Origin of the sequence: Lacrimispora xylanolytica, from assembly GCF_026723765.1 — a bacterium.
GTDB lineage: Bacteria > Bacillota > Clostridia > Lachnospirales > Lachnospiraceae > Lacrimispora > Lacrimispora xylanolytica.
Map to the genome: position 1 here is coordinate 1,780,072 of NZ_CP113524.1, position 115,343 is coordinate 1,895,414.

General features: G+C 43.5%; 105 protein-coding genes (1 of these 105 running past the window's edge). 91 read left to right on the plus strand and 14 right to left on the minus strand.

What is annotated here, in order from left to right:
* A protein-coding gene (locus tag OW255_RS08385; RefSeq protein WP_024836365.1) for a response regulator crosses the window boundary here: on the minus strand, positions 1-1,412 show its 5' portion. The gene continues 214 nt to the left of window position 1, outside the view; the window shows 1,412 of its 1,626 coding nt (coding positions 1-1,412); it begins with the start codon at positions 1,410-1,412; its stop codon lies off the left edge, out of view.
* Between the two features lie 213 nt (positions 1,413-1,625).
* On the opposite strand from OW255_RS08385, the gene OW255_RS08390 reads away from it, so the two are divergent.
* From OW255_RS08390 to OW255_RS08415, 6 genes are all read left to right on the plus strand, one after another.
* Positions 1,626-3,059 (plus strand): ABC transporter substrate-binding protein, encoded by a 1,434-nt coding sequence (locus OW255_RS08390; protein ID WP_024836364.1) that lies wholly within the window; start codon positions 1,626-1,628, stop codon positions 3,057-3,059.
* An 88-nt stretch (positions 3,060-3,147) separates the two neighbouring features.
* Positions 3,148-4,077, plus strand: a complete 930-nt coding sequence (locus OW255_RS08395) for a carbohydrate ABC transporter permease (RefSeq protein ID WP_024836363.1) — start codon at positions 3,148-3,150, stop codon at positions 4,075-4,077.
* 14 nt (positions 4,078-4,091) lie between these two features.
* Positions 4,092-4,967, plus strand: coding sequence for a carbohydrate ABC transporter permease (locus OW255_RS08400; RefSeq protein ID WP_268116353.1), 876 nt, complete (start codon positions 4,092-4,094; stop codon positions 4,965-4,967).
* Between the two features lie 29 nt (positions 4,968-4,996).
* Positions 4,997-7,426, plus strand: coding sequence for a hypothetical protein (locus OW255_RS08405; RefSeq protein WP_024836361.1), 2,430 nt, complete (start codon positions 4,997-4,999; stop codon positions 7,424-7,426).
* 126 nt (positions 7,427-7,552) lie between these two features.
* The gene (locus tag OW255_RS08410) at positions 7,553-7,927 is read left to right on the plus strand and encodes a desulfoferrodoxin family protein (protein WP_268116354.1); all 375 of its coding nucleotides are present in this window, start codon (positions 7,553-7,555) and stop codon (positions 7,925-7,927) included.
* Positions 7,928-8,039: 112 nt separating this feature from the next.
* The gene (locus OW255_RS08415) at positions 8,040-9,203 is read left to right on the plus strand and encodes a DUF4317 domain-containing protein (protein ID WP_024836359.1); all 1,164 of its coding nucleotides are present in this window, start codon (positions 8,040-8,042) and stop codon (positions 9,201-9,203) included.
* On the opposite strand, the gene OW255_RS08420 is transcribed toward OW255_RS08415, so the two are convergent.
* A complete protein-coding gene (locus OW255_RS08420) occupies positions 9,200-10,318 on the minus strand; it encodes an acyltransferase (RefSeq protein WP_268116355.1) in 1,119 nt (372 codons plus the stop codon). The genes OW255_RS08415 and OW255_RS08420 overlap by 4 nt on opposite strands.
* 139 nt (positions 10,319-10,457) lie before the next feature.
* Here OW255_RS08420 and OW255_RS08425 point away from each other — a divergent pair, with 139 nt between their 5' ends.
* Both OW255_RS08425 and OW255_RS08430 read left to right on the plus strand, forming a co-directional pair.
* On the plus strand, positions 10,458-12,197 hold the full coding sequence (locus OW255_RS08425; protein WP_268116356.1) for a restriction endonuclease FokI recognition domain-containing protein: 1,740 nt from the start codon (positions 10,458-10,460) through the stop codon (positions 12,195-12,197).
* A 123-nt stretch (positions 12,198-12,320) separates the two neighbouring features.
* On the plus strand, positions 12,321-13,961 hold the full coding sequence (locus tag OW255_RS08430) for a SulP family inorganic anion transporter (protein WP_268116357.1): 1,641 nt from the start codon (positions 12,321-12,323) through the stop codon (positions 13,959-13,961).
* Positions 13,962-14,072: 111 nt separating this feature from the next.
* On the opposite strand, the gene pdaA is transcribed toward OW255_RS08430, so the two are convergent.
* Both pdaA and arcC read right to left on the minus strand, forming a co-directional pair.
* On the minus strand, positions 14,073-14,825 hold the full coding sequence (pdaA, locus tag OW255_RS08435) for a delta-lactam-biosynthetic de-N-acetylase (RefSeq protein ID WP_268116589.1): 753 nt from the start codon (positions 14,823-14,825) through the stop codon (positions 14,073-14,075).
* 373 nt (positions 14,826-15,198) lie between these two features.
* Positions 15,199-16,134 (minus strand): carbamate kinase, encoded by a 936-nt coding sequence (gene arcC / locus OW255_RS08440; protein WP_268116358.1) that lies wholly within the window; start codon positions 16,132-16,134, stop codon positions 15,199-15,201.
* 216 nt (positions 16,135-16,350) lie between these two features.
* On the opposite strand from arcC, the gene OW255_RS08445 reads away from it, so the two are divergent.
* From OW255_RS08445 to OW255_RS08460, 4 genes are all read left to right on the plus strand, one after another.
* Positions 16,351-17,100 (plus strand): CPBP family intramembrane glutamic endopeptidase, encoded by a 750-nt coding sequence (locus OW255_RS08445; protein ID WP_268116359.1) that lies wholly within the window; start codon positions 16,351-16,353, stop codon positions 17,098-17,100.
* Positions 17,097-18,116, plus strand: coding sequence for a glycosyltransferase family 2 protein (locus OW255_RS08450; protein ID WP_024836352.1), 1,020 nt, complete (start codon positions 17,097-17,099; stop codon positions 18,114-18,116). The genes OW255_RS08445 and OW255_RS08450 overlap by 4 nt, the downstream gene beginning before the upstream one ends.
* A gap of 158 nt (positions 18,117-18,274) precedes the next feature.
* Entirely contained in the window at positions 18,275-18,697 is a 423-nt protein-coding gene (locus OW255_RS08455) for a MarR family winged helix-turn-helix transcriptional regulator (protein ID WP_024836351.1), read from the plus strand.
* Between the two features lie 67 nt (positions 18,698-18,764).
* Entirely contained in the window at positions 18,765-19,589 is an 825-nt protein-coding gene (locus OW255_RS08460) for an alpha/beta hydrolase (protein WP_268116360.1), read from the plus strand.
* A 108-nt stretch (positions 19,590-19,697) separates the two neighbouring features.
* Here OW255_RS08460 and OW255_RS08465 read toward each other — a convergent pair whose 3' ends face one another.
* Complete coding sequence (locus OW255_RS08465) at positions 19,698-20,354, minus strand: phosphatase PAP2 family protein (protein ID WP_024836349.1); 657 nt, start codon at positions 20,352-20,354, stop codon at positions 19,698-19,700.
* Between the two features lie 392 nt (positions 20,355-20,746).
* Between OW255_RS08465 and OW255_RS08470 the strand changes: the two genes are divergently transcribed.
* Both OW255_RS08470 and OW255_RS08475 read left to right on the plus strand, forming a co-directional pair.
* Positions 20,747-21,439, plus strand: a complete 693-nt coding sequence (locus OW255_RS08470) for an NUDIX domain-containing protein (protein ID WP_024836348.1) — start codon at positions 20,747-20,749, stop codon at positions 21,437-21,439.
* Positions 21,440-21,578: 139 nt separating this feature from the next.
* Positions 21,579-22,913, plus strand: coding sequence for a serine hydrolase (locus OW255_RS08475; protein ID WP_268116361.1), 1,335 nt, complete (start codon positions 21,579-21,581; stop codon positions 22,911-22,913).
* Positions 22,914-22,994: 81 nt separating this feature from the next.
* On the opposite strand, the gene OW255_RS08480 is transcribed toward OW255_RS08475, so the two are convergent.
* Positions 22,995-23,231, minus strand: a complete 237-nt coding sequence (locus OW255_RS08480; RefSeq protein ID WP_024836346.1) for a helix-turn-helix domain-containing protein — start codon at positions 23,229-23,231, stop codon at positions 22,995-22,997.
* 93 nt (positions 23,232-23,324) lie between these two features.
* Here OW255_RS08480 and OW255_RS08485 point away from each other — a divergent pair, with 93 nt between their 5' ends.
* From OW255_RS08485 to OW255_RS08520, 8 genes are all read left to right on the plus strand, one after another.
* Positions 23,325-23,543, plus strand: coding sequence for a hypothetical protein (locus tag OW255_RS08485; protein ID WP_024836345.1), 219 nt, complete (start codon positions 23,325-23,327; stop codon positions 23,541-23,543).
* 75 nt (positions 23,544-23,618) lie between these two features.
* Positions 23,619-24,473, plus strand: a complete 855-nt coding sequence (locus OW255_RS08490; RefSeq protein ID WP_268116590.1) for a metallophosphoesterase — start codon at positions 23,619-23,621, stop codon at positions 24,471-24,473.
* Between the two features lie 83 nt (positions 24,474-24,556).
* Positions 24,557-25,381, plus strand: a complete 825-nt coding sequence (locus OW255_RS08495) for a segregation and condensation protein A (protein WP_024836343.1) — start codon at positions 24,557-24,559, stop codon at positions 25,379-25,381.
* A complete protein-coding gene (gene scpB / locus OW255_RS08500) occupies positions 25,374-26,036 on the plus strand; it encodes an SMC-Scp complex subunit ScpB (RefSeq protein WP_024836342.1) in 663 nt (220 codons plus the stop codon). Before OW255_RS08495 ends, scpB begins: the two co-directional genes overlap by 8 nt.
* Positions 26,033-26,470, plus strand: coding sequence for a dUTP diphosphatase (locus OW255_RS08505; RefSeq protein WP_024836341.1), 438 nt, complete (start codon positions 26,033-26,035; stop codon positions 26,468-26,470). Before scpB ends, OW255_RS08505 begins: the two co-directional genes overlap by 4 nt.
* Before the next feature lie 34 nt (positions 26,471-26,504).
* Positions 26,505-27,281 (plus strand): tetratricopeptide repeat protein, encoded by a 777-nt coding sequence (locus tag OW255_RS08510; protein ID WP_024836340.1) that lies wholly within the window; start codon positions 26,505-26,507, stop codon positions 27,279-27,281.
* 13 nt (positions 27,282-27,294) lie between these two features.
* Positions 27,295-28,539: a GTPase HflX gene (hflX, locus tag OW255_RS08515; RefSeq protein WP_268116362.1), complete on the plus strand. Its 1,245-nt coding sequence runs from the start codon at positions 27,295-27,297 to the stop codon at positions 28,537-28,539.
* Between the two features lie 163 nt (positions 28,540-28,702).
* Positions 28,703-31,072 (plus strand): ribonucleoside triphosphate reductase, encoded by a 2,370-nt coding sequence (locus OW255_RS08520; protein WP_024836338.1) that lies wholly within the window; start codon positions 28,703-28,705, stop codon positions 31,070-31,072.
* 98 nt (positions 31,073-31,170) lie between these two features.
* On the opposite strand, the gene OW255_RS08525 is transcribed toward OW255_RS08520, so the two are convergent.
* Positions 31,171-31,611: an RrF2 family transcriptional regulator gene (locus OW255_RS08525; RefSeq protein WP_024836337.1), complete on the minus strand. Its 441-nt coding sequence runs from the start codon at positions 31,609-31,611 to the stop codon at positions 31,171-31,173.
* A gap of 200 nt (positions 31,612-31,811) precedes the next feature.
* On the opposite strand from OW255_RS08525, the gene OW255_RS08530 reads away from it, so the two are divergent.
* The 16 genes from OW255_RS08530 (at position 31,812) to OW255_RS08605 (ending at position 51,861) form a co-directional block, all read left to right on the plus strand.
* Complete coding sequence (locus tag OW255_RS08530; protein WP_035317991.1) at positions 31,812-33,152, plus strand: MATE family efflux transporter; 1,341 nt, start codon at positions 31,812-31,814, stop codon at positions 33,150-33,152.
* Between the two features lie 2 nt (positions 33,153-33,154).
* Entirely contained in the window at positions 33,155-35,065 is a 1,911-nt protein-coding gene (locus OW255_RS08535) for an NAD(+) synthase (protein ID WP_268116363.1), read from the plus strand.
* 13 nt (positions 35,066-35,078) lie between these two features.
* Positions 35,079-35,858 carry a TrmH family RNA methyltransferase gene (locus tag OW255_RS08540; protein ID WP_024836334.1) on the plus strand — a complete coding sequence of 260 codons (780 nt, stop codon included), beginning with the start codon at positions 35,079-35,081 and terminating at the stop codon, positions 35,856-35,858.
* Positions 35,859-35,973: 115 nt separating this feature from the next.
* Positions 35,974-36,414, plus strand: a complete 441-nt coding sequence (locus OW255_RS08545) for an NfeD family protein (protein ID WP_024836333.1) — start codon at positions 35,974-35,976, stop codon at positions 36,412-36,414.
* A gap of 2 nt (positions 36,415-36,416) precedes the next feature.
* Positions 36,417-37,346 carry an SPFH domain-containing protein gene (locus OW255_RS08550; protein WP_268116364.1) on the plus strand — a complete coding sequence of 310 codons (930 nt, stop codon included), beginning with the start codon at positions 36,417-36,419 and terminating at the stop codon, positions 37,344-37,346.
* An 81-nt stretch (positions 37,347-37,427) separates the two neighbouring features.
* The gene (locus OW255_RS08555) at positions 37,428-38,585 is read left to right on the plus strand and encodes a patatin-like phospholipase family protein (RefSeq protein ID WP_024836331.1); all 1,158 of its coding nucleotides are present in this window, start codon (positions 37,428-37,430) and stop codon (positions 38,583-38,585) included.
* Between the two features lie 85 nt (positions 38,586-38,670).
* Entirely contained in the window at positions 38,671-39,606 is a 936-nt protein-coding gene (argF, locus tag OW255_RS08560) for an ornithine carbamoyltransferase (RefSeq protein ID WP_024836330.1), read from the plus strand.
* A gap of 1 nt (position 39,607) precedes the next feature.
* Complete coding sequence (locus OW255_RS08565) at positions 39,608-39,916, plus strand: DUF6637 family protein (protein ID WP_034598059.1); 309 nt, start codon at positions 39,608-39,610, stop codon at positions 39,914-39,916.
* 5 nt (positions 39,917-39,921) lie between these two features.
* On the plus strand, positions 39,922-40,899 hold the full coding sequence (locus tag OW255_RS08570; RefSeq protein ID WP_268116365.1) for a biotin--[acetyl-CoA-carboxylase] ligase: 978 nt from the start codon (positions 39,922-39,924) through the stop codon (positions 40,897-40,899).
* Between the two features lie 2 nt (positions 40,900-40,901).
* Positions 40,902-41,996, plus strand: coding sequence for an A/G-specific adenine glycosylase (mutY, locus tag OW255_RS08575; RefSeq protein WP_331485826.1), 1,095 nt, complete (start codon positions 40,902-40,904; stop codon positions 41,994-41,996).
* A gap of 5 nt (positions 41,997-42,001) precedes the next feature.
* Positions 42,002-42,904 (plus strand): diacylglycerol/lipid kinase family protein, encoded by a 903-nt coding sequence (locus OW255_RS08580; protein ID WP_024836326.1) that lies wholly within the window; start codon positions 42,002-42,004, stop codon positions 42,902-42,904.
* A gap of 104 nt (positions 42,905-43,008) precedes the next feature.
* The gene (rpoD, locus tag OW255_RS08585; RefSeq protein WP_024836325.1) at positions 43,009-44,151 is read left to right on the plus strand and encodes an RNA polymerase sigma factor RpoD; all 1,143 of its coding nucleotides are present in this window, start codon (positions 43,009-43,011) and stop codon (positions 44,149-44,151) included.
* An 81-nt stretch (positions 44,152-44,232) separates the two neighbouring features.
* Complete coding sequence (locus OW255_RS08590; protein WP_268116366.1) at positions 44,233-44,850, plus strand: epoxyqueuosine reductase QueH; 618 nt, start codon at positions 44,233-44,235, stop codon at positions 44,848-44,850.
* A 111-nt stretch (positions 44,851-44,961) separates the two neighbouring features.
* On the plus strand, positions 44,962-45,228 hold the full coding sequence (locus OW255_RS08595) for an HPr family phosphocarrier protein (RefSeq protein WP_024836323.1): 267 nt from the start codon (positions 44,962-44,964) through the stop codon (positions 45,226-45,228).
* A gap of 572 nt (positions 45,229-45,800) precedes the next feature.
* On the plus strand, positions 45,801-50,360 hold the full coding sequence (gltB, locus tag OW255_RS08600) for a glutamate synthase large subunit (RefSeq protein ID WP_024836322.1): 4,560 nt from the start codon (positions 45,801-45,803) through the stop codon (positions 50,358-50,360).
* 13 nt (positions 50,361-50,373) lie between these two features.
* On the plus strand, positions 50,374-51,861 hold the full coding sequence (locus OW255_RS08605) for a glutamate synthase subunit beta (protein WP_268116367.1): 1,488 nt from the start codon (positions 50,374-50,376) through the stop codon (positions 51,859-51,861).
* A 41-nt stretch (positions 51,862-51,902) separates the two neighbouring features.
* Here OW255_RS08605 and OW255_RS08610 read toward each other — a convergent pair whose 3' ends face one another.
* The 3 genes from OW255_RS08610 to ychF form a co-directional block, all read right to left on the minus strand.
* A complete protein-coding gene (locus tag OW255_RS08610) occupies positions 51,903-52,709 on the minus strand; it encodes an MBL fold metallo-hydrolase (RefSeq protein ID WP_268116368.1) in 807 nt (268 codons plus the stop codon).
* 165 nt (positions 52,710-52,874) lie between these two features.
* Positions 52,875-53,501: a formate/nitrite transporter family protein gene (locus OW255_RS08615; RefSeq protein ID WP_024836319.1), complete on the minus strand. Its 627-nt coding sequence runs from the start codon at positions 53,499-53,501 to the stop codon at positions 52,875-52,877.
* A 176-nt stretch (positions 53,502-53,677) separates the two neighbouring features.
* Positions 53,678-54,775 carry a redox-regulated ATPase YchF gene (gene ychF / locus OW255_RS08620; protein WP_024836318.1) on the minus strand — a complete coding sequence of 366 codons (1,098 nt, stop codon included), beginning with the start codon at positions 54,773-54,775 and terminating at the stop codon, positions 53,678-53,680.
* 206 nt (positions 54,776-54,981) lie between these two features.
* Here ychF and lgt point away from each other — a divergent pair, with 206 nt between their 5' ends.
* The 28 genes from lgt to OW255_RS08760 all read left to right on the plus strand — a co-directional run bounded on the left by lgt (position 54,982) and on the right by OW255_RS08760 (position 84,963).
* Positions 54,982-55,860: a prolipoprotein diacylglyceryl transferase gene (gene lgt / locus OW255_RS08625; RefSeq protein WP_268116369.1), complete on the plus strand. Its 879-nt coding sequence runs from the start codon at positions 54,982-54,984 to the stop codon at positions 55,858-55,860.
* 1 nt (position 55,861) lies between these two features.
* On the plus strand, positions 55,862-56,014 hold the full coding sequence (locus OW255_RS08630; protein WP_242842191.1) for a Spo0E family sporulation regulatory protein-aspartic acid phosphatase: 153 nt from the start codon (positions 55,862-55,864) through the stop codon (positions 56,012-56,014).
* 334 nt (positions 56,015-56,348) lie between these two features.
* Positions 56,349-56,774, plus strand: a complete 426-nt coding sequence (mraZ, locus tag OW255_RS08635; protein WP_024836316.1) for a division/cell wall cluster transcriptional repressor MraZ — start codon at positions 56,349-56,351, stop codon at positions 56,772-56,774.
* Positions 56,771-57,712: a 16S rRNA (cytosine(1402)-N(4))-methyltransferase RsmH gene (rsmH, locus tag OW255_RS08640; RefSeq protein ID WP_024836315.1), complete on the plus strand. Its 942-nt coding sequence runs from the start codon at positions 56,771-56,773 to the stop codon at positions 57,710-57,712. The genes mraZ and rsmH overlap by 4 nt, the downstream gene beginning before the upstream one ends.
* 14 nt (positions 57,713-57,726) lie before the next feature.
* A complete protein-coding gene (locus tag OW255_RS08645; protein ID WP_024836314.1) occupies positions 57,727-58,209 on the plus strand; it encodes an FtsB/FtsL family cell division protein in 483 nt (160 codons plus the stop codon).
* 40 nt (positions 58,210-58,249) lie between these two features.
* Positions 58,250-60,442 carry a peptidoglycan D,D-transpeptidase FtsI family protein gene (locus OW255_RS08650; protein ID WP_331485827.1) on the plus strand — a complete coding sequence of 731 codons (2,193 nt, stop codon included), beginning with the start codon at positions 58,250-58,252 and terminating at the stop codon, positions 60,440-60,442.
* 74 nt (positions 60,443-60,516) lie between these two features.
* Positions 60,517-62,277, plus strand: coding sequence for a peptidoglycan D,D-transpeptidase FtsI family protein (locus tag OW255_RS08655; protein ID WP_024836312.1), 1,761 nt, complete (start codon positions 60,517-60,519; stop codon positions 62,275-62,277).
* A 75-nt stretch (positions 62,278-62,352) separates the two neighbouring features.
* Positions 62,353-63,321, plus strand: coding sequence for a phospho-N-acetylmuramoyl-pentapeptide-transferase (gene mraY / locus OW255_RS08660; protein WP_024836311.1), 969 nt, complete (start codon positions 62,353-62,355; stop codon positions 63,319-63,321).
* 12 nt (positions 63,322-63,333) lie between these two features.
* Positions 63,334-64,680, plus strand: coding sequence for a UDP-N-acetylmuramoyl-L-alanine--D-glutamate ligase (murD, locus tag OW255_RS08665; protein ID WP_024836310.1), 1,347 nt, complete (start codon positions 63,334-63,336; stop codon positions 64,678-64,680).
* A 42-nt stretch (positions 64,681-64,722) separates the two neighbouring features.
* The gene (locus OW255_RS08670; protein ID WP_024836309.1) at positions 64,723-65,874 is read left to right on the plus strand and encodes an FtsW/RodA/SpoVE family cell cycle protein; all 1,152 of its coding nucleotides are present in this window, start codon (positions 64,723-64,725) and stop codon (positions 65,872-65,874) included.
* A 68-nt stretch (positions 65,875-65,942) separates the two neighbouring features.
* Positions 65,943-67,193, plus strand: coding sequence for a UDP-N-acetylglucosamine 1-carboxyvinyltransferase (gene murA, locus OW255_RS08675; RefSeq protein WP_024836308.1), 1,251 nt, complete (start codon positions 65,943-65,945; stop codon positions 67,191-67,193).
* Positions 67,190-67,918 (plus strand): cell division protein FtsQ/DivIB, encoded by a 729-nt coding sequence (locus OW255_RS08680; RefSeq protein WP_024836307.1) that lies wholly within the window; start codon positions 67,190-67,192, stop codon positions 67,916-67,918. The genes murA and OW255_RS08680 overlap by 4 nt, the downstream gene beginning before the upstream one ends.
* 118 nt (positions 67,919-68,036) lie before the next feature.
* Positions 68,037-69,383 carry a cell division protein FtsZ gene (gene ftsZ, locus OW255_RS08685; protein WP_024836306.1) on the plus strand — a complete coding sequence of 449 codons (1,347 nt, stop codon included), beginning with the start codon at positions 68,037-68,039 and terminating at the stop codon, positions 69,381-69,383.
* 65 nt (positions 69,384-69,448) lie between these two features.
* Positions 69,449-69,775 (plus strand): hypothetical protein, encoded by a 327-nt coding sequence (locus OW255_RS08690; protein WP_024836305.1) that lies wholly within the window; start codon positions 69,449-69,451, stop codon positions 69,773-69,775.
* A 13-nt stretch (positions 69,776-69,788) separates the two neighbouring features.
* The gene (locus OW255_RS08695) at positions 69,789-70,880 is read left to right on the plus strand and encodes a hypothetical protein (protein WP_268116371.1); all 1,092 of its coding nucleotides are present in this window, start codon (positions 69,789-69,791) and stop codon (positions 70,878-70,880) included.
* 384 nt (positions 70,881-71,264) lie between these two features.
* Positions 71,265-72,242 carry an FtsH protease activity modulator HflK gene (gene hflK, locus OW255_RS08700; protein ID WP_035317626.1) on the plus strand — a complete coding sequence of 326 codons (978 nt, stop codon included), beginning with the start codon at positions 71,265-71,267 and terminating at the stop codon, positions 72,240-72,242.
* Entirely contained in the window at positions 72,239-73,111 is an 873-nt protein-coding gene (gene hflC / locus OW255_RS08705; RefSeq protein WP_024836303.1) for a protease modulator HflC, read from the plus strand. Before hflK ends, hflC begins: the two co-directional genes overlap by 4 nt.
* A gap of 72 nt (positions 73,112-73,183) precedes the next feature.
* Positions 73,184-74,041, plus strand: coding sequence for a methylenetetrahydrofolate reductase [NAD(P)H] (gene metF / locus OW255_RS08710; protein WP_026890888.1), 858 nt, complete (start codon positions 73,184-73,186; stop codon positions 74,039-74,041).
* 74 nt (positions 74,042-74,115) lie between these two features.
* Entirely contained in the window at positions 74,116-74,760 is a 645-nt protein-coding gene (locus OW255_RS08715; protein WP_268116372.1) for a vitamin B12 dependent-methionine synthase activation domain-containing protein, read from the plus strand.
* 26 nt (positions 74,761-74,786) lie between these two features.
* A complete protein-coding gene (locus OW255_RS08720; protein WP_268116373.1) occupies positions 74,787-77,225 on the plus strand; it encodes a homocysteine S-methyltransferase family protein in 2,439 nt (812 codons plus the stop codon).
* A gap of 68 nt (positions 77,226-77,293) precedes the next feature.
* Positions 77,294-78,385: a tryptophan--tRNA ligase gene (trpS, locus tag OW255_RS08725; RefSeq protein WP_024836299.1), complete on the plus strand. Its 1,092-nt coding sequence runs from the start codon at positions 77,294-77,296 to the stop codon at positions 78,383-78,385.
* A 47-nt stretch (positions 78,386-78,432) separates the two neighbouring features.
* Positions 78,433-78,636: an RDAC family protein gene (locus OW255_RS21075; RefSeq protein ID WP_416861722.1), complete on the plus strand. Its 204-nt coding sequence runs from the start codon at positions 78,433-78,435 to the stop codon at positions 78,634-78,636.
* Positions 78,637-78,853: 217 nt separating this feature from the next.
* Complete coding sequence (gene ahpC, locus OW255_RS08730; protein WP_024836297.1) at positions 78,854-79,417, plus strand: alkyl hydroperoxide reductase subunit C; 564 nt, start codon at positions 78,854-78,856, stop codon at positions 79,415-79,417.
* Positions 79,418-79,429: 12 nt separating this feature from the next.
* Positions 79,430-81,067, plus strand: a complete 1,638-nt coding sequence (locus OW255_RS08735) for an FAD-dependent oxidoreductase (RefSeq protein WP_024836296.1) — start codon at positions 79,430-79,432, stop codon at positions 81,065-81,067.
* Positions 81,068-81,086: 19 nt separating this feature from the next.
* Entirely contained in the window at positions 81,087-82,385 is a 1,299-nt protein-coding gene (eno, locus tag OW255_RS08740) for a phosphopyruvate hydratase (RefSeq protein ID WP_024836295.1), read from the plus strand.
* Positions 82,386-82,540: 155 nt separating this feature from the next.
* Positions 82,541-83,602: a GNAT family N-acetyltransferase gene (locus OW255_RS20840; protein WP_313342871.1), complete on the plus strand. Its 1,062-nt coding sequence runs from the start codon at positions 82,541-82,543 to the stop codon at positions 83,600-83,602.
* A gap of 103 nt (positions 83,603-83,705) precedes the next feature.
* Entirely contained in the window at positions 83,706-84,353 is a 648-nt protein-coding gene (locus OW255_RS08755) for an MBL fold metallo-hydrolase (protein WP_024836293.1), read from the plus strand.
* Between the two features lie 16 nt (positions 84,354-84,369).
* Positions 84,370-84,963 (plus strand): 4'-phosphopantetheinyl transferase family protein, encoded by a 594-nt coding sequence (locus OW255_RS08760; protein WP_035317624.1) that lies wholly within the window; start codon positions 84,370-84,372, stop codon positions 84,961-84,963.
* Here OW255_RS08760 and OW255_RS08765 read toward each other — a convergent pair.
* On the minus strand, positions 84,941-85,840 hold the full coding sequence (locus OW255_RS08765) for a DMT family transporter (RefSeq protein ID WP_024836291.1): 900 nt from the start codon (positions 85,838-85,840) through the stop codon (positions 84,941-84,943). The genes OW255_RS08760 and OW255_RS08765 overlap by 23 nt on opposite strands.
* Positions 85,841-85,979: 139 nt before the next feature.
* Here OW255_RS08765 and OW255_RS08770 point away from each other — a divergent pair, with 139 nt between their 5' ends.
* The 6 genes from OW255_RS08770 (at position 85,980) to OW255_RS08795 (ending at position 93,802) form a co-directional block, all read left to right on the plus strand.
* Complete coding sequence (locus OW255_RS08770) at positions 85,980-87,149, plus strand: SAM-dependent methyltransferase (protein ID WP_024836290.1); 1,170 nt, start codon at positions 85,980-85,982, stop codon at positions 87,147-87,149.
* A 190-nt stretch (positions 87,150-87,339) separates the two neighbouring features.
* Complete coding sequence (locus OW255_RS08775) at positions 87,340-88,905, plus strand: metallophosphoesterase (RefSeq protein WP_024836289.1); 1,566 nt, start codon at positions 87,340-87,342, stop codon at positions 88,903-88,905.
* Positions 88,868-89,782, plus strand: coding sequence for a DMT family transporter (locus OW255_RS08780; protein WP_024836288.1), 915 nt, complete (start codon positions 88,868-88,870; stop codon positions 89,780-89,782). The genes OW255_RS08775 and OW255_RS08780 overlap by 38 nt, the downstream gene beginning before the upstream one ends.
* 68 nt (positions 89,783-89,850) lie before the next feature.
* Complete coding sequence (locus tag OW255_RS08785; protein ID WP_024836287.1) at positions 89,851-90,705, plus strand: MurR/RpiR family transcriptional regulator; 855 nt, start codon at positions 89,851-89,853, stop codon at positions 90,703-90,705.
* Between the two features lie 281 nt (positions 90,706-90,986).
* Positions 90,987-91,904, plus strand: coding sequence for a 1-phosphofructokinase (pfkB, locus tag OW255_RS08790; RefSeq protein WP_268116374.1), 918 nt, complete (start codon positions 90,987-90,989; stop codon positions 91,902-91,904).
* Positions 91,904-93,802 (plus strand): PTS fructose transporter subunit IIABC, encoded by a 1,899-nt coding sequence (locus OW255_RS08795; protein ID WP_024836285.1) that lies wholly within the window; start codon positions 91,904-91,906, stop codon positions 93,800-93,802. Before pfkB ends, OW255_RS08795 begins: the two co-directional genes overlap by 1 nt.
* Positions 93,803-93,892: 90 nt before the next feature.
* Here OW255_RS08795 and OW255_RS08800 read toward each other — a convergent pair whose 3' ends face one another.
* Positions 93,893-94,618: a DUF305 domain-containing protein gene (locus tag OW255_RS08800; protein ID WP_268116375.1), complete on the minus strand. Its 726-nt coding sequence runs from the start codon at positions 94,616-94,618 to the stop codon at positions 93,893-93,895.
* Positions 94,619-94,757: 139 nt separating this feature from the next.
* On the opposite strand from OW255_RS08800, the gene OW255_RS08805 reads away from it, so the two are divergent.
* The 3 genes from OW255_RS08805 (at position 94,758) to OW255_RS08815 (ending at position 96,809) form a co-directional block, all read left to right on the plus strand.
* Positions 94,758-95,411, plus strand: coding sequence for an HAD family hydrolase (locus OW255_RS08805; RefSeq protein ID WP_024836283.1), 654 nt, complete (start codon positions 94,758-94,760; stop codon positions 95,409-95,411).
* Positions 95,412-95,472: 61 nt separating this feature from the next.
* Complete coding sequence (locus OW255_RS08810; protein WP_268116376.1) at positions 95,473-96,495, plus strand: LCP family protein; 1,023 nt, start codon at positions 95,473-95,475, stop codon at positions 96,493-96,495.
* 128 nt (positions 96,496-96,623) lie between these two features.
* On the plus strand, positions 96,624-96,809 hold the full coding sequence (locus OW255_RS08815) for a FeoB-associated Cys-rich membrane protein (protein WP_268116377.1): 186 nt from the start codon (positions 96,624-96,626) through the stop codon (positions 96,807-96,809).
* A 136-nt stretch (positions 96,810-96,945) separates the two neighbouring features.
* Here OW255_RS08815 and OW255_RS08820 read toward each other — a convergent pair whose 3' ends face one another.
* Positions 96,946-97,572, minus strand: coding sequence for a peptidase E (locus OW255_RS08820; RefSeq protein ID WP_268116378.1), 627 nt, complete (start codon positions 97,570-97,572; stop codon positions 96,946-96,948).
* A 222-nt stretch (positions 97,573-97,794) separates the two neighbouring features.
* On the opposite strand from OW255_RS08820, the gene OW255_RS08825 reads away from it, so the two are divergent.
* Both OW255_RS08825 and OW255_RS08830 read left to right on the plus strand, forming a co-directional pair.
* The gene (locus OW255_RS08825; protein ID WP_024836279.1) at positions 97,795-99,024 is read left to right on the plus strand and encodes a CobW family GTP-binding protein; all 1,230 of its coding nucleotides are present in this window, start codon (positions 97,795-97,797) and stop codon (positions 99,022-99,024) included.
* Positions 99,025-99,059: 35 nt separating this feature from the next.
* Positions 99,060-99,995, plus strand: a complete 936-nt coding sequence (locus tag OW255_RS08830) for a TIGR03943 family putative permease subunit (RefSeq protein WP_035317984.1) — start codon at positions 99,060-99,062, stop codon at positions 99,993-99,995.
* 162 nt (positions 99,996-100,157) lie between these two features.
* Here the strand turns inward: OW255_RS08830 and OW255_RS08835 are convergent, their stop codons facing one another.
* Positions 100,158-101,543, minus strand: a complete 1,386-nt coding sequence (locus tag OW255_RS08835; RefSeq protein WP_268116379.1) for a polysaccharide deacetylase family protein — start codon at positions 101,541-101,543, stop codon at positions 100,158-100,160.
* A 190-nt stretch (positions 101,544-101,733) separates the two neighbouring features.
* Between OW255_RS08835 and OW255_RS08840 the strand changes: the two genes are divergently transcribed.
* The 14 genes from OW255_RS08840 (at position 101,734) to OW255_RS08905 (ending at position 115,216) form a co-directional block, all read left to right on the plus strand.
* Positions 101,734-102,969, plus strand: a complete 1,236-nt coding sequence (locus OW255_RS08840) for a D-alanyl-D-alanine carboxypeptidase family protein (RefSeq protein ID WP_024836276.1) — start codon at positions 101,734-101,736, stop codon at positions 102,967-102,969.
* Positions 102,970-103,116: 147 nt separating this feature from the next.
* On the plus strand, positions 103,117-104,634 hold the full coding sequence (locus OW255_RS08845) for a sensor histidine kinase (RefSeq protein ID WP_268116380.1): 1,518 nt from the start codon (positions 103,117-103,119) through the stop codon (positions 104,632-104,634).
* Entirely contained in the window at positions 104,606-105,403 is a 798-nt protein-coding gene (locus OW255_RS08850) for a response regulator transcription factor (protein ID WP_268116381.1), read from the plus strand. Before OW255_RS08845 ends, OW255_RS08850 begins: the two co-directional genes overlap by 29 nt.
* Positions 105,404-105,562: 159 nt before the next feature.
* Positions 105,563-107,107, plus strand: coding sequence for a sugar ABC transporter ATP-binding protein (locus OW255_RS08855; protein WP_024836273.1), 1,545 nt, complete (start codon positions 105,563-105,565; stop codon positions 107,105-107,107).
* Between the two features lie 2 nt (positions 107,108-107,109).
* Positions 107,110-108,159: an ABC transporter permease gene (locus OW255_RS08860; protein ID WP_024836272.1), complete on the plus strand. Its 1,050-nt coding sequence runs from the start codon at positions 107,110-107,112 to the stop codon at positions 108,157-108,159.
* 27 nt (positions 108,160-108,186) lie between these two features.
* Positions 108,187-109,272, plus strand: a complete 1,086-nt coding sequence (locus tag OW255_RS08865) for an ABC transporter substrate-binding protein (RefSeq protein ID WP_024836271.1) — start codon at positions 108,187-108,189, stop codon at positions 109,270-109,272.
* 69 nt (positions 109,273-109,341) lie between these two features.
* Positions 109,342-110,382, plus strand: coding sequence for a TRAP transporter substrate-binding protein (locus OW255_RS08870; RefSeq protein ID WP_024836270.1), 1,041 nt, complete (start codon positions 109,342-109,344; stop codon positions 110,380-110,382).
* 87 nt (positions 110,383-110,469) lie between these two features.
* Positions 110,470-111,882 carry a MocR-like pyridoxine biosynthesis transcription factor PdxR gene (gene pdxR / locus OW255_RS08875; protein WP_024836269.1) on the plus strand — a complete coding sequence of 471 codons (1,413 nt, stop codon included), beginning with the start codon at positions 110,470-110,472 and terminating at the stop codon, positions 111,880-111,882.
* 138 nt (positions 111,883-112,020) lie between these two features.
* Positions 112,021-112,494: a pyridoxamine 5'-phosphate oxidase family protein gene (locus OW255_RS08880; RefSeq protein WP_024836268.1), complete on the plus strand. Its 474-nt coding sequence runs from the start codon at positions 112,021-112,023 to the stop codon at positions 112,492-112,494.
* Positions 112,495-112,724: 230 nt separating this feature from the next.
* The gene (locus tag OW255_RS08885; RefSeq protein ID WP_330371873.1) at positions 112,725-112,973 is read left to right on the plus strand and encodes a PspC domain-containing protein; all 249 of its coding nucleotides are present in this window, start codon (positions 112,725-112,727) and stop codon (positions 112,971-112,973) included.
* Between the two features lie 42 nt (positions 112,974-113,015).
* Positions 113,016-113,336: a PadR family transcriptional regulator gene (locus OW255_RS08890; RefSeq protein WP_024836266.1), complete on the plus strand. Its 321-nt coding sequence runs from the start codon at positions 113,016-113,018 to the stop codon at positions 113,334-113,336.
* Complete coding sequence (locus OW255_RS08895) at positions 113,333-114,073, plus strand: DUF1700 domain-containing protein (RefSeq protein ID WP_024836265.1); 741 nt, start codon at positions 113,333-113,335, stop codon at positions 114,071-114,073. Before OW255_RS08890 ends, OW255_RS08895 begins: the two co-directional genes overlap by 4 nt.
* Entirely contained in the window at positions 114,070-115,005 is a 936-nt protein-coding gene (locus OW255_RS08900; RefSeq protein WP_024836264.1) for a hypothetical protein, read from the plus strand. Before OW255_RS08895 ends, OW255_RS08900 begins: the two co-directional genes overlap by 4 nt.
* A gap of 22 nt (positions 115,006-115,027) precedes the next feature.
* Positions 115,028-115,216, plus strand: a complete 189-nt coding sequence (locus tag OW255_RS08905; RefSeq protein WP_024836263.1) for a PspC domain-containing protein — start codon at positions 115,028-115,030, stop codon at positions 115,214-115,216.
* The last annotated feature ends 127 nt before the right edge of the window (positions 115,217-115,343 follow it).

The window sequence follows — 115,343 nt, forward strand, 5'->3', positions numbered from 1 at the left end:
TTATTTTTAAAATAAGTACTGAAATAGCTTTTACTTAATCCAAGGTAGGAACAGACATCTTCTGTTCTCGGGCTTTTTAAAAGATTCTTATTAATATAATCCATGGCCTTTTCAATGAGAGGGTCACTTTTTACCGCCCGGCTTACGGATAATTCCTCTGCAAACCCACAAAGGATCCGGCACATAAAAACCCGGATTTCCTCCAGGGAATTTAAGCTCTGCAGAGTTGCAAAGGAATTGCCAGTGTAGCTTTTTGGAGCGCCGTCTAAGTATTTAGTAAGCTGACTCTGTAAGGTAATGATCAGATAATTGCACATGCTGTAAAGGTAGGTAGGGGGCGGCGCTTTTGTTGTTAAAAGCTGATTTAAATATTCATTAAAACGAACTTTAATTTCTTCTGGATTATCTTTTAAAATGGCTTCTAAAATCTCATTTCCAGGCATGATAATAGGAGGCTGGTCCATGGAAAGCTCCTGAGATTCCAGCACAGAGCCTGCCTGGGGATAGATATGCCAGGTGATGGCCTGTCTTGCGTCCTTAAAAGAGACGGGGATGCTTAACAGGGACGGGACTGGCGTTCCGATTGCAGCGGCAATCTGTATGTGTTCTTTCGTTTCTGCTCTCATGCTTATATGGGCTTTTAAGGTTTCTTTTAAGCTACCGCCATCTGGTGCGGTAAAAGGTAGATTTATAAGCAGCAAAAGACCGTTGGGCGGATACTCATTAATCAGTATGGAAGTGTCAGTGAGGCTCTCTTCCAGGGAGTGTTTCAGCTTTCCAATACAAAGGCTGGCCTCTTGAGATTCTTCCCTGCTTAAATGGAAAGAAAATGCCTGTATGTAGACGATGCAGCACTCCTTATCCCGTATGGGAAGGGAATAATCCTGTATGACTTCCAGAAGTTCAGGAGCTGTTAAATCCCCTCTTAAAAGCTGAGGGATAAGATTGTTTCTTTGGATGGAAATCTGAGCAGTTCTTAACTTATGGAGGGTAGAAAGCCTGTCACTGTGGATATCTCTCTTACTTAATATATCCTCTTTCAGAGTGAGGATAATTTCTGTCAGTTCCTTTATGGAGATTGGTTTTAATAAGTACTCCCGGACCCCGTATTTAATGGCAGATTTAGCATATTCAAATTCATCATACCCGCTTAAAATCACAAAAGAACAATCAAATTGCTCCTTTTTTGCCCTGCGAACCAGTTCAAGACCGCTCATTCCAGGCATCTGGATGTCAGTGATGACAATATCAGGCTCGTAATAGCGGATTTTGTCGAGAGCCTCCGCTCCGCTTGCGGCAGTGCCGATCACTGAAACACTGTAGTCTTCCCATGAAAGGATGGAACGCAGGCCGGAACGTATCTCGGCTTCATCGTCAACAATAAGAAGCGTGATGGTTGAAAATGGGTTCATATCTTCTCCTTTTAGCATTTAGTTGAAGGTAAACATGATTATAGCATTGTGCACAATCAAAAGCAATACAGCCCTATGGTTTCTGCTGATATCGTAAAAAATGTGATATAAATAGTAAAAAATGTGGTGTTCTTATAAAGCAAAATACATTATGATGATGATATCAAATCGTTTAGATGGCATAAGAATTGGCGAATGAAAAGGAGGAGAATTATGAGAAAAAGAAAAAAACTGGCGGCCCTGGGCCTTGCTGGAATGATGGCAGTTTCAGCGCTTACCGGCTGTTCCTCTGGTGGTGCTACTGAGAGCAAAGCATCAAACCCGGAATCACAAAAAAGTGAGTCCGGCAGTGAGACGAAAAAGGAAGCTGCATCTGGAGAAAAGGTAACGGTCACAGTATGGACCAACAACCGTCATGACCTGGAGTATATGAATAAGGTGGTTGATGAATTTAACAAGACCAACGACCACATCCAGATTGATTACGTGGTTCAGACCGAGAACTATGTAAATCTTCTTACCATGGCAGCCAATTCCGGACAGTCGCCGGATATTTTCTCTCAGGTAGAGGCAGAGAGCTTTAAGGATTTTGCAGAAAGCGGAATCATACAGCCTTTAAATGATTACATGACAGATGAATTTAAAAAAGTCAATGAAGTGGATGAACACAAGTATGAAGGCTATAACGTACAGGGAGATAAGATATATTGGGCGCCATGCGGAAAGAGAAGTGGTTCCAGAATCGTATACAACAAAGAGATCTTTGATAAACTGGGCCTTGAAGTACCGAAGAAAATCAGTGACATTCCAGCGGTAGCCAAGGCAATCACAGAAGCTGGAAAAGGAGATTATTACGGAATCATTTTCCCGGGCGCAAGTGGTCCTTTTGAGCGCTGGCTGGAGCATTCAGCTGAGATGAGCGGTATTACCCCCTATAACTACAAAGAGGGAAAGTTTGATTTTACAGGCTATAAACCATATCTGGAAATGGTCCGTCAGCTGTTTGCAGACAACAGCGTATTTCCTGGTTCTGCTTCCATGAAGATCGATCCGGTCCGGGTGCAGTTTTCAGAGGGCCACGCAGGCATCCATGCCAACGCATCCCAGGAGGCCACGGTCCTAACCGAGCAGTTCCCGGCTAAGATTGAATGGGGAGTAGCTCCGCTGCCAACGCTTGACGGTGAAATCAAAGGAAGCGAAGCATGCAGTCCTAACACAGGCTACATGATGAGCGGCTCTACCACTCATACAAAAGAAGCATGGGAAGTCATTGAGTACTTTGGTTCTGAAAAAGTGTTAAAGGGATATTTTGAAGGCGGCTATGCACTTCCTATCTCCAGATACATGGAAAGTAAGATTGACAAGACAAAGATTGGCAGAATGGCAGACTTTGCAGGTGCAGATTATGAAGCCGTGCTTCCGGTACCTCCTTCTGTAACCCCAGAGGGAGAGAATTACCGTGATGCATTATGGAACGCATGTCTTCCAGAAGGCGGCTCCATTGATGAGACCATTGAAATGCTGAATAAAACATACAATGACGCGCTGGATAAAGAGGTTAAGATGGGAAAAACAAAACGTCTCGTCATTAAAGATTATGATCCCCTTCATCCAAATGCAGGTACCGTAGAGTATCTGGAACAATAAGGCTGGCATATTGGCTGCTGCAAACAGATTTGCTGTCCTGCAGCAGCCTTTCTATTCCGGTCAGGGCAAAAAGTAAGGAGTGATAAGAATGAATGAAAAAAAATCCATGGGACAGCAGATCAGAAGGAAATGGAACAATGGAGACATCCCCATGTGGCTCATGCTTTTTCCAACCATATTTTTTATTGTGGTAATGTCAATCTATCCGTTTGCATGGCTGATCCGCTATGTTTTTTATGATTACAACGGATTCAAGGCTTACTTCGTGGGACTTGCAAATTTTAAACGAATGACCACAGATGCTATTTACTGGAAAAGTGTTCTTCACACCTTTGAATATGCATTTTTAAAGCTGCTGTTTGTCCTCCCCCTTTCCCTGGTGACAGCAGTACTCTTACAGAGAAAGCGGTTTGGCAGCCAGCTTTTTCAGGGAATCTATTTTCTTCCCACCGTTATAAGCTCAGCGGTATACAGCCTGATCTGGTATTTTATCTTTGCAACCTACAATGGAGTGCTTAACAGCTTTCTTCAGGGAGCAGGACTCATACAGGCGCCCATCGACTGGCTGGGAAGCAGCAAAACTGCCATGATAGCAGTCGTCATTGTTGCCGTTTGGGGAGCCTTTGGAAATTATATGATACTTCTTATTTCCGGGCTTACAGGCATTCCTTCTGATGTGTATGAAAGCGCCCAAATCGATGGAGCTACCGGAGTTCAGACCTTCTTTAAAATCACCCTTCCCATGCTTGGTCCCGTACTTAAGGTGGTCATTATGCTTGCCATAACAACCGCCTTTAAGGATTATGAATCCATCCTGGTACTGACTGCCGGAGGGCCAAATAACCGTACCCACGTTATGTTTTCCTATATTTTTCAAATGGTATTTGGTACCTCCCGCGCGGCAGCCCAGCTTCAGATTGGATATGGCTCTGTACTCAGCATTATATCCGCTCTGATCGTGGGTATTGTGACGATACTATATCTAAGGTTCAGTAAAAAAATGGATGATATATCCTAGAAGGGAGAGAAACAATGGCAAAAGAACGAACGGGTCATTCCGTAGAATCGAAAAAAACAAAGGCAGTCAATGGAGTCATTTTTCTTCTCCTTCTCCTGTTAGCAGCGCTGACTGTTTATCCGGTGGTCTACATAGGCTTTGGCTCCTTTAAATTAAACAGTGAGCTGGTAAGCGGAGGTCTTAGGCTTCTTCCTGAAAAATTCATCCTGGATAACTACACTCAGGCCTGGGAGATGGCCAATTTCTCCAGATACACGGTCAACAGCCTTTTCATCAGCTTTGGAGTTATGGCAGTTTCTCTAATTGTCAGCAGCATGGCCGGGTATGTATTTTCCAGAAAACAATTCCGGTTAAAAAGCCTGATTTACAATGCCATGGTCATGTTTATGTTTATCAATGTAGGCAGTGCGGCTCTCCGTCCCCTGTTTGAGCTGGCGGTGAAGCTTCATATGAACAAATCTCTGATTTCCATAATTCTGATTTCAGCAGGAAGCGGTCAGGCCACCTATGTATTTCTCGTTCACGGCTTTATGAACAGCGTGCCAAAAGAGCTTGATGAGGCAGCTAAAATGGATGGCTGCAGTTTCTTTGGGATATACACCAGAGTCATACTGCCTGTTTTAAAACCGGCTCTTGCAAGTGTGGCACTTTTGTCCTTCCGCGGCGGCTGGAATGAGTATATCCTGCCTCTTATTTTCACCATGACCAACGAAAAGCTTCGTCCTCTGACTGTGGGTGTCGTGGCTCTTCAAAATGCAGGAGACGGTGCGGCAGCGTGGAACATCCTGTTTGCAGGCTCCTCCATAGCCATTGTACCAATCGTGCTGGTTTATATCTTTGCAAGCAGACAGTTTATGGGAGGAATCACGGCGGGAGCTGTCAAAGGATAATAAATGGAAGGAAGAGAGGGACTTTATAGATGGAATTAACATTAAATGAATACGGCTATATCACCAATTATCTTGTAAGTGGAAGAAAGGAAACTCCTTATTCCAGCCCGGTTACCGGAAAGGATCAGCTAGCCTGTGAAAAGATTATGCGCAAAGAGGCTGTGGATCACAGTCCCATCATGCCGGAAGGAGAAATCCGATTAGGAGTACAAAGCTCCCTTTCCATGCCCTGGGAATATTATTACACCTACGGAAACTGGTTTGTAGATAAATCATTATTTTACCCCCTGCTTAAAAAGATCGAGCTTCACGGAGCCGTCATACTCCATGTGGAAGAGGAGCTTGAGTCAGAGGCATGGCTGTGGAGCTATGGAGCAGTTGACGTATGGGTAAATGGAGAGCACAGCGGAGGAATTGAGACCCCGGTTTATAAGCCGATCAACAGAGCGGTTTTAAAGTTTCATTTAAAGAAGGGGGATAACCTGGTGTTTGTAAGGCTCCAAAATCTTGGGGTCAGGGATACCAGAACCTTGTTTGCCATTCAGATTCCGGGAGAAGAGCGCAGACAAATTAAAGTAAAGCTTCCTGGCATGGACACAGCAGAGGAAGCGGTCGCTGCCGGCCAATGGCTGTCAGGAATCCGTGTAACCAAAGGAGTCTTAAAGTTTCCTAAAAAGGCACCAGAGAACACCATCATTGTTTATGATAAAAGGCCGGTGGACTTTTCCCTCTATGGCAGCAGATATGTGAAAAAGAATATCTCGGGGCAGGAGGAAGAGATTCTGGACGCCCATAACCTCTATTTCACTGTGAAAGTAAGTATCTGCGGACAGACTCTGTCAAGGCGCTTTGAGCGCCAGGAGCTTTTGGGACCAGTGTGGAGCAATGAAACGGACCCGGAGAGAAATAAAGAGAGAGTTTATGAGAGAATCGCTTCCGTTTTACAGATTCCAAGAGGAGATGGGGATAACTTTTCCATGTATCCGGTCCTTGCCCGCCGCTATACAGGGGCAATTCATGAAATTGATGAAAAGGAGATTTATAAATCCTTAGATCAGATGGAAAGCAGAAGAGACTGTTCAGATTTTCTCTCCTGTGCCATGGTTCGTTTCATGAAGCTTTACCCAATGGATGAGGCTCTGTCTGCCCGCTGCAAAGAGGTGATGTTAAATTACCGCTATTGGATGGATGAAACAGGCAATGACGGGATGTGCTTCTGGAGTGAAAATCATTCCCTCATGTTCTTTGTCAGCGCTTATATTGCAGGAGAATGTTATCCGGAGGATGTGTTTTCCCGCTCCGGTAAGACAGGAAGGGAAATGAAGGAAAAGGCAAGAACCAGAATCCATGACTGGCTAAAGGAAACTCTTTCTGAAGGGTTTGATGAATTCCACAGCGGCGGATATACGCCCATTACCTTTGCTGCACTTTTAAATGTAGTGGATTTTGGGGATGAAGAGCTCTCAGGGCTGGCAGTAAAAACAACAGACCGTCTCCTTCATGACCTGTCTCTCCAGACCTTTCAAGGGGTTTCCATTGCACCCATGGGACGTGTATACAGAGAAGCACTTTACCCCTATGCCCAGGATATCCAAAGCCTGGTGAATTTAATTGACCCCGAGGCGCCTGACTGGTTCAGCGAATGGATTATATTTCTTGCCACAAGCAAATACAAGATCAAAGAAGAGCTTAAGGCTCTCATGAAGGAACCTCTTTCTCTTACCTATGATGAAAGCAATGCCAGCATATGCATCGAGAAAAATGACCATTACATGATGACTTCCGTCCAGTCCCCAAGGGAAGGAATGAAAAGAAAATGGGAAAATATTTATGGAAGGGATGGCGTAGATGCAGGAAGCTTTGCATATGTAAAATCCTTAAATGAATGCTTCCATGGAACCACGGAGTTTCAGCCTGGAGTCTTTGGCTACCAGCAGCATATGTGGTATGCTGCCCTCAATCCCGCCGCTGTCATATTCGTAAATCATCCTGGTGGAAGCTGCGAGGCAAGCTCTGTAAGGCCGGGATATTGGTTTGGCAATGGAATCATGCCTGCCATCCGTCAGGTGAAGAATGTTCTGTGTTCTATTTACCGCATACCAGAAAGTCACCCTATTCCTTTTACTCATCTATACTGGCCTAAGAGCCGGTTCATTAGGCAGATGATGAAGGAAGGCTGGCTGGCAGGAGAAGCCGGAACCGGGTATGTTGGCATCTGGTGCAGCCATGAATTAAAGCCATACCAGGATGAGCTTACGGACTGTGAATACAGAGCAGACAGCAGGGATACGGCCTATATTTGTATTTGCGAAAGTCAAGAGAAATATGGCAGTCTGGAAGCGTTTCTAAGTGACTGTATCACAAAGAATCCGTCCTATGATAAAGGCACTGGAACGCTTCGATGCGGCAATGAAATTCTTAAGTTTGAAGCCTGTGAAAATAAGACTCAGTATGTATAAACAGAAATGAAAAAAGCTTTAAGTGCAATGTTTTTCCCGGTGGAATATCTTGTAAAATAAACATAAATGTGGTATACTTTTCTTTGTAATTTCTTTTAGAAAACATACATAAGGGAGGTTATTCACATGAAGTTTTTAAAGTGTAATCATTGCGGAAATATTGTTGCAGTCATTGAAGAAAAGGGCGGTACCATTACCTGCTGTAACGATGAGATGAAGGAGCTGGTTGCCAACACCACAGATGCAGCTACTGAGAAACATGTCCCTGTCATTGAGGTCAACGGGGAACACGTAACCGTTACGGTAGGATCTGTAGAACACCCCATGCTTCCGGAACACTTTATCGGCTGGATTGTCCTGGAGACAAAACAGGGAAATCAGAGAAAACTGTTAAGTCCAGGAGAAAAACCAGTTGCTAAGTTCATGCTTACAGAAGGCGATGAAGTAATTGCGGCCTACGAATACTGTAATCTCCATGGCTTATGGAAGGCAGAAGCATAAACAAAAAGAGTGAAAAGCTCACAGGCCATATGGTCCGTGAGCTTTTTTTAAGGGGCCTGGCCCATGGGGTTAAGGCAAATGGCTTAAGGCCACAGATAGGAGAAACAAGGACATGAATAAAAAAGAGACCAATGAAATAAAAAAGCTTTATACCCCAGCCAATTGTGCCATCAGCAGAATCTGCGGCTGCTATGTGGATGCAGAAAAAAATAAAAGGACTGAGCTTAAAGAAGCGTTCCTATCCCTTCCAGAGGAGGAGGCTTTTAAGTATTTTACTATTTTTAGAAGCGGTCTATCCGGTTCCATAGGAAAGAATCTGGTAAACATGGAGTTTCCTCTGTCAGCAGAAGAGGAGGGAGGAACCCAGAACTTTCTATTAAAGCTAAGGGACAGCCAGTTAAAGGATGACGCGCTGATTGAGGAATTTTACGATAAGCTCATCGCCAGCTATGATTACGGCGAAAATTACTACATAATCTTAATTCACTGTGCTTATGATATTCCGGCAAAATCCTCTGATGGACTGGAGATGTATGATGCCTCTGACTTTGTCTATGAGTTCATACAGTGCGCCGTATGTCCGGTAAAGCTTTCAAAAGCAGGTCTTTGCTATAATTCAGAAACCAATGTAATTGAGAACAGAAGCAGGGACTGGATTGTGGAGGCACCGGATACAGGCTTTATCTTCCCGGCATTTACAGACCGGAATACAGACATTCATGGACTGCTCTATTATTCCAAAAACCCGGAGCAGATGCCGGAACGGCTCATTGACGAGCTTTTAGGCTGCTTCATACCAATGTCAGCCAAGAGCCAGAAGGAGACATTTCAGGCAATCGTAGAGGAAACTCTGGGAGAAAATTGCGATTTTGAGACAGTAAAGAACATTCATGAAAGTCTGAATGAGATGTTAGAGGAGACAAAGGACGAACCAGTTCCCTTTACTCTGGACAAGTATCAGATGAAACGGCTTTTGGAGAACAATGGAGCCAGCGAGGAAAAGCTTTTGGAATTCGACCAGAGGTTTGAAGCCGACGAAGAAAAAAAGAATCCTGGTTTTATTGCTTCCAACGTAGTAAACACCAAAAGCTTTGAGATTAAGACAACGGATGTGAGCATTAAGGTGGCACCAGATAAGACTCATCTGGTGGAAAACCGCATGATCGATGGCCGTCCCTGTATCGTAATCGGGATCAGCGAGCATGTGGAAATCAATGGAATCACAGTGAGACCCATTGCAGCCCAGACACAAGCCTTAGAGGAAGATGTAGATTAATTCCTTTTAAAAAGTCTTTGAACGAGAAAGACAACGGTCTGGTCATAAACAAAGGCAGATACAGCAGATAGGGAGAGGACCAGGAAAAAGGCAAGTGGAATATTATCCGTAATGCCAATGAGATCCCGAACAACATAAAGCACTGCCCAGTGTACCATCAATATGGAATAGCTGTATCGAATCAAGAATTTCATAATCCGCCCTGGAGACGGAAGTTTGTTTTCCAGGGAACGGAGCAGCAGAAAGATGGAGCCGCCTAATAGTGTCATCATGGGTGCCCCATCTGCCTGTAAGATGGCGGTGTAGTCCGAGCGAATGAAAGTCACCAGAACAGTGCCTGCCAGTGAGACCGCTCCAAGCACATAGAATCGCTGTCTTTTTTGCCAGGAGGCCGGGTGTGCAAAATAATATCCCAGTAAAAACACCCCCAGCCAGGGGCTTATCATTAGAGATAAGTCAATGGGCAGGCCAAAGATTGGCAGATAAAGGGACACACAGCCCATGAGAAGAATGATTGCAGCAAGCCCATGAAGCATGGCATCTGGCAGGTTCTTTAACAGAATAGAAAAAAACGGTGCCAGCAGATACAGGGATAAGATCACATATATGACCCAAAGGTGAGGCGCCCAGTCTATGGGGCCAGCAGCCATATCCTTCCCAGCTATCATAAGGCCTCTTAATAATCCGGAGTTAGTATACCGGGTAGATAACAGAATGTAGATGAAGTAGTAGCAGACAAAAGGAATAGCCACCTGGGTAAAACGCTTGTAATAAAATTGCAATAAGGACCCCTCTGTTCTGTTTAAAATCAAAGCCCCGCTGTTCATAATAAACAGGGTATTGCATACAAGGAGAAGTGAAATAACCGCCTGTATAGCCAGATAGCCGATTCCCTCCCTTTCCATCTCTGAGGTTAAAGCATCCACACAATGAACCAGTATCACAAGGAGCGTAGCAAGTAACCGTATGTAATCAAGATATCGGATTCTTTTTTCACTTCCTTCTTTTCCGGCAAACAAACTTTTTATATAGCTTTTATCCTTTTTATAATTTTTCACGTGGAGAAAAAGGGATGTAATAAGAAAAAACAATATCATAAGCTGTAACTTTCCCATGTTCTTTTGTTCCTTTCCTGCTGTTTTCTTTGGGCAATCTGCATTATATCACAGAATCACTCCCTGAAACAAACCAAAACGCTTTGCGCATCATATTGGGCTATGCTATACTTTAAGAAAAAACGAAGAGGAAATAACAGTGGCAGACAGAACATTTGGCTGGGTACAGGAGGCTTATACCCTGGGAAATTTAAAGAATGTGGTATCCGTATTTGTGCCGGGATCCAGAATTAACCGGCTTCTTTGTACGGATAAAATTCCAAGGCTTATCTCCGAAAAGGATGGAAGGGATGATTTTATCCGTGAGCTTTCTGAGGAGATAATCTGTATCCCATATACCCATCTGAAGGGAAAGGGAACCCCCAGCGGGTTTACAAGAAGCAATGCACCCTGTTCCGGTATCATACAGGCCGTACTTCCAGGGCAGCGTAAGGAATATCAAAGTGACTGGCCGGCAGATTCCTTTTTAAGATGGGCAGTCAGTGTGGGATTCCTTTCCTACAGCAGAACACAGGATGCTTGTTCCATTACAGAACTGGGTCACCAGTATGCATTGGCTTTGGAAGGAAGTGAAGAAGAGGCAGAGGTCCTTAAAACAGCATTTTTATCCTATCCTCCTGTTTGCAGGGTTATGTCCTTATTAGGGGAAGAAGAGCATCTGACGAAATTTGAAATAGGTGCAAGACTTGGCTTTATCGGGGAAGCTGGTTTCACTTCCATCCCTCAGTACATGATATTAGAGGGACTTTTGGAAGCAGAAACAAAAGAGGAGAAGACAAAGCTTTTACAGGATACAGAAGGGACCAGTGATAAATACGTCCGCACCATTTGCAGCTGGCTCATACAGGTGGGCTGGATCAGTAAGGCAGCGAAGGAAGTGATCACAGGTACCGGCAGTAAGAGCTCATCTGCAATGATACCTCAGTCTTATAAGCTTACTCTAAAAGGAAGAACGGTAATAAAGCACATCACGGGCGTATCCAGGTTTGCCAGGATTCCCAAGCGGGTCATGTGGGACATGCTGGCGACGAAAGTGGCTGACCGGGACTACTTAAGAAACAGAAGAACCTATATTATAAAATACTTGGAAGGCAGCTATCGTTCCCCTGTACAGGTTAAGGAATATTTAGAGAGCAAAGGGCTGAAAGAAGAAATTGAGACCATTCTTGATGATATCAGAAGCTTTGAAAACATCGGCCTTCAGGTAAAAAAGTCAGGAGATACCTACCGGATCATGGATGAAATTGTGGGCTTAGAGCTTCCGGAAGACGGAGAATTTATGTTACCTGTTAAATCAGAAGTCTCTGTCTTTAAAGATTATCTAAGAACTCATTTGACTCATGTAGACCACAGATACTTAATTTTGGTGGATCTTGGTTTTGACGGAAGCTCAGACCGTGATTATGAGATGAAGACAGCGGAACTTTTTACAGCCGAACTTGGTTTCATGGGCGCAAGACTTGGGGATACCAGAAAGCCTGATGTGTGTGTGTACCACGGAGCCAATGGGCTTATCATTGATAACAAAGCATATGGAAAAGGTTACTCTCTTCCGATCAAGCAGGCGGATGAGATCTATCGGTATATTGAGGAAAACAAGGAGCGGGATGCCCGTTTAAATCCAAACCAGTGGTGGAAGGTCTTTGACGAGTCTGTGACTCATTTCCGGTTTGCATTTATCTCAGGTTCCTTCACCGGAGGCTTTAAGGACCGGATTGAACTTATTTCCATGCGGTCAGGAATCTGCGGAGCGGCAGTCAATTCCGTCAACCTGCTCTTAATGGCAGAGGAACTGAAATCAGGAAGGCTGGACTATGAGGAATGGTTCCAATATTTTGATTGCAACGATGAAATTTCCTTTCCAGTATCCCTTACATAGCCGTTTTTTTCAATATTCTTGTACTATTTGAGAAACATTCAAAAATTGCTTGCATTCTTCCTTTAAGAGAACTATATTTTAAAATGTTTGTTAAAATATAAAATATACAAAGGATAAGGAAGCATGAAAGATATGGTACCCCAGTTTTTTTTATCAGTGAAGCATTACACAAAAGAGCAGTTTATTAAGGACTTTATATCGGGAATTATTGTTGCTATTATTGCACTTCCTCTTTCCATAGCCCTTGCCCTTGCCTCTGGAGTGACTCCGGAACAGGGACTTTATACGGCGATTGTGGCTGGTTTTGTCATTTCCTTTTTAGGAGGCAGCAAGGTACAGATCGCAGGTCCTACAGCAGCATTTGCTTCGATTGTTGCAGGCATTGTGATAAAAAACGGTATGGATGGCCTTGCTCTCGCTACTGTGATGGCAGGTATCATTCTGGTTCTTATGGGAGTGCTCCGCTTAGGAAGCCTCATCCGCTTTATACCTTTTACCATAACCACTGGATTTACCACTGGTATCGCAGTCACCATATTAATTGGTCAGATCAAAGATTTTCTTGGACTGACCTTTATGGAGGCACCGGTGGAGACCATGGGAAAGCTAAAACAGGTGGTTTTGTGCTTTGACACCTTTAATCCCATGACATTTCTTGTTGGAGTCTTAGCCCTGGGAATTCTTGTGGTCTGGCCCAAATTTGTGAAAAAGGTTCCGGCTTCTCTCATTGCAGTAGTAGTGACCGCTTTTTTTGTAAAGGTCTTTGAGCTTCCGGTCAATACCATTGGAGACCTTTATACCATATCACCAAGCCTTCCGGCATTTCATGCACCTGTTTTTTCCTTTGAATTGATGCGAAAGGTTCTGCCTGATGCCCTGACCATTGCGGTGTTAGCAGCCGTAGAGTCCCTCCTCTCCTGTGTGGTGGCTGATGGAATGACAGGAGGCAGACATAATTCCAATATGGAACTTGTTGCTCAGGGAGTCGGTAATACCTGTTCTGCATTATTTGGAGGAATTCCGGCGACCGGAGCCATTGCACGGACTGCCGCCAACATTAAGAATGGAGGCCGGACTCCGGTGTCAGGTATGGTACATGCAGGACTTCTTTTGCTGGTTCTCGTTTTCCTTATGCCTTTTGCAGCTCTTATTCCCATGCCAGCCATTGCAGCCATACTTTTTATGGTGGCTTATAATATGAGTGAATGGAGAGAATTTCTTTCTATACTTAAGACAGCTCCTAAAAGTGACTGGTCAGTACTCTTGGTTACCTTTATTCTGACTGTGGCATTTGATCTTGTAACTGCCATTGGTGTGGGACTGGTGATCGCCTCCCTGCTGTTCATGAAACGTATGGCTGATGTGGCAGAGGTTAGCGGCTGGCGGTATCTGGAGGATGAGAAGGAAATTGCTGACGGTGATCATGTGGATTTAAAGCCTGTACCAAGACACGTATCCGTATTTGAAATCAATGGCCCCATGTTCTTTGGAGCAGCTGATAAGATATCAAAGGTAGTGCTGGAGGACGGAAAGCGAGTGCTGATTTTAAGAATGCGAAGCGTTCCGGCCATGGATTCTACGGCATTAAAAAGCCTTCATAAGCTTTATGAGAATTTAAAAAAGAAAAATGTGGTTCTGGTTCTTTCCCATGTAAACCAGCAGCCAATGTCCATTATGGAGAAGGCTGGTTTTGCAGATTTGGTAGGAAGAGAGAATTTTGCCGGTAATATAGATGATGCGCTATTGCGTGCATCAGGACTGTAGTCCATTTGTAAAATAAACCTTTAAAAGCCGCTGAAGAAAGAGTTCAGCGGCTTTTAGCATGCAATCGGTCGTTCCGCTTTTTGGGACGGCCAGTTTTATATATTGTTCTTTTTATTTCTGCTCAGCCACCAGCTGATCCAGAGATTTAAACTTATAACCCATTTCTTCATACTTGGTCAGCAGCTCGTCAAGAACCTGTGCGTTGGTACTGGAGGTGCTGTGAAGCAGGATAATGGCACCGGGATGAATTCTTCCAAGAAGCTTTTTAAAGGCTTCCTCCTTTGAGGGCTGTTTATCCTGATACCAGTCAACATAGGCAAGACTCCAGAAAAAGGTCTTATACCCCATATCCTTTGCCATCTGTAAGTTAGCCTCGCTGTATTTCCCCTGAGGTGGACGGTAATATTTCTTCATGGGCTGTCCTGTGGTTTTTTCGTATAAGGTCTCTAAATCCTTTAGCTCTTTTTCAAAGGAATCCTTAGAAGACATCTTAGACATATCCGGATGATGGAAGGTGTGGTTTCCTACTGTGTGGCCTTCTGCAATCATACGCTTTACAAGGTCAGGTGCGGTTTCTATGTAGTTTCCTACCACAAAAAAGGTTGCTGGGGCATTGTGTTTCTTTAACGCATCCAGTATGGCAGGAGTGTTGCCGTTTTCGTAACCGGCATCAAAGGTAAGATATAAGACTTTATCCGGTGTTTTCTGGGCGTAATAGGAATCAAATTGTTTTAAATAATCCATGGTGGCATTGGCTACGGGAGGTTGGCCTTCCTGTTGGAAGCTAAGACCCCAGTTCCCGTCAGCGGCCGCTGTAACCGCCTTTTGATGTGAGGTAAACATAGCGCCCATGCGACCAGCCATAAAAGCACAGAGAAACAGGAGAAAAATCTTAAGAGACCATATGCCCGTTTCCGGAGAAACAGGAATCGACCGGATCTTTTCCGTTATCTTTAGATTTTTTGGAAACTTCATATCGATAAACTCCGTCAGTATATTTGTTTCAATATATGAAGTGAGATGCGTTCCTATTCGACATAATTTCATGGAGAGACCAAAGAACCTATATAGGGGATACTGTTTTTGAAAATAAGGGGAAAGAAAAAACGTGAAATGTGATTATTTCCGTAGAAATGGGAATCACGTTCCCTTTATATAGAAATGAAAGGATAAGAAAAAGGCAGGAGATGTAAAATCATATCCCCTGCCATAAATTATGAATTCAATAATATAAAGATTATTCTGCGATAATGGTGCCGCCCTTATCTTCAAGGCTTGCCTTAGCCATCTCCAAAGAAGTAATAATCGCTTTTCTATTTCTTCCGTGTCCAATGAAATCAACAGAAGCTTCAATCTTTGGAAGCATGGAAGAGGATTCAAACTGACCGTCCTGAATGTAATCAGAAGCCTCTTTTAAATTCATCTGACTGATTGGAGTCTCATTTGCTTTTCCGAAATTTAAATCCACATGATCCACACTTGTAAGGATCATAAGCACATCGGCATCAATTTCCTTAGCAAGAAGACCGGCTGCACGGTCCTTTTCAATGACAGCGCTGGCTCCCTTTAATACATAGCCCTGCTCCATGACCGGGATACCGCCGCCACCGCATGCGATCACGATCTGATCTGCATCCATGATGGCTTTAATGATATCAATCTCAACAATGGAAACAGGCTTTGGAGAAGCCACAACTCTTCGAAAGCCCTTGCCAGGAACTTCCTCTACATAATTTCCCTTTTCTTCCTCTAATTTTGCATCCTCTGCCGACATAAAACGACCGATTGGTTTCATAGGGGTGTAAAATGCTTCATCATACGGATTTACCATCATCTGGGTCAAAATCGTTGCCACTGACTTGTAAATTCCTCTTTTTAACAGCTCCGCGCGTATTCCGTTTTGAAGGTCATAACCAATGTAGCCCTGACTCATGGCAGAACATACGGACATGGGGGCGGAAGTATAACCATCATGCAGCTTGCCAAACTCATTCATGGCGGTGTGGATCATGCCAACCTGGGGAGCGTTGCTGTGAGTGACTGCTACCTGCCAGCCGGCTTCAATAAAATCAGCGATCACCTTGGCAGTTTTGCCAACCGCTTCTTTTTGCTCAGGCAGATTTGTTCCCAAAGCATTATGTCCCAACGCCATAACAATACGTTTTTTTGCCATATCAGTTTCCTCTCAGTTCCATCGTAATTTTATTAAAAAAGATAAGGATATTATATTATCCGGCGGTAAAAAAAGCAACAGGTTTTAAGGAATGGAAGAGTATGAAGAAAAAGGTATGGTAATTTTTCGAAAGAATTATAAAAATAATTATGGATATCTTAAGATCAGGTGGTATAATGTTTAGAAAGAAACTTAAAAGCGAAAGGACTCCTATTCATGATACCATTGATACTCCATCTCATAGTTCCAATGTTTTTTTATACCGGAGTTTCCAGCTTATTGTTTCTGAATTTTAAGTTAAGCGCATTAACTTCAGCTGCTTTGTCCTCTATCCTTTGTACGCCCTTTCTCTATCTCTTATACCGAAGGGATCAAAGGGAGCGCAGCAAACCAACCATAAGCAAAAAGCTTTATGGCTCTCTATGGTATATTCTGCTGTTTGGAGCAGCTTTATGCGTGTTTGGCAATGAAATCGTGGCGATAACAAGGCTGGATTACTTATCCCCGGCCTATGAAGAGGCGAAGAAAGCAATTTATACACCGCCGGTTCTAATGCAGATTGGAGCTGCCGGAATTTTAATACCCATTGCCGAAGAATTTATTTTCAGAGGGCTTTGCTTTGCCGCTTTGAGGGACAGACTCTCTTTTCTTAAATCTGCCCTGATATCTGCGGCATTATTTGGGATTTATCATGGAAATCTCCCTCAGGGAGTGTACGCTTTTATTATTGGAATCGCACTTGCCTGGCTTTATGAGGTGTCGCATACCCTGCTGGCACCTATCCTTCTTCATATATCAGCCAATTTACTGTCCCTGCTTATAACCAATACAGCGATGGGGACTTTGCTGGTGGGAAGGGAGAATGGAACAGCGATGGCAGTTACAGCCATTTTGTCTTTCCTCGTATCGATATTTAGTGCAATGCGGATTTATAGAAAAAATCAATTAAAGGAGGATTTGGTGTGAAACTCTTATCTGTAGCAATTCCTTGCTATAATTCTGAATCTTACATGAGGCACTGCATTGAATCACTGTTGCCCGGCGGAGAAGAAGTTGAGATTCTTATTGTAGATGATGGCTCAACTAAAGATAATACAGGAGCCATCGCTGATGAATATGAAAGCAGATATCCAACTATCTGCAAAGCGATTCATCAGGAGAATGGAGGCCATGGAGAGGCCGTCAATGCCGGACTTAGAAATGCAACCGGTATTTATTTTAAAGTAGTAGACAGCGATGACTGGGTAGACTATTCTGCCTATATGGAAATATTAAATACCTTAAGAGATTTTGTATACGGCGAAAAGACCCTGGATATGCTGATCAGCAATTTTGTATATGAAAAAGAAGGGGCAAAACGGAAAAAGGTGATGAACTACAGATCAGCTCTTCCTAAGAATGAATTATTTGACTGGGATGATGTTAAAGTATTTATCCTTGGCCAGTACATTCTGATGCATTCGGTGATTTACCGGACAGACCTTTTAAAGCAATGCGGACTGGAGCTTCCAAAGCATACCTTCTATGTAGACAATATTTTTGTATATCAGCCCTTACCTCACGTTAAGACTATGTATTACCTTGACGTTAATTTTTACCGGTATTTTATCGGAAGAGAAGATCAGTCTGTAAACGAACAGGTGATGATCGGGCGGATTGACCAGCAGATACGTGTGACAAAGCTGATGCTTGGTTACTATGATATCATGAAAATCAAGCAGCGAAAGCTTCGCCGCTATATGATTCGGTATCTGGAAATCATGATGACCGTTTCCTCCATTCTGGCAATCAAATCAGGAACAGAGGAAAACTTAGAAAAGAAAAGAGAGCTGTGGCAGCATTTAAGAAAACTGAATTTAAAACTGTTTCTCCGCCTTCGATGGGGATTCATGGGACAGGGACTCAACCTCCCTGGAAAAAGCGGTATGAAATTCCCAATTGCAATTTATAAAATGACCCAAAAGTTCTTTGGGTTTAATTAATAACAGGAGTAAATCACAACCTATATAAATACGGATTCCTTATCCTGTGTTTATCCAGCGGGGAGTGGTTTACTCTTTTTTTGCTTTATCAATCTGCAGTATTATTCTTTCAATGAATGGCACTTGACATTGGTTTGATATCAAACTATAATGAAACCATGAATCCAAATGACATCATTTCATTAATTTCCAAAATAAGAGATAAGGTAAACAAGCGTCTGATTGCTGAGATGGAGTTCCATGGAATAGAAGCAATTGTAACTTCCCATGGAGATATTCTATATGCTCTGGATCAAAAGAACCGAATGACTATGGCAGAAATAGCTTCCGTAATCAGGAAAGATAAGTCCACAGTTACTTCACTGGTAGATAAGCTGGTTAAGCTTGGGTACGTGTCAAAGGAAAGGGACACAGAGGATACCAGGGTCATATACGTCACCCTTACCAGAGAAGGGCAAGAACTTATGCCTATCTTTCACCAGATATCCAGGGAGCTCTTAGAGGCTTTTTATGTCGGAATTACAGAGGAAGAAAAAGAACTATTATTTTCTCTTTTAAACAGGGTATATACAAATCTGTAATTTTTTACTCATATAGTTTGATGTCAAACTAAAATCATATCAGTTCGCATAGGGAAAGGAAAATACGATGAACGATTATACGAAATTATTGCCGGAGCATATGGAAATGTATATTGGCGAAAATGACCTGTTCCTGGAAATATACCAAGGAGTCTTAAAAGGGACTTATAGTAAAACGAAGCCTCCCTTGCTATTTCTTCATGGAGCGTATACGGGAAGCTGGATGTGGAGCAAATATATTCCCCATTTTGTTAAAGCTGGTTTTGATTGTTATACCATGAACCTAAGAGGTCATTATAAAAGCAGATGCGTGGATTTATCTAAGGTCACTTTTGAAAATTATCTGGAAGATATAAAGGAAGCTCTTTTAAGATGTGAAGAACCACCAGTTATGATTGGGTTTAGTATGGGTGGGATACTGACTCAGAAGATTGCTGAATCTGAGAATTTAAAAGGCATGATTTTAATTGACTCCAGTACATGCAGACAGGTATATGAAAAAGCCCCCTATGAACATCTTAAGAGGAGTGCCCCTGTGGATATTGTCCCAGCCCCGGAACGAAAGGAAACCTGCAGCGCGGATGAATCGTTGGAGGATATAGAATTTCAGCGAAAATATCTGACCATGGAAGCGGGCAAGGCTTTCTCGGCATGTTCCATAACCTTTGGAGCAAGTGATGGGATACCAATCGATAACACCCGTATTACCTGTCCGGCCCTGGTTATAAGAACGGCCAATAATGAGGAAGAAGAACATCGGTTAAAAGTGGAAGCAGATTATTTTCATGGAGATTATGCTGGAATGAAACCGGCCACCCATACAGGGCTTTTGGTTGGACAAAAATACCATAAGGGCGTTGAAGTGATCCTGAAGTGGCTGGAAAGATTCTAATCTACTGAGAAAGACAACTTTTGATCAAAGCACGAATAATTTAGTTGGCTATAAAAAAGGGTACTACCAAATCACGCAATGAAATGTGATTTGGCGGTACCCTGTATGTTACCCAATTGCTTTTTCGGAAACCTTTTTTCTGCTGGGCTCATAGCTTCCTGCGTAAACGAAGTAATACATGATATATGCCATAGCCATGGCACCAAAGCCATCAAATGCGGAATGCTGTTTTAAAAATACAGTGGCAAGACAGATAGAAACCATCAGTACAAAGGAAGCAGTCTTGACCAAATGATGTTTCCTCAATCGTTCGCTTCTGATAACAGCCAGATGCACACAAATGGAATTGTACACATGAATGCTTGGGAAGACGTTGGTACAAGTATCTGCGGCATAAAGATAAGAAACCGTCTTAGCAAAAATATTTTTTGAAGGGTCTATGACAGGCCTGAAATCCGTTCCATTAGGAAATACAGTGCAGATCATAAGGCTGATTGTCATTCCCGTAAAAAGCATGGTACAAAGCTTGTAATAGCTTTTTACGTCGGTAAGGAAAAAGAATCCTATGGCACCAGCCACATAAAAAAACCATAAAAGATAAGGTATGATGAAATATTCGTTAAATGGAATCAGATCATCAAGTGCAATATACATGATATGGTAGTTGCTTGTTACCGTTTTTTCCAGGTACATAAACCATGGAAGATAAATAAAAGCGTAGCCCAGCAACCAGGCGTGGCTGTATTTCTTCAATAGACTTTTCATTATAAGTCACCATTCTCCGTTCTTGTGGTCAGGATTTTATTGATCAACTTTGGTGGATTATATCATACTCGTTTTCACAGTACAATAGTATTTCAAAAATGTTAATATTTTATTCCATGAAGTTTTATTTTCCCGTTAAAATTTACCAGTTGTAAAAATAATCTTTTTATAAAATAGTTGATACAGCGTCAATCTTTGTGTATAGTATATAAGCAGACTTTAATTAGCAGAGGATGGAAATCAGGAGAACATAGCGGTGAAAGACTTCAGGCAGTGCCCTAGGCTGCCTGTTTGATAACCATAGGAAATCCAGTATTCTAGCTGTGGCAGAGTGCAATCATCATTGTACTTTGTAAACGGTATTCTAAGATTCTGGTAGGAAGAAGGACAGAATGGAACGAAAGAATGAAGAGGGATTGACGGAAAAGGAGTTTCTTTTGCAGTATCGTCCGGGGGATTATGAACGTCCATCCGTGACGGTTGATGTGCTGATTTTTGCGGTGGATTTAGAAGAGGAAGATGCGGAAGCGGAAATCCTTTTAATCCGGCGGAAAAATCATCCTTACATCGGACATTGGGCAATACCAGGAGGTTTTGCAGGTCTTGATGAGTCGCTGGAAGAAGCGGCTGCCAGAGAGCTTTATGAAGAGACAGGGGTAGAAGGGATATGCTTAGAGCAGCTCTATACCTGGGGCGCTGTGAAACGGGACCCCAGGACAAGAGTGATATCCGTATCTTACCTGGCTGCCGTACCAAAAGATCAGTTAAATCCTATGGCATCTGATGATGCAGAAAAAGCAGGTTGGTTTAAGGTAAGGAAAAAGAAGCTTTCTGATTTGGAGAACGGATCAACCTATTCACTCACAGTTGAAAACGACGAAGATCATATTTATATGACATACCGTATCACCGAGACCTATCACCGTCAGGGACTGATGTGGAAGAAGGAGACGGAGATCGAGCTTTTACCAGCGATTGATATGCTGGATCAGGAGAAACTGGCGTTCGATCATGCGGAAATTTTAAATGTTGCCATGGACCGGCTGGAAGAGCTGGAAAAAGAATATAGGGAACAGAACTTTTAAAAAAAGCGCATTATCCATCCGGGTGATGCGCTTTTTGCCATAAGTTTGTAAGAAAAATTTAAGCGGAAAAATTTGGATTATGTGATATACTGTTGGAAGAAAATAGACGAGCAGGTACATATTTACAGGAGAAGAGGAAATGACAAAAAAATCACTCAGACGATGCAGTCTGGCAATCGTTTTCAGTATACTTGCATCAATACCTACCTATGGTGATGTTCCTGTGGTCCAGCCCTTTCCGGGTTCTACCGGCCAGAATACGGAAAACTCAACCGGGCCAGGGGCAGGACTACCAGGGAGCAGCACACAAGCAACAGAGCCAGCCGCTTCACAAAGCACAGGCAACACAGCAAATACCACAAATGCATCTAATATAGCTCAGCCTCAGATCGCCTCAGAGGGTGCGGTCCTGCTAGATGCCCAGACTGGTACCATTCTATTTGGAAAGAATGCTGAAACCAGATATTATCCTGCCAGCATAACGAAGTTAATGACAGCCCTTCTCGTAGCAGAGCGGACAAATTTATCGGATACCGTTGTATATTCAAAGACAGCCACAACGAATCTGGAATCAGGAGCCGTTACCTTAGGACTGGTGGAAGGCGACCGCCTTACTGTGGAACAGAGTCTTTACGGTCTTATGCTGAAATCCGCCAATGAAGTGGCCAATGGACTGGCAGAGCATGTTTCAGGCAGTGTCAGCGGCTTTGCTGCTCTTATGAATGCAAAGGCCAAAGAGCTTGGGTGTACCAATACCAATTTCGTCAATCCCAATGGCCTGACAAGTTCCAGCCATTATACGACGCCCCGGGATATGGCTCTCATTGCAAGAGCTGTTTTTCAGAATGATAAAGTGAGAAAGGTGACCTCCACAGTAAGTTACCAGATACCTGCAACGAAAAAAGCAGGAGCCAGAACCATAACCATGGGACATAAGATGATCAATTCCGGAGACGCAAGGTATTACCCCGGTGTCATCGGAGGAAAGACAGGCTATACCTCAGCAGCAGGCAATACCTTAGTCACTTGCGCGGAGAAGAACGGAGTCCGTCTTATTGCCGTTGTAATGAAAAGTAAGTCCACTCACTACGCAGATACAAAGGCCCTGTTAGACTACGGGTTTGCTGTAAAAGGCAGTGGGAACACTCTGACACAGAATTCTTCCGGGGGCTGGGAGAAAAGTGGCAGCCATTGGTTTTATAAAAAACAGGATGGGAATAGAGCAGCCAGTCAATGGCTGAATATCGATGGAGCAGATTATTATTTTAATCCAGATGGAACCATGGCAACCGGCTGGCGGGAATTATCAAGCGGCACCTGGTATTACTTAAAACCAAGCGGCGCCATGGCTCGCAATTACTGGGTAGAGAGCAGCAGCCTGTGGTATTATTTAGGCGGAGATGGGATTATGCTAAAGAATACTACAACACCAGATGGTTATAAGGTGAACGGGTCAGGTGTATGGGTAAAGTAATCCTTCTTTATATGTAAAAAAAGAGCCATTCAGGCTCTTTTTTCGTCTTGGGTCATACGTTAAAGCGGTCAGTCCTGGATTTTATGTTTCCTGGTCTGTTTCGGTGGAGACTTCCATAATATCTGCCCGGTATTCCATAATTTCCTCTACGCTGCAATCTAATATTTTGCAGAGCATATCAATGGTGTGGGTGGATACAAAATTATTTTTCTTAAGCCTACCGATTTGTCCGGCACTAACCTTATAATACTTAATCAGATGATACTGGCTGACGTTTTTCTTTTTCATGGTCTCCCACAGCCTGTCATAAACAATCATATATGTCACCTCTAACCATAATTAAACCGTGAGTATCTGGTATTGCATATTATCCATAATTGGCGTATATTATAAGCAAGGAGGAATATACCAATGAAAAGAAATGTGTTTAATGCAATTTTTTATCTGATTTGTTTTTTGGTTATTTGTTGTTCCATCTACCGCCTTGCGTTTACGGTTCCCCCTCAGCCAGGAACTCAGGGATATAAAGAGTATTTTTTTAGTACGATTGTTATGAGCGTAGGAATTGGCTTAATGGTAATACTGCCGAATCTGGTCATTGAGTATCTGGCAGGAGACTGGTTTTCTTAAGCCTTGACGATGCAGGCAGTTCATTGTATGATGAAAAGACAGCAGGAAAATAAAACGGAAGTTGAGGAAAACCATATGTTATTTGCTGCCGGAGTTTTTTGTCTCGCTGCCATCGCAGGCTTTTTATTGCGTTCAGAATATGAAAAGGAACAGCTTTCCGAAGAACATATTGTTCTTAAAAGCGATAAAGTCAGAAAGGATCATCGGATTTTATTTCTTTCTGATTTACACAATCATGAGTTTGGTGAGAATAACCAGAAGCTGCTTGAAACGATTGACCGGATCAGTCCGGAACTGATTCTTGTGGGTGGTGATATGCTCGTCAGCAAGGGAAGTGCGGACACCATGGTTCCTCTAAGTCTTTTTGAGAAGCTGGCGGACCGCTATCCGGTGATCTGCGGAAACGGCAATCACGAAAACAGGATGTGCTGGCAGCCGGAGGTCTATGGAAAGCAGTACGAGGAGTACAGAGACGGCTTAAAGAACCTGGGTGTAAAGGTTCTTGAAAACACAACAGAGCTTTTTGGCCAGGACCTGGCTGTGACTGGTATTGATTTGGAATACCCTTATTACAAAAAGTTTCATCGGGAAGAATTGACCAGGGAACGCATCGAAAAAAAGGTGGGAAAGGCAGAGAGAGAACCGTTTCAGATTCTTCTGTGTCATTCCCCCCTTTATTTTCGTGGATGCAGGAGCTGGGGAGCTGATTTGACCCTTTCAGGACATTTTCATGGAGGAACCATAAGACTTCCTGTATTAGGAGGAGTCATGACTCCACAATTTCAGTTTTTCAACCCCTATTGCGCCGGGACCTTTGAACAGGACGGCAGGTATATGATAGTCAGCAGAGGCCTTGGGACTCACTCCATTAATATCAGGTTCAACAACAAACCCCAACTGGTAGTAGTGGATTTAAAACGGAAAACATGATTTTGGGTCTGGCATATATTTACAGATGAAGCAGGATTTGTTATACTAGTCCGTGGTGCATTAGATGTGCGTTGGAGGAATGTATGGGAATCTCTTATAAACTGGATATTTTTGAGGGGCCGCTAGACCTGCTGCTTCATTTGATTGAAAAGAATAAAGTGAATATTTATGATATTCCCATTGCGACCATTACGGAACAGTACTTGGAGTATGTCAGTAACATGGAAACAGAGGATTTAAACATTGTCAGCGAGTTCCTTGTTATGGCAGCAACACTGATTGATATTAAGGCACGCATGCTTCTTCCAAAAGAAGTGAACGAAGACGGGGAAGAGGAAGATCCCAGAGCAGAACTGGTGGCGCGTCTTTTAGAATACAAATATTACAAATACATGTCTTTGGAATTAAAGGACCGGGAGGTAGGGGCTGACCGCCTGTTTTATAAAGACAGCACCCTTCCGCCAGAGGTGGCAAAGTATGAGCCACCGGTGGATTTGGATAAACTCCTTGACGGACTTACCCTGGCAAAGCTCCAGGAGATCTTCAGACAGGTAACAAAACGAAAGTCTGACCGGATCGATCCTATCAGAAGCAGCTTCGGCAACATCAGAAAGGAATCCGTCAGTCTGGAGGACAAGATCTTATCCGTTATGAGCTATGCCAGACAGCACCGTAAGTTTTCCTTTCGCAAGATGCTGGAGAGGCAGACGGATAAAGTGGAGGTTGTTGTAACGTTTTTAGCGCTCCTGGAGCTGATGAAGATCGGAAAGATCCGTTTGACCCAGGAGTATTTGTTTGATGATATGCTCATTGAGACCCTGGAAGAGGAAGGGGAAGAAGGAGAGCTTGATTTAACGGATTTAATGGAAGATGAACAAGGAATCAGGGGAGAGGAAGCAGATGGATAAAGAAACTCTTTTTGAGGAAGGGCTAAAAAAAATCACAAAAGAGGAAAAAGCATGGGAAGCAGTGATTGAAGCAGTTCTTTTTACCATGGGCAATTCTGTGGAATTAAGCCGTCTTGCGGCAGCCATCGGACAGGATGAAAACGCGGCAAGAGAAGCAGTTCTCCGCCTGAAAAAACGTTATGATACAGGGAAACGGGGCATGCAGATCATAGAGCTTGAAAACAGCTATCAGATGTGTACCCGTTCCGAATATTACGAACATCTCATCCGTGTGGCAGCTACACCTAAAAAACAGGTATTATCCGATGTGGTTTTGGAGACTCTCTCCATAATTGCCTATAAACAGCCGGTTACAAAGCTTGAAATTGAAAAAATCAGAGGTGTAAAATCAGATCATGCGGTCAATAAGCTGGTAGAATATAATCTGGTCTACGAGGTAGGGCGGCTTGATGCCCCAGGCCGGCCGGCACTGTTTGCCACAACAGAGGAATTTTTAAGAAGATTCGGGATTGGATCCACTCAGAATCTGCCGGTTGCAGATCCTGTAGTAGCGGCTGAGATCCGTATGGAAGTAGAAGAAGAGCTTTCTGGCAGCGGAGATCTAATGACAGATGACGATAAGAAAAAAGAGGATTTACAGGAGGAAATAAGGTGACAGGAACCATTAAAATAAAGTATTTTACAGAGGAGATCGAGCGCCTTTCCTACATCGGAGGGAAGTCAGACTGGATCGACTTAAGAGCGGCTAAGGAAGTGGAGATGAAGGCTGGTGAGTTTAAGCTGATTCCTCTTGGTATTGCCATGGAGCTTCCGGCTGGCTATGAGGCACACGTAGTTCCAAGAAGCAGTACCTTTAAAAATTACGGCATTATTCAGACAAACAGCATGGGAATCATTGACGAGACCTATTGCGGAGATAATGACCAGTGGTTCTTTCCGGCTTATGCCTTAAGAGACACTGTCATTCATATCAATGACAGAATATGCCAGTTCCGCATCATGGAGCATCAGCCTGCCTTTGAATTTATGGCGGTGGACATGCTGACCAATGAGGATCGGGGCGGTCACGGAAGTACGGGAAAACAATAGCATTCATAGCTTTTATAAAGTTGGAGATAATAGCATGAGAAAAAAGACTGGATATGCAGCTTTTGCTGTTCTTATTGGTCTGGTGATTACCTTATCCCAGGGCTGTGGAGGCAAAGACAGCAGATATACGTACCGGGATGCAGGGATCACTGCCTTACAGGAAGGTAATTACGAGGAGGCAATCGCGTCCTTTGATAAGGCCATTCATTCCTCAAAAGGTCTGGTCCAGAAGGTGGATATCGATATATTAAAATATCGGGCGGAAGCAGAGTTTTTAGCAGGTAATTATAAAGAAGCCGGAGAAACGTATGATAAGCTCATAAAAGCTGACGGTAAAAAACCGGAATATTTAAATCTGCGTTCCATATCAAGAGCGGAAGCAGGAGATTTAACCGGAGCCTTGGAGGATTACAAAAAGAGCGGGGAAACGGAAAAGGATTTTAAATCCCCGGGAAAACTAAATGCCCTTCTATCCGTAGGAGCTCTTATGGAAAAGAACGGAGCGATAGAGGATGCCATGGCTCTGTATCAGGAGGCTTTAACAGCAGGGCAAAAGGGTGCCAGACTCTACAATCAGCTGGGGCTTTTAAGTATGGCAAAGAAAGACTATGATTCCGCCTTAAGTTATTTTGACCGGGGTCTTTCCTCCGAAGACAGCGGTGAGGTGCCTGAGCTCTTATTTAATCAGGCAGTTGCCAGGGAGTATAAGGGAGATTTTAAAGAGGCCCTGACATTGATGCAGAAGTATGTCTCCGTTCACGGTCCAGATGAGGCCGCGGAGCGGGAGATCACGTTTTTAAAGACGAGATAGGTTGGTTGAATCTATGGGAGAACTAATTGATTTAAAAGAAATAGAAGAAAAGGTCATACTCATCGCTGTCAGTACAGGGGATGGGGATGATACCATTGCTTCCGTTGATGAGCTGGAAGAGCTTGTGAAAACAGCGGGAGCAGTGACTGTGGATAAGATGATACAGAACCGGGAACGGATCCATCCAGGAACCTATCTTGGAAAGGGCAAGATCCAGGAGGTGAAGGAACGGGCGTGGGAGCTTGATGCTACAGGTGTGGTTTGTGATGATGAGCTCTCTCCTGCACAGCTTCGAAATCTGGAACAGGCACTGGATATGAAGGTGATGGACCGAACCATGGTAATCCTCGATATCTTTGCTGCCAGGGCCAGTACCAGAGAGGGAAAGATTCAGGTAGAGCTTGCCCAGTTAAAATACAGGGCTGCCCGTCTGGTGGGGCTCAGAAGCTCTTTATCCCGTCTGGGAGGCGGAATCGGAACCAGGGGACCTGGTGAGAAGAAGCTGGAGATGGACCGCCGTTTGATACACGACCGAATCAGTATCTTGAAAGCGGAGCTTGAGGATGTAAAACGCCACCGGGAAGTCGCAAGGCAGCAGAGGGACAAAAATCACGTAACCGTGGCTGCCATCGTAGGTTATACCAATGCGGGTAAATCCACGTTGCTTAACCGGCTTACTGATGCAGGAATTCTGGCTGAGGACAAGCTGTTTGCGACACTGGATCCTACCACCAGAAACCTAAACCTTCCTGGCGGACAGCAGATACTTCTTACGGATACCGTAGGATTTATTAGAAAACTGCCTCATCATCTGATTGAAGCCTTTAAAAGTACGCTGGAGGAGGCAAAATACAGTGATATCATCCTTCACGTGGTAGATGCCTCAAATCCTAACATGGATATGCAGATGTATGTAGTGTATGAGACCCTCAGGGAGCTGAAGGTCAGCGATAAGGTGATGGTAACTGTTTTTAACAAAATGGATGCAGCAGACCCTCAAACCACTCTTCGGGACGTTACCTCTGATCATCAGGTGAAGATTTCGGCCAGGACAGGAGAGGGGCTTGATGAGCTTTTAAGCCTTGTGGAAACGATTTTACGAAATCAGAAAATACATCTAGAAAAAGTCTATTCCTACAACGAAGCAGGTAAGATCCAGCTGATCCGTAAGTATGGACAGCTGTTAGCAGAAGAATACCGGGACGACGGTATCTATGTAAGTGCTTATGTACCATCGGAGTTGTTTGCCAGTTTATAAGGCAGAGCCGATGTAATTAACGACGAAAGAAAACACAATATGTAGAAGTGGTGTTAAAAAACCAATCTACATATTGTGTTTTTTATTTCGCTCTGTTATAATACTTTTGTGTTTTAATTTTGAAGTCAAAAAGGGGTTCTTATAGGAAAGGAGTTAGGTTTTAATGATCCAGGTGGTTAAAAGAGATGGGGAAATAGCTGAATTCAGCCTAGTTAAGATCACAGAAGCCATTAAGAAAGCGTTTAAGGCGACACAAAAAGAGTATAACGATGAGATTTTACAGTTGTTGTCTCTCCGGGTAACAGCAGATTTCCAGACCAAGATGTCAGAAAGCCAGGTATCTGTGGAGGAAATTCAGGACAGTGTGGAGCACGTGTTAGAGCAGGCCGGATATACAGATGTGGCAAAGGCTTATATCCTTTACAGAAAGCAGAGAGAAAAAGTCCGGAATATGAAGAATACGATTCTGGATTACAAAGATGTGGTAAACAGCTATGTGAAGGTGGAGGACTGGAGAGTCAAGGAAAACTCTACGGTTACATATTCCGTAGGAGGTCTGATCTTAAGTAATTCCGGTGCTGTTACGGCAAATTACTGGCTGTCAGAAATATACGATCAGGAAATTGCAGATTCTCATAGAAATGCAGATGTACATATTCATGATTTATCCATGCTGACCGGTTATTGTGCAGGCTGGTCCTTAAAGCAGCTTTTGATGGAAGGCCTTGGCGGTATTCCAGGTAAGATTACCTCTTCACCGGCAAAGCATTTATCTGTGCTATGCAATCAGATGGTTAATTTCCTCGGAATCATGCAGAATGAATGGGCTGGCGCACAGGCATTTTCCTCCTTTGATACGTATCTGGCACCTTTTGTAAAGGCAGATAACTTACCATATGGGGAAGTGAAAAAATGCATTGAGAGCTTTATTTTCGGCGTAAACACTCCAAGCCGCTGGGGAACACAGGCACCCTTTTCCAATATCACTCTGGACTGGACGGTACCATCTGATATGGCAGAACTTAATGCCATCGTAGGTGGAAAAGAGATGGATTTTAAGTACAAAGACTGCAAACAGGAAATGGATATGGTCAATAAAGCGTTTATCGAGACCATGATCGAAGGGGATGCCAATGGAAGAGGCTTCCAGTATCCCATTCCCACCTATTCCATTACAAAGGATTTTGACTGGTCCGATACAGAAAACAACCGACTTCTTTTTGAAATGACATCCAAGTATGGAACTCCTTATTTTTCTAACTATATAAACAGCGACATGGAGCCAAGCGATGTAAGAAGCATGTGCTGCCGCTTACGCCTTGATCTGCGGGAACTTAGAAGAAAGACTGGAGGCTTCTTCGGCTCTGGGGAAAGTACCGGTTCTGTAGGCGTCGTGACCATTAATATGCCAAGAATCGCTTATCTGGCTAAGGATGAAGCCGACTTTATGAGTCGTCTGGATCACATGATGGATATTTCCGCCAGATCCTTAAAGGTAAAGCGTGAGGTCATTACGAAGCTTTTAAACCAGGGCCTCTATCCCTATACCAAACGGTATCTTGGCACCTTTGAAAATCATTTCTCCACCATAGGCTTAATCGGAATGAACGAAGTAGGGTTAAATGCCAGGTGGCTGAAAGAAGATTTATCAAAGGCAAGAACTCAGAAGTTTACAAAAGACGTATTAAACCATATGAGAGAAAGGCTCTCTGATTATCAGGAACAATACGGCGACCTTTATAACCTGGAAGCAACTCCGGCAGAATCCACGGCTTACCGTCTTGCCAAGCATGATAAAGAGCGCTATCCGGGAATTAAGACTGCCGGGAAGGAAGGAGATACTCCTTACTATACCAACAGCTCCCACCTTCCTGTGGAGTTTACGGCAGATATCTTTGATGCTCTGGATATCCAGGATGAGCTTCAGACGCTTTATACCTCCGGAACGGTATTCCATGCGTTTTTAGGAGAGAAGCTCCCGGACTGGCAGGCGGCTGCCAAGCTGGTAAAAACCATAGCGGAGCATTATAAGCTGCCTTATTATACCATGTCCCCGACCTATTCCATTTGTGCGGAGCACGGGTACTTATCAGGAGAGCATAAGATCTGTCCCCACTGTGAAAAACCGGCAGAAGTATACAGCCGGATTACTGGTTATTACCGTCCGGTGCAGAACTGGAATGAGGGAAAAACCCAGGAATATAAAAACCGGATCACCTACAATCCGCTGGGTCTTTCAAAGAATAAGGTATCCTCTGAGGAAAAAGCACAGAAGGTACTTACTAAGAAAACAGAGATTCCAACGGGAGCATATCTGTTTACCACAAAGACATGTCCAAACTGCCGTACGGCAAAGGAATTCCTGGAACATGTAGAATATGAAACTGTGGATGCAGAGGAAAATGCAGAACTGGCGCAAGCCCTTGGGATCATGCAGGCGCCTACGCTGGTAGTGGTAAAGGAAGGTCTGATTCATAAGATTACCAATGCTTCTGATATTAGAAAGTATGCAGAGCGGGCAGGGCAGTTATAAAGAACGGCCTTAGAAGAGTATATAAAAAAATGCGTCTTGACTGGCTTTAAAGGCCGCTCAAGGCGCATTTCCATGCTAAAGTATGGGTATTACGGATACTATATCTCATAATGATGATATTCACGGTCCAATCTTCTTTGTTCTTCCACCAGGTCAGCAAGGGTAATATTGTCGATGACACCGGAGATTGCGTCGTCCAGCTTCTTCCATACCATAAGGCTTGCACAGATATCTGCACGATGGCAGTGGTTTACCTCATCCTCCATACAGGCGACTGGGACTAAACTGCCCTCAGCAAGCCGTAGAATCATGCCAACGGTATATTCCGAAGGATCCTTAGTAAGAAAATACCCTCCCTTGGCACCTCTGCGGCTTTTCACGAGACCGGCCCGGCTTAGGATGGTTACAATCTGTTCTAAGTACTTGTCCGAAATTTCCTGACGCTGAGCCACCTGATTAATCTTTGTACATTCGTTGGGATGAAGTGCAAATTCAAGCATCATACGAAGCGCATAACGCCCCTTGGTAGAAAATGTCATTGCTAAAAATCTCCTTCCTAATTATTCTTATCTGTTTAGTAGGATATTAGTGTATTTTACACGAAATACCAGAAAAAGTAAACCTTAAATTCTCCGGCTTCCCAATTTGGTAAAATGGATGTATACTAATACACATTGGGAGGACTGGAGAAGAGCAGGAGGATCATGTGAGTAAAAAACAAAGAGCAGATCATGTAATTATGACAGAAGGTGTTATTTGGAAACAGCTGCTTGCTTTTTCCATGCCGCTTCTCATCGGAAACTTATTTCAGCAGCTTTACAACACCGCGGATTCCATCGTTGTAGGTAATTTCGTGGGAAGTGAAGCCCTGGCAGCCGTAGGTTCCAGTAATTCCCTGATTAATTTAATCATTGGTATGTCAATGGGAATCGGTACCGGAGCGGGAGTTATCATATCCCAGTATTATGGAGCAAAGGATGAGGAAAAGCTTTATGATGCCGTCCATACATCCATTGCTTTAAGCCTGTTAGGAGGCGTCCTTTTGACAATACTTGGCGTCGTTTTGTCCCCGGTTCTCTTGATCTGGATGGGGACACCAGCTGAGGTATTGCCTGGCGCTATCTCCTTTTTGAGAATTTTCTTTCTGGGCTCCATTTTTAATCTGGTGTATAATATGGGGGCAGGAATCCTTAGGGCAGTGGGCGATTCCAAACGGCCTCTTTATTATCTTTGCGTTTCCTCTGTGGTGAATATTGTACTGGATCTTGTGTTTGTGGTTCTCTTTCAGATGGGAACAGCAGGCGCTGGATTTGCGACGGTAATTGCTCAGGCAGTCTCTTCTGTGCTGGTTGTGATGGCACTGATGAGAACAAAGGAAAGCCATCGGCTTATCCTATCGAAGATACGAATCGATAAGAAGATGATGAACAGAATCTTAAAGCTTGGAATCCCAAGCGGTATTCAGCAGTCAATTATTTCCCTGTCAAACGTTGTGGTCCAGGCCAATGTAAACAGCTACGGAGCTGCTGCCATGGCTGGATTTGGTGCTTATTCGAAAATCGATGGTTTCGCCATGCTGCCCCTTCAAAGCTTCTGTCTGGCCGCTACGACCTTTACCGGTCAGAACATCGGTGCGGGTAAATGGAAACGGGTGAAACAGGGAATATTACAGGGAATCATCATAAGCATGATATACACGCTACTTATTTCCGTTGTATTGTTTCTGGATGCCGAGCGCATTCTTTCGATATTTTCACCGGATAAAGATGTCATCGCTTATGGAAATGCCACTATGCTGATTCTTCTTCCGTTTTACTGGACCCTTGCTATTCATCAGATATTAATGGGCAGTATCAGAGGCAGTGGGCGAACCATAGTCTCCATGCTGATCGGCGTTGGAAACATGTGTATTCTTCGTATGATATACATTAATCTATTGGTTCCGTTTTTCCCCAGTTTTGAAGCAGTGATGTGGTGTTATCCTATCACATGGATAACAACGACGATTATGGATATTATTTACGCCTTAAAGGCAAAATGGATACCTACAGACATTGATAAAAAGATAGGAGATAAATAAGGATGAAACATGGATATATCCGGGTTGCGGCAGCGACCCCTGACGTAAAAGTGGCAGATCCGGAATTTAACCGGGAAAAAATCTGTGAGCTGATTAAAGAAGCAATAAGAAACCATGTAAAAATTATCGTGTTCCCTGAACTTTGTCTTACTTCCTATACCTGCGGAGATCTTTTCGGACAGGATGCTCTGCTCCACAAAGCAAAAAAGGAACTGAAAGAGATTTTAAAGGCAACCAAGGGCCATGATATCCTTGTTTTTCTCGGCATGCCATGGGAGAACCTTGGAAAGCTTTATAACACAGCAGTAGCGGTGCAGGACGGTAGGATTCTTGGAATTGTTCCAAAGAAGAATCTCCCTAACTATTCTGAATTCTATGAGCTTCGCTATTTTGAATCAGGCAATGAAATTCCTGTTTTCACCAAATGGGAAGGGCAGGATATCCCGATGGGAACGAACTTAATCTTTGCCTGTGAGGACATTCCAGGTCTTATGATAGCGGCTGAGGTCTGTGAGGATGCCTGGGTTCCAAACCCCCCTTCCATTCGTCACGCACTGGCAGGAGCTACGGTCATTGTAAACTGTTCTGCCAGCGATGAAACAACGGGGAAGGATATATATAGAAGAAGCCTGATCACAGGCCATTCTGCCTGCCTGGTGTGCGGTTACATCTATTCCAATGCAGGAGAAGGAGAATCCACCCAGGATCTCGTGTTTGGCGGCCAGAATCTCATTGCGGAAAATGGAACGCTCCTGGCTGAATCCAAGCGGTTTGGCAACGAGACCGTATATGGAGACATGGATCTGGAGCGCATCAATCATGAGAGACGGCGGATGACAACCTTTCCTCCTGCGGACAGAAGCAATTACACCGTAATTCCCTTCCCCATGAAAAAAGAAGAGCTTCACTTAAAACGCCATATCGACCCAAGGCCCTTTGTCCCGGATAATGAAGCGGAGAGAAGCAGACGCTGTGAAGAAATCATTGCCATTCAGGCAATGGGGTTAAAAAAGAGACTTTCTCATACTGGATGCCGAAGTGCGGTCATCGGTATTTCCGGAGGTCTGGATTCTACCCTTGCGCTCCTTATCACAGCAAGAGCCTTTGATATGCTGGAGATACCAAGAAATCAGATTCATTCGGTGACCATGCCCTGCTTTGGAACTACGGACAGGACGTATCAGAATGCCTGCCAGCTGACCAAAGAACTGGGGGCTGAGCTGACAGAGGTCAATATAAAAGAAGCGGTTACCATTCATTTCAGGGATATTGGACACGATCCTGACGTTCATGATGTGACGTACGAAAACTCCCAGGCCAGGGAGAGAACTCAGATCCTTATGGACTTGGCTAACCGGTTCAATGGTCTGGTGGTCGGAACGGGAGATATGTCTGAGCTGGCCCTGGGCTGGGCCACCTATAACGGTGATCATATGTCCATGTACGGAGTCAATGCGTCGGTGCCAAAGACATTGGTGCGCCATCTGGTGCGGTATTATGCAGATACCTGCGAGGAAGAGACCTTAAAAGAGGTACTGCTGGATGTCCTTGATACCCCGGTCAGTCCAGAGCTTCTGCCGCCAAAGGACGGAGAAATCGCTCAGAAAACCGAGGACCTTGTAGGGCCTTACGAGCTTCACGATTTCTTCCTGTACCAGATTCTAAGATTTGGCTACCATCCGGAAAAAATCTACCGGATGGCTGTTTACGCATTTCGGGGTCAATATGAAGATGAGATTATTTTAAAATGGCTCAAGGTCTTTTACAAAAGATTCTTCAGCCAGCAGTTTAAGCGCTCCTGTATGCCGGACGGTCCAAAGGTTGGATCGGTAGCGGTATCACCAAGAGGAGATTTAAGAATGCCAAGCGATGCGGTAAGTCGTCTGTGGCTGGAAGAATTGGATCATTTATAGAAAGAGGTATGTTATGATTACCAGCAGTGCCAATGCAAAAGTAAAACAGGTAATGAATCTGGCAAAAAAAGCGAAGGCAAGAAAGCTTTCAGGTCTTTTTGTAGCGGAAGGTTTACGAATGTTTCGGGAGATTCCAAGAGACAGAATTGACAGTGTTTATGTATCTGAGAGTTTTATAAAGGATGAGTCCCATCGGAAGCTGGTAGAAGGACTTCCCTTTGAAACGGTAGCAGACGATGTTTTTTCTGTTATGTCTGATACACAGACGCCTCAAGGCATTTTGGCTCTTGTCCGTCAGTATTCCTATGAAGTTGGGGATCTTCAAACCGTCACTTCTCCTGCATTCCTTATGATACTTGAAAATATTCAGGACCCAGGAAACTTAGGCACCATAATAAGGGCAGGAGAAGGCGCAGGAATTACCGGTATTATTATGGATGATACCACGGCGGATATCTATAATCCCAAGGTTATCCGTTCTACTATGGGTTCTGTCTGCCGGGTGCCATTTCTCTATACCAGCGACCTTCCCGGTACGTTAAAGAATTTAAAAGCCCAGGGAGTAAGACTTTATGCAGCTCATCTGGAAGGCAGGAATAATTATGAAAAAGAGGATTATACTGTTGATACAGGCTTTTTAATTGGAAATGAAGGCAACGGCCTTACGGAGAAAATAACCGCTATGGCAGATGCTCTGGTAAGGATTCCTATGATGGGGCGTGTGGAATCCTTAAATGCAGCAGTCGCTGCATCTGTACTTATGTTCGAGGCCGCAAGACAGCGAAGACAATAAGCGTCAGAAAAATGTAAGGCTTTTATTGGCGTAAATATTGAGAAATATTGAAACATATAGTATGATAGTGACACAGACAGATTTGCCGTAACCGGCAGGGAAGGGGAATGATAATATGGAAGCGATCTATTGGTTGATTGCCTTCGTGGTGCTTTTAGGAATAGAAGCAGTTACCATGGCTCTTACCACCATCTGGTTTGCAGGGGGAGCATTGATTGCATTTTTGCTGGCCTTATTCGGTGTGAATGTACAGGTTCAGCTGGCAGCATTTGTAATCGTGTCCTTTGTTCTTTTGTTTTTCACCAGACCATTTGCACTGCGGTATGTAAACAAAAACACCGTAAAGACGAATATTGACAGCCTTATCGGTAAGCATGCAAGAGTCACTGCCGAAATCAATAACATCGAGGCAAAAGGGGCTGTTTTACTTAACGGTCAGGAATGGACTGCAAGGGCGCTTAAGGATGATAGTATTTATCCTGTGGGAACAATGGTGGAAGTAAAGGATATCCGAGGTGTTAAGTTGATTGTAAGTAAGGAAGAGGAGGAAACATAAGTATGTTAGGTTTTGCATTAGTAATTATTGTACTGATTATTATTCTGGTATTACTGGCCTCATGTGTGCGTATCGTGCCACAGGCTCAGGCTTTAGTTGTAGAACGTTTGGGAGCATTTTTAGAGACATGGACAGTAGGTGTGCACATTAAGCTGCCAATCATTGACCGTGTGGCAAAGCGTGTGAATTTAAAGGAACAGGTAGCTGATTTCCCGCCACAGCCTGTAATTACAAAGGATAACGTTACCATGAGAATTGATACGGTAGTATTTTTCCAGATTACAGATCCTAAGCTTTATGCTTATGGAGTGGAAAATCCTATTATGGCCATTGAAAATCTGACAGCTACCACCCTTCGTAATATCATTGGTGATCTGGAGCTTGACCAGACTCTGACTTCCAGAGAGACCATCAATGCAAAGATGAGAGAAACACTTGATATTGCTACTGACCCATGGGGGATTAAAGTAAACCGAGTAGAGCTTAAGAACATTATGCCTCCGGCTGCCATTCAGGATGCCATGGAAAAGCAGATGAAGGCAGAGCGTGAGCGTCGTGAAGCTATCTTAAGGGCAGAAGGTGAAAAGAAATCCACTGTCTTAGTTGCAGAGGGTAATAAGGAATCTTCAATTCTCTATGCTGAGGCTGAAAAGCAGGCAGCAATTCTTAAAGCGGAAGCGGAAAGAGAAAAGAGAGTCCGTGAAGCAGAAGGTGAGGCAGAAGCGATCTTAAAGGTTCAGCAGGCTACCGCTGATGGTATCCGCATGATTAAAGAGGCAGGAGCTGACCGTTCTGTACTGGTGATAAAGAGCCTTGAGGCATTTAAGGCAGCTGCTGACGGAAAGGCAACGAAAATCATTATCCCGTCTGAGATTCAGGGATTGGCAGGACTTGTTTCTTCCATTACAGAGATTCCTAAGGATATGGAATAATTGGATTTTTAAATTACCGCAGCAGGGGGCGCAATGCTTCTTGCTGCGTTTTTCAGTCAAAGGAAGGTTTGAGGAGGTCTTATGGAACTGAAACTGGATTTGGATAAGGAGTATGGACTTGTACTGGAAGGCGGCGGCGCTAAGGGTGCTTATCAGATTGGAGCCTGGAAGGCACTAAAAGAAGCCGGAGTAAAGATAAAAGGTATCGCAGGGGTATCCGTAGGCGCTTTAAATGGCGCACTGATCTGTATGGATAACTTAGAGCGGGCGGAAGAAATCTGGAAGAACATTGATTATTCCAAGGTCATGGCAGTCAGCGATGATACCATAAAAGCACTAAAGAACAAGAATTTCAAATCATTAGGTCTCACCGAACTTATTAACAGCGGACTGCAGTTTTTTAAGGACGGAGGATTTGATGTTACACCTTTAAAGAATCTGATTTCAGAGGTAGTGGGAGACGAAGGGGAGATCCGCAACTCCTGCAGAGAGCTTTTTGCGGTAACATATTCGGTATCAGACAGAAAAGAGCTGGCCGTAGATGTGAGGACCAGCGAGATTGGCACGGTAAAGGATATGCTTCTGGCAAGTGCTAATTTTCTTGCTTTTAAAAATGAGAAGCTGAATGGAAAGAAATATATCGATGGCGGCGGATTCAACAATGTTCCCATCAACGTTCTTTTAGATCACGGATATCAGGATATAATCGTCATACGTATCTATGGCTGGGGCTTTGATAAGGAGCGGGTAGTCAAAATACCGGAAAATGTCACTGTGTCTCACATCGCTCCCAGGCAGGACTTAGGAGGAATCCTTGAGTTTGACAAGCGCCTTGCAAGAAAGAATATGACCTTAGGATATTATGACGCCCAGAGACTTTTGTATGGGCTTTGCGGCAAGGTCTATTACATTGACGCACCTAATTCAGAGCCTTATTATTTTGACCGTATGATGTCTGAACTGGAGCTGTTAAAATACTATATTAAGGATATTGTGACCGAAGAGGGGATGGAAACCTTAACCGGATACAGAACTTTTACAGAGAAACTGTTTCCCAAGCTGGCAGCTGATTTTAAGCTGAAAACGGATTGGGATTATAAGGACATGTACCTGGCGCTTTTGGAAGATATGGCCAGACGTCTAAAGGTAAAACGCTTCCAGATCTATACCGTGGAAAGCCTTTTTGACGAAATAAAAAGAAAAATAAAATTGCAGGAAGAACAAAATCCCGTTTTATAGCCTCTTTTATAAAAATGTGTTGCATGTTTATGCATGATATACTATAATGATGTATAAAAATACAACATATCACGGAGGAAGCGCCATGAACTTAAAGGGAAGAAGTTTTATCACATTAAAAGATTATACACCAGAGGAGATTGCATATTTATTGGATCTGTCAGCGGATTTAAAGGCAAAAAAGAAGCAGGGCATCACAGGAAGCTCCTTAAAAGGGAAAAATATTGCATTGATCTTTGAAAAGCCCTCTACCCGTACCAGATGTTCCTTTGTAGTGGCTGCCGTTGATGAAGGTGCCCATCCGGAGTATTTAGGTAAGGATGATATCCAGCTTGGACATAAGGAAAGCGTGGAGGATACAGCCAGAGTCCTTGGACGAGTTTTTGATGGAATTGAGTTTCGTGGATTTAAGCATAAAACAGTAGAAGATCTGGCTAAATATGCAGGTGTGCCTGTTTGGAACGGACTGACAGATGATGATCATCCGACCCAGATACTTGCAGACCTTCTGACCATGAAAGAACATTTTGGATATTTAAAAGGCCTTCATTTTGTATATGCAGGTGATGGACGTAATAATATGGCAAACAGTCTGATGATTGGAATGAGTAAGATGGGAGTTCATTTTACCATTCTGGCGCCGAAAAGTCTGTGGCCAGGGGAAGAACTGGTGGAGCTGTGCCAGGGATATGCAAAGGAAAGCGGAAGTACGATCACTATAACAGAGGATTGCGCCGCTGCAAAGGATGGAGACGTTATTTACACGGATGTGTGGTGCTCCATGGGTGAAGAAGATAAGGCAGCTGAGAGAATTTCCATCTTGAAGCCTTATCAGGTAAACCAGGAACTTATGAAACAAACAGGCAAGGATACTACCATCTTTATGCACTGCCTGCCGGCTGTCAAGGGATATGAAGTGACAGAGGATGTATTTGAATCCGGCGCATCGGTAGTATTTGACGAAGCAGAAAATAGAATGCATACCATTAAGGCGGTTATGGTTGCGACCTTAGGAGAGTAAGATGTATATACAGGAACGAGGAAGAAACTTAAGAAATGCCTCTATGATTGTGGATCTTGTCCACATTGTAGTCGGTATCCTGATTGTAGTGCTGTCAGTTATTTCATTTTTAAACCCAGAAGAACACATGGTATTGCTGCCGGTCATCTTTTTTCTTGCCGGAGCGCTTAATCTCATTCACGGAATCTACAAGATTCGGTTAAGCGGCAGAGAGAAAAAGAAAAAAGCAGCAGCCATTGCAGCAACTCTTTTCGGAGTTTGCCTTTTTGCTCTATCCGTTGTCAGCGCAGTAAGTATATGGCGGGGGTGAGGAGTTTGAAAACAGAAATATTAAAGCTTCTGAAGGAAAGCGAAGGCTATCTTTCAGGACAGGAGCTTTGCGAACGCTTTGGTGTTTCCAGAACAGCCATATGGAAAGTAATCCGGCAATTGGAGGAAGAAGGCTATAAAATTGAAGCGGTTCGAAATAAAGGGTACCATTTCATCGATTCCTGTGATATAATGACGAAAACGGAGATTGAAAGTTGTATCCGGGGGAAATTTGGCAGAGTGGTGGAATATCACGATGCCATTGATTCCACCAATATAAGAGCTAAGCGCCTGGCTGAGGAAGGCGCGCAGTCTGGAACGCTTGTGGTTTCGGATTGTCAGATAGCAGGAAGAGGCAGAAGAGGAAAAGAATGGGTTTCTCCTTCTGGTACCAATGTATTTATGAGCTTGATCCTAAGACCAGACATTCTGCCGGGATCTGCTTCCATGCTTACTTTAGTGGCTGCTTTGGCGGTTCATGAAGGAATCAGACAAGAGACCGGATTGGAAGCTTTTATCAAGTGGCCCAATGATATTGTTGCCAACGGGAAAAAGCTGTGTGGAATTCTGACTGAGATGAGTGCAGAACTGGAAGGAATTCACTACGTGGTAGCAGGCATTGGCATTAATGTGAATATGGAGGTATTTCCCCAGGAGGTTTCTTCTATGGCAACTTCTCTATATCTGGAAACCGGAAAAAAGGTGAGAAGAAGTTCTCTGATCGCCTCCGTTTTAGAAGCTTTTGAACGATATTATGAAGAATTTATCAGCCAGGGTGATTTATCCGGGCTAATAAGTGTCTATAATAGCTGTATGATCAATGCAGGCAAAGAAGTAAAGATTCTTGATCATGCCGGTGATTATACTGGAAAAGCTTTGGGAATCAACGAGAAGGGAGAGCTTCTTGTTGAAATGCAGTCAGGAGAGGTAAAACATGTGATCTCTGGTGAAGTATCCGTCCGGGGACTCTATGGATATGTATAGAAATGAAGCATTCGCTATATGATAAGCTGCAGACCCTAAAACCACGGGGCGAGGCGCTTGACGATCAAAACCGTTTAAAGGCAATGGAACGTCCCCTTCTATCCTGGTATGAAGAACATCGAAGGATTCTTCCCTGGAGAGAAGATCCTAAGCCCTATCGGGTATGGATTTCCGAAATTATGCTGCAGCAGACCCGGGTAGAGGCTGTAAAGCCTTACTTCGCCCGTTTTATGGAAGCGCTGCCGTGTATTGGTGACCTTTCAGAGGTTTCGGAGGACGAACTTTTAAAGCTGTGGGAAGGCCTTGGCTATTATAGCAGGGCGAAGAATTTAAAGAAAGCAGCCAAGCTTCTCGTAGAACAGTATGGGGGAGAACTCCCTGCGTCCTATGAGGAGCTAAAAAAGCTTCCTGGAATTGGGTCCTATACAGCTGGAGCCATTGCTTCTATAGCCTTTGGAATTCCGGTTCCTGCTGTGGATGGGAATGTACTTCGGGTGATTTCAAGGGTCATAGGAAGCAAAGAAGACATTCTAAAGCAGTCAGTTAAGTCTGGCATAGAAGAAAAATTAAAAGCAGTAATGCCAAAGGAGGCAGCCAGTTCTTATAATCAGGGACTGATTGAGATTGGTGCAGTGGTCTGTATTCCCAATGGAGCTCCTCTTTGTGACCGGTGTCCTTTAAGCTCACTTTGCGTTGCAAGAGAGAAGGATTTAACTGGAGTGATACCGGTGAAGACACCGAAGAAGCCGAGGAAATCTGAGGATAAAACTGTTATGCTGCTGTGGCTAAAAGGCCGGGTTGCCATAAGGAAACGAGAGGGAACCGGGCTTTTGGCTTCTCTGTATGAATTTCCTAATGCAGAGGGTCACCTTGATGAAGCTCAGCTTCTTTCCTATTTACAGGTAAAGGAAGGAAACATTAAAGAGCTTCCTCCTTCCAGACATATATTCAGCCACGTGGAATGGAATATGACGGCATACCGAATTGAGTTAGAAGAAATGCCAGGCGGTGACTATTTATGGGTCACTCCGGAAGAAATCAAAAAAACTTATTCTCTGCCAGGTGCTTTTAAGGCGTATACAAAGTTGGTCAGGTGATTATAATGAAAAAGATGCTTTTTATATTTAATCCGCGATCCGGCAAGGCGCAGATCAAAAACAAATTAATGGAAATTCTTGATATCTTTACGAAAGCAGGGTATGAGCTTCAGGTGCATGTGACCCAGGGGCCGAAAGATGCATCCGAGGCGGCAGCCGCCTTTGGAAAATCAATGGACCTGGTGGTTTGCAGCGGTGGGGATGGCACTTTAAATGAGACCATCAACGGACTGATGAAGCTTGATAAGATTCCAAGGCTTGGTTATATACCTGCTGGTTCCACCAATGATTTTGCTTCCAGTCTTAAGATATCAAAAAACATGATAACGGCTGCCAGAACGGTTGTTTCAGGTGTACCTTACCCCATTGATATTGGCTGCTTCTGCAGGGACAGGCACTTTGTGTACATTGCAGCTTTTGGGGCGTTTACTGAAGTTGCCTATTTAACACCTCAGGATTTTAAAAATGTTCTGGGACACCAGGCATATATCATGGAGGGAATGAAAAGTCTTGCTTCCATCAAGTCTTATGTACTTCGTGTCGAATGCGATTCTACCGTTTTAGAGGGGGATTTTATCTTCGGCATGATTACCAATACCATAAGCGTTGGAGGCTTTAAAGGGCTGGTCACACAGGATGTGGCTTTAAATGACGGAGAGTTTGAGGTTCTTTTGATCCGAACTCCCAAAACACCTCTTGATTTTACCAATATCATTAATTATATGTTTCTCAAAGAAGAACCTAACGAATACGTCCACAAGCTACGGACTAGTTGTATCAAGATATTCCCTGAAGAGCCCATCGACTGGGTCCTTGATGGTGAGTTTGGAGGATCCAGAAGGGAAGTTGAAATTTTTAATTTGAAGAAACAAATCCGGATTTTGAGAAATCCGCAAAAAAAGCAATAATTCTGCTTTTACAAAAGAAATATGTTGAAATATGAAGCATGGTAGTATATAATGAAATGTTGTGTGGGCTTTATGTATACTTCTTAGCGAAAGGACGTTATTAAGTGGAAAAGGAAAATTTTTTAGAGAAGCTGGGTAAGCTTGTCGATCTTGCAAAAACAAAGCAGAATGCTTTGGACGTAACGGAGATTAATAACTTCTTCATAGGAGAAGAGTTGACTGCAGAGCAGATGGATCAGATTTATACGTACCTGGAGAACCGCGGCGTTGACGTGGTCCCGGTCATTGACGATTCCGTTTTGGCTGATGATGTGCTCATGTCAGAAGATCTTCTTTTAGACGATGATATTGATGATGGCTTCATAAAGGACATCGATGAAGAAGATATCGACCTTGACGCTATTGATTTGCTTGAAGGCATCGGCACAGAGGACCCTGTCCGCATGTATTTAAAGGAAATCGGTACAGTACCACTTTTAAACGCAGAGGAAGAACTGCGCCTTGCTAAGAGAAAAGCTGATGGCGACGATGACGCCAAAGAACGTTTAATCGAAGCAAATTTACGTCTTGTGGTCAGTATTGCAAAGCGCTATACGGGCCGCGGAATGAGTTTTCTTGATTTGGTTCAGGAAGGAAACCTGGGTCTTATTAAGGGCGTTGAAAAGTTTGACTATACCAAAGGTTATAAATTAAGTACATATGCTACTTGGTGGATACGTCAGTCTGTAACCAGAGCGCTTGCAGACCAGGCAAGAACGATCCGAGTGCCTGTGCATATGGTTGAGACCATTAATAAAATGTCCAAGATGCAGAGAAAACTTACTCTGGAACTGGGATATGAACCATCGGTGGCTGAACTTGCGGAAGCATTGGACATGACTGAGGATAAGGTCATGGAGATCATGCAGATCGCCAGAGAACCTGCTTCCCTGGAAACACCAATTGGTGAAGAGGACGATTCAAACCTTGGGGACTTTGTAGCGGACAACAATGTGGTAACTCCGGAAGGCAACGTAGAATCCGTGATGTTAAGAGAACATATCGATGCCCTTCTCGGCGATTTAAAAGAGAGAGAGCGTCAGGTTATTGTGCTTCGTTTTGGTCTGGAAGACGGCCATCCACGTACATTGGAAGAAGTGGGAAAAGAATTTAATGTTACCCGAGAGCGCATTAGACAGATTGAGGCAAAGGCTCTTAGAAAGTTAAGGAATCCTGTACGCAGCAAGCGTATTCGGGACTTCTTATAAGAAGCAAAAGGCGTAGCAGAAAGATTCTACGCCTTTTTTGCATTTTTCGTACATTGTTTTCGTATGGCGAAGGGAGACGTTATGAACCGTAGAAATTATCAGAAGGAACTTGATCAGATCATTGCGGAACTGGAAGAGGAAAAGAAGGTTCCAAGACTTTTGATACATAGCTGTTGTGCACCCTGCAGCAGTTATGTACTGGAGTATTTATCCCAGTATTTTGCTATAACGATTTATTTTTATAATCCCAATATTTACCCACCGGAAGAATACTTAAGGCGGGTAGAGGAACAGGAGCGCCTTGTTGTCGGTATGGACTTTATACACCCGGTAACAATCGTAAATGGCGCCTATGAGCCTCAGGAGTTCTACCAGATCATAAAGGGTTATGAGAAGGAGCCAGAGGGTGGAGAACGGTGTTTTCGCTGCTATGAGCTGCGCCTCCAGGAGGCGGCTAAAATTGCTCAGGCAGAACATTTTGATTACTACACTACCACACTGTCCATCAGCCCTTTAAAGAATGCAGATAAGTTAAATGAAATTGGTGAAAAGCTAGCCAGGGAATACCGGGTTTCTTACCTTCCATCCGACTTTAAAAAGAAGAATGGTTATAAACGTTCGGTGGAATTGTCAAAGGAACACGGGCTATACCGCCAGGATTACTGCGGCTGTATATTTTCCCAGCGAAAGGAAGATTGACCGCCTTGCAAAATAAAAAAGACATGCCGGGTTTGGCTTGACACAAACTTGATATTGTAATAAAATTAACAGCAAGGAGTATATAAAATTGAGGATAAAGGAGAGAACGATATGTTATCTAAAACACTGACTGTAATAAATCCATCCGGACTTCACTTAAGACCAGCAGGAGTTCTGTCTCAGACAGCTATGAAGTTTAAATCTGATATAATTGTTGAGTATGGCGAGAAGAGAATTGTTGCAAAGAGCGTATTAAACGTTATGGCAGCAGGAATTAAAAGTGGTGCTGAAATCACTTTAATCTGTGATGGCGAAGATGAAGAAGCAGCTATGCAGACTATGACTGAGGCAATTGAAAGCGGCCTTGGCGAGATGTAATCGTATCGTTTGGCTTATTAAGAAACGGGCAAAAGCTCTGGGAAGATATTCCCAGAGCTTTTTTTATGTAATCGATAAATAGACCCTGTTACATAAAAAAGCTCCGCCGGGCGGGATAGGCACGACGTCCTATGATATCAATTGCTTAATTAAATAAAGGCACTGCACCATAGGCGGCGCATAAAATACCGTCTGTTGCAAAGTACCGTCTTATATAGCACCTACTTGTGTATTCCCGGAGCATATGGGGGTGCTAATTTTCCTGATTTATGGTTTTAACTATAAAAAAATAAAAGCTATCTTAAACTTGGAAGGCAAAAGCTTAATATAATTAGGAATTTCAGCCATTTTCTTCTGTAGAGGCCTTAATTGCACTTGCATAAGAGTTAATAATGTAATTTAGATTACAATAAACTGATATAATATCTTGTGAATCCTAAAATATCTAATTATCTGACAATTAGCAAATAAAACACATTTACAAAGTGATAAAAATGTAGTATTATCAACTAAAATTACTGTAACACTGTAACACTCGAAAGCAAAACTGGCAGTTGGGAAAGGATGAGATTATGGATAAGAGTTTATACTCCCCAAACAAAATAGTGACTCCGGGACTTTATGATTCCCGTTTTGAGCATGATAACTGCGGTATTGGTGCTGTTGCCAATATGAAAGGTGAAAAGACCCACAAGACCGTTGAACAGGCACTACATATCGTAGAAAATCTGGAACACAGAGCAGGTAAGGATGCAGAAGGAAAGACTGGCGACGGTGTTGGAATCATGCTTCAGATCTCCCATAAGTTTTTTAAAAAGGCAGCTAAGACCCTGGGAATTGAAATCGGAGAAGAAAGAGAATACGGTATTGGTATGTTTTTCTTTCCTCAGGATGAACTTGCCAGAAATCAGGCCAAGAAGATGTTCGAGATTATTGTGGAAAAGGAAGGGCTTCAGTTCTTAGGCTGGAGAGAAGTGCCTACTCATCCGGAACTCATTGGAAAGAAGGCTGTCGATTGCATGCCTTACTTTGCTCAGGGCTTCGTAAAAAAACCTTCTGATATCAATAAGGGACTGGATTTTGACCGGAAGCTCTATGTGTCCAGAAGAGTTTTTGAGCAGAGCAATGATAACACTTATGTTGTTTCCTTAAGCAGCAGAACCATCGTTTATAAAGGTATGTTCCTGGTAAAAGAGCTTAGAAAGTTCTTTCAGGATCTTCAGGATAAGGATTACGAGTCAGCAATCGCAGTGGTTCATTCCCGTTTTAGTACAAACACAAACCCCAGCTGGATGAGGGCTCATCCCAACCGTCTGATTGTACACAACGGCGAGATCAATACCATTCGCGGAAATGTAGATAAGATGATGGCCAGAGAAGAAAATATGGAATCAGAGTACTTCCAGAACGACATGCATAAAGTACTTCCTATTATTAATCAGGAAGGCTCCGATTCTGCCATGCTTGATAATGCACTGGAATTTATGACCATGAGCGGAATGGATCTTCCTCTCGCCGTTATGGTAACAATTCCGGCGCCGTGGGAGCATGATAAGTCCATGCCTCAGGAAATCAAAGATTTTTACCGTTACTACGCTACCATGATGGAGCCTTGGGATGGTCCTGCTTCTATCGTCTTTAGTGACGGTGATCTTTTGGGAGCTGTCCTTGATCGTAACGGTCTGCGTCCTTCCAGATATTACATCACAGATGACGATCATATGATCCTTGCCTCTGAGGTTGGTGCCATTGATATTGACCAGAGCCGTGTGGTGAGAAAGGAACGTCTTCGTCCTGGTAAAATGCTTCTCATTGATACGGTGAAAGGCTGTCTCATTACAGATGAACAGTTAAAAGAGTATTATGCCACCCGTAAACCTTATGGAGAATGGCTGGATTCTAATCTCATCGAACTTAAGAATCTCCAGATTCCTAATAAGGGAGTTCCTGTGATGAGCCGTGACGAGCGGGCCAAAATGCAGAAGACCTATGGCTACACCTATGAAGAGTATAAGACCATGATTCTTCCTATGGCTTTAAATGGGGCTGAAGCCGTCTCTGCCATGGGTACAGACAGTCCTCTGGCGGTGCTCAGCAAAAAACATCAGCCTTTATATAATTACTTTAAGCAGTTGTTTGCTCAGGTTACCAATCCTCCGATCGACTCCATTCGTGAAGAGATTGTTACCTCCACTACGGTCTACGTAGGAGAGGAAGGCAACATTCTGGAAGAAAAAGCAGAAAACTGCAAAATACTTAAGGTGAGCAATCCCATTCTTACCTGCACTGATTTATTAAAGATTAAGCATATGAAGAAGCCTGGCTTTAAGGTAGAAGTGATCCCGATTACATATTATAAGAACACTTCTCTGGAAAAGGCCATTGACAGATTGTTTCTGGAAGCAGACCGGGCCCATAGGGATGGGGCAAATATCATCATCCTGTCTGACCGTGACATTGACGAGAATCATGTGCCGATTCCTTCCCTGCTGGCGGTTTCTGCGCTACAGCAGCATTTGGTAAAAACAAAAAAGAGAACCTCCGTGGCCTTAATTTTAGAAAGCGGAGAACCAAGAGAGGTTCATCATTTTGCGACCTTACTTGGCTATGGAGCCTGTGCCATCAATCCATATCTGGCTCAGGAATCCATTCATTATCTTATTGAAAGCGGAATGCTTGATAAAGATTATTATGCAGCTGTGGAAGATTACAATTCCGCCGTTCTTCACGGAATTGTCAAGATCGCATCCAAGATGGGAATTTCCACCATACAGTCTTATCAGGGAGCCCAGATCTTTGAAGCAGTTGGTATCTCAAAGAATGTGATTGATAAATACTTCACAGATACTGTAAGCCGTGTGGAGGGAATTACTCTGGAAGACATCGCAGATGATGTAGATGATCTTCATTCAGCAGCCTTTGATCCCTTAGGACTTGATGTGGATCTCACCCTTGACAGTGTGGGAAGCCATAAGGAGAGAGCGGGACAGGAGGAGCATTTATACAATCCTCTCACCATACATCTTCTTCAGGAAGCCACCAGGACAGGAAGCTATGAAACATTTAAGGAATACACCCATGCTTTAACGAACGAGGGTCAGATGGTGAATTTAAGAAGTCTTTTGGATCTTGATTATTCCAAGGCAAAAGAAATTCCTCTGACAGAAGTAGAGAGTGAGGATTCCATTGTAAAACGGTTTAAGACAGGTGCTATGTCTTACGGCTCCATCTCCCAGGAGGCACATGAGACTCTGGCTATCGCCATGAACCGCATTCACGGAAAATCCAACAGTGGTGAGGGTGGAGAGAGCCTTGAGCGATTAAACCCAGGCGTTGATGGTGTAAACCGCTGTTCTGCAATCAAGCAGGTTGCCTCCGGTCGTTTTGGTGTTACCTCAAGATATTTAGTAAGTGCGAAAGAAATCCAGATTAAGATGGCCCAAGGTGCGAAACCAGGCGAGGGCGGACAGCTTCCGGGACAGAAGGTATATCCCTGGGTTGCAAAGACAAGACATTCCACAACCGGTGTGGGACTGATCTCCCCGCCTCCTCATCATGATATTTACTCCATTGAGGACTTGGCGCAGCTGATTTATGACCTTAAAAACTCCAATACCGAAGCAAGAATCTCAGTAAAGCTTGTTTCAGAAGCAGGAGTTGGTACGGTTGCTGCCGGTGTTGCCAAGGCAGGTGCCCAGGTAATTCTTATCTCAGGCTTTGATGGAGGAACGGGAGCAGCTCCAAGAAACTCCATTTACAATGCAGGACTTCCATGGGAGCTTGGTGTGGCTGAGGCTCATCAGACCCTGATCATGAACGGGCTTCGTGATAAGGTAATTCTTGAAACAGATGGAAAGCTTATGACTGGCCGTGATGTTGCCATCGCGTGTATGCTAGGCGCGGAAGAGTTTGGATTTGCAACAGCGCCCCTTGTAACTCTTGGCTGCGTTATGATGAGAGTCTGCAATCTGGATACCTGCCCAGTAGGGGTTGCTACCCAGAATCCGGAACTTCGTAAGCGATTTAAAGGGAAACCGGAGTATGTAGTTAACTTCATGTATTTTATCGCCAAAGAGCTTAGAGAGTATATGGCAAAGCTTGGCGTTCGTACAGTAGATGAGCTGGTCGGTAGAACGGATCTTTTAAAGAAGAAGGAAGCTCTCTCTTCCGAGCGTGCCCGCAAGGTGGATTTAAGTGCTATTTTAGGCAATCCATATGCAGACCAGAAGCTTGCAGGCTACAGCAGTAAGCACATCTATGACTTTGAACTGGATAAGACCATGGATGAAAAGACCATCTTAAAGAAATTAAAGCAGGCACTTTTAGCAGGCCAGAAAAAGGGACTTCAAATTGATGTTTCCAATACAGACCGTGCCCTTGGTACTATCTTTGGGTCAGAAATCACCAGACTGTATCCGGAGGGACTGGCAGAAGATACCTTTACCATTAACTGTACTGGCAGCGGCGGACAGAGCTTTGGAGCATTCATACCAAAGGGCCTTACCCTGGAGCTTGTAGGCGACAGCAACGATTATTTCGGAAAAGGACTTTCCGGCGGCAAGCTGGTGGTGTATCCTCCTCAAGGTGTTAAGTTTAAAGCAGAGGACAATATCGTAATCGGTAATGTGGCACTTTACGGAGCGACCAGCGGCAAAGCCTTTATCTGCGGCGTAGCAGGGGAGCGGTTCTGTGTCCGTAACTCTGGTGCAACAGCCGTAGTAGAGGGCGTAGGCGACCATGGCTGTGAGTATATGACAGGCGGCCGTGTTGTGGTCCTTGGCTCTACCGGAAAGAATTTTGCAGCAGGTATGAGCGGTGGAATTGCTTATGTTCTGGATGAAAAGACAGACCTTTATAAGAGACTTAACAAGGAAATGGTTTCCTTTGAAGAGGTTACAAATAAATATGATGTTCTGGAACTGAAAGAGATGATCAAGGAGCACGTGGCTTACACCAATTCCGCAAAAGGAAAAGAAATCCTTGATAATTTTGGAGAGTACCTGCCTAAATTCAAAAAGATCATGCCTCATGATTACAGACGCATGATGAATACCATCGTTCAGATGGAGGAAAAGGGATTAAGCAGTGAACAGGCACAGATTGAAGCATTTTATGCCAATTCAAAAGGATGAGGAGGAGTAGAACATGGGAAAGCCAACAGGATTTTTAGAATATGACAGAAAAACAGGAAAAACGGTAGACCCCAAGACTCGTATTAAGAACTACGACGAGTTCCATCTGCCTCTTTCTGAGAAAGAACAGAGATGCCAGGGCGCACGCTGCATGGATTGCGGCGTTCCCTTCTGCCAATCCGGAGTGATTATCAAAGGAATGGTATCCGGCTGTCCGATCAACAATCTGATACCGGAATGGAATGAGCTTGTTTATACTGGAAATTGGCAGCAAGCCTATAAAAGGCTGAAAAAGACAAACAGCTTTCCGGAGTTCACCGCCAGAGTATGCCCGGCCCCTTGTGAGGCTGCATGTACCTGCGGGTTAAACGGAGATCCGGTAAGCATTAAAGAAAATGAATTTGCCATCATTGAGCGGGCATATGAAGTGGGGATCGCAGGCCCTAATCCTCCGAAAATCCGCACAGGCAAACGAATTGCAGTCATTGGCTCCGGTCCTGCCGGCTTATCGGCGGCGGATCAGCTAAATAAGAGAGGCCACAAAGTCACTGTATTTGAACGTGAGGATCGTATCGGCGGACTTTTGATGTATGGAATTCCTAATATGAAGCTGGAAAAACATATCATCGACCGTAAGGTAAAGATCATGCAAGAGGAAGGCATAACCTTTGTGACAGGAGCAGATGTAGGTAAGAATCACAAGGTAAAGGATCTATTAAAGGATTTTGACCGAATTATTCTGGCTTGCGGAGCCTCCAATCCAAGAGATTTAAAGGTTCCGGGAAGAGATGCTCAGGGAATATACTTTGCAGTGGATTTCTTAAAGTCTACCACCAAAAGTCTTCTTGATTCCGATCTTCAGGATAATCTTTATATCTCTGCGAAAGGCAAGCATGTCATTGTGATCGGTGGCGGAGATACTGGAAATGACTGTGTGGGAACTGCCATACGTCACGGCTGTGCTTCCGTCACCCAGCTGGAGATGATGCCAAGGCTTCCGGAAAAGAGAACGGCAGACAATAGCTGGCCTCAGTGGCCCAAGGTATTAAAAACCGATTACGGCCAGGAGGAATCCATCGCAGTGTTTGGAAAGGATCCAAGAAGCTATCAGACAACGGTTAAGGAATTTATTAAAGATAAATCCGGTAAGCTTATAAAGGCTGTCTTAATGAAGCTGGAACAGAAGATGGATGAGAAGACCGGAAGGCTCGTGATGCAACCGGTAGCTGGAAGCGAAAAGGAAGTGCCTGCAGATCTTGTTCTCATTGCAGCTGGATTTCTTGGAGCCCAGAGCTATGTGGCCGATGCCTTTGGGGTTAAATTAAATGAACGCAGCAATGTGGAGACCCCGAAGGGGAAATACCGCACGGACGTGGATAAGGTATTTGTGGCCGGAGATATGCACAGAGGCCAGTCATTGGTTGTATGGGCGATCCGGGAAGGTCGTGAGGTAGCCAAAGAGGTGGATAAAAACTTAATGGGATATTCTAATCTGGCATAAATAAAAGGGAGACAATTGAGTCTCCCTTTTTGTGCCTTCCGTTAAATCTCTATGGTCAGTCCGACCCCCACCTCGTGTACCGGTAACTTGTCCATCATCTTAGCTTTTGCAAGAAGAGAGATGCAGTGACATGGATAAATCTGGTCCACCTGGCAGCTTTCTAAATGATTCACAGTCTGTACAAAACGCTCGTTTACATCTAGCAGGTGGAAACCTCCCAGCACACCGGCGACGTGATCTTCCTTGCATACTTCCTTTGCATAATCAAGAGCATTGCAGATGCCGCTGTGAGAGCAGGAGGAGATAAGGAATAGTCCTTTGGAGGTCTTTAAAGCGATGGCAGAGTCATCCGTGAGATAATCATCCTGCCATTCGCCTTCTCTCATAACTTTACCGAAAGGACTTCTCTGTTCAAACGAATGCTTTTGAGGAATCTCACCTAAAAACACACAATGATCGGATAAGAAATACGGGGTATCAGATGGTATGTATTCGGTCTTTTCAAACAGTTCAGCCTCGGTAAATGGGGCTCCGATGCTTTGGCTTCCTGCTTTCCTTGGGTGAAAGCAGCCAGCATGAGAGATGATTGTGATCTTGGATAAATCTATGACTTCATCCAGATATTTCAATCCATTGGTATGATCGTTGTGTCCATGGGAAAGTACGATATGGGTCAGTTTGGTCAAATCAATTCCCATTTTTTCTGCATTGTATAAAACTATGTCAGAAAATCCGGTATCAAATAGGATCCTTAAATCGTCAATTTCAATGTAAAAACTTGCGGCAGGCTCCCCTTTATAAAACTGGTCTACTAAAGTATTGTTGTCTACGACTATTTTCACTAACATATAAACTCCTGATCTGGCTGTTTTATTGCCTTCATTATAGCATAAAACGAGTTAAAATAAAGTTAAGATTACAAAAAAACACAGCATATGGAGAAAAAATGCATAATATGACCAAAAAGAGCACAAACCGTATGGCTGTGCTCCTTTTTTTGATTTGTATCGTATTTAGTGTAAAGAAGGAAAATCTTCCTTGAATGTTTTCTTTAAAAGAGGAATCATACATGCTCCCACCAGGTTTCCAAGAGATATTACAAGCATATACAGGACCGCCTTTGTGCTCCAGGCTCCTGCCATTGTGAAATAAAACATGTCTGCGATGCTATGTTCAAAGCCGGAAAGTATAAATACCATGATAGGAAGTATGAGAGCCAGGTGCTTGCCTACGCCGTCCTTAATCGTCTGAAAGCCAATGACAGCGATGCACATCAACACTCCGCACATAAAAGCCATTACGAAGGTGCTGAATAAAGTGTCGGATAATTTCAAATCTACAATTTCCGTTGCATGCTCCACTAATTTTTCCAGTTTGGTATTGCGGAAGATGATACCGGAACCAAGGGTACCAATCAGATTGCCTATGTAGACCAGCAGAACTTCTTTTAGATATGCAGGACCCTCGTGAACGATATAACAGATCTTTCCGGTATACAGGTTAAAACCAAACGTATAAATCGTAAATAAACCGATGGAAAATAAAAAAGAACCAGCAATCCGGTTTTCAAGAGTCAGATAGATAATTCCTCCCATGGCAATACAGACTCCTGCTGCAATTGCTTTAATTATTGTTTTCATTTTAAATACTCCTTCTCCTTTGTCACTTGATGTCTTAATATTAGTTGAGGTTTTTGCCCTGTCATATTATAGCATAATGGATACCGTTTGCAAGAATAAAGATACATTTGATATCACATAATCGTCTTAATTTGGGCAAAGAAAGGCCGGTGCTTTCAGGCACCGGCTGATAAGCTTTAAACGTTGAAGCGGAAAAGGATGACATCCCCGTCCTTAACCACATATTCCTTCCCTTCGGAACGCACAAGTCCTTTTTCTTTTGCTGCATTGTAGCTCTTGCAGTCCAGAAGATCTTTGAAGTTAACGACTTCTGCACGGATAAATCCGCGTTCAAAATCAGAATGAATCTTACCGGCAGCCTGAGGTGCTTTGGTACCTTCCTCAATGGTCCAGGCTCTTGTTTCCATAGGACCGGCAGTTAAATAGCTGATAAGACCAAGCAGGTGGTAGCTTGCGCCAATGAGCTTTTCAAGTCCGGACTCAGTCAGGCCAAGATCTTCTAGGAACATCTTTTTCTCATCTTCTTCCAGTTCGGCAATTTCCTGTTCGATCTGAGCGCAGATGACAAAAACCTCGCTGTTGTTTTCTGCTGCAAAAGCTCTGACCTTGGCAACGTGCTCATTGGTGGCACCATCATCAGCCAGGTCGTCTTCGCAAACGTTGGCGGCAAAGATAACAGGCTTAAAGGTAAGAAGATTAAGGGTAGAGACGAAATTAAGTTCATCTGCATCGTCAATTTCCATGCTTCTTGCCAGATTGCCGTCTTCTAAGTGGGCCTTGATTCTCTTTAAAATATCCAGTTCCTTTGCAAGAGACTTATCGTTCATTGCCCCCTTGGTGGACTTTGCGATACGGCGGTCTAAAATCTCAAGATCGGAAAAGATAAGTTCTAAATCAATGGTCTCAATATCACGCAAGGGATCTACACTTCCGTCAACGTGAATCACATTGCCGTCTTCAAAACAGCGTACCACGTGGACGATGGCGTCAACCTCTCTTATGTTGGAGAGGAACTGGTTTCCAAGACCTTCTCCTTTTGATGCTCCTTTTACAAGTCCAGCGATATCCACAAACTCAATGGCAGCTGGAATTATTTTCTGAGAATTATAAAGTTCAGCCAACTGACCCAGGCGTGCATCCGGAACGGGAACGACTCCTACATTTGGATCAATTGTACAGAACGGATAGTTGGCAGATTCTGCCCCAGCCTTTGTGAGAGAATTGAACAAAGTGCTTTTACCTACGTTCGGTAATCCGACAATACCTAATTTCATAGCAATTACCTTCCTAATATTGTTAATATTCATGGTTGATTTTTGTTTACAACTAATATAGAATAACATATTATCCGCAAAAAAAAAAGATAAAAAACATAAGATTCCCTGCTGTTGTCGAAAAATAGTTGAATATGTCGGGCGAATCTGTTTGATTTTTGTGTTTTCACGGGGTAAAATAAAGAAAAATCGAAAGGAGAAGACGAATGGCAAATACGGCAGATATTAGTTTTGTGCATTTGGGTATTACCATTGCTCATTTACGAAACAGTATCTCGATATTTGGGTTCCGCATTGCATTCTACGGGATTATCATTGGGATCGGAATTCTAACAGGCCTCTGGATTGCTTCTAAAGATGCAAAACGAAGAGGACAAGACCCGGAAATCTATCTGGATTTTGCCCTGTATGCTATCGTTGTTTCTATTATAAGTGCCAGACTTTACTATGTGATTTTCGATTGGGCTAATTATAAAAATGACCTGTTACAAATTTTGAACCTGAGAGCAGGGGGGCTGGCTATTTATGGCGGTGTCATTGGCGCAGCTTTAACTCTGATCGTCTATACCAGGGTGAAGAAACTTTCCTTCTTTTCCTTGGCGGACACTGGATGTCTTGGACTGATAACCGGGCAAATTATAGGAAGATGGGGAAACTTCTTTAATTGCGAAGCGTTTGGCGGATATACAGACGGCCTGTTTGCTATGAGAATCAGAAGGGCGCTAGTTAACGAGAATATGATATCAAAGGAACTGTTAAACCATTTAATCATTGAGAATGGTGTAGAGTATATACAGGTGCATCCCACTTTTCTTTATGAGTCAGTGTGGAACCTTTGTGTGCTTGTTTTTATGCTCTGGTACCGCAAACACAAACGGTTTGATGGGGAGATGTTTCTTATCTACCTGCTTGGCTATGGCTTAGGACGAGTATGGATAGAAGGAATCCGTACGGACCAGCTAATATTCTTTGGTACTGGCATTCCGGTGTCTCAGGCACTGTCATTGATCCTGGTAGTGGTATCTACTCTTGTGCTCTTCTTCCAACACAGACAGATTAGATTAAAGAGCAAAGGAGAAACATGATATGATGATTTCAAAAGAAGAGTTAATCCGTAATATTGAAGAAGCTAGGGAAAGACTGAATAAAAGTATTGATCATGATGATGGAGATGTTATTTATCTTAGGAGTGTAGAACTGGATAAATTAATTGAGCAATATATAGAAGCGGGTTATTAATTTTATATGAAAGTGGGAAGGCCAGATGCCTTCCCACTTTTTTTGTGCAAATAATTACCATGATATTTTATCGGAGAATGTTCATTATAATATGAAGAAACTCTGATAAAGCGAGTGATATGGAAAAGCCTTGTCAAATTTTGGGAAAAATTGGTAAAGCTTGTATTTCAGGCTCTTTGTAACCGAAATCATTGAAAAATAATCAAAAATCTCCTTGCTATTTCCAGGTAAATGTACTAAAATTAAAGTACAAGTGGAGGAAAGTGGTACAAAGTGGTAGAAAATGGTGGGAAAGTAAGTAATCCACTCTACCTTGTACAAGCAGGTGATTGGTATGTTCATGGGCGAATACAATCATACAGTCGATGCTAAGGGACGTCTCATAGTCCCATCGAAATTCAGAGAACAGCTTGGAGAAGAATTCGTCGTGACGAAGGGCTTGGACGGCTGTTTATTTGTGTATGATAATAAGGAATGGACTGCCCTGGAAGAAAAGTTAAAAAGCCTGCCGCTGACCAATACCAATGCCAGAAAGTTCTCCAGATTCTTTCTCGCCGGTGCGTCCTCCTGTGAAGTGGACAAGCAGGGAAGAATTCTTCTTCCAGCAGTGCTTAGAGAACATGCAGGCATTGATAAGGATGCAGTTTTAGTGGGAGTAGGAAGCCGAATCGAGATTTGGAGCAAGGATGCATGGACAGCAGCCAATACCTATGATGATATGGAAGAAATTGCGGAAGCTATGGAAGGACTTGGAATATGATATTTGAACACAAGTCAGTGCTGCTAAATGAGACCATTGACAGCCTGAATATAAAACCAGATGGAATATATGTTGACGGAACCCTGGGAGGTGGAGGACATGCTTTAGAAGTATGCAAACGCCTGTCAGAACACGGAAGATTAATCGGAATTGACCAGGATGCAGCTGCCATTTCAGCAGCTACGGAAAGGCTCAAGGACCATAAAGATAAAGTAACAGTTGTAAGAAGCAACTATGTAAATATAAAAGAAGTGCTGAAAGAACTTGGCATTGAAAAGGTGGATGGTATCTATCTGGATTTGGGGGTATCCTCACATCAGCTAGATGTGCCGGAGAGAGGGTTCACTTATAGAGAAGAAGATGCACCTCTTGATATGCGTATGGATCAGAGGAATGATCAGACAGCCGCTGATATCATCAACGAATACAGCGAATTTGATTTATACCGGATCATAAGAGATTATGGTGAGGACAAGTTTGCAAAAAATATTGCAAAACATATTGTGAGAGAAAGACAAGTAAAGCCTATAAAGACAACTGGCGAATTGTCAGAGATTATTAAAAACGCAATTCCTGCAAAGATAAGAGCCGTGGGAGGACATCCTTCCAAGCGCACATTCCAGGCAATACGAATTGAACTCAATAAGGAACTGGAGGTACTCAGTCAGTCCCTTGATACCATGATTGATTTGCTAAATCCAGGTGGGCGTTTATCTATCATTACGTTCCACTCTCTGGAAGACCGGATTGTAAAAGCGAGATTTAAGACAAATGAAAATCCATGTATTTGTCCACCGGATTTTCCAGTATGTGTCTGCGGTAAGAAAAGCAAAGGCAAGGTTATTACAAGAAAACCTGTCATACCAACAGAGGAAGAGATCGAAGAGAATAAGCGTTCAAAAAGTTCCAAGCTTAGGGTATTTGAGCGTATAGATTAAGGGAGGAAATTCGAGTGGCTGCCAAAAAAAATGTGCGTTCCTATGGGAATACTGCTTACGTGCACGGAAATACTGTCCGTAAAGCCATGCCAGCATCCATGCCGGCCCGTACGCCAGATGAAGTCCGCCGGACATCTGTCAATCACAGAGTAAGGCGAAATCGTGAAAAAGCTCTGCAAATGGATTTACCCTATGTTCTTATGCTGACGGCTGCTGTCGTCTGCACCCTCTTTATCTGCATTAAGTATCTGCATCTGCAGTCATCAATTACAACCAACATTCACGGAATTGAGGTACAAGAAGCGAAGCTTGAAAAATTACGAACTGAAAACAACGCACTGGAGATGAGTATTAAAACTTCCGTTGATTTGGATCATGTGTATAAGGTGGCCACTGAAGAACTTGGTATGGTCTATGCAAATAAAGATCAGATCCTTCACTATGATAAAACGGAAAGTGAGTATGTAAGACAGAATGAGGATATCCCGAAATACTAACAAAAACAGGAATAATAAGAGTAAAGTATTCCCACGTTATATGCAGGAAAAGCTGGCGATTACGGTTCTTGTAATTACGCTGGCTTTGTTTGCATTGGTTATGGTCCTTTATAATCTGATGACCCATAAAAAAGAAGATTATAATCAGATCGTGTTGTCTCAGCAGGAATATGACAGCAGGGTAATTCCCTTTAAACGAGGCGACATTCTGGACCGAAATGGAACGTATCTTGCTGCCAGTGAGAAAGTTTATAACTTAATCCTTGATCCAAAACAGATCATGTCTGACCCCGATGCATTTCTAGAGCCTTCGGTAACAGCCCTTACAGAATGCTTTGGTTATGACCGTACAGAGATCATGAATCTGATCCAGGAGAAGAAGGGCAAACAATACGTTCTCTATGCCAAGCAGCTTACCTATGATGATAAAAATAAATATGATAAATACAAAACTGACAAATCCAAAGAACTGAAGAAAGCAAAGAAGGCCATAAAGGGTATCTGGTTCGAAGATGAGTATAAGAGAGTGTATCCCTACAATTCCATGGGCAGCAAAGTAATCGGATTCGCCAATGGAGATGGAATGGGAGGAACCGGAGGAATTGAACAGTTTTATAATACAACACTTATGGGGATCAATGGAAGAGAGTACGGATATCTAAACGATGATTCCAATTTAGAGCGAGTGATTAAACCCTCCACGAATGGAAATACAGTCGTATCCACCATTGATGTGAACATACAGAAAATCGTTGAAAAATACATAAATGAATGGGAACAGCAGACGGGCAGTAAAAAGGTGGGAGTCATAGTCATGGATCCCAACAACGCTGAGGTTCTGGCGATGGCAGATGATAAGTCCTTTGATCTTAACAATCCCCGTGATTTGAGACCGGAGTTTACTGCTGAGGTGTTAAGAGAGCTGGGAATCAAGGAAGCCATTGCTGATTATAAGAGAAAGAATAAGGATGCCGAGCCTCTGACAGCCGAGACCGTACCTCAGCACTACAGCGATCAGGAGATTATATCACTGGGAACTCAGGTTGCCTGGAACCAGACCTGGCGTAATTTCACCATTAGTGACGGTTTTGAACCAGGCTCAACAGAAAAGATATTTACCGTATCAGCCGCTTTGGAGGAAGGTGCAATCACAGGACACGAGACCTATGAATGCAATCGGTTCCTGGAAGTGGGAGGCCATAAAATCAAATGCGTCAGCCGATATGGACATGGTCTTATTACGGTAGAAGAGGGACTTATGAAATCCTGTAACGTAGTAATGATGAGGATTGCCCAGCAGATTGGCAAGGACAAATTCTACAAATATCAGCAGATGTTTGGTTTTGGATCTAAAACAGGTATTGATCTTCCTGGTGAGGCTGATAATAAGAGTAATATATATACCGTTGAAAATGCAGGTCCAACGGATCTGGCAACCAATTCCTTCGGACAGAATTTCAACTCTACAATGATTCAGATGGCGGCGGCGTATTGTTCCGTCATTAACGGCGGTTCCTATTACGAGCCTCATGTCGTAAAACAGATATTAAACGAGCAGGGAGCGATTATAAAAAAGGTGGATCCAGTTTTGGTTCGTGAAACAGTATCTGAGCCAACCGCCAAATTTATTAATGAAGCCTTGTTTAAGACGGTCAACGCAGAAGGAGGCACCGGCGGTGCTGCCAAAGTTGCAGGATATAAGGTTGCCGGGAAGACGGGAACGGCAGAAAAGATACCTCGTGACAAGACGAATTATGTTGTATCATTCTGCGGATACGCACCAGCAGATAATCCCCAGGTACTGGTTTATGTGGTGGTAGATGAACCTCACGTGGAAGACCAGCCTCACAGCACGTATGCAAGTCAGATATTCCAGAAGATTATGACGGATATTCTTCCTTATTTAAATATCTTCCCGGATACAGATACAAACGGAGGTGCTCCGGCAGGAGATGGAGCAAAGCTTCCGGAACAGGAAGGAATCACCAGTGAGACTCAATCGGGTACGGAAGGACAAGAGGCAACTCAGGAGACTGGTACTCAGGAAACAACGGCACCAGCACCGACCATGGAAAATGGCCAGCCCATTCCCAATGAATACTTAAATCCTCCAGAAGAATACGTTAACAGGCAGGAGGGAGAAGACTTTAACCTTCCTGATTCCATACCAGGCGATACCGGAGAATCCACTGAGGGTGAAACGGAGTCTGAGGAAGAAAACACTGCCCAATAAGAAAAGAAACTTAGAGGGCTCATAAAAAAGTCAGATATTCATATACTGTAACAATAATGACGGTGGAGCAGCATATGAATTCAAACAAAACACATCACAGAGAGAAAATAGCCCTCCTGTTTTTCCTGTTGTTTCTCGCCATGACAGGACTGATGGGTCGGCTTATTTTTCTAATGATCTTCCAATCCGAACATTACAGCGCCATGGCCGAAGATCTACATGAACGCGAGAGGACCATAAAGGCTGCCAGAGGAAATATCATTGATGCCAATGGTACCGTCATCGCAACCAATCGGACGGTTTGTACCATTTCGGTCATTCATAATCAGGTGAAAAAGCCGGATGAAGTGGTGGCGGTCCTGTCTAAGGAGTTGGGGATTGAGGAAGCTGAAATACGTAAGAAGGTAGAGAAGTACAGCTCAAGGGAAATTATTAAGACCAATGTAGACAAGGCCCTGGGAGATCAGATCCGTACGTATCATCTTGCTGGAGTAAAGGTGGATGAGGATTATAAGCGTTATTATCCTTATGATACCATGGCTTCCAAGGTATTAGGCTTTACTGGCGGGGATAATCAGGGAATTATCGGACTGGAAGTAAAATACGAGCAGTATTTAAAAGGAATGAATGGAAAGATTCTCACCATGTCTGATGCGGCAGGAATTGAAATTGAAAATGCAGCAGAAGACAGGATTGAGCCCATCTCCGGTCAGACACTGCAGATCAGCCTGGATGTAAATATACAGAAATATTGTGAACAGGCTGCCTATCAGGTCATGGAGAAAAAGGGAGCGAAGAAAGTATCTATCATTGTAATGAACCCTAAAAACGGGGAGATCAAGGCAATGGTAAACGTTCCGGAGTTTAATCTTAACGATCCATTTACCTTAAATACCAATGCAGAAATACCTGCGTCCGCCAAGGAAAAACAGGATCTGTTAAATCAGATGTGGAGAAATCCCTGCATCAATGATACGTATGAGCCAGGTTCCACTTTTAAAATCATAACGGCTGCAGCAGGTCTTGAGGCTGGAGTGGTTAAGCTTGATGATCATTTTTCCTGCCCGGGATTTCGGGTGGTGGAAGATCGTAAGATACGGTGCCATAAGGTGGGCGGTCATGGTTCAGAATCCTTTCTTCAGGGAATGATGAACTCCTGTAACCCGGTTTTAATCGATGTAGGACAGCGCCTTGGTGTAGACAATTATTATAAGTATTTTGAACAGTTCGGGTTAAAAGGGAAGACAGGAATCGACGTACCAGGTGAGGCGTCTACCATCATGCATAGAAAGCAGGATATGGGACTGGTAGAACTTGCCACCGTATCCTTTGGTCAGTCATTCCAGATAACCCCACTGCAGCTTATCACAACGGCAGCCTCTATTGTAAACGGCGGAAACCGTATAACCCCTCACTTTGGTGTGAAAGCAATCACTGCTGACGGAGAGTCCTCTCATACCTTTACTTATCCAATGAAAGAGGGAATTGTATCCCAGCAGACCAGTGAGACCATGCGCTATATCCTGGAAGAGGTAGTAGCAGAAGGAAGCGGTAAAAAGGCAAAACTCGACGGCTATCGGGTCGGAGGTAAAACAGCTACATCAGAAAAGCTTCCAAGAAGCTTAAAGAAATATATTTCTTCTTTTGTAGGCTTTGCGCCGGCAAATGATCCAGAGGTAATTGCGCTTATTACCATTGATGAACCTCAGGGAATTTATTATGGAGGAACCATTGCGGCACCGGTTATCGCAGATATTTTTAAGAATATTCTTCCTTATATGGGAATAGAGCCAACAGAGGAAAAAACTGTTTCCACGTTTCGAATCAGTGGTTGATTATTCGGAAAAAAAGACGTATACTACTTACTGTGTACTTTTGATATACGAATACATAAAATATTGAGGTGTGACATGATTAACGAAACGATTCTGGCAATCATCATAGCTTTTGCCATCAGCGCCATGCTGTGTCCCATAGTGATTCCATTTTTACACAGACTGAAATTTGGCCAGGAGGTCCGTAAGGAAGGTCCTGAAAGCCATTTGAAAAAACAGGGGACTCCCACCATGGGAGGACTTATTATACTGACCAGTGTTATCATCACGTCCTTGTTTTATATCAGGGATTATCCAAAGATCATTCCTGTGCTTTTTATGACGGTAGGATTTGGAATTGTTGGATTTCTTGATGATTATATCAAGATCGTGATGAAACGGTCAGAGGGGCTTACCCCTGTTCAAAAGATGGCCGGGCAGTTAATCATCACAGGAATTTTTGCTTATTATCTCATTCATTCAAAAGACGTGGGCACGGGAATGCTGATTCCATTTACCGGAGGCTTTGATAAAGGACTTTATCTGAACCTGGGAATATTCTTTGTACCCGCTGTATTTTTCATTGTCATAGGAACGGATAACGGCGTTAATTTTACTGATGGTCTGGACGGACTGTGTACCAGTGTGACCATTTTGGTTGCTACGTTCCTTACTGTGGTTGCTATTGGGGAAAAGACTGGCATCAGCCCCATTACAGGAGCCGTCGTAGGAAGCCTTCTTGGATTTTTACTTTTTAATGTTTATCCGGCCAGAGTATTTATGGGAGATACCGGTTCCCTTGGACTTGGAGGCTTTGTAGCTTCCAGTGCCTTTATGATGCAGATACCGGTTTTCATCGCCATAATCGGCTTCATTTATTTGCTGGAAGTGTTATCTGTCATTATTCAGGTGACATATTTTAAGAAAACAGGCGGCAAAAGAATTTTTAAGATGGCCCCCATTCATCACCATTTTGAACTGAGCGGATGGTCTGAAACCAGGGTGGTCGCTGTGTTTGCTATTATTACGGCAGTTCTTTGCCTGCTTGCTTACCTTGGATTATAGGAGAGAAACCATATGAGTCAGAAGATTTTAGTAGCCGGCAGTGGAAAAAGTGGTATCGCCGCCTCCAGGATGATTTTAAAGACGGGTGATGAAGTTGTACTTTATGACAGCAATGATGCCTTAAATAAGGATGAGCTGTCAGAACAGTTTAAGGGAGAGGGATCCTTCTCCGTTTTGCTGGGGGAATTAAAAAAGGAAGATTTAGCAGGTGTTGACCTTTGTGTCATCAGCCCTGGTATTTCTCTTGATGCCCCTTTTGTAGCGGTTTTAAATGAGGAGAATATCCCAATCTGGAGTGAGATTCAGCTGGCATATCACCATGCCAGAGGTAAGCTCCTTGCTATCACCGGGACCAATGGAAAGACCACCACAACGGCTCTCACCGGAGAGATCATGAAGGCTTTTTATGATCACGTTTTTGTGGTAGGAAACATTGGAATTCCTTATACAGAGGAAGCGCTTAAAACAACGGAAGATTCTGTGACCGTAGCAGAGATCAGCAGCTTTCAGTTAGAGACGATAACAGACTTTAGACCCCATGTCAGTGCGATCCTTAATATCACTCCGGATCACTTAAATCGTCATAAAACAATGGATTGTTACATAAAAGTAAAGGAAAGCATTACAAAAAACCAGGGAGCAGAGGATTCTTGCGTCTTAAATTATGACGACCCGGTGTTAAGAGCGTTTGGAAGTACGGTAAAATCAAAGGTGGTATTTTTCAGCAGCCGGGAAGCTTTAAAAGAAGGGTATTGCCTTGATGGGGACATGATCATCCGCAATCATGAAGGTGTGCGGGAAGATATCGTTTCCGTTCATGAATTAAAGCTTCTTGGACGTCATAATCATGAGAATGTTATGGCAGCCATTGCTATGGCTGTGGAAGCAAAGGTTCCCATGGAAGTGATTAAAAAGGCAGTCTGTGAATTTAAGGCAGTGGAGCATAGAATTGAATATGTGGCAGAGAAGTCAGGGGTTAAATATTACAATGATTCCAAGGGTACTAACCCTGATGCAGCCATTCAGGCTGTTAAGGCTATGCCTGGTCCTACTATTCTCATAGCGGGAGGGTATGATAAGGAATCGGAGTATGATGAATGGATCGAGTCCTTTGACGGTAAGGTAAGATATATGGTTTTGCTTGGACAGACCAGGGAAAAAATTGCCGAATGTGCCGCAAGACATGGCTTTACCAATGTGATGTATGCAGAGGATATGCAGGAAGCTGTCAGTGTCTGCGCTTCCTATGCCAATAACGGAGATTATGTACTTCTCTCTCCGGCATGTGCCAGCTGGGGCATGTTTAAATGCTATGAGGAACGCGGCGAAATCTTTAAAGAATGCGTCCGCAATCTCTAAGGTACTTTCTGCATAGAAGTATGGTTGGCGAGGAGGAATGATATGGCAGAAAAAAGGCCAGTGAAGAAAAAGAATAAACCACGCCGTTTTTACGATTACAGCCTTTTATTTACCGTGATATTCCTGACAGTCTTTGGACTTGTCATGATATACAGCTCCAGTTCTTACGCTGCTCAGCTTAAATTCAATAATGCGGCATTTTTTATGATGAAGCAGGCAAAGATCGCACTTGGTGGCTTTGTACTTATGATTATAATATCCAGAATGGATTATCACTGGTATGGAAAGTTTGCAGTGTTTGCTTATGTGCTTTCCTACATACTTATGATTGCAGTTTCTCTTGTGGGTATTGAGGCAAACGGAAAAAAGAGGTGGCTTGGAGTCGGCTCTCTTTCCTTTCAGCCTACAGAGTTTGTAAAAATCGCTTTGATCGTTATGCTGGCTCTCATGATTGTACAGATGGGTAAAAATATCAATACAAGAAATGGAGTCATTCTGGTCATCATTACGACCGTTCCCATTGCAGGTATCGTTGCTGCAAATAACTTAAGCTCCGGAATTATTATTTTGGGAATTGCTTTTGTCATGCTGTTTGTGGCATGTAAAAAGAAATGGCCGTTTTTTGCCTGTGGTTTAGGTGGAGTAGCACTTTTGGCTTTTGCAGGGCCTGTGGCTACCGTTCTTCAGAAAATGAACATCCTGCATGATTATCAGCTGGGCCGTATCTTAGTATGGCTGGAGCCGGAGGCATACCCGTCTACCGGTGGATATCAGGTATTACAGGGCTTATATGCCATTGGTTCCGGCGGCCTTGTCGGAAGAGGCCTGGGAGAGAGCATACAGAAGATGGGATTTGTGCCTGAGGCGCAAAACGATATGATTTTTTCCATTATCTGCGAAGAGCTGGGGCTTTTTGGAGCGGTATCAGTCATTCTCATTTTTCTCTTCATGATATACCGTTTCATGCTGATTGCAGACAATGCACCGGATCTGTTTGGTGCGCTTCTTGTGGTTGGAGTCATGGGACATATTGCCATACAGGTTATCCTTAACATTGCAGTAGTTACCAATACCATACCGAATACGGGTATTACCCTGCCGTTCATCAGTTATGGGGGTACCTCGGTCATGTTTCTTATGATGGAAATGGGTATGGTTTTAAGCGTTTCCAACCAGATAAAGCTGGAAAAATGATAAAATTTGATACCATTCTCTCACTTTTAACATAGGATAGTATATAAGAAGCCATGGGAGGTACCGGATTGTCAGTCATACAGGTCCAGGGGTTACGATCCTTAAAAGGTGAGATAAAGATTCAGGGTTCCAAAAATGCTGTTCTGCCCATGATGGCAGCGGCGGTTCTCCATAAAGGTACAACAGTGATTCATAACGTCCCCAGGATACAGGATGTGTTCTGTATGCTGGGGATACTTCAGCGTATTGGCTGTGATTGCCGCTTGGACGGCAATACACTGATCGTAAACGCATCATCAATTACTCAGGCAGAGATTCCGGAAGAATATATAAAGAGCATGCGGTCGTCCATTATTTTGTCCGGCCCCCTTCTTGGGAGAACAGGTCTTGCAGTTACAAGTTTTCCTGGCGGCTGTTCCATTGGACAGAGACCGATTGATCTTCATTTATCTGCATTTCAGAAACTTGGGGCAGTGGTTGAAGAGAAGGTCGAAAAGCTTATTGTATCTGCAAGAACACTCACAGGTGCTGATATAGAACTTAAGTTTCCCAGTGTGGGAGCAACAGAGAATGCACTGCTTGCTTCCGTATTTGCCAAAGGAATCACTGTAATCCGGGGAGCGGCAAAAGAGCCGGAGATCACCACTCTTTGTGAATTTTTAAACAATATGGGTGCGAAGATTGAAGGAGCCGGAACCTCAAAGCTGACGGTCATGGGTGTAAATAATCTCCACGATTCTGAATTTATTGTAGCAGGAGACCGGATCGTAGCAGGAACTTACTTAGCGGCAGTTATGGCCGCAGAAGGGAACATCTCTATAACGGGAATCCGGCCAGAGGAACTATCAGCGGCTCTCACACTTGCAGAACGCATGGGCGCAGAACTGAAAACCTACCGTGACGGATTAGAGGTGTCTATGAAGGGACGCCCTGACTGTCTCGATGTGGTGACTTCACCCTATCCTGGATTTCCCACGGATCTTCAGTCTCAGATCATGGCAGTGATGGCATCGGGACATGGGACGGGAAGACTTACGGAAACTATTTTTGAAGGGCGGTTCGCAACTGCCAAAGAGCTAAAGAAGCTGGGAGCAGACGTTATCATAGATGGCAGGCACGCCATTGTACATGGTCTTTATCCCCTGTCAGGAAAACGGGTAACAGCCCCCGACTTAAGAGGCGGTGCGGCACTGGTGGTGGCTGGTCTGGCATGCGAAGGCGTCACAGAGATTCATGAATGCTACCACATTGAACGGGGATACGAAGATATCTGCCGGGATCTTAGCAGTCTTGGTGCGGTAATCAGAGGGATGGAATGAGATATTTAAAAAGCAGCAGAGGAAAAGTTAAAATTGGAATTGCCGTGGCAGTGATCTTTTTGGTTGCCATTGCCTTTTTATCACTTCAAATCAAGGAGATTAAGGTGACCGGCAATAAAAAATATACTTCGGAACAGATCGAAAACCTTATTTTCAAGGGCAGCTGGGACCGGAATGCGATTTATTGTATCTACAAGGATCGTTTTCAGAAACACGAACAGATTCCGTTTGTAGAAGACTATAAAATCGTATTCCAAAGCCCGGTGAAGGTCGAGGTGATCGTCTATGAAAAAACCGTAGTAGGCTATATTTCTTACATGGGAAGCTATATGTATTTTGATAAGGACGGAATCATCGTGGAAAGCTCAAACGGGGAACTGCCTGGGATTCCGAAGATCGTCGGGCTTAAATATGGGCATATTGCCCTGCACCAGCCCCTTCCTGTGGAAAATGGCAGGATATTTAATGAAATACTGACCCTGACCCAGCTGTTATCCACTCATGGGATATTAGTAGATCAGATTCAATATGATACCAGAGGGGATGCCACCCTTATGATGGAAGGGATCAAGGTCTTTCTTGGAAGCAATGACCAGATGAATGGAAAGATCTCCGAGTTGAATGATCAGCTTCCAGTTTTAAAGGGGCTTAAGGGAACATTATATCTGGACACTTACGATGAGGCGGAAACTGTCACATCTTATCGATTTGTAAAGGATAAATGAATTTACATAATTTGCAAGCAATTTTGTTTAAAAAATAGTTGATATTTTTGTAAAAATCAAATATTATATTAATTAGGTTTATATAGTAAGCTGTTTATGGTTAAAGGAGGATATAATCTTGTTAGAGATTAAGATAAATGAGGCGGACAATGCCGCAAGAATTCTGGTTATCGGAGTAGGCGGTGCCGGAAACAATGCGGTGAACCGCATGATCGATGAGAATATCGCTGGTGTGGAATTTCTTGGCATCAACACGGACAAGCAGGCGTTACAGTTTTGTAAGGCACCAACAGCTATGCAGATCGGAGAAAAACTGACCAAGGGACTTGGTGCAGGTGCAAAGCCGGAGATGGGTGAGAAGGCAGCAGAAGAGAATGCGGACGAGCTGGCTCAGGCCATGAAGGGCGCTGATATGGTATTCGTAACCTGTGGTATGGGAGGCGGAACCGGAACCGGTGCAGCTCCTGTTGTTGCAAAAATCGCAAAAGACATGGGCATTCTTACGGTCGGCGTTGTTACAAAGCCTTTCCGTTTCGAAGCAAGAACTCGTATGACCAATGCTATTAACGGTATTGAGCGCTTAAAGGAAAGCGTTGATACCTTAATTGTGATTCCAAATGACCGCCTTCTTGAAATCGTGGACAGACGCACAACCATGCCGGACGCATTAAGAAAGGCTGATGAGGTTCTTCAGCAGGCAGTACAGGGTATTACTGACTTAATCAACGTACCAGGACTTATTAACTTGGACTTTGCTGATGTTCAGACCGTTATGACAGACAAGGGCATCGCCCATATCGGAATTGGACGTGCTAAGGGTGATGAGAAGGCCTTAGAAGCTGTTAAGCAGGCTGTATCAAGCCCTCTGCTTGAGACAACCATCGAAGGAGCTTCCCATGTAATCATTAACATTTCCGGTGATATCAGCCTGATTGAGGCAAACGAAGCAGCCAGCTACGTTCAGGAGATGGCAGGAGATGATGCCAACATTATCTTTGGTGCTATGTACGATGAGAACGCTCAGGACGAAGCAAGCATTACTGTTATCGCTACCGGACTTGATATGCAGTCAGAGACACCGGTATCCAAGGTCATGACGAATTTCTCCAATCCAAACTTTAAACAGCCAAAGACAGCAGCACCTCAGAGCGGGGCTGGTAACCAGGAAGCAGCAGCTACAGCAGCAAATCCAGGATTTAATCCGAACTTCAACCAGAACTATAACAATAATAACAATAACAGCAATTACACTGCTCCTAATTATAACAACAACCAGAACTATCAGAATGGCAATGGAAATTACGGCAACCAGAACTATGCGGGCAATAATTATCAGAAGCCAAACTACCAGCCACAGAACAACCCGCAGGGAGCTTCCCAGGGAAATAATGGACAGCCTTACCGTCCAACTGTGAACAAAGAAGTTCAGATCAACATACCAGATTTTTTAAGAAATAAACGATAAAACATATTTTGTTACATATCAGGCAGGTTCCGACGAACCTGCCTGTTTTGGAAAGGAGTGACAGTATGTCTGATAAATTGAATGATTGGGAAATTTCTGAGGACTATTATGACAGTCAGGAGAAGGGCAAGGAGATGTCTCTGGAGGATTTTATTCTGGAATCAGATCTTGATCATGGAGAGCTTTTGGCTCCCAGTCCTTCTGATGAGTTATTAAAAAAGACCATTGAGGACGTTCATCAGGTACTGGCATTGGCTGGTGAGGGGAAAAATATAAAAGAAATCTCTGCACTTACCGGCCTTGAGGAAACATATGTATATAATATCCAGGTTTGTGCCCAGGGTTTCCACGAAGATGATGAAATAGCTGTGGCCCATCTGGTACTTGGATAGGGGGAAGACAAAAGTGAAAAGAAAGATATGCCCGGTTTGTGATCTTCCGGTCAATGAGGCCAACTTCTGTGCCCGATGCAAAAAGATTATTCGCCGTCCCGTCATATGGGAAATGAATTATTATTTAAATGAAAAGCCGCCTGCAAAGGAAATTGCACCAATCGGCTCTCAATCGAATGGAACTGCTGAGCAGCCTAAGCTCACAATCTCCTCTCAGCCGGTCAGGACAGGGTCAGCTCAGCCAGCTAAAACCTTACAGCCAGCAAGAACCATGACACCACCGCGTACAGCGACACCTCCTATGGACGCCCAGCCGCCCAGGGATTACATACCGTCGGGCTCCTCAGTATCGCCCAAGAAAAAAGTGGGTAGGAGATTTCCTGTTTCCATAGCAGGAATTATTACCTTCCTTTTTATCATAGCTGGTTCTCTGCCTGATATTGCAAAAAAAGCGGACCGATTTCTGGATAAAGCGAAGGATTACGAAGTTTCATATCCATTTGATGATTCCGGTTTTAAGGACTTAAAGGAAGAGGATGTAAAGGCAGCCGGAATTCCCTGCAATGGTTACAATCATTTTCCGGTATCAGGGAAAGAAATCATGGATTCCATGGGACAGTATATTGAGGCGAATTCCTATGGGTTTCTCCTAAAACCCCAGGCAGTTTATTCCGATAATTATGAGATGAAAACAGATTCGGGTTCCATATCTTATTATGATACTGTGGAAGGCTATTATCTGGAGGACGAGGTGACCAGTCAGCTGACTTCAAAAGATGAGGGATATGTATACCAGTATGTGGAGATCAATTATGACACTGCAACCGGGGAGATGCATGATTATATCTCTTCCATAAAAGATAAAGAAGCATCCTTGGCTTATCTGGAGCAGTTTTTAAAGACAACAGAAACGTCCGCTCAGATTCCTTTGGAGGAGAGCAGTGTTCCAGTCATTATGGAGCAGGTCAGGGGAGGACTGGAACGGGGAGAGGAAACTATTTTTACTGATGGAATTTTTTCCTTGTATGTATATGAAGAAGATGACACTCTTCAGGTAACGGTATCCTATAATACCTTACTTTCCACAGAACATGGGGAAACTTAATCCTTACCAGCAATATACTAAGGGTTTCATTTGACACACAGCTATGGATCTGATATAATAGCTTCAATCGTAAAAGGGAGTAGCTGCCAGCATTTGCTGGATAAGATTGCGTCAGAACGGTAAAGTGATTTATCCGCATCCTTATGAAATGTGCAAGACTTTTATTGATACCGTAAAGGTGTCAATAAAGGTCTTTTTTATTATATAGGGGGGTATACACCCCTATATAATAAAAAGCATTCCATGCAGGATGCACATGACGCTTAAGAGGAAGATGTCACTAAAGTGACAGCGCGTCAGTGCCAGAGTCTGACAAGTCAGACTCTTTCTTGTTTCCTTTACGAGAGCATAAACATAGAGGGTAAGTAAAGAAAGGAGCACATTATGGAAACGTTTGATCCTCAAAAAAGAGAGGTATGGAAAAGGATAAAGAAAATCCTTAAGAAGTCAGGTATCGCAGCCGTTTTATTGGTGGCAGTTCCAGTGATTGGTTTTGGTTCCATATACAACATCCAGGAACAGGAGCAGGCAGTCGTAACGACAATGGGCAGGCCAAGGGCGGTGACAGATCCGGGGCTTCATTTTAAAGTACCGTTTGTCCAGAAGGTAAAGAAAGTGAACACCACCATTCAGGGATTTGCCATTGGCTATAATCCTGACGATAACGAAAGCAAGGAGGAGGATTCTCTGATGATCACCAAAGATTATAATTTCGTTAACGTAGACTTTTTTACAGAGTATAAGGTATCAGATCCAGTGAAGGCAGTCTATGGCTCAGAGGATCCCCTGAAGGTCTTACAGAGCATTACAAAAAGCTGCATTCGTACCGTGATTGGAAGCTATGATGTGGATGCCGTATTGACTACTGGAAAGAATGAAATTCAGACAAAGATTAAGCAGATGATCATGGAAAAGCTGGAAGGGCATGAAATAGGCCTTACAGTCGTAAATGTGACCATTCAGGATTCTGAACCGCCGACCAAAGAGGTCATGGAAGCCTTTAAGGCAGTAGAAACTGCAAAGCAGGGAAAAGAGACTGCCATTAACAATGCAAATAAATACCGCAACGAAAAGCTACCGGAGGCAACCGCTCAGACCGATAAGATATTACAGGATGCAGAATCAACAAAAGCGAAAAGAATCAATGAAGCCAATGCAGAAGTAGCAAAATTCAATGCGATGTTCATGGAATACGAAAAGAATCCGGAAGTTACGAAAAAGCGAATGTTCTATGAAACCATGGAAAAGGTACTTCCAAATATGAAAGTCATTATAGACGGAACTGATAAGACCAGCACAATCCTTCCTTTGGATAGCTTCACCGGTGGAGGAAACAGCCCAGAAAAGGAGAAAACAGAATGAAACAGAAACTAAAAAAAGCCGTCCTTGTATTTTTCGCTCTTTTAGCGGTCATCGTATTGTCTGGTTCCCTTGTCGTCACCAATGAAAATGAATATAAATTAATACGTCAGTTCGGCCGTGTGGAACGGGTCATAAATACAGCTGGTGTTACTATGAAGATTCCCCTGATACAGACAGCAGATACGCTGCCAAGACAGATTTTAATTTACGATCTGGCAGCTTCTGATGTCATTACCATGGATAAGAAGACCATGTTAAGTGACAGCTATGTATTATGGAAGATTGAAGACCCCTTAAGGTTCGCCCAGTCCTTAAATTCTTCCATTGCCAATGCGGAAGGAAGAATTGATACGGTAGTTTATAACTCCGTAAAAAATGTCATCAGCAGTATGAGCCAGAACGATGTCATCAGCAGCAGAGATGAAGAGCTTTCTCAGGCGATCATGAAGAACGTGGGTGAGAATATGAGCCAGTACGGCATTAAGCTACTGGCCGTTGAGACGAAACGTCTGGATCTTCCGGTAGATAACAAAGCAGCGGTGTACGAAAGAATGATATCAGAACGTGATAAAATAGCAGCTACTTATACCGCAGAAGGGCAGGCAGAAGCAAAGAAAATACAAAATACCACAGACAGAGAGATTGCTATCAGCATTTCCGATGCCCAGGCAACGGCTGCATCTGTTACAGCTGAGGGAGAGGCAGAGTACATGAGAATCCTGGCGGAGGCTTACAGCAATCCCCAGAGAGCTGATTTTTATTCCTTTATCCGTTCTCTGGAAGCAGCAAAAACATCTCTTGCCGGCGAAAACAATACCCTGATTCTTCCAGGAAATTCACCGATCGCACAAATTTTTATGGGACGGTAATTGTTGCAGGAAACAATTTTTTGTGGTAAAGTGTTAAAAAGATAAAAAGACGAAAGATTGGAGACAGACAGCATGAAGATTAAAGACATTTTGAGCCAGGGAAAGCCGACCTTGTCTTTTGAAGTTTTCCCCCCTAAGACAGAGGATAAATATGAATCTGTAGAGCGGGCGGCGGCAGAGATTGCGAAGTTAAACCCGGCTTTTATGAGTGTCACCTATGGAGCAGGTGGAGGAACCAGCAAATATACGGTTGATATAGCCTCGGCACTGCATCATAATCATCATGTAACGGCACTTGCCCATTTAACCTGTGTATCTTCTACAAAAGAGAAGGTCCGGGAGGTTCTTCATGAATTAAAGGAGGCTGGCATTGAGAACGTGCTTGCTCTCAGAGGAGATATTCCTCAGGACGGAGCAGTTTCTAAAGAATACAGCTATGCTTCTGAGCTGATCCGCGAGATTAAGGAAGCAGGAGATTTTTGTATCGGCGCTGCCTGCTATCCGGAAGGTCATGTAGAGTCTGCCAGCAAAACCATTGATATGGATTATTTAAAACAAAAGGTAGAGGCAGGCTGTGATTTTGTAACCACTCAGATGTTTTTTGATAATAATATATTATATAACTATTTATACCGCATACGGGAAAAAGGAATTACAGTCCCGGTCGTTGCAGGAATTATGCCTGTGACCAATGTAAGACAGATTATAAGAAGCTGTCAGCTCTCCGGAACCTATCTGCCCTCCAGGTTTAAGGCAATTGTAGACCGGTTCGGGGATAATCCGGCAGCCATGAAGCAGGCTGGAATCGCTTATGCGACAGAGCAGATCATTGACCTCATCGCAAACGGAGTCAATGCCATTCATGTGTATTCTATGAATAAGCCGGATATTGCATATAAAATTAAGGAAAACTTATCAGAGATACTATAGTCATACCATTGAGGGTTCGGTGCCTGTTGCAGGACCGGACCCATTCTTTCACAGATTTATAAGGAGGAAGGCTCATGGAAATCAGCCGTAAAGAAGTTCGCAGGTACTTGGGATATGGCATACAGGATGGGGATGATGCGGTAAACGGGCTGATTGAGGAATGTATTAAGGAGCTGACGGCTGCCGCCACATGTAAGAGCGTCAGCCGCGCGTTCCCCTTAAAGCTCCTGCCTGAGGAAGAGATTGATTTTACTGTTTTTGAAACGAAAAGCAGGCATTTAAGTAAGAATTTAAAAGACTGCAGTCAGGTCATATTGTTTGCAGCTACGCTGGGGACCGGTGTGGATGTTCTTTTGCATAAATATACAAAGCTTCAGATGAGTAAGGCTGTCACCATGCAGGCGGCAGCGGCAGCTATGATCGAGGAATTTTGTGACCAGGAAAATTTAAAGCTGAAACAGGAATATGAAGCCAGAGGCCTTTATTTACGGCCAAGGTTCAGCCCCGGATACGGTGACTTTGCCTTAGAGTGCCAGAAGGATATTACAGCCGTTTTGGAAACCTCAAAGCGGGTAGGCATTATGCTGACGGACAGTCTCTTAATGACACCGTCAAAATCAGTGACAGCAATTATGGGAGTCAGCGAGAAACCATACCGGTGTGAGGTCAAGGGATGCGAGTCCTGTGGAAAGACAGATTGCGCATACCGAAGAAATTAAAGGGACAGATTTTAGTGGAGGAATATATGACAGGGATTTTAGAAGAGATCAGAAAAAGAATTGTATTTTTTGACGGAGGAACCGGAAGTCTTTTGCAGGCCAATGGTTTAAAACCGGGGGAGCTGCCAGAAACCTGGAATGTGGTACATCCGGATATTATTACAAAGCTTCACCGGGATTACCTGGAGGCTGGCGCGGATATTATAAAGACCAATACCTTTGGAGCCAATGGGCTAAAGTTTTATAAGGGAGCCGAATTCGATCTGGATGAGGTAGTACGGGCAGCACTTCATAATGCCAGACAGGCAGTTAAAACAGCCAATTATCCCGAAGGGAAAAAGCGCGGCTACATTGCCCTGGATCTAGGACCTACCGGAAAACTTTTAAAACCCCTGGGTGACCTTGATTTTGAGGACGCCTACAACATGTATTCCCAGGTGGTTAAAATCGGGGAAGAAGAGGGAGCGGACCTGGTCCTCATTGAAACCATGAGCGACAGCTATGAAACAAAAGCGGCCGTGCTGGCAGCAAAGGAAAATTCCAGCCTTCCTGTATTCGTGACCATGATTTTTGATGAGAAAGGAAAGCTTCTGACAGGCGGTAATGTAGAATCCACTGTTGCATTACTAGAAGGACTGAGAGTAGATGCCCTTGGAATCAACTGTGGATTAGGCCCCATTCAGATGAAAGACATTCTGGCGGACATTATGAAGGTGACCTCCATACCTGTCATCGTCAATCCCAATGCCGGACTTCCAAGAAGCGAAGGAGGCAAAACGGTTTACGATATTGATGCCGATGAGTTTGCCAGAGTTATGGCAGAGATCGTTTTAATGGGAGCATGCGTAATAGGAGGCTGCTGTGGCACCACCCCGGAGCATATTGAAAAAACAGTGGCATTATGTAAGGATTTCCCTGTCAGGCTTCCGGATAAAAAGGACCGCACCGTAATTTCCTCCTATGCCCAGGCAGTTGTTTTGGACCGGGAGCCGGTTATTATTGGTGAAAGAATTAATCCCACCGGGAAATCAAAATTCAAGCAGGCTCTTCGGGACCACAACCTGGAATACATTTTAAGAGAGGGTGTCTCCCAGCAGGACAATGGAGCTCATGTCCTTGATGTCAATGTAGGACTTCCGGGAATCGATGAAGCGTCTATGATGGTAGAGGTAATTAAGGAGATTCAAAGCATTATTGACCTGCCCTTACAGATTGACACTTCTGATATTGAAGCCATGGAACGGGCCATGAGAATTTATAACGGCAAACCTCTTATTAACTCCGTAAACGGCAAACAGGAAGTGATGGAAGCTATCTTTCCTCTGGTCAAACGGTATGGAGGTGTGGTTGTTGCCCTGGCCCTTGATGAAGATGGAATTCCTGAGACCGCAGACGGCAGAATTGCAGTCGCAGAAAAAATCTATCAAAAAGCCATGGAGTATGGAATCGAAAAAAAGGACATCGTCATAGATGCCCTGTGCATGACGGTCAGCTCTGACAGCAAAGGCGCCTTAACCACTTTGGAAACCTTGAGAAAGGTAAGAGACGAGCTGAATGGAAAGACGATTCTTGGAGTATCCAACATTTCCTTTGGACTTCCTCAAAGAGAGATCATCAATGCTGCATTTTTTACCATGGCTCTTCAAAATGGTTTAAACGCTGCTATTATTAATCCAAATTCAGAAGCAATGATGCGTTCTTATTTAAGCTATCTCACCCTTTCTGATTTAGATCCTCAGTGCAGCCGCTATATTCAGGTGTACAGCGGACAGGTGGCTACTCTTGGCGATACCGTAAGGCCAGGGGAAGCATCCGGAGGAGGAAGCGGTGCAGGAAAAGAGCTTTCCTTATCAGAAAGCATTGAAAAAGGTCTTAAGGACAGAGCCCATGGGGCAGTTACAGAGCTGATTAAAGACAAGGAACCTCTTGTTATCATCAATGAGGAGATGATTCCTGCCCTGGACCGGGTAGGAAAAGGATTTGAAAAGGGGACGGTGTTCCTTCCCCAGCTGTTAATGAGTGCGGAGGCAGCGAAAGCAGCCTTTGAAGTCATAAAGGAACAGCTGGCCAAAAACGGTATGGAGGAAGGGAAAAAGGGAACGGTTATCCTTGCTACGGTACGGGGAGATATCCACGATATCGGGAAGAATATCGTGAAGGTCCTTCTTGAAAATTACAGCTACGATGTCATCGATCTGGGAAAAGATGTGCCGGTAGAGCTGATCGTAAAGACAGCGGTGGAAAAACAGGTTAAGCTGGTAGGCTTAAGCGCTCTGATGACCACAACAGTTCCAAGCATGGAGGAAACCATCAGACAGCTACGGAAGGAATCCCCCCAGACAAAAGTCATGGTAGGAGGTGCTGTTTTAACGGCTGATTATGCTAAAACGATTGGCGCAGACCAGTACTGCCGGGATGCCATGGCCTCCGTAAATTATGCCGAAGGAGTATTTGAAGGAATATAAGGTGCCTCATTGACAAATACGGAATGAATGGTACAATTAAACTTGATAATACAACTGGAGGTACAAAGATGGGAAAGATTATATTAACGGGAGACCGGCCCACAGGAAAACTGCATATCGGCCACTACGTAGGTTCCTTAAGACGAAGAGTGGAGCTGCAGAATTCCGGCGAATTTGACGAGATTTATATTATGATTGCGGATGCCCAGGCATTGACGGACAATGCGGACAACCCCGAAAAGGTTCGTCAGAATATCATAGAGGTCGCGCTGGATTATCTTGCCTGCGGTCTGGACCCGAAGAAGTGTACCTTGTTCATCCAGTCCCAAATTGCGGAGCTGACTGAGCTGTCCTTTTACTATATGAACCTGGTGACTGTCTCAAGACTTCAGAGAAATCCAACGGTCAAGTCTGAGATCGCCATGAGGAATTTTGAAACCAGTATACCAGTAGGCTTCTTTACCTATCCCATCAGCCAGGCGGCTGACATTACGGCATTTAAGGCTACCACGGTTCCGGTGGGCGAGGATCAGGAGCCAATGATTGAGCAGACCAGAGAAATCGTAAGGAAATTCAACTCCGTTTATGGAGAAGCACTCATAGAGCCGGATATCCTTCTTCCTGATAACAAAGCCTGCTTAAGACTTCCAGGTACTGACGGTAAGGCGAAGATGAGCAAATCCCTGGGTAACTGTATCTATTTATCGGATACAGAAGAGGAAGTAAAGAAAAAGGTAATGAGCATGTTCACAGATCCCAATCATTTACAGGTATCTGATCCGGGTGAAGTGGAAGGAAATACGGTATTTACCTATCTTGATGCATTCTGTAAGGAAGATGATTTTGAAAAATACTTACCGGAATACAAAAATCTTGATGAATTAAAGGACCACTATAGAAGAGGCGGTCTGGGTGATGTTAAGGTCAAGAGATTTTTAAACAGCATTCTACAGGCTGAGTTAGAGCCAATCAGAAAGAGAAGGAAGGAATATGAGGCAAACATCCCTTACGTATTCCAGATTTTAAAGGAAGGTTCTAAGAAGGCAGCGGACACAGCGGCTAAAACCTTAAAAGATGTAAAAGATGCCATGAAGATCAATTATTTTGATGATCTGGAGCTGATAGAAGAACAGGCGAAAAAGTACCAGAGCCAGGAATAAGGATTATGAATATCATTTCCATAAAACAGATATTAGAATGCAATGAGATGATAAAGGAAAAGGGATTAAGCTTCCGGATACACTTACGTGATGCCTGCGGGAGGCAGTCGTGCCGTATTGAGTCCCTCCGTGAAGAGAATGGAGAAGCTGAGTTTCAGGCTCTTTATAAAAGTTTGGACGAATATTTTTCAAGGTTTCGTTTTACATTGGAATATGGAGAAGACAAATTGAATTTTTGGATTCTTTCCTGACCAGAAAAAGGGACGCCGGAAAAGCTACGGAGGAAACGGGTTCCTTTAAGCTTTTCCGGCGTTTTTGATAAAACAATAATTATTATCAATATCATTATTGAACTTTTGGAAGATGTGTGCTAATATTAATACATGAATTAGTATTGACTAACTCATAAAAAGCATAGAAATATGCCATATTAAATTAGTATAGCGATTGCGAAAGGAGACAGATGGTATGTCATTTATTGGAAAAGAAATCAGTGATTTTAAGGTTCAGAGTTTTATAAACGGAGAATTTAAGGAAGTGACTAAGAAGGATGTTCTGGGAAAATGGTCAGTATTCTTCTTCTATCCGGCAGATTTTACTTTTGTTTGTCCCACAGAGCTGGAAGAGCTTGCAGATAAATACGAAGATTTTAAGAAGATTGGTTGTGAAATTTACAGTGTATCCTGCGATACTCATTTTGTACACAAGGCATGGCACGATGTGTCAAAGACCATTAAGAAAATCAATTATCCCATGCTTGCGGATCCAACCGGAGCACTTGCAAGAGATTTTGATGTTATGATTGAAGAGTCTGGTTTGGCAGAGCGTGGAACCTTTGTGGTGAATCCAGAAGGTAAGATTGTGGCTTATGAAGTCATTGCAGGAAATGTAGGAAGAAATGCGGAAGAATTATTCCGCCGGGTACAAGCTTCCCAGTTCGTTTCTGAACATGGAGATGAGGTTTGTCCTGCAAACTGGAAACCAGGTGAGAAAACATTAAAGCCCAGCCTTGATCTAGTTGGACTCTTGTAAAGGTGGGATATTATGGATGGATTGTATGACGTAATTGTCGTCGGTGCAGGCCCAGCGGGCCTGTCCGCAGCCATCTATGCTGCCAGGGCCAGATTTAAGGTACTGGTGCTTGAAAAAGAAAAGCTTGGCGGGCAGATTACGATTACTTCTGAAATCGTTAATTATCCCGGAATCGAAAGCATTGACGGCACAACGCTGACAGATAAGATGCGCAGACAGGCGGAAAGCTTTGGCGCAGAATTTAAGATGGCCAGAGTCACTGACATTGACGTATCTGGGGATATTAAGGTGGTGAAGACAGACAAAGGCGAATTAAATGCACTTGGGGTCGTACTTGCCTTAGGTGCAAATCCCAGAATGATTGGCTTTCAGGGGGAAGAGACATACAAAGGCCGGGGAGTTGCTTACTGTGCCACCTGTGACGGAGAATTCTTTACGGGAATGGATGTGTTTGTCATCGGTGGCGGTTTTGCAGCCGCAGAAGAGGCCGTATTCTTAACCAAGTATGCAAAAAAGGTGACGATTATTGTACGGGAAGATGATTTTACCTGTGCAGAGTCAGTAGCGGATAAGGCAAGAGAGCATGAGAAGATCGAAGTCCACTACCATACGGAGATTATGCAAGCAGCAGGAGATACCTTACTTAGGAAAGCCAGGTTCCGGGATAGTAAGACCGGAGAAGAATGGCAGTATGAAGCGCCAGACGGCGGAACCTTTGGAATCTTTGTCTTTGCAGGCTATGTTCCGGATACGGAATGGATCAAAGGAAAAATCTCCTTAAATCACGATGGATATATTATTACAGATCCGGACCAGATGACAGATATTCCCGGAGTTTACGGAGCCGGTGATGTATGTGTGAAGAACTTACGTCAGGTGGTGACGGCCGTTTCTGACGGTGCAGTTGCAGCCACCTCTTTGGAAAAATATGTAGCAGACCTAAGGGAAAAGCTTGGCATTGAAAGAAAAGAGGAACCGGAAAAGGCAGAGCAGAAGGCTCATGCTGCTGTTTCGGAGAGTGAGGACGGCGAAGAATTTATTACGCCTGAGATGAAGGCCCAGTTAAAAGAATTATTTGGAAAATTTGAGCGTAAGGTAATCGTAAAGGCTTTGCTTGATAAAAGCCCTCTGGCGGCTCAGATGGAAGGTTTCTTAAAGGAGCTTTCTGATATTTCCGATCAGGTAGAATGCCTGGTCAGCTGGGAATCAGAAGATACATCACCGACTGAGACAATTCCGGCTATTTGCGTGCTGAGGGAAGATGGCAAGGAATCAGGACTTCGGTTCTATGCAATTCCAGGTGGTCATGAATTTAATTCCTTTGTCATAGGTCTTTATAATGTGGCGGGACCAGGTCAGGTACTTAGCCCGGAGGAAGCACAAAGAATCCGGGACATTAAAAAGCCTGTTGATATCAAGGTCATGATGTCTTTATCCTGTACCATGTGCCCCACCACGGTAATGTCTGCCGGAAGGATTGCGGCAGAGAATGAAATGGTTCATGCGTGGACCTATGATCTGGCTCTTTATCCGGAATTAAAAGAGCGTTATCAGATTATGAGTGTTCCCTGTATGATTATAAATCAGGAAAGAGTTGAGTTTGGGAAGAAATCCATTGAGGACCTTCTTAACATACTGGAAACCATTTAAAAGAAAAGGAGATAACATGATGAATTATCTTGAGATTGAGAAAGTAATTGGAAGAGAAATAATTGATTCCAGAGGAAATCCTACCGTAGAGGCTGAAGTACATCTGGTTGACGGCACCATAGCAAGAGGAGCTGCACCAAGTGGAGCATCTACCGGTGAATTTGAAGCATTAGAGCTTCGTGACGGGGACAAAGCCCGCTTTGGAGGAAAAGGTGTCTTAAATGCGGTCCATAACATCAATACAGTCATTCATTATGCTCTTGTAGGGATGGATGCCTCTGATATCTATGCCATTGATAAGGCTATGATTACCGCAGATGGGACAAAGGATAAATCAAGACTTGGTGCTAACGCTATTTTAGCTGTATCCATCGCTTGTGCCAGAGCAGCGGCTATCAGCTTAGGTGTTCCGTTATACCGCTTCTTAGGCGGCATCACAGGAAATCGTCTTCCTGTACCTATGATGAATATCTTAAATGGAGGAGCTCATGCAGCCAACACCGTTGATGTTCAGGAATTCATGATTATGCCAACAGGAGCTGCTGACTTTAAAGAAGGCCTTCGCTGGTGTACCGAAGTATTCCACTGTCTTGCCTCTATCTTAAAATCAAAAGGCCTTGCTACCTCCGTAGGTGATGAGGGTGGTTTTGCTCCTGACCTTGAGAGTGATGATGCAGCCATTGAGCTTATCTTAGAAGCAATCAGAAAAGCTGGCTTTGAACCGGGCCGCGATTTTGTCCTGGCTATGGACGCTGCTTCCAGCGAATGGAAGGGCGAGAAGAAGGGAGAATATATCCTTCCAAAATGCAAAAAGCACTTTACATCTGAGGAATTGATTGGTCACTGGAAGAACTTATGTGACAAGTATCCCATCTATTCCATTGAAGATGCTCTTGATGAAGATGACTGGGAAGGCTGGAAGCTTCTTACCAAGGAGCTTGGAGACAGAATCCAGCTGGTTGGAGACGATTTATTTGTAACCAACACCGAGCGTCTGAAAAAGGGAATTAACGAAGGCTGCGGAAATTCTATCTTAATTAAGTTAAATCAGATCGGATCTGTATCAGAGACACTGGAAGCGATTAAGATGGCTCACAGCGCTGGCTATACTGCCATTGCTTCTCACCGTTCCGGCGAGACAGAGGATACTACAATTGCGGATCTTGCAGTTGCTCTTAACACCTGTCAGATAAAAACAGGTGCACCAAGCAGAAGTGAGCGTGTAGCAAAATACAATCAGCTTATCCGCATCGAAGAGGAATTAGGAGAGGGCGCTGTATATCCAGGTATGGATGCGTTCCACATCAAGCGTTCTTAATCATAAACACATGCCTGTCAGGTCTTTAGATCTGGCAGGTTTTTTTGCTTTGTGGAATAGGCAGGTTTGGCCATCACCTCCTGTTTGAGAAAAAGAATTGATGAAACTGCGGAAAAATGGTATGCTTTAGGAAACGTATGATACAGGAGAAGACTATGGAATACAGAGAGTTAAAAGAATCCGAGTTAAATAAAGAGCTCTTTTGTCAGTTTAACCGCTATCAGGAAGTAAAGGAATGTATGAGAAAGATAAATGGAATCTGGTCAGCAGTAAAGAATCCATTTACAGAGCAGTGGAAGGACGAGGATTACGATGTGCTGATCCGTTGTCTTAAAATCACCATTCATACAGGAGGCGTTGTGTTTGGAGCCTTTCACCATGGAGAGCTAAAGGGGTTCGCTTCCGTGGAGGGGGTACCCATTGGAAAGCATAAGAATTATCTTGATTTATCCAACATTCACGTATCCTTTGATGTGCGGGGAAAGCGGACAGGCCGCCGTCTGTTTCATATGGCCTCTGAGTGGGCCAGGCTTAAGGGTGCGGAAAAGCTTTACATCTCTGCCCACTCCTCTGTAGAGACTCAGGCGTTTTACAGGGCTATGGGCTGTGTAGAGGCAAAGGAATACGATGAGGATCACGTAACAAGAGAGCCTTATGACTGTCAGCTGGAATATGTTCTGGAACGAAAGGTCGTACTTTACATAGGAATCAGTCTGGATGGCTATATTGCCGATGCCGATGGTAAGGTGGATTGGCTTTTGGGACAGGATGAAACTTACACCGGAGATTATGGGTATGGAGCTTTCGAAAAACAGGTGGATGCCGTTTTAATGGGTTACCGTACGTATCACCAGGTGGTTTCAGAGCTGTCACCTGATGAATGGGTGTATCCAGACAAAAAAACTTATGTAATAACCCATAAGGAGCTTGAGGATAAGGAAGGAATTTATTTTACAAAAGAACCGTTGGAGCCTCTGGTTGGAAGGTTAAAAAAGGAGTGCAAAAAAGGAATCTGGGTATGTGGAGGTGCTGATCTAATCAGACAGCTGATGGAAAAGAACCTGATTGATGAATACCATTTGACCATTATGCCCGTTCTTCTTGGAAAGGGAATTCCCCTGTTTCAGGGAGGAGAAAAGGAGCAGCTTTTAAAACTTGTCTCCCTTCAGTCAGAAAATGGAGTCATTGATTGTATTTACCGGAAAAGATCCCTTTAAAGGTGGAATAAGCAAGGCTTCCCTTCAATACAATGAATAATAGCAGAGTGCCGCTTGGGGCGGGGGTATGTGAGATAAGAGGTATTGGAGAGAGGAAAAAGAGATGGCAGTAATTGAACAAATCAGATGCGGCTGTGTGAACAGCTATCTGATCGAAAACCAGGGAAGAGCCATCCTGGTGGATACAGGGAGGATGGGGGCAGAGAAAAAGATACTGGACATGTGCCAAAAGACAAAGGTGGAGCTGATCCTCCTGACTCATGGACATTTTGATCATGTGCAAAATACGGCATATCTGGCGGATGTTCTAAAGGTGCCGGTAGCAATGCATCAGGCAGATATTCCCCTGTTAAAGGATAACCGTAAGGTTCCCATTTACCATCAGGGGCTTTTAGCGATGCTTGTGGCTGAGGTGGCGGAAAAAAACTCGGAAAAGAACCGGATTCCGGAATTTGTTCCGGATATTTACCTTCATGATGGAGATCCCCTTCATGAATATGGAATTGATGCTAAGGTCATGGAACTTCCCGGACATACCAGTGGCTCCATTGGACTTGATATCGAAGAGCAGCATTTTATTGCCGGGGATGCCGTGATGAATCTTTTCTATCCAGGCTTGTCCATGATTTATCAGGATAGAGAATTAATGGTAGAGAGTGCACAGAAAATCAGCGCTCTGGGTAAGAGAAAAATATATTTTGGTCATGGTAATCCGGTGGAAAACCGGGAATGGAGCAGGACCGGAATTTAAATGAGGATAAAAGAGAATGATAGAAATCTACCTGTCGGAAAATGAAATACCAGAAGGTGTGAAAAAGCATGAATGGGAGCACCAGCTGGGGAGGAAACTTCTGATTTTGGGATTAAAGGAATTGTACGGAATAGAGGAACATGAACTGACTGACCTCCAGGTTACAACTGGAATTCACGGAAAGCCGTGCTTAAAGGATTTCCCTCAGATTCACTATAACATCAGCCATACCGATGGTATGGTCATCTGCGGTTTTTCCGACAGGGAGATCGGAGTGGATGTGGAACGAATGCGTCCTTATGGAGATGGAATTCTTAGAAAGGTGTTGTCAGAATCAGAGAACCGCTTTATTTCAGGACTGCCCCAAAAGGAGCGTGAGGAGTACTTTTTTAAGATATGGACTTTAAAAGAAAGCTATGGGAAGGCAGTTGGATGCGGTATCGCCATGCCTCTATCCCAAATTTCTTTTACCCTGACGGAAAAAGAAAATCCCCTTTGTTCTGTTCCTGGCTATTCCTTTTACCAGAAACGTCTCTCAGGGGGATATATTTTTTCTGCATGCAGGGAAGGAGACGAAACATTCCAGGTTACGTTTCAGCCTGTTTTTTAATTTTGCTCTCCGAGAGCATGAGCCCTGCCAGTGTCAGAAGGATTCCAAAGAAGGATTGCAAAGAAAGGGTCTCCTTTAGAAAAATCATGGAAGTAATAACGGTGATCACTGGTACTGCATAGATGTAAATGCTGGTTTTAACAGTACCCAGGACTTTAACACCGAAGTTCCAGGTGGCAAAGCACAGGGCGGAAGCACCCAGACCTAAAAACAGAATATTTAACAGGTTAGCAACATTGCTAAACCGGTGAAGCTCAAGTCGAATGGGAAGAACAGTCAACACTGGGATCATGAACAACAGGCCGTAGAAAAAGATACGTCTTGTTGTTTCCACGGTTCCGTGACCGTACTCCCCTATTTTTTTTGTGAATACAGAATATGCTGCCCAGGTAATGGCTGCAAACAGGGCAAGTAAGTCTCCTTTTGGATTTAACTCCAGCGTACTGTTTCCCTGAAAGCTGATCAGTCCGATTCCCACGATGGCCGTAATAAATCCAGCCATAAAACGGATTCCCGGTCTTTTTCCCTTTAAAAAGAACCAGTCAAATAAAGCGGTGATAAATGGGGCGGCTGCAATAATCGTGCTGACATTAGAAGTCAGGGTCATGGTCAGCGCAAAATTTTCCATCAGAAAATATAAGGTAACTCCGCATATGCCTGCACAGGCAAAGAGACTCTCTTCCTTTAAGCTTTTGGTCTTCATAAAATGGGGATAGGCGAGCCAAAGAGCGGCATAACCGATAATGAAACGAAAAACAAGGATTTCAAGAGGGGTAAATGACCGAAGCAGAACTTTGGTGGAAATAAAGGTGGTTCCCCATACAAAGATAGAGAAAGCGGAGGCGAGGTGCCCGTATAGATGATTTTGTTTGTTCATGATGTATGTACTCCTGTTAAAACGATAAATTAATGGATGGCTGTACTGATTTTATCACAGAAAATCTAAAATGTCTTATAAAACAGCTAAATTATGGCAAAAATCCTGGTATGACGAAATACGAACAGGAGGAAAAGCCATGAAACTTATGACAGACAATTTTATAATATCCTTTCTTCAGAAATTTGATGATCACCCCTTTGATGTAATCATCAATGGGAAAACACATCACATCGGAGAAGGAAATCCAACATTTCTGGTGAATCTAAAAGAAGACATCGGAAGTCAGGAGCTTATAACAAGCACGTCTCTTGCCTTAGGAGAAGCATATATGAAAGGGAATCTGGAGATAGAGGGAGATTTGTTTCAGGCTCTGGATCATTTTCTTGGTCAGATGGGAAAGTTTTCTGCAGACCATTCAAAGCTTAAGAAACTTATTTTCTCTTCTCAGTCCAGAAAGAATCAGGAGAAGGAAGTAACCTCACACTACGATATCGGCAATGACTTTTACAGTCTCTGGCTTGACGATACCATGAGCTACTCCTGTGGATACTTTAAAACAGATGAAGACAGCTTATACGAAGCCCAGTGTAATAAGGTGGAACGGATTTTACAAAAGCTATGTCTGAAAAAAGATATGACCCTTCTTGACATAGGCTGTGGCTGGGGCTATTTACTCATACGGGCTGCTAAGGAGTATGGAGTGACCGGTGTGGGAATTACTCTCAGCAAAGAGCAGAAAAAGAAATTTGATGAGCGGATTGAGGCAGAGGGTTTGGTTGGAAAGGTATCAGCGGAACTAATGGATTACCGGGATCTGGAAAAGTGGGGCAGGACCTTTGACCGGGTAGTCAGTGTTGGAATGGTGGAGCATGTGGGCAGAGAGCATTATGAGCTGTTTATTAAAAATGCAGAAGCAGCCTTAAAACCGGGCGGTCTGTTCCTGCTGCATTATATCAGTGCTTTAAAGGAATATCCGGGAGACCCGTGGATGAAGAAATATATTTTTCCAGGAGGCATGGTTCCAAGTCTGAGAGAGATGATTCATATCTTAAGTGACCATCAGTTTTATACTCTGGACGTAGAAAGTCTTCGCAGGCACTATTATAAGACCCTGCGCTGCTGGGATATGAATTTTAATGAACACAGGCAGGAGATCCAGGAAAAGATGGGAAATGAATTTGTCCGGATGTGGGATCTTTATCTTAATGGCTGTGCTGCCACCTTTCATAACGGAATCATTGACCTCCACCAGATTCTTGTTTCTAAGGGTGTGAATAATGAGATTCCAATGACTCGGTGGTATTAAAGGTGTGGAATATGATTTGTAAATAAGGTTTCATAAAGAAGGTGTTGTACTCATGGCCGTTTAAAGCTATGGGTGCAGCACCTTTCCCGTTTGATGGGTTTCTTTTGCAATTCTTTAGTTGCCCTATTCTTCAATGCGTGATATGATTCCTTAGGAAATATGGAAAAGAAAAGGATTATCAAGAAATAAAATGAATAAACGAAAGAAAAACAGCCTTCTGGTTTTGATTTATTCGGTGATGCTTTTCGTATGTTTTGGAATCGTTACCATAATTGGCAGACTAAGTGCGCCATCTCCTGATAAAGTCCAGACTTCTGAACCCGTGACAATGGAAGTGACGGAAGGCGAAACGAAGGAAAGCGAAACAGAACCTTCTCTGCCGGATTTGGAATCTCAGACCACACAGGAAGAAATGAAAGAAAGCATGGCGGAATCAAAAGCAGAGATTCCAGCTGACCAAACAACAGAAACAGAGGAAGTATACAAGCCTCCTTCCATTGTAATTGCAACGGATGTGCATTACTATTCCCCGGATCTTACAGATTACGGCCAGGCGTTTTGGACCATGGCAAAAGGGGATGATGGCAAGGTAGTTCAATATATACCAGAACTTATGGATTCCTTTACCAGGGACATGGAAGAACTGAAGCCGTCTGCAGTAGTCTTAAGCGGAGATCTTACCCTAAACGGGGAGAAGAGAGGGCATGAGGCACTGGCTAAGAAGCTGGAAGTTCTAGAGGAAAAAGGCGTTAAGGTCTTAGTCATACCTGGAAATCATGATATTAATAATTATAATTCAGCATCCTATATGGGAAAAGAAAGAGAACCTTCAGACATTGTAACTCCAGAGGATTTTTACCGTATATATAGAAGCTTCGGTTATGATCAGGCAATCAGCCAGGATGAGGCTTCCTTTAGCTACGTATATGAGCTGGATGAGTACAACTGGCTCCTCATGCTGGATTCTGCCCAGTATGAGCCTGAGAATAAGGTGGGAGGACGGATCAGAGAGAAGACTCTGGCCTGGATGAAGACCCAGCTTTTAGAGGCAAAGAAGCGTTCGGTCAACGTAATTACCATCGCCCATCATAATCTTTTAAAGGAAAGCATCCGCTATCCGGTGGATTGTACCCTGGAAAACAGCGAGGAAGTCATACAGCTTTTAGAGTCTTACCGGGTGCCTTTATACATAAGCGGCCATCTGCACTTACAAAGGACGAAAACCCATAAGCCAAGGCCCGGCGCCCCTATAGAAGGATATCATATCAGTGAGGTGGTGGCAGATTCCCTGGCCATTTCCCCTTTTCAATATGGAGTCTTAAAATGGACGGATAACAACGGACTTTTCTATACCTCAAAAGAGCTTGATGTAGGAAAGTGGGCCAAAGACCAGCAGGTAACCGATGATAATCTGCTCAAATTCAGGGAATATGGAGCTGATTTCTTAATGGAGGTTGTCAGCAGCCAGGTCTATGAAAAGCTTAAAAATCTGCCCGAAGAGCAGAGAAATAAGATGGCAGGGCTCTATTCAGATATTAACCGGGCGTACTGCGCTGGAATACCGGTGGATGCCGCCTGGGTCAAGTCGGAAGAGGCTTACCGACTATGGGAGCGAAATTTACCAGACAGCAGGCTTTTTGCTGAAATGAATGAAATGATACGAGATACGGGACACGATTATAATACCTGGGAATGTGTCCTGGAATATGGGAGGAGAAATGACGGAATTGGAAATGACAGCAGTCCCCAATCTTAAAAAAGGCTGTATTTTAACCTTGTTCGGAGGAATTTTGTGGGGACTTTCAGGAACTTGTGGGCAGTATCTGATGCAGAGCAAAGGGCTTACCTCTGATTGGCTGATTCCCATACGCCTTCTATTGGCAGGAATGATTCTTCTGACCATATGCTTTATTAAGGATGGGAAGAAGGTATTTCAGATTTTTAAGAATCCAAAGGATGGGCTGGATGTTTTGATTTTCGGCATGTTTGGAATGTCCATGTGCCAATATACTTATTTTACAGCAATTAGCCAGTCAAACGCTGGGACAGCCACTGTGCTTCAATACATAGGCCCTGTTTTAATCGTCATTTATGTTTCCTTAAAGACGGGGAAAAGGCCGGATAAAATCGAAGTGTTTGCTGTTGGGCTTGCAATTGTGGGAACTGTATTGCTGGCTACTCATGGGAAGTTAAACAGCCTCGCCATATCCAATAAGGCATTGTTCTGGGGACTTTGTTCGGCAGTGGCTTTGGCAGTCTATACCGTACAGCCAGGAGCCATATTAACAAAATATGGCTCCATGATTGTGACCGGCTGGGGAATGCTCATTGGCGGAATTATCCTTTGTCTGTTTTTTAGACCCTGGACCTTGGCAGTCACCGTGGACGGAGGGGTAATCGGAGGACTTACCTATATCATCCTGTTTGGTACCATTGTTGCATTTGTGGCCTATTTGGAAGGGGTCAAATGGGTGGGACCAAAGAGGGGGAGCTTGTTTGCTTCCGTGGAGCCTGTGTCTGCTACGCTGTTTTCTGCCCTTCTTTTAAAGGTGGGATTTGGTCTCATGGATCTTCTTGGTTTTGCATGTATTATTTCCACCATCTTTTTACTTACCCTTGGGAAAAGAAGATAACCTCTTTACATTTTATTTCATATCATGATATAATTGTGAAATAATGTTACATGAGAGGCAGGTTGCATATGCAGGAAAATATCAGCGTGTCAGGAGTACTCTGTTCGTCTTATGATTCCTTTTTTGAAGCGGAGAAAAAGATCGCAGACTATATTCTGGCTCATAAAAGTGAAATGATCGATATGACGGTAGCGGAACTGGCTCTGGCAAGCGGAACCAGCGATGCAACCGTATCCAGATTCTGCAGAAGATGTGGTTTTAACGGTTTTCACCATTTAAAAATCAATCTGGCAAAAGAGATTGCTGAGGAGAGAGGAAATTCCACCCAGGTTTCCAATGAAATAAACAGAGAGAACCTTTCTCAGTCTCTACAGAATATATTGGCAAACAAGGTGGCAGAGCTGACTCAGACCATTACCATGATGGATACAGAGGAGCTGGACCAGATTTTAAAGATCATCGAGCATGCAAGAACAGTCCAGCTGGTAGCGGTAGGCAACACCATACCCGTAGCCATGGACGGATCATTTAAATTTAATCAGCTTGGTATCCGAGCGGTATCAGGCACCATCTGGGAGACTCAGATGGCTTTTACCTGTAATTTAACGAAAGAGGATGCGGTGATCATCATCTCTAATTCTGGTTTTTCCAAGCGTCTTATGACCCTGGCCGCGGTGGCAAAGGAGAATCATACGCCAATCATTGCGATTACGAACAATCCGTCATCGCCTTTGGGACAGGCCAGCCAGTATCATATCACGACGGCCACCAGAGAAAAGCTTTTGCTGGGTGAATTCTGTTTTTCCAGAGTTTCGGCAACTACAGTGATGGAGATTTTGTATTTATTCCTGTCAGTGAGCATGAAAGATTCTCATGACCACATCAGACGTCATGAGATTGCCATATCAGACGATAAAAAATAAAGAAGTAACTATAACTAAGAAACGAAGGGATGCATGCATGTCATGTATCCCTTCGTTTCTTAGTTTATTTTATAAGTATGTTCCAAACTGGATAAAAACAGGTAAATACGCACAAAATAAATCAGTGTTACCTTCGACTGGTTGTAGAAAATTGTGCAAAGCGCCGAAAAGATTCAAGAAATATTATTTCTCATGGAATTATATTGACGAAACAAAACAATCGTATTATATTATTAGTGAGGGATGAAATAAAATTTTACGCATAAAAGGAGAGGTGAAATATGATTTACACAGTTACGTTTAATCCTGCTTTGGATTATGTGGTAAAAGCTGATCACTTCACCCTGGGAACTGTTAACAGAGCTGATTGGGAAGGCATCTATTGCGGGGGAAAAGGACTGAATGTATCTACAGTTCTGGCAGCATTAGGTTTTGGAAGTACTGCCCTTGGCTTTGTTGCAGGATTTACCGGCCATGAGATTTTAAAAAGAGTCATGAATATGGGATTTCGGTCGGATTTTATCCAGGTGGAAAAAGGCATGTCAAGAATCAATGTTAAGATAAAATCAAGTGAAGAGACTGAGTTAAATGGAATGGGCCCTGAAATAACGGGTGAGGATATAAAACTTCTGTTTGATAAGCTGGACTGCCTGACAGAGGGAGATGTCCTGGTATTATCCGGAAGCATTCCAAAGACCATTGATGATGATATTTATGAGCGGATTATGGCCCGGTTAAAAGACAGGGGTATCCGCATTGCAGTAGATGCAACAAAGGATCTGCTGATTAACGTTCTTCCTTACCAGCCATTTTTAATTAAGCCCAATAACCATGAATTGGGTGAGATGTTCCATGTGACTCTAAGTAGTAAAGAGGAGATCATCGAATACGGAAAAAGGCTTCAGGAAATGGGAGCACAGAATGTTCTCATATCCATGGCTGGTGATGGTGCAATTTTAATCACAGCAGATCATGAAGTTTACCAGATGGGCGTTCCAAAGGGAATTGTAAAAAATTCCGTAGGAGCAGGAGATTCCATGGTAGCAGGTTTTCTTGCAGGATATTTAGAAAACGGCAGTTATGAACATGCCCTTAGGCTCGGCAGTGCAGCAGGAAGCGCCACCGCTTTTTCCGAAGGCCTTGCCACCAGGGATGAGATAATGATACTGTATGATGAATTGTCAAAGGAGGGGTTTTGATGAAGATCACAGAGTTACTAAAAAAAGAAAGTGTAGAGCTTGATGTTAAGGTCTCAGGAAAAGAAGCAGCCATTGACCGGTTGGTAGACTTGATGGGACGGGGCGGCAGACTGCTTGATAAGGCCGCTTACAAAGAAGAAATATTAAAGAGAGAAGCACATGGAAGCACAGCTGTAGGCGAGGGAATTGCCATTCCTCACGGAAAGACGAAAGCCGTAAAGGAAGCAGGCCTTGCAGCGATAGTAGTGCCTGAGGGTGTGGATTATGAGGCGTTTGACGGAGCTCCTGTTAAGCTGATATTTATGATTGCCGCACCGGAGGGCGGAGCTGATTTACATTTAGAGGCGTTATCAAAGCTGTCCACTCTTCTTATGGACCCTGATTTCAGAGAAGGTCTGATGAATGCAACCTCAAAAGAAGAATTTTTAAAGGTAATCGATGACAAAGAGTCTGCAGGGAACCAGAAAAAAGAGACGAAGGAAGCCAAAGGTTATCGTGTCCTGGCGGTTACTGCATGTCCCACAGGAATTGCTCATACCTTTATGGCAGCGGAAAATCTGGAACAGAGCGGAAAGAAGCTGGGAATCGCTTTAAAGGCAGAGACCAATGGAGCCGAAGGAATCGGCAATGCGTTGACCAGAGAAGAAATTGAGGCCGCCGAGGGAATTATTATTGCCGCAGATAAAAATGTAGATATGGCCCGTTTTGATGGAAAGCGTGTGGTCATGGCTACGGTTTCAGAAGGCATTCAAAAAGGCGAGGAACTGATTAAACGGGCAGTCAATAAGGAAACTCCGGTTTATCATTATTCCGGTTCTTCTTCCGGGGAAAGCAGCGAAAGCGGAAGTGTGGGTCATTCCATCTACAAGCATTTAATGAATGGTGTTTCTCACATGCTTCCCTTTGTTATCGGTGGTGGTATTTTAATTGCACTGGCATTCCTGTTTGATGATTATTCCATTGATCCTTCAAACTTTGGTAAAAATACACCCTTTGCAGCTTATATAAAGACCATTGGTGAGCAGGCCTTTGGTATGATGCTTCCTGTGTTAGCCGGATACATTGCAATGAGTATTGCAGACCGTCCCGGATTAGCTGTAGGTTTCGTAGCCGGACTCATTGCAAAGATGGGATCTACCTTTGCAAATCCTGCTGGAGGCGGAGTGAACTCTGGATTCTTAGGAGCTTTGTTAGCTGGTTTTATTGGCGGTTATATCGTGCTTCTGCTTAAGAAAGCTTTCAGCAAGCTTCCAAAATCCTTAGAGGGCATTAAGCCGGTGCTTTTATACCCATTAATCGGTATTCTCCTGGCGGCCGTGGCAACTACCTTTATTAATCCATTTGTAGGAGCTATCAATGATGGAATTACCAGTTTGCTAAACAGCATGGGTGGCACCAGTAAAATTGTATTAGGAGCCGTTGTAGGCGGTATGATGTCAGTGGATATGGGCGGTCCTGTTAACAAGGCTGCATACGTATTTGGTACGGCTCAGCTTGCAGAAGGAAATTTTGATATCATGGCAGCAGTTATGGCAGGCGGTATGGTTCCTCCAATTGCCATTGCCCTTTGCACCACCTTCTTTAAGAAGAAATTTACCGATAAGGAACGTCAGTCCGGTCTGGTGAATTATATTATGGGACTTTCCTTTATTTCCGAAGGTGCCATTCCATTTGCAGCCGCTGACCCAATCCGTGTCATTCCTTCCTGTATGATAGGTTCTGCAGTGGCAGGCGCATTATCCATGGCATTTCAGTGTACCTTAAGAGCACCACATGGCGGTATTTTTGTACTTCCTACCATTGGTAACCCATTTGGGTATCTTGCAGCCATTGTGATTGGTTCTGTGGCTGGCTGTGGAGTCCTGGCTTTATTAAAGAAGAATCTGGACAGAGAATAAAGATACAAGCAGAATGATTTATATATCATGAAAAAACGCCTTGATCCGGAACAATGAAATTCCGTCAAGGCGTTTTTTGTACGCTGTATTCTATTGCGTCAGTTTTTTTAATTCCTCTATTTGGGGCTTTCTATCGTTAATAATTTTCTGAGCCATGGTAACGACTTCATTATAATCGGTATATTCGAGTATTGAGGTGGAGAGATTTACGGCCAGCTGATCATACTGCATCAGGGCCTGAGAAAAGGCATGTTCCAAGCTGGAAGAGTCCGTTGTTCCTGCTTTTTCAAATTCCGCCACCAGTGCATTGAAATCGGTGAGATAAGCATTTTCCATATCCTCGTTCTTGTGCTCCTCCCTGGCGTATTTATCCATTAATTCCTTCATGGTTTCGTTCTCTGCCTGGAGCCCTTTTTCCGTTTGCTGGGATAGGAGCTTAAATGTTTCATCATTGCCCCCAAAGGTTTTATAAGACTCTGAAAGGAGGGTGGTTGCTTCATTTAGTGAAACCATTGCTTTTACATAATCCAGGGACCCATTTCCTGAGGCTTCCATAGGTTTTAGCTCCTTTAGTAAATTCGCTCTAAGCTCTTGCTCTCTGGTGAGATAGCGGTTTATGACATCCTCTGCGGAAACATTGTCCAGGTTCTTATTGGGTGGGATTGTCAGGGAATCGCTGACGCCATTTGTCGAGGCGTTCGGGTCTGTTGTTTTGCTTTTTCCGCGATACCAGTTTGCTGTGGTAAAAGCGGCAATCAAAAGAAATGCAACTCCTATCATGGCTGCAATGATCCAGTATCTTCTATTTTCTTTCATATCATTCTCCCTTATCTGTCATTTACAGACATGTTTATTATGGTCATAAATAAGTACCTTATGCAAAATCAGGGAATACTGGATTTTAAGTGCACCATGCCCTATAATGGAACTATGATTTTACGTAAGGAGGAGAATTATGTATAAATGCTGTATTTTTGATCTGGATGGAACTGTCCTTGATACCATTGCTTCCCTTTCTCATAGTGTCAGTTTAGCTATGGCACATTTTGGCTATGGACCAGTGGATGAGGAACATACGAAGAAATTTGTAGGAGACGGATATAAAAAGCTGGTGGAACGGGCCCTTATTTATTCCGGAGATGAAGCTCTGGTGCATTATGAGGAGGCTCTTTCTGTATATGAAAAGATATTTGAGGAAAATTGCCTCTATGAGATAAAACCTTATGATGGAATCCCGGAGCTCCTTCGGTTCTTAAAGGAAAAGGAAATTAAATTAGGGATACTGACGAACAAAAACCGGGTGAGAGCGGTGGAATGTGTGGAGACCTGCTTTGAACCGGGATATTTCGATCTGATTGTAGGGGATGGGGACGGAATTTCCTTAAAACCTGATCCAGCCGGTGCCTTATTTATGGCAGAAAGCTTTCACGTAAAGCCTTCAGAATGCCTGTATTTCGGAGATACCAACACAGATATGAAGACTGGAATCCATGCAGGTATAGATACCGTTGGTGTCACTTGGGGATTTAGGGATCAGAAGGAACTTGAAACATTTCATCCCAGCTTCATCATCGATCACCCGGAAAAGATAAAACATATTTTTGCATAAATTTTAAAAATAAAGGGAAATTAAGGAGAGATAAGAATGCATTGTTAATCTGGGAGGAATCATGGCTAATTACTTGAAATGGGGCTTTATTACGATTGCAGCCGTATGGGCGGCTATGATAGGTACGATGGCAGGATTTGCATGGAATATAGCTCATATGCCGCAGAGGCTGCCGGAGATTGAGAGGCCCCCGGTTCAGAATACCAATATCAGTATAGAGACTCAGGAAAAGATGGAAGGCTATTGGACCGTTGCTGTCTTTGGTGTGGATTCCAGAGAAGGCAATTTAAAAAAGAGTACCAGGTCTGATATGCAAATGGTCTTTAATATTAATCTAGGTACCGGAGAAATGAGAGTTGTTTCTGTATACCGCGATACTTACTTAAAGCTGGATAAAAAAGGACGGTATGGGAAAATCAACGATGCCTACTTCTTTGGAGGTCCTACACAGGCAGTCGATGCTCTGACAGAAAATCTTGATTTAAGTATAGATGACTATGCCGCATTTAGCTGGAAGGCGGTTGCAGAGGCTATTAATATTTTGGACGGAATTGATGTTGACATCAGTCATGAAGAATTTCGGTTAATCAATGGTTTTATCACGGAGACCGTGGAATCTACAGGCATTGGCTCCCATCATCTAAAGAAGGAAGGCTTAAATCATTTGGATGGGGTTCAGGCGGTGGCTTATGCCAGACTTCGTAAAACAGATACTGATTTTAAGCGGACGGAAAGGCAGAGAGAGGTTGCAAATCTGGTGCTTAAGAAGGCCAGAGAAGCTGATCTGGCTACCTTAAACAGGCTGGCATCTACCGTTCTTCCCCAGATATCAACCAGCATTGGAATGAAGGATCTTCTGCCCCTGATAAAGAATGTGAGGCGGTTTCACATGACAGAATCGGAGGGATTTCCCTATAAAGTAAAAGACGCTGCCATTGGGAAAGTAAAGGACTACGTTGTGCCCGTTGATATGGTGGACAGTGTCAGGCATATGCATCAGTTTTTATTTGATGAAGAGGATTATGAGCCATCAGAGACGGTAAAGGAAATCGGGAAACTCATTAAGTCCAGAGTAAATAAATAATGACAGGTATGCAATGATTTTTTGGAACCTGGCTACAATCCGTGAAAGTGAGAATATTCTATATATAAAAGTATCTGATTCTCGAAGCTACTTAGAGATGGAGGCAAAAAAGGAAGGAGAGACCTCTTATGCTGTTGTGGCTTTCCGCCAATGGATCAACAATTATTATTTCTCTGATTCTGATTTTTCTGGTGTATCGTGCCGGAAAAAAATTGACTAAGCAAAAGGGCAGCTGCTGCGGCAACTGTTCTGGATGCAGCGGATGCTGTTTTCACTGCTTTGATGAGCAGGAAAGGGAAAAGCAGGAACTGTAAAAGGCTTGTTACAAGCGCCCTGTGGAAAAAGGATAAAAAATATGCCTTGATCGGTCTTATAATTCCCGTTTCAAGGCGTATTTTTATGGCATTATAACTATGATATCATAAATTTATAAATGAATAGAATCCGTGTTTATGAATGGAGCTGGCTTGTTTTTACCTTTATCTCTTCGTTATTGACCAGAATGGCCTCTTGGTTGCTGATGGGAGAGAGCTTTAAGGTAGAGGAATAAGTATCTATAATTTTCTTAGAGGCTACCTGAAAGGGTGGATTGTTATAGTGAGGGACAGGATAGAAATCTACAAGACCAAGCGCTTCAAAGCTTTCAAGGTTCGGTGCCTCATCAATAGAATCCATACCTTTTGCATATTCAATATCAGCCGATGCAACAATGGCTCCTGCCGATTCCCCGATATAAAGTTTTCCTGAATTTACTTCCTCTTTTATTAACTGATCAGTACCGGTACGTTTCATTTCCTGAAGCAGGAAAAATGTGTTCCCTCCGGTCACGTAGATATAATCATTTTGCTTGAGTTTTGAAGTGATTTCTTCTGCTGATGCAGTGGAAATCTCCAGCTCATCAACCATAAGTCCCATATCCTCCAATGTTTTCCTACCTGATTTCACATAAAAATTAACCGTTTCCACGATACTTGCGGTGGGAATAAAGGTAATTGTTTTCCCCTTTAAGTTTTTTTCAAAATCTGGAAGCAGGTCTGCCACATCCTGAAATGAGGATGCCAGAAATAGTTTTTTCATAAGCTGTTAGCTCCTTTCTTTGCTGTCTTTATTATAGTATACCAGAAAAAGGTGTCAAAAAGTGATACCATTAAATTGGAATCATTGAATCAGCTGATAATTTTTGCAGATTATGCCGAAGAAAACAGGAGGCACTCTGCTTGACTTATGGTAAAGTTTGTGACACAATAAGTAGTTGTAGTTTCTTGTTAAACTCTGGAAAGAAAAGAGGTACGTACTGACATGACAAAGATTGATATTATCTCCGGCTTCCTTGGAGCTGGAAAGACGACTTTTATTAAGAAGTTATTACAGGAAGCCATTGCAGGTGAGCAGGTTGTCCTGATTGAAAATGAATTTGGTGAGATAGGAATTGACGGTGGTTTCTTAAAGGATGCAGGCATTGAGATCCGTGAGATGAATTCTGGCTGTATTTGTTGTTCTCTTGTAGGCGATTTTGGAGAATCCTTAAAAGAAGTGCTAACAAAGTACCAGCCTGACCGTGTAATTATCGAGCCTTCTGGTGTAGGTAAGCTGTCTGACGTTATGAAGGCAGTTGTTGACGTTGCTTCCCAGCTTGATGTGGTTTTAAACAGCGCAGTGACCATTGTTGATGCTCAGAAGTGTAAAATGTACCGGAAGAATTTTGGTGAGTTCTTTAATAATCAGATAGAAAATGCCGGAACCGTTGTTTTAAGCCGTACAGACATCGCGCCATCGGACAAGGTTGACCAGGCAGTTGAAATCATCAGGGAATTGAATCCAAAGGCTTCCGTAGTTACCACACCATTTGGGGAACTGAGCGGAAAACAGCTTATGGAAATCATTGAAAAGCCTGATACCATGGTTGAAGATCTTTTGGCTGAGGTCAAGTCCCATCATCATGACCACGAAGGAGAATGTGGCTGCGGCCATGATCACGGCCATGAGCATCACCATCATGATCACGAGGGAGGCTGCGGCTGTGGTCATAATCACGACCACGATCACGACCATGAGCATCATCACCATGATCACGAAGAAGGCTGTGGCTGCGGTCATAATCACGACCACGATCACGACCATGAGCATCATCACCATGATCACGAAGAAGGCTGTGGCTGCGGCCACAATCACGACCATGACCATGAGCATCATCACCATCATCATGGTGAAGGCTGCGGCTGTGGTCATGACCATGACCATCATGATGCAGATGAGGTATTCACCAGCTGGGGAGCAGAGAATGTTGCTTCTATCAGCAGGGAAGAGCTGGACAAGATCCTTGATGAGCTGGCATACGGAGAAGGCTTTGGAGATGTTCTTCGGGCTAAGGGTATGATTCCAGGAGAAGAAAAGGGTCAGTGGCTTTACTTTGATCTTGTGCCGGAGCAGTACGAAATCCGTAATGGAGTTCCGGAATATACTGGCAAGGTATGTGTCATTGGAGCCAATTTAAAAGAAGAAGAGCTGAAAAAAGCGTTTAAGCGTTAAGTGGAATGGAGGAAAACATGAGTAATACCGAAACAATGGAAGATGATTTTATGCCGGTATTCCTGATTAATGGATTTTTGGAATCAGGTAAGACCCAGTTCCTTCAGTTTACCATGGAACAGGATTATTTTAAGACAGACGGGAAGACACTGTTAATTGTCTGCGAAGAAGGTGAGACAGAATACGATTCAGAACTGCTTTCCCGTAATCATACAGAAGCTGTTTTCATTGATAGCTTAGAAGAGATGACACCAGACCGACTTCTGGAGCTGGAGCTTCTTCACAATCCGGAGCGTGTTCTGATTGAATGGAACGGAATGTGGAATTTAGATCAGTTAAAGCTTCCGGATGACTGGAACGTTTATCAGCAGATTACACTGATTGATATGTCCACCTTTGATTTATACTCAGCCAATATGAAGCCGCTTCTTTTTGCAATGGTCAAAAATTCCGAGATGATTATCTGCAACCGCTGCGATGGGATCGAGGATCTTTCCGGCTATCGCCGGACGCTTAAGTCCATGAGTCCCAAGGGAGAGATTGTGTTTGAAGATTCTGAGGGAGAGGTCAATGAGATTGCAGAAGAAGATCTGCCCTATGATATGAGCCAGGACGTAATACAGATATCGCCTAAGGCTTATGGAGTCTGGTATATTGACTGTATGGAGCGGAGAGACCGGTATGAAGGGAAAACCGTCGAATTTACAGCTATGGTACTAAAAACTCCCGAGTTCCCAAGAAATTACTTTGTACCGGGACGTATGGCCATGACTTGCTGTGAAGATGATATGACCTTCTTAGGATTTGTAACAAAATCAAGAGAAGCCAATAACCTTGAGACAAAGCAGTGGGTCAAGGTAAAGGCTAAAATTGCCTATGAATACTGGAAAGATTATAACGGGGAAGGCCCGGTACTTTATGCAGAAACTGTATCTCCTGACCAGCCGATCAAAGGATTCGTAGAATTTTAATACATCGTTTAAGTATTTCACGTAGTTCATTATAAAAAAGGTATTTTGACTGGTGCTAAACCATGTCAAAATACCTTTTTACTTATTTGCGTATTTATTTCTATCTTTCTATATTTCTAAAACAAATGAATTATGAAACGTTCCCAGTTTAAGCATTGCTGCTTACATGGGAGGAACAGGGGTAGGTCTGTCCGGATCAAATACGTCAGGTACATTGAAAAGATCCTTTAAGCTGTCAGGATAATAATACATACGGTATCCGTCAAGGTTTCTTCTGGCCTGGCGGAAATAATCTGGTCCAAGCTGCATCCAGGTGGATTTGCTGGCATCTACATTACAGAAATAGCGAAAGCCCTGTGATTGTAAATAAGTAAAACGTTCGTTGTCCTCCGTATAAGGCGTCCAGCTTCCAATGTCACTTCCAAAGGGAAAGAGAATAATGTCCGTTGGGCCGATTAAGGACCCCACGTTCTTTGCCCATTTATCCGAATCTATTTTAAAATGCTCCATGGAAATTCCGCCCATGTTGCGGTGGCCCCAGCTGTGAGAGGCCAGCTCCCATCCATGCTCCTTAAGATTCTGGGCTACGGCTGCCGCCTGTTTTTTGTCTTCTTCAAAATTAGGGTTGGTATCTTTATAAGCCTCGTCGGTGCGATACCCCAAGATTCCATTGTACCCGGTAAAAGCCAGGATTCCCCTTGCTCCTTTGTAGGAAAAACCAGGGTGCGTCTGAATAAAATTTTCCAGAATAGGGACCAGGTCATAATCTCCAACGGAAACGCTGCCATCATCCATCTTCATCTCACAGGTGGGGTAGCCGTCTTTTCCAATGACAAGCCTGGAAGCGAATCCGTCCCCATCCATATATTCGTAGTAACAAACATCATCCTGGGAAAGAACGAACGCTTTTTTTCCCTCTGGTAACATGATGTTGCCATATGTAAATTTAGGATTGCCGTTTTCATCCTTTGTCTCATATGCCAGATCGTGAATCTTGACAAGCACATAGCCCTTGTCGTACATAGACTGCATGATCTTTAAGAATTCAGACTTGGTGGTCATCATCTGGTTATAGCCTGCCTGTTTCTTATCTCCATCAAAGGCCTTTTTGTTGTCCATAATCAGAGAATGAAAAAATACATGGGTCACATCCTGTGGATTAACAGGGACTAAAGCGCTTTTGGCAGTTTCATATCCGGCAATGGCTGATTTAAAATCCTCTCTGGCGGCCAGATTGGTATCAGACTGTAAAAGGGCAATGGCTCCGTCATAATCGTACTGGATAGACAGTGCCTCAGCCTTTTCAAGAAGAGTTAAACCAGGATCCTTTTCTGGTTCACTGGCAGCAGTTGCTTCACTTTCAGAGGAGTGGTTTGCGACAGAAGAATCAGCAGGCAATGTGCCATGACCAAGCTTTTTATTTATGGCAATGCCACAAAGTGCAAGAATTGCAATGATTAATAATCCAAAGAATGCAATTATAATAGTGCTTTGAATACGGTTTCGACCTCTGCCGAAATTTCGCTCACGGAAATTATTAAAGTTCATAGTCTAACCCCTTAGCTTTTCAATATATTAGGTTGTTACCCAATGAGTGTAACATTTCCTGTACAAGTATATCATACTTTATGGGAAGATGAAACGATAAGCTGGGAATTTTTTTTGGAAAAATTGGCATAGGAATAGGATATGTCCCCATACAATGGTATAAAGTAATTTTCAGGGGATGGTATCTAGCATGAGGAGAGTTACGGCATTTGTTTTAAGCTGTATCCTGCTTTGTTACAGTTTATGCATTCCGGCCGCAGGACAGGAGCCTGATATCGCGGTAGCCTCGGATATGATTGTACAGGCAGAACAGGCGAAGGAGGTTAATGCAGAGGGAGGCCCGGCGATCCAGGCCCCAAGTGCTATTTTAATGGAGGCTTCGACCGGTCAGGTCATCTATGAAAAAGATGCAGATGAAAAGAGAAGCCCAGCCAGTATTACAAAAATTATGACACTGATCCTTATTTTTGATGCGCTGGATTCCGGCAAAATTAAACTTACGGATGAGGTCGTTACCAGTGCCCATGCAAAATCAATGGGTGGCTCTCAGGTGTTCCTCGAAGAGGGAGAGGTTCAGACAGTGGAAACCCTGATTAAGTGTATTGTGGTTGCCTCTGGAAATGATGCCTCTGTGGCCATGGCAGAATACATAGCAGGAACAGAAGATGAGTTTATAAAAATGATGAATGAGAGGGCGGCAGCTCTTGGAATGACCAATACTCATTTTGAAGATTGCTGCGGACTTACAGAGTCCCCCACCCATGTGACAACTGCCAGGGATATTGCTATTATGTCCAGAGAGCTTATTAACAAATATCCTCAAATACATAATTATTCCACCATCTGGATGGAGAACATCACCCATGTAACAAAGCAGGGGACGAAAGAATTCGGTCTATCCAATACCAACAAGCTGTTAAAGATGGCCACGAACTTTAATGTAACTGGTTTGAAAACTGGTTCTACCTCTGTCGCCAAGTACTGTTTGTCAGCCACAGCAGAAAAAGATGGCGTCCGGCTCATTGCCTCCATTATGGCAGCACCGGATTATAAGGTTCGGTTTGCCGATGCCCAGACCTTGTTAAACTACGGGTATGCCAACTGTAAGCTGTATGAAGATAAAGATATGATTCCTCTTCCGAACATGATCGTAGATAACGGTGTGGAAGAAGAGGTCCCCCTAAAATATGGCGGTTCATTTTCATATCTGAGCTTAAAAGGGGAAGATTTTGCAGCCATTGAAAAGAAACTGGAACTGGTTCCTTCCCTTCCGGCACCCCTAGAAGAAGGCCAGCCGGCGGGTTCTCTCATCTATACCCTTGGTGGAAAGAAGATAGGAGAGGTTCCCATTCTTACTGCCCAGGCCGTCCGGGAAGCTAAATTCATGGATTATTTGAAACGTCTATTAAAGGCATTTAATCTGTAATTACAAAAAAACGCAGCCGCAAAAATTCTCGTTTTGCGGCTGTGTTTTTTTTCTATATACAATAATATTGACAAAAAGTTTAAGGGAAGCTAAGATAAATTATGATTATTGCACAAAAACGACAAATGGGGATTGGGAGGAAAACAGGTGGGGAAACGGCTGCTTGCCCTTTGGTATCAGATGACACTAAAAAAGAAGCTGTACGTAATCATTGGCAGCGTAGGAATGATTATGGGTGCTTCTATTTTTATCAATTTAAAGGTGGTATACATATTCGTAGACGGTGCAAGAGTGATTATGGATGACAATCTGGCCTGCTATAAATTTCAGGAATCCATGGAAAAGGAGAGGGAGCAGTTTGCCCGCCTTCTTTCAAACAATACATCGGATAACCGGTCGGCATACCAGCTGGCCTGCAGGGAGACTAAAATTCATTTAGATGGACTTCCTTATGATTACGATAAGATAGGGGAGGCCCGTTTTGGGGTGACCTGGAATATTATCAATGGATATGAGACCTATGAAAAGCAACGGGAAAAGGTAGTATCCATGAGCTCGGGAGATGATAACTACATCAAAGAGCTGTACAAGGTCTATAACATGCAGAAGTATCTGGAAATCTATGCCAACCGTCTCACGAAAATCGTGTTAATGGCGGGAAATGATTATTATGAAGTCCAGATTTCAGCGCTGAAGCGGATGCCCTATCTTTTGGTTATGATCAGCCTTACGGCCTTTGTGGTGCTTGTGATTCTTCTTCGGTTCATTACAGGGAGTATCGTTAAGGCGGTGGTACAGCTGGCCAATGTTTCCGGAAGAATTGAAAAGAATGATTTTTCTTCTCCTGATGTGCACTGGGACGGAACCGATGAAATCGGACAGCTTGTGAATGCCTTTAATAAAATGAAATCCTCCACAGAAAATTATGTGATTGCAACAGAAGAGAAAAGACAGGTGGAAGAAAAGCTTTACCGCCATGAGCTTGAGAGGGCAGAGCTTGAAAAACGTTTCTCCATGGCTCAGCTTCAGCTGATTAAAAGTCAGCTGAACCCTCATTTCCTGTTTAACACCTTAAATATGATGACAAGGATGGCTCAGATGGAGGAAGCGCCGGTAACGGAAGAGATGCTGGTCGCCGTTGGAAATCTTCTTCGTTACAGTCTTAGGACCTCAAACGCCTTTGAGCCTCTGGAACAGGAGCTTAAGGTGGTGCGGGATTATATGTATATCCAGCAAATGCGTTTTAAGGACCGGTTTCAATGGAATATCAATTGTGACAGCGCTTTGTATCAGGAGGAGGTTCCTGTTTTTCTTCTACAGCCTCTGGTGGAAAATGGGGTGATCCACGGCATATCGGAGAAAGAAATGGGGGGCGCCATCCAGATCGATATTAAAAAATCAGGGGAGAATTTATGGATATCCGTCTCGGACACCGGAAAAGGAATGGATCCGGAGAAGCTTAATGCCATACGAAATGCCATGGAAACAAAAGGGACCGGACTGGGGATCGGTCTTGGAAATATATACAGAAGAATTTCTGCTTATTATGAATATGGGAAGGTAACCATTCACAGCACAGAGAACAAGGGTACTGTAGTTGAAATTGAATTCGGTGGGAAAAAGGGGTATACGGGGAATGCAACGGTTGATGATAGTGGAAGATGAAATGATTGAGCGGATTGTGCTTAAGAAGATGATTCAAAAAAAGTTTGGGGACAGCTGTTTTGTGTTTGAGGCACAGAATGGAAAAGAAGCAGTGGATGTCTTTCGGCGGGAGAAGATTCAGGTGGCTATTTTGGATATTGGAATGCCAGGTCTTAATGGAATCCAGGCTGCTGAAATTATGAGAAAGGAAGACCCGCATTGCTGCCTTATATTTTTAACGGCATATGACAGGTTTGATTATGCAAAGAAAGCCATATCCATAAAAGCCATGGAATATTTATTAAAGCCCTATTCCCAGAAGGAAATTATTAATGTAGTGGAAGAAGCTCTAAGGGTAAGCGGTGATGTTACCCCCCAGACCAAAAAAGAAAAGGATATGGCAACAGAAGCTGTCAATAATATTTCAGAAAAAGAACCGGATTATAACAGCAGTCGGTTGTCGGTGATGACCTCTATGGTGGAGGAATACATTCGTTCTAATTTCATGAATGATATTTCGATGAATGAAGTAGCTCGTTCCATCGGGTATTCAGAACCTTATTTTTGTAAAATGTTCAAGCAGCAGTTCGGTCAAAGCTTTACCTCTTACTTAATGGATTACAGGGTTGGCGAGGCAAAAAAGTTTCTGGAACAGCCCAATGTAATCGTGAAAGATGTTGGTGCAAGAGTGGGATATTTAGATTCCAATTATTTTACAAAGGTTTTTAAACGTCTGGTTGGGATTAACCCGTCAGAGTATAGAATGAATCGACTGAATGAGCTTTCATAGGGACAGAGCCTGGTGATCCAGGCTCTTTTTTTCTTTGTTCGTAAAAAAAGATAAAATTATACTAGGGATGATAAAAACTTACGATAGAATCCGGTATAGGCAGCAGATATAATGAATGCAAGCACAGGAGGTGTGAACAAGCAGAGAGGAGGATGAGGGATGGAACAGGAATTGTTTCGTATGGAAGGAATCAGCAAAAGCTTTCCCGGGGTCAAGGCTCTCGATAAAGTAAAACTGTCAGTAAATAAAGGAGAAGTATTAGGACTTGTAGGCGAAAACGGAGCTGGCAAATCCACTCTTATGAAGATTTTATCCGGAGTGTATCAGGCAGATGAAGGTGAAATCTTTATTGAGGGAGAAAAAGTAGTCATTGATTCGGTTGCCAAGGCACATGAGCTTGGGGTCAGCATTATTATGCAGGAACTTAACATGTGCGGGCATTTAAGCGTTGCGGATAATATATTTATTGGCAGGGCGCATAAAAAAGGTATCTTTATTGATGACAACAGGATGCACGAGGAAGCAAAAAAGATACTGGTCGACTTAGGTATTGAACTAAATACCTATGACCACGTAGGAAGCTTGAGCATTGCCCAGCAGCAGATGGTGGAAATAGCAAAAGCAATCAGCTTTAATTCCAAGATACTGGTTCTTGATGAGCCAACGGCAACGCTGACAGAGAAGGAAATCGAGCAGCTGTTTGGAATTATCAGGCGTCTGAAGGAAAAAGGCGTTGGAATGGTATATATCTCCCATCGAATGGCAGAGCTGAACCAGATATGTGAACGAGTGACCATAATCCGGGATGGACAGTACATAGGAACCAGAAATTTAAATGAGATAACAATGGATGAACTGGTAAACATGATTGTAGGCCGTTCTCTGGAGGACAAATATCCAAAACATAAGCGTACCATTGGAGACATTGTACTGGAAGCTAAAAATGTACGCCGTGGTACCAAGGTAAATGCGGATTATCTGTATGTAAGAAAAGGAGAAATCCTTGGAATTTCAGGTCTTGTGGGTGCTGGAAGAACAGAGCTTATGCGTTGTATCTTTGGTGCGGACCAGCCGGACTCCATGGAGCTTTTTATGGAGGGAAAGCCCATTAAGGTGACTTCCGTCATTCAGGCCATTAAGCATGGAATTGGTTACGCCACAGAAGACCGAAAACGGGATGGACTGGCCCTTGGTCTGGATATTAAATACAACACCAATATGGCTCATCTCCCAAGCATAACCCGTTTTGGCTTTATTAATGATAAGGCCGGACTTGAGAATGCAGAAAAATATGTAAAGCGTATGAGGACGAAGACACCCAGTGTCCATCAGCTTTGCAGAAATCTTTCCGGTGGAAATCAGCAGAAGGTGGTGCTTGCAAAGTGGCTGTGCAATGATGTTAAGGTGCTGATCGTCGATGAACCTACCAGAGGAATTGATGTAGGAGCGAAGTACGAGGTATATGAGCTTTTCAACCAGCTTAGTGATCAGGGCGTATCCATTATCATGATTTCTTCAGAATTACCTGAAATCCTTGGTATGAGTGACAGGGTTGTTGTTATCCATCAGGGCGAGATTAATGGAGAACTGGATGCGAAAACCACGACCCAGGAAGAGATTTTATATCTGGCAGCCGGTTATAACAAACTGGAAGGAAAAAAGGCGCCTGTTTTACCGGGCGGAGGAGATAGAAAAGGAGAATAAGGATGGCAATTATAAAAGCAAAGGGGCAGGAAAAGAAGGGCGGCTCGTTTGGAAAGCTGGATGCGGCTACAAGGCGTGCAATCTATTCACTGGGGATCCTGATCGGATTGTTTGTACTGTTTTCAGTTCTTCAGCCGGCAAAATTTTTGGCTCCTGCTAATTTACAGAATCTTTTGCAGCAGATTGTAACGTATACGATTATTGGATGCGGTTTAACATTTTGTCTTGTCTGCGGTGGTAACGATTTATCCGCAGGTGCTTCCATGGCATTGTCAGGCATTATTATGGTAGCCCTTTTGATGATGGGACTTCCCCTTCCGGTATGTATCATTTTATGCTTGATCATGGGCCTGCTTACGGGTGTCATGAACGGTTTCTTTATTGAGATTTTGGGAGTGGTACCTTTTGTAGCTACGTTAGCAACCCAGTGGGTATACCGAGGCATGGCCAACGTTTTGGTAAACGGTGCTCCACTTTATACCACCAACATTCCTTCCGCAGAAGTTCAAAAGCAGTTTTACGTTCTTGGCGGAGGACGAATTGGAGGGGACGGGCTTCCATACAGCGTTATCATTACTCTTGTCTATGCATTGATTCTTGGAGTGGTTCTTGCAAAGATGCGGATCGGCCGCCAGATTTATGCCTGCGGTTCCAACTTAGAAGCAGCCAAGCTTTCCGGTATCAATGCAGTAAAAACACGTATGTTCGCTTACTGTATTTCCGGTCTGTCTGCGGCAATCTGTGGAATTTTAGTTGCCTCAAGATTATCCAGTGCCCAGCCTACCGCTGGTAACGGATATGAGATGGAAGCCATTGCAGCGTCTGTATTAGGCGGAATTTCCATTATGGGTGGAGAAGGTAAGATTTTAAATACGGTAATCGGTGCCTTAATGATGGGTGTTATTCGTAATGGACTGAATTTAAATGGGGTCAATTCATTCTGGCAGCAGGTAATTGTAGGCGTAATCCTGTTAATCGCAGTTGCATCTCAGACTGCGAAAAAGAGCGGTGATTTAGGGGCAATCAAGCGGTTCTTTGGCTTGACAAAATAAAACTATATAATTCCAGGAGGAGAAGAAATGAGAAAAGTAACGGCAGTATTGTTGGCGGCAGCCATGGCAGTTACCGGTTTGGTTGGCTGTTCCAGCAAACCTACAGGAGGCGCAGCAGCGACCACTGCAGCGGAGGGCAGCAAGGAAACATCAGCACCGGAGAAGGCAGAGAGTACCAAAGCTGAAGCAAAGACCGAACAAAAAGCAGGGGGTAAGACCATCTACGTAATCGTAAAGGTGTTGGGAAATCAGTACTGGAGCGTTTTACAGGCAGGTGCAGAGCAGGCAGGCAGAGAGCTGGGCTGCAATGTAGTAGTCGTTGGAACTGCTTTGGAATCTGATATTGAAGGACAGCTTACCCTTCTTCAGAATGCAGTATCTGCTCAGGCAGATGGAATTGTTATTGCTCCCCTTGACAGTGTATCCCTTGACGCACCCATAACAGAAGCTAATAATTCTGGTATTCCGGTTGTTTTAGTAGATACAGTCATTAAGAGTGATAATTACAGCGCAGCTCTTCTTACAAACAATGTAGAGGCTGGAAAAACTGCTGCAGAAGAGATGATCCGCAGATTAAAAGACAGAGGAATCAGTGAAACAGAAGAGGCTCAAATTGCCATTCAGGTTGGTTCCACAGGCTCCCAGACCATCAATGACCGTGTAAAAGGCTTTAACGAGTACTGGGATTTAAATGCTCCAAAGAGCTGGAAGGTTTTAAATAACGACATCAAGGTAAATGATGGTGATATCAGCAAGGCAGTAGGCTTCTGCCAGGATTTCATTACCACCTATCCTAACTTAAAAGCAGTCTTTGGACCGAACAATGGTTCTACCGTAGGATTTGTAACTGGTATTACAGAATCCGGACGTGACGATATTTCCATGGTTGGCTTTGATTTCTCTGCTGAGATTGAGACCATGATCCGCAGTGAGAAGTACGATGTAGCTTCTGTGGTACAGCGTCAGTTCTATATGGGCTATGATGGGGTTAAGACAGCCCTTGAACTTGCCGATGGTAATGGTGTAAAAGAAAAAACCGTGGATACTGGTGTTATTCTGGTAGATAAGACCAATGTGGATGATCCTAAGGTTCAGAGTATAATTAATCCATAAACAAATAAACTATAAGTAAGATTAAGACGCTTCCTCTGTGCCCAGAGGAGGCGTTTTGGGGTGAAGGAAATGAAAAAAAGAATAGCAAAAGCCAGCATTTATGCGGCAGTATTAACATTGACTGCTTTGGGGACAGTCTTTTTTTGGAATTTAAGGCACAGGGGAGAGCTCCCTGTTTTTCCGGGGCTTAAAACAACGCCACAATATGTATTTACCTATGCGGATAACCAGCCGGATGATTATCCCACCACTCAGGGTGCAAAAAAATTTGCACAGCTGGTCTTTGAAAGAACGGAAGGAAGGATAAAAATCAACGTTTTTTCCGGTGGAGAGATGGGAGACGAGGATCAGATTACCGAGCAGCTTCAATACGGGGGAATTGATTTTGCCAGAGTGTCGGTGATGATGCTTACGGATATCAGGCCAAAGTTCAATGTGCTCCAGCTTCCCTATGTCTACCGGGATGAGGACCACATGTGGAAGGTGCTTGATGGAGAAATTGGGGAGGAATTTAAAAAAGAATTAGACGGCAGCGGAATGGTGGCCCTATCCTGGTTTGATGCAGGAGCCAGAAATTTTTATAATTCGTCCCATCCCATTGAGCGGGTGGAAGATTTAAAGAAAATGCGCATCCGGGTAGCAAAATCAGACATGATGGCGGCCATGGTAGAGGCTCTTGGAGCAAAAGCAGTGCCTATGGCTTATTCCGAGGTTTACGCGGCACTGGAAACGAGCCATATTGACGGTGCGGAAAATAATTGGCCTTCCTATGATACCATGCGCCACTATGAGGTTGCTAAATACGTCACTCTCGATGCTCACAGCAGAATTCCGGAACTTCAGCTGGCTTCCCAGTCTACCTGGGATCGGTTAAGTGAGGAGGATCAGGAAACTATCCGGGCCTGCGGAGAAGAATCCGCCCTTTATGAAAGAGAGCTGTGGAAAATCAGGGAGCAGAATGCCAGGGAGCGTTTAACAAAAGCTGGCTGCGTGGTGACAGAGTTAAAGCCAAATGAGCAGGTTCGTTTCCGGTCTGCCGTCATGAGCGTTTATCAGACGTATTGCAGTGACTATATAGATGTTGTCAACCGGATTGCCCAGGAGAGATAAGGTCAGGTCGCAATTAACAGAAAACGTGGGATACAGTTTGGGTGGAGTGTGTTATAATTCAGGACAAAGCGGTGAGGAGGGAAAAATATGCTCTACATTGATCGTGATAGTAAGACACCCATATATCAGCAGATATATGAACAGTTAAAAAGGGACATCCTGACTGGTAACATACCTGTTAACGCCCGTATCATCTCCACAAGGGCCCTTGCCAGAGAATTGCAGGTTGGCAGAAACTCAGTAGAAAATGCTTATGATCAGCTTAGGCTGGAGGGGTATATTACCAGTAAGCCAGGAGCGGGATACATCGTAAACAAATTAGAGTTTGATCTTATGGAGAAACCGGCCGAAGCGTATCGGCAAAATGAATCCCAATTTAAGCGTCTTTCTCCATTTGACCATAAGATAAAATACAGCTTTCAATATGGGGAGCTTGATGAATCCAGTTTTCCAAAGAAACTCTGGCGGACATATACGGCTCATGTTTTGGATGGACCTCTGTCTAATTCGTGGAACGGAAGTTCCGATGGAAAGGGAGACTTTGGACTGCGCCAACAGATCAAGCAATACCTCTATGTCAGCCGCGGAGTGAAGTGCGAAACAGAGCAGGTCATTCTTTGCAGCGGGACTCAGTCTGCACTGGAAATCGTGGTACGAATTTTCTCAGGCGAGAAAACAATCGCAATGGAAGAACCTTGTTATGAAGGCGCAAGGGCCGTATTTCAATGCAACGGGTTTCAAATACAGCCTGTTCCGGTCGGGGAAGACGGAATTGATTTACTTAGGCTTTCGTCGGAAACGGTGCCAATGGTTTATCTAACCCCCTCCCATCAGTTTCCAAAAGGTGCTGTTATGCCCATCCACAACCGCTTGGAGATATTAAACCATGCACGAAAGCGTGATATGATAATCATAGAAGATGACTATGACAGTGAGTTTCGCTACAAAGGAAGACCCATTCCGTCACTGCAATCCATAGATCAGGCTGGACGTGTGATTTATATTGGCACATTTTCAAAGGCATTGTCACCAGGCCTTCGGATGTCCTACCTGGTTTTGCCTGCCTGGCTGTTAGCTGCTTATGATGAGAAATATAATGGGTATGAATGTACAATTCCTCTGATGGAGCAAAAGATACTTTATCATTTTATGAAAGACGGACATTGGGAAAAGCATCTCCGCCGGGTATGCTCAAGCCAGAAAAGAAAGCATGATGCCTTGATTGCTGCCATTGGAAAGGTCATGGGTGACAGGGTCAATGTTTACGGTCATCATGCCGGACTGCATCTGTTACTGGAATTTAAGAATGGGGAGCAAGAGGATGTTCTTGTGAAAGAGGCTTTGAAGTATGGGGTTTTCGTTAGCCCTGTTTCTCCTTCCTGGCTGGAAAAGAGTAATTATAAAACTCACTGTGTCATTCTTGGATATGGAGGGATAAAAGAGGAAGATATTCTGCCTGCCGTAGAGGGTTTGAACAAAGCATGGTTTGAACATGAATGAACTGTATCCTATAAAAATGTTAAAACTGTCCCTTATCAAGGATACAGTGTTTCGGTATAATGAGCATAATCGATGGAACTTTCTCTTCGTATTATAATAACGTTAAGATCAATAAGCGTCTCACAGGAGGAAAATGATATGCAGTACAGAATGAAGACTCATCCGTTATCAGACGATCGGCTGAATGATTTATTGAACCGGATAGAAACTGGCAGTCTGGCAACCATGAACGAAGATGGCACCCCATATAATACTCCGGTTCACTTTGTTTATATCAATAGTAGTATTTATGTACATGGTTTACCAAAAGGACAAAAGATTGACAATATCATTCGTAATAGTAAAGTGGGATTTACTGCATATGATATGCAGGCGCTTTTGCTCGATGAGAACGGTAAGCCCTGTGATACAAATACAAAATATGAGAGTGCAATTGCAACAGGGAATGCGGCTTTGGTCACGGACATAGAAGAGAAGAGGAAAGTGCTTCAAAACATAGTGGCAAAATATACCCCACAACTGGCCCATATAACTCTTCCTGACAATATGGTAAAGGGAACTGCTGTCATACGTATCATTGTGGAAGAACTCACCGGCAAGTACTATGAATAAAGGATTTATAAAACATTAAATATATAATAGAAGCGAAACATCAGACCAAAACGAATGATCTGATGTTTCGTTTTTTTTTACAGAAATTATCTACAGTTAAAAAGTGATGATAAATGTATAAATAATTGTTGACAAACAATATTATACCTCATATAATATATACTATACAACATATAATATAGGGTAAGGCATAATATTATAGTTATTCATACTAAAAAAGAGAAAGGAAGGTGACAATCGTGGAGCCAAAGCGTTTGTACCGTTCTGTAAAGAATAAAGTGTTATGCGGAGTTTGCGGTGGGATCGGAGAGTACTTTCAGATAGATCCGGTAATGATAAGACTAATATGGATATTTCTAATGATGTTTCAAACATGGCGTAATTTATTCCATTGGTTTACGGGATTATCTCTCGTAGGCGGCAGTCTGATTCTTTATATCATTGCAGCAGCAATTATCCCCAAAGCACCAGAAAATTAATGCAGACGATCGTTTCCTGCATGGAGAGATAGGAGTGGACATATGGTTTTTAACACGGGAGCAGCATTACTGGACGCCATTGTCCTGGCGATAGTGTCAAGAGATCAGGAAGGTACTTATGGATATAAGATCACCCAGGATGTGAGAAATGTAATAGAAATATCGGAATCAACCCTGTACCCTGTTCTACGGAGATTACAGAAGGAAGAATGTCTTGAAGTGTACGATCTGGCTTTTGATGGCAGAAATCGTAGATATTACAAAATTACGGAAAAAGGACGTATTCAGTTAAACCTGTACAAAGGTGAATGGATTGGTTATTCCAGAAAAATATCCCAAATATTTGAGGAGGCACATGTATGAGTAAGGATGAGTTTATGAAAAGTCTGGAATATCTGTTGTCGGATATACCGGATGAAGATAAGGCAGATGCCATCGGATATTACAGGGATTATCTGGAAGAAGCCGGACCGGACAAGGAAGAACAGGTCATTCGTGACTTTGGGAGTCCGGAACGAATCGCCTCCATCATACGTTCTGAAATATCCGGTCACCTTTCAGATGGCGGGGAATTTACAGAAAACGGCTATGAAGATGAACGGTTTAAGGACCCCAACTATCAGATGGCAAAACGGTATGATCTCCCGGATGTGAGAGAGGAAGAAAGCCGTGGAGAACAAAGAACCGAAGAAGTTTATGGCGAAAAAAAGCGTGACCAGTCTAACCGAACGGTAAAGCTTATCCTTTGGGCCATTCTTCTTATTGCAGCCTCTCCCTTAATTCTGGGAATCGGAGGCGGATTTATGGGGCTTTTAGGGGGACTTTTTGGCATTCTGGCGGCAGCGGTCGTAGGGCTTGGGGCAATCACACTTGCCCTCCTTGTAAGCGGCTTTGCAGTTATCATAGCAGGCTTTGTATCAGTAGCAGTTCATCCCCTGGGAGGTTTCCTGGTTTTGGGAATCGGAGTTGCTCTGCTTGGACTAGGGCTTCTTGGCCTTGCAGTGTGTGCAGCATTTTACGGAAAGTTTCTTCCGTACCTTTTTAGAGGGATTGTTAATGCAATCCAGACCTTATTAAATAGAAGGAGGAGCCGTCTATGAACAAATTTATAAAAAGCTGCATCATAGCCGGTGTTGTGTGCGTACTGGCAGGCGGTGGAATTACGGCGGCAGCTGTAGCAATGGGAGGAACCGTGATTGATGCAATTCCGCTGCGTTTAAAGCAGTGGGGGTTCGAGCTGGGACAAATTGCTGAAGAAGATTTTTGGAATAATAGTGATTTTTCTTTTGAAGATGGGGAATTTAACAATGACGACCTTCTTCTTGGAGAGCAAACCATTCATACTACCGGACAGGGAAGTCAGATATATTCGGCTACCGGTATTAAGAATTTAAGAGCAGACATCAAAGCAGGCGGATTACGGATTGTGGAAGATTCACAGGGAGATGAAATCACCATCTTCTGCAACAAGGATGAATCTTTTTACGAGATAGAAGAGAATGAGGGGGAGTTGATTCTTCAAACACATTCAAAAAAAGCAAATTATAAAAACCCTAAGCTGCTTTTTACCATTCATGTACCAAAGGATTACAAGTTTACCAGTGTGGATATCCAAGTAGAACCAGAACGTGTACGTTATGAGAATGAGGATTCAAGCGTTTATCTTGTGGCAGATGGCCTTATAGCTGATGAATGTAACCTGGATATAAAGGCAGGAACAGCAAAGATAAGGAAAGGTAACATTGACACATTAAACATTTATTCAGAAGCGGGAGCTGTGAATTATTCAGGCAGTGTATTAAACCAAATCTCTTTAAATTGTGAGGCCAGTGCTGTGAAGTTTCAGCTGGAAGGCAAAAAAGAAGATTTCAGCTATGATGTCAGTGCCAGTCTGGGAGCTGTGAAACTTGAAAATAAAAGTTTATTTGCTTTTGATAAGACCATAACACAAAATCCTGATGCACTAAAATCCATAATCTTAAACTGTGAAGTGAGTGCGGTTCAAATAACATTTAAAAATCAGGAATCATAAGTCGTAGGAAGGAGAAATACAAATGGGAGACAATCAAAAAAGGTTATACCGCTCTGAAACGGATAAAATGCTTTGTGGTGTATGCGGAGGAATTGGTGAATATTTTGAAATTGATCCGACGATCGTGCGCCTTTTATGGGTACTGTTAACTTGTTCAGGACCTGGAATCATTGCTTATATCATTGCGGCAGTTATCATTCCAAGAAGATAAGGACAGAAATAAGTTTTTTAGACAGGAGCTGTGAATCCCATCATAGCCCCTGTTTTTTTGTATGGCACTACGTTTAAACCTTTCTTTAGCGGGTATACTCTCACTAGATTTAAGAAAGGAGATGGAA

Coding starts and splice junctions, on each gene's coding strand:
- pdxR (WP_024836269.1), top strand. CDS start 110,470: ATGCTCTACATTGATCGTGATAGTAAGACACCCATATATCAGCAGATA.
- OW255_RS08465 (WP_024836349.1), bottom strand. CDS start 20,354: ATGAAAAGTCTATTGAAGAAATACAGCCACGCCTGGTTGCTGGGCTAC.
- OW255_RS08805 (WP_024836283.1), top strand. CDS start 94,758: ATGTATAAATGCTGTATTTTTGATCTGGATGGAACTGTCCTTGATACC.
- OW255_RS08445 (WP_268116359.1), top strand. CDS start 16,351: ATGATACCATTGATACTCCATCTCATAGTTCCAATGTTTTTTTATACC.
- OW255_RS08905 (WP_024836263.1), top strand. CDS start 115,028: ATGGGAGACAATCAAAAAAGGTTATACCGCTCTGAAACGGATAAAATG.
- OW255_RS08405 (WP_024836361.1), top strand. CDS start 4,997: ATGGAATTAACATTAAATGAATACGGCTATATCACCAATTATCTTGTA.
- OW255_RS08900 (WP_024836264.1), top strand. CDS start 114,070: ATGAACAAATTTATAAAAAGCTGCATCATAGCCGGTGTTGTGTGCGTA.
- gltB (WP_024836322.1), top strand. CDS start 45,801: ATGGATAAGAGTTTATACTCCCCAAACAAAATAGTGACTCCGGGACTT.
- OW255_RS08530 (WP_035317991.1), top strand. CDS start 31,812: ATGACAGAAGGTGTTATTTGGAAACAGCTGCTTGCTTTTTCCATGCCG.
- OW255_RS21075 (WP_416861722.1), top strand. CDS start 78,433: ATGATAAAGGAAAAGGGATTAAGCTTCCGGATACACTTACGTGATGCC.
- OW255_RS08395 (WP_024836363.1), top strand. CDS start 3,148: ATGAATGAAAAAAAATCCATGGGACAGCAGATCAGAAGGAAATGGAAC.
- OW255_RS08800 (WP_268116375.1), bottom strand. CDS start 94,618: ATGAAAGAAAATAGAAGATACTGGATCATTGCAGCCATGATAGGAGTT.
- OW255_RS08820 (WP_268116378.1), bottom strand. CDS start 97,572: ATGAAAAAACTATTTCTGGCATCCTCATTTCAGGATGTGGCAGACCTG.
- OW255_RS08480 (WP_024836346.1), bottom strand. CDS start 23,231: ATGATTGTTTATGACAGGCTGTGGGAGACCATGAAAAAGAAAAACGTC.
- mraY (WP_024836311.1), top strand. CDS start 62,353: ATGATTAACGAAACGATTCTGGCAATCATCATAGCTTTTGCCATCAGC.
- OW255_RS08400 (WP_268116353.1), top strand. CDS start 4,092: ATGGCAAAAGAACGAACGGGTCATTCCGTAGAATCGAAAAAAACAAAG.
- OW255_RS08855 (WP_024836273.1), top strand. CDS start 105,563: ATGGAACAGGAATTGTTTCGTATGGAAGGAATCAGCAAAAGCTTTCCC.
- eno (WP_024836295.1), top strand. CDS start 81,087: ATGAATTATCTTGAGATTGAGAAAGTAATTGGAAGAGAAATAATTGAT.
- OW255_RS08610 (WP_268116368.1), bottom strand. CDS start 52,709: ATGTTAGTGAAAATAGTCGTAGACAACAATACTTTAGTAGACCAGTTT.
- OW255_RS08780 (WP_024836288.1), top strand. CDS start 88,868: ATGACGGAATTGGAAATGACAGCAGTCCCCAATCTTAAAAAAGGCTGT.
- OW255_RS08520 (WP_024836338.1), top strand. CDS start 28,703: ATGATCCAGGTGGTTAAAAGAGATGGGGAAATAGCTGAATTCAGCCTA.
- lgt (WP_268116369.1), top strand. CDS start 54,982: ATGGCAAATACGGCAGATATTAGTTTTGTGCATTTGGGTATTACCATT.
- OW255_RS08860 (WP_024836272.1), top strand. CDS start 107,110: ATGGCAATTATAAAAGCAAAGGGGCAGGAAAAGAAGGGCGGCTCGTTT.
- OW255_RS08545 (WP_024836333.1), top strand. CDS start 35,974: ATGGAAGCGATCTATTGGTTGATTGCCTTCGTGGTGCTTTTAGGAATA.
- OW255_RS08715 (WP_268116372.1), top strand. CDS start 74,116: ATGGAAATCAGCCGTAAAGAAGTTCGCAGGTACTTGGGATATGGCATA.
- OW255_RS08670 (WP_024836309.1), top strand. CDS start 64,723: ATGGCAGAAAAAAGGCCAGTGAAGAAAAAGAATAAACCACGCCGTTTT.
- OW255_RS08535 (WP_268116363.1), top strand. CDS start 33,155: ATGAAACATGGATATATCCGGGTTGCGGCAGCGACCCCTGACGTAAAA.
- hflX (WP_268116362.1), top strand. CDS start 27,295: ATGGGAGAACTAATTGATTTAAAAGAAATAGAAGAAAAGGTCATACTC.
- OW255_RS08590 (WP_268116366.1), top strand. CDS start 44,233: ATGAACCGTAGAAATTATCAGAAGGAACTTGATCAGATCATTGCGGAA.
- argF (WP_024836330.1), top strand. CDS start 38,671: ATGAACTTAAAGGGAAGAAGTTTTATCACATTAAAAGATTATACACCA.
- OW255_RS08680 (WP_024836307.1), top strand. CDS start 67,190: ATGAGATATTTAAAAAGCAGCAGAGGAAAAGTTAAAATTGGAATTGCC.
- OW255_RS08880 (WP_024836268.1), top strand. CDS start 112,021: ATGCAGTACAGAATGAAGACTCATCCGTTATCAGACGATCGGCTGAAT.
- OW255_RS08825 (WP_024836279.1), top strand. CDS start 97,795: ATGACAAAGATTGATATTATCTCCGGCTTCCTTGGAGCTGGAAAGACG.
- OW255_RS08720 (WP_268116373.1), top strand. CDS start 74,787: ATGACAGGGATTTTAGAAGAGATCAGAAAAAGAATTGTATTTTTTGAC.
- OW255_RS08785 (WP_024836287.1), top strand. CDS start 89,851: ATGCAGGAAAATATCAGCGTGTCAGGAGTACTCTGTTCGTCTTATGAT.
- arcC (WP_268116358.1), bottom strand. CDS start 16,134: ATGGCAAAAAAACGTATTGTTATGGCGTTGGGACATAATGCTTTGGGA.
- OW255_RS08605 (WP_268116367.1), top strand. CDS start 50,374: ATGGGAAAGCCAACAGGATTTTTAGAATATGACAGAAAAACAGGAAAA.
- OW255_RS08475 (WP_268116361.1), top strand. CDS start 21,579: ATGACAAAAAAATCACTCAGACGATGCAGTCTGGCAATCGTTTTCAGT.
- OW255_RS08770 (WP_024836290.1), top strand. CDS start 85,980: ATGAAACTTATGACAGACAATTTTATAATATCCTTTCTTCAGAAATTT.
- pdaA (WP_268116589.1), bottom strand. CDS start 14,825: ATGGCTGGTCGCATGGGCGCTATGTTTACCTCACATCAAAAGGCGGTT.
- rsmH (WP_024836315.1), top strand. CDS start 56,771: ATGATATTTGAACACAAGTCAGTGCTGCTAAATGAGACCATTGACAGC.
- OW255_RS08555 (WP_024836331.1), top strand. CDS start 37,428: ATGGAACTGAAACTGGATTTGGATAAGGAGTATGGACTTGTACTGGAA.
- OW255_RS08495 (WP_024836343.1), top strand. CDS start 24,557: ATGGGAATCTCTTATAAACTGGATATTTTTGAGGGGCCGCTAGACCTG.
- mutY (WP_331485826.1), top strand. CDS start 40,902: ATGAAGCATTCGCTATATGATAAGCTGCAGACCCTAAAACCACGGGGC.
- hflK (WP_035317626.1), top strand. CDS start 71,265: ATGGAAACGTTTGATCCTCAAAAAAGAGAGGTATGGAAAAGGATAAAG.
- OW255_RS08895 (WP_024836265.1), top strand. CDS start 113,333: ATGAGTAAGGATGAGTTTATGAAAAGTCTGGAATATCTGTTGTCGGAT.
- OW255_RS08580 (WP_024836326.1), top strand. CDS start 42,002: ATGAAAAAGATGCTTTTTATATTTAATCCGCGATCCGGCAAGGCGCAG.
- OW255_RS08760 (WP_035317624.1), top strand. CDS start 84,370: ATGATAGAAATCTACCTGTCGGAAAATGAAATACCAGAAGGTGTGAAA.
- ychF (WP_024836318.1), bottom strand. CDS start 54,775: ATGAAATTAGGTATTGTCGGATTACCGAACGTAGGTAAAAGCACTTTG.
- murD (WP_024836310.1), top strand. CDS start 63,334: ATGAGTCAGAAGATTTTAGTAGCCGGCAGTGGAAAAAGTGGTATCGCC.
- OW255_RS08485 (WP_024836345.1), top strand. CDS start 23,325: ATGAAAAGAAATGTGTTTAATGCAATTTTTTATCTGATTTGTTTTTTG.
- OW255_RS08765 (WP_024836291.1), bottom strand. CDS start 85,840: ATGAACAAACAAAATCATCTATACGGGCACCTCGCCTCCGCTTTCTCT.
- OW255_RS08830 (WP_035317984.1), top strand. CDS start 99,060: ATGGAAGATGATTTTATGCCGGTATTCCTGATTAATGGATTTTTGGAA.
- OW255_RS20840 (WP_313342871.1), top strand. CDS start 82,541: ATGGAATACAGAGAGTTAAAAGAATCCGAGTTAAATAAAGAGCTCTTT.
- OW255_RS08540 (WP_024836334.1), top strand. CDS start 35,079: ATGATTACCAGCAGTGCCAATGCAAAAGTAAAACAGGTAATGAATCTG.
- OW255_RS08565 (WP_034598059.1), top strand. CDS start 39,608: ATGTATATACAGGAACGAGGAAGAAACTTAAGAAATGCCTCTATGATT.
- OW255_RS08490 (WP_268116590.1), top strand. CDS start 23,619: ATGTTATTTGCTGCCGGAGTTTTTTGTCTCGCTGCCATCGCAGGCTTT.
- OW255_RS08870 (WP_024836270.1), top strand. CDS start 109,342: ATGAAAAAAAGAATAGCAAAAGCCAGCATTTATGCGGCAGTATTAACA.
- scpB (WP_024836342.1), top strand. CDS start 25,374: ATGGATAAAGAAACTCTTTTTGAGGAAGGGCTAAAAAAAATCACAAAA.
- OW255_RS08735 (WP_024836296.1), top strand. CDS start 79,430: ATGGATGGATTGTATGACGTAATTGTCGTCGGTGCAGGCCCAGCGGGC.
- OW255_RS08630 (WP_242842191.1), top strand. CDS start 55,862: ATGATGATTTCAAAAGAAGAGTTAATCCGTAATATTGAAGAAGCTAGG.
- OW255_RS08470 (WP_024836348.1), top strand. CDS start 20,747: ATGGAACGAAAGAATGAAGAGGGATTGACGGAAAAGGAGTTTCTTTTG.
- OW255_RS08890 (WP_024836266.1), top strand. CDS start 113,016: ATGGTTTTTAACACGGGAGCAGCATTACTGGACGCCATTGTCCTGGCG.
- metF (WP_026890888.1), top strand. CDS start 73,184: ATGAAGATTAAAGACATTTTGAGCCAGGGAAAGCCGACCTTGTCTTTT.
- OW255_RS08525 (WP_024836337.1), bottom strand. CDS start 31,611: ATGACATTTTCTACCAAGGGGCGTTATGCGCTTCGTATGATGCTTGAA.
- OW255_RS08650 (WP_331485827.1), top strand. CDS start 58,250: ATGCAGGAAAAGCTGGCGATTACGGTTCTTGTAATTACGCTGGCTTTG.
- OW255_RS08415 (WP_024836359.1), top strand. CDS start 8,040: ATGAATAAAAAAGAGACCAATGAAATAAAAAAGCTTTATACCCCAGCC.
- OW255_RS08775 (WP_024836289.1), top strand. CDS start 87,340: ATGAATAAACGAAAGAAAAACAGCCTTCTGGTTTTGATTTATTCGGTG.
- OW255_RS08430 (WP_268116357.1), top strand. CDS start 12,321: ATGAAAGATATGGTACCCCAGTTTTTTTTATCAGTGAAGCATTACACA.
- OW255_RS08510 (WP_024836340.1), top strand. CDS start 26,505: ATGAGAAAAAAGACTGGATATGCAGCTTTTGCTGTTCTTATTGGTCTG.
- OW255_RS08865 (WP_024836271.1), top strand. CDS start 108,187: ATGAGAAAAGTAACGGCAGTATTGTTGGCGGCAGCCATGGCAGTTACC.
- OW255_RS08410 (WP_268116354.1), top strand. CDS start 7,553: ATGAAGTTTTTAAAGTGTAATCATTGCGGAAATATTGTTGCAGTCATT.
- OW255_RS08850 (WP_268116381.1), top strand. CDS start 104,606: ATGCAACGGTTGATGATAGTGGAAGATGAAATGATTGAGCGGATTGTG.
- OW255_RS08595 (WP_024836323.1), top strand. CDS start 44,962: ATGTTATCTAAAACACTGACTGTAATAAATCCATCCGGACTTCACTTA.
- OW255_RS08835 (WP_268116379.1), bottom strand. CDS start 101,543: ATGAACTTTAATAATTTCCGTGAGCGAAATTTCGGCAGAGGTCGAAAC.
- OW255_RS08550 (WP_268116364.1), top strand. CDS start 36,417: ATGTTAGGTTTTGCATTAGTAATTATTGTACTGATTATTATTCTGGTA.
- OW255_RS08810 (WP_268116376.1), top strand. CDS start 95,473: ATGGCTAATTACTTGAAATGGGGCTTTATTACGATTGCAGCCGTATGG.
- OW255_RS08460 (WP_268116360.1), top strand. CDS start 18,765: ATGAACGATTATACGAAATTATTGCCGGAGCATATGGAAATGTATATT.
- trpS (WP_024836299.1), top strand. CDS start 77,294: ATGGGAAAGATTATATTAACGGGAGACCGGCCCACAGGAAAACTGCAT.
- ahpC (WP_024836297.1), top strand. CDS start 78,854: ATGTCATTTATTGGAAAAGAAATCAGTGATTTTAAGGTTCAGAGTTTT.
- mraZ (WP_024836316.1), top strand. CDS start 56,349: ATGTTCATGGGCGAATACAATCATACAGTCGATGCTAAGGGACGTCTC.
- OW255_RS08455 (WP_024836351.1), top strand. CDS start 18,275: ATGAATCCAAATGACATCATTTCATTAATTTCCAAAATAAGAGATAAG.
- OW255_RS08390 (WP_024836364.1), top strand. CDS start 1,626: ATGAGAAAAAGAAAAAAACTGGCGGCCCTGGGCCTTGCTGGAATGATG.
- OW255_RS08795 (WP_024836285.1), top strand. CDS start 91,904: ATGAAGATCACAGAGTTACTAAAAAAAGAAAGTGTAGAGCTTGATGTT.
- OW255_RS08420 (WP_268116355.1), bottom strand. CDS start 10,318: ATGGGAAAGTTACAGCTTATGATATTGTTTTTTCTTATTACATCCCTT.
- OW255_RS08655 (WP_024836312.1), top strand. CDS start 60,517: ATGAATTCAAACAAAACACATCACAGAGAGAAAATAGCCCTCCTGTTT.
- OW255_RS08615 (WP_024836319.1), bottom strand. CDS start 53,501: ATGAAAACAATAATTAAAGCAATTGCAGCAGGAGTCTGTATTGCCATG.
- hflC (WP_024836303.1), top strand. CDS start 72,239: ATGAAACAGAAACTAAAAAAAGCCGTCCTTGTATTTTTCGCTCTTTTA.
- pfkB (WP_268116374.1), top strand. CDS start 90,987: ATGATTTACACAGTTACGTTTAATCCTGCTTTGGATTATGTGGTAAAA.
- OW255_RS08840 (WP_024836276.1), top strand. CDS start 101,734: ATGAGGAGAGTTACGGCATTTGTTTTAAGCTGTATCCTGCTTTGTTAC.
- OW255_RS08755 (WP_024836293.1), top strand. CDS start 83,706: ATGGCAGTAATTGAACAAATCAGATGCGGCTGTGTGAACAGCTATCTG.
- OW255_RS08815 (WP_268116377.1), top strand. CDS start 96,624: ATGCTGTTGTGGCTTTCCGCCAATGGATCAACAATTATTATTTCTCTG.
- OW255_RS08690 (WP_024836305.1), top strand. CDS start 69,449: ATGTCTGATAAATTGAATGATTGGGAAATTTCTGAGGACTATTATGAC.